Origin of the sequence: Mucilaginibacter rubeus, from assembly GCF_014643835.1 — a bacterium.
Classification (GTDB): domain Bacteria; phylum Bacteroidota; class Bacteroidia; order Sphingobacteriales; family Sphingobacteriaceae; genus Mucilaginibacter; species Mucilaginibacter rubeus.
Genome location: NZ_BMKD01000001.1, coordinates 288,358 through 403,700 on the forward strand (window position 1 = coordinate 288,358; position 115,343 = coordinate 403,700).

Consider the following 115,343-nt stretch of genomic DNA (forward strand, 5'->3'; position numbering starts at 1 on the left):
TACCGCTTTTAAAAATGGCTCGGGGATTAATACCATTACGCTTAACGCACAAGCAATTACTAACTTAAGATTGCTTGGCCAGGTTTGGGGCTTTTTGAAATATCACCACCCCGCTGTTGCAAAGGGGGATTATAATATGGATGCTGAGCTTTTTAGGGTAATGCCGGCTGTTATAAAAGCCCGGAATAATAGCGAATTAAACCAGCTACTTGAGCAGTGGACCGATAAGTTTGGTGAAGTGAATGCTTGTGATGATTGCAAACCCGATATAAATAATGCGGTTAATCCCACGCCCGATTACGGAAATCTATTTGATCATTCGGTGCTCAATAAATCACTTACTGATAAGCTCCGCTTTATTTTAAATAATCATAAAATCACTGAAAGTTATTATGTAAGCATGGTGGAGGGCGTAGGTAACCCCTTATTCGACCACGAAAATGGATATTACAAAATGACATACCCTGATGCAGGTTACCGCTTGCTGTGCCTGTTTAAATATTGGAATATGGTACAATACTTTTTTCCTTACAGGCATTTGATAGGAAAAGATTGGAGCCAAAGCCTGCCTGAGTTTATTCCCCAGTTTGTGAACGACAAAAATTCAACAGAATATATACTCACAACGCTTAAGCTTATCAGTAGTATTCATGATACGCATGCTAATATCTGGAGTGGAAACGCTGAGCTGGAAGCGTATCGTGGTAAATACAGGCCATCATTTAAGGCGGGTTTTGTGGAGAATAAACTGGTGATAACTGGTTTTGAGTCTGATTCGCTTGCTGTTAAAGAAAAGTTCAGGATAGGGGATGTGATAACTGCTATTAATGGCGTTGCCATAGATGAACTGATCAAAAAATATCTGCCTATAACTGCGGCGTCTAATTACGCAACGCAGTTAAGGGATATGCCGGGCAACTATTTACTGAGGAGTAATAATCCACATTTTGAATTTACCATGCAGCGCGGTGGAAATCAATTAAATGCGGTTGCAGAAGGAGTACTTGTTTCAAAGACGGGTTTAATGAATAGTAGCAATTTTAATGTTAAGGATCCTGGGTATTATTTAATCAATGAGCAAATAGGCTACCTATATCCGGCAAAATACCACAATGCAAATCTACCTGCTATCCGGGAGATGTTTAAGAATACAAGGGGTATTATTATTGATATGCGTTGTTACCCTTCAGAATTTATGCCATTTACCTTTGGAGCGTATATTAAATCAGGCACGGCTCCATTTGTTAAGTTTACTAACGGAAGTATTAATCAGCCGGGTTTATTTGTAGAAACACCACCGCTTAATATTAAGCCTGATAATTCTTACCAGGGTAAAGTAGTGGTGATAGTAAATGAACAATCACAGAGCCAGGCAGAGTACACTACCATGGCTTTTCAAAGTTCGCCCAATGTTAAGGTTATAGGTAGTACCACGGCAGGAGCTGATGGCAATGTATCGCAGATTATTTTGCCTGGCGGTATAAGTTCCCTGTTTTCGGGAATAGGAATATTATACCCGGATGGAACTCAAACCCAGCGAAAGGGTGTGAAAATTGATGTTATAGTAAAACCTACTATTAAAGGTATCAAAGCTGGAGTTGACGAGCCGCTTGAAAAAGCAAAGGCATTGATCATGGAGTAGTAATTAAGTTTTTCTAAATTGCAGAGCAAGCTTGATACTATGAAAATAGCAGAACAAACAGCCCGGTTAACAAAACTTGGCGTTGACAAAACTGTGTTAGATAGCTACCGGGAGCCTCATCGGTTTTACCACACCCTTGAGCATCTGGACGATGTATGGCAACAATTAGAGAACCGGGGCTACAGTGACAATGATGTATTATTGCTGGCTACAATTTTCCATGATATCATTTACGATCCGAGATCAGGCACAAATGAAGAAGATTCGGCGCAATATTTTAACGAAACTTTTACGGGGGATGGAGCGCTCAAAGCTCTTGTAACGGATATTATCCTCGATACCAAACATCACAAGCCGGGCTCGGCATTGTCAGAGATTTTCAGTGCAGCCGATCTTAATATCTTAAAACAGCCATTTGATAAACTGCTGATTTATGAGCAACAGATTTTTAAAGAGTTTCAGTTTGTCGATCATAAGATTTACCGTGAGAAGCGGGTGGATATTTTAAAGAGTCTGCGACAAAGCATTGATAATCCGGCCCTGGATTATTTAATAGCCTATGTAGAAAACTTTAAACCCCGTATAGCAGTATATCCGGGGAGCTTTAATCCATTCCACAAAGGGCATTATAATATACTCCAAAAGGCCGAGCGAATTTTTGATAAGGTGATTATAGCCCGTGGTGTTAACCCAGGTAAAGATAAAGCCACATACGAATTGCCGGAAATATTAAGATACAGGCAAACTGAAACTTACGAAGGCTTGCTTACCGAATTTGTGGATACCCTGAATTACGAGGTTACCATCATCCGCGGATTAAGAAATGGCTCCGATTTGCAATATGAACTGAACCAATACCGCTATCTTCAAGAGTTAGGCGGCAAAAACATCAGTGTAACAGCCATTTTTTGCGATATGGAATTTGAACACATCTCAAGTACAGGTATCAGGCAATTGGAGAAGTACGGTAAAGCAGGGGAATATTTGTTATTTTGATGCTTGATTGTGAGTAGTTGATTGGGTTGGATTAGGTCTTTAGTAAACCGCGTTAGCGATAGGAGCGGATACCGGCCCGAGTTTAAGGCCTGCAGGCGTATGAGCGTATAGCGCGGGCCGAAGGTAACGCCATAATTGATTTCAGAGTCGGGATTTTTGATTTCGAATTTATTATAGCTTAACCGAAATTGAACGAGTTGAGGAATTTATGAATTTGCCTGGAATTCTGCCAATTATTTAATTCCAAAAATTTGAGTTCAGACTATAATAGGCACTTATCGAACTCATCCCAACCACCTTCACTTCAAAAACTAACTACTCATCATAAATCTCATCATAAACCAACCACTCACTTAATCAACCAGCCAACCGTTCACTCCTGAAAAGATAACCACTCACTTAATCCAACCCAATCAGCCATTCACCATTAAAACAAACCCCAAAAACAAATCCATCCGCCCCCTTGCTTTTGCATAATTAATCACTATCTTTGCACCCACAATTAATAAAATAGTTAACGCTTTAATATTATTCAAGTAATGTATTTAGGTAAAGAAGCAAAGGCAGAGATCTTTGCAAAACACGGTAAATCAGCAGCTGACACAGGTTCGGCCGAAGGTCAGGTAGCTTTATTTACTACCCGTATTGCTCATTTAACAGGGCATTTGAAAAAAAACAAAAAGGATTTTTCAACTCAATTATCGCTACAAAAATTAGTAGGTAAACGTCGTGCGTTACTTGCTTACCTGTATAATAAAGACATTGAAAGGTACCGTGCTATCATCAAAGCTTTACAGCTAAGGGATATCATTAAGTAATTCTCTCCTTTTTTATTTAAAAGCCATCCCCATTTTAGGATGGCTTTTTTACTTTTGCAACATATATTTACACACATAAAATCCGATGCGCTCCCGAAGATGAAAAGTGCATCACAAACAAAAAAAGATGAGTTTAAACGTAATTAAAAAAGTTATTGATCTGGGCGACGGACGCACCATTGAGATCGAAACAGGTAAACTGGCCAAACAAGCGGATGGCTCGGTAGTAGTAAAAATGGGTGATACCATGTTACTGGCTACTGTTGTATCATCGCCTGAAGCTAAAGAAGGAGTTGACTTCTTGCCTTTATCTGTTGACTACCAGGAAAAATACGCTGCAACAGGCCGTATCCCGGGTGGTTTTTTACGCCGCGAGGCCCGTTTATCAGACTATGAGGTTTTGATCTCCCGTTTGGTTGACCGTGCTTTACGTCCATTATTCCCTGAAGATTATCACGCTGATACACAAGTGATGATCTCTTTAATATCTGCCGATAAAGATATTATGCCCGATGCGTTGGCCGGTTTGGCAGCATCTGCAGCTTTATCTGTATCTGATATTCCTTTTAACGGTCCAATCTCTGAAGTACGTGTTGCAAAAATTGACGGACAGTTAGTAATCAATCCTACATTAAGCCAGCTTGAAAATGCAACTTTAGAATTTATTGTTGCAGGTAGCGAGCATGATATCAACATGGTTGAAGGCGAATCAAAAGAAATTCAGGAAGCTGAATTGGTTGAAGCCATCAAGTTTGCCCACACTGCTATTAAACTGCAATGTTTAGCTCAAAAAGAACTGACCATTGAAGTTGGTAAAACCGAAAAACGTGTTTACAGCCATGAGCATAGCAATGAGGACTTGAAAAAAGCTATCTACGCTGCTACTTATGATCAGGTTTACGCCATTGCTTCTGCTGCATCTGCAAAAGAAGAGCGGAGTGCTAAATTTAAAGAAGTGCGTGACGCCTATATCGAAACCTTAGGTGAGATAGATGATATTACTAAAGGCCTTGCTAAAAAATATTACCACGATGTAGAATACGATGCTATCCGTAACCTTGTATTAGACGAAGGCAAACGTTTAGATGGTCGTACTACTACACAGATCCGCCCGATATGGAGCGAAGTTGGTTATTTACCATCTGCTCACGGTTCGGCGATATTTACCCGCGGCGAAACACAATCATTAACTACCGTTACCTTAGGTGCTAAGGATGACGAGCAAATGATTGATGGTGCGTTCATTAACGGTTACCAGAAATTCCTGTTACACTACAATTTCCCTGGTTTTTCAACCGGCGAAGTTAGGCCTAACAGGGGTGCCGGTCGCCGTGAAATTGGCCACGGTAACCTGGCTATGCGTTCATTGAAACAAGTATTGCCATCTGAAGATGAAAACCCATACACTATCCGTGTAGTTTCTGATATTTTGGAATCAAACGGTTCTTCTTCAATGGCTACAGTTTGTGCCGGTACACTGGCGCTGATGGATGCTGGTGTTAAAATTAAAGAGCCTGTATCAGGTATCGCGATGGGTTTAATCACCAACGAAATGGGTACCAAATATGCTATCCTTTCTGATATCCTTGGTGATGAAGACCACTTGGGAGATATGGACTTTAAAGTAACTGGTACTAAAAACGGTATCGTTGCTGTACAAATGGACCTGAAGATCAATGGCCTTTCATACGAAGTATTAACCAACGCGTTAAACCAGGCTAAAGACGGCCGGTTACATATCCTTGGCGAAATGGCTAAAACCATTACCGAGGCACGTGCCGACTACAAACCACACGCTCCGCGCATTGTCACCATTAAAATCGACAAAGAATTTATTGGTGCAGTTATCGGGCCCGGTGGTAAAATCATCCAGGAAATGCAACGCGAAACCGGTGCTACCATCTCTATCGAGGAAAAAGACAACCAGGGTATCGTTCAGGTGTTTGCCGATAACAAGGCTTCTATCGACGCCGCTTTAGGCCGCATCCGCGCTATCGCTTCAAAACCAGAAGTGGGTGAAATTTACGAAGGTAAAGTAAAATCAATTATGCCTTTCGGTGCGTTTGTTGAAATTATGCCTGGTAAGGATGGTTTGCTGCACATATCTGAAATTGATCACCGCCGTATTGAAACTATGGATGGCATCTTCCAGATAGGTGACGAAGTAAGGGTTAAGCTGCTTGACGTAGATAAGCAAGGTAAACTGAAGCTATCACGTAAGGTTCTCCTACCTAAGCCTGAGCCAAAGCAAAATAATTAAGTGTTTTTATACAGTAGCAAAACCCTCTTAATGAGGGTTTTGCTATTTTGTTTTAATTTTTTTTATTTTTTTAAAACAAAAAGCGGATGTTTAAACTTATTAACTGTTAATACGTAGTTGATAAAACCATAATTCCGATCCTGTTTGATAAAAAAATGACCCCTGCTGCTAACGATCCTTTAGATTTCCTGAATAGCAATTCGGCTGGTATGCAGACGGGTACTCAGACGGATTTGGTTCAGCAGTTGCTGTACGAAATAATAAGGGTGAAGGAAATCATTGTCTATTACGACTCCATCCCAAATGGAGGCGGACAACTGGGATCATCTATACTCAATGAGCTGGTTTCAGAAGCTTATCAGTCGCTGGTTAACTACGATACCGTATTGATGCGGAAATATTACGATTTGTTGTTGAATTGTGATTGATCTGCAATCGATATTTTTGTCTGAACTCGAATTAAACGAATTTTGTGAATTTATCGAATTAACCTCCGCAGTCCTCTTTCTATTCTGTTAATTTAAATAATTCATTGAATTCGAGTTCTGACAATCTACAACAACAATATATCAATCTGATGCGCATGCACCATCCCCACAACCGGCGACCATGCAAATACCGTAAACCGGCCGTCCTGAGAAGCCACCAGTGCTAAGGCATCTTTTTGGTCGAAGACAAACTGTGCTGCCGCTAAATGCCTTGTACCGCCGTTTTGCGCCGGGTGGATCACCCTGGTTGAGCAACCGACGATAGGCTCGGTCACTACGATCTCTTCGACAGGTGAGCTTTTTGCTGCACGACCTATTTTGGCGCCGAAAGCCAGCAGCTCGTGTTTATCATTTATTAGCGTAGCGCCGTCTATCGAGGTTAATCCGCCTATGGTATCAACCGCGCGGCGCATTTTTTCCTGCCATGAGGTGTGGTAACGGTCGATGCCTTCGTGAATCATCAAATCGGTAAGGCCCGAAAACGGAGGATCGACAGGGTAGGAGATCGGGGTAATGATAGATTCGCGCCATTCTTCGTTTCCGGAGGGCACAACTAATAATATGCCGCCACGTTTGTGGGCTTGCATGGAGGTAGCCAGCTGAACTAATACGTTTACCGGATCGTTCCATAGGGATGGCAAAGTAAAATCAAGCATGGCTGAAAGTACGTTAGGGCAATCAGAGATGCTGGAGCCGTGCTCGTCAACTACTTTAATATCGTCGCCTTTTAATATGGCTATGTTTACAAATTTGCCAAAACCCTCTATTCGCCGATGTTTGATCACCAATAATCCGGGTTCAATTACTTCCAGCACAAAACAGTAAGCCGGGATAGCCAGGGTGGTCCCCCAGATGTATAGTTCATCATCTTCTATCCAGATGCCCAAATGGATGCCCGGCTGTTGTACCGCCGAAGCAAATTTGGTGAGGATATTAGGAGCGAGTTTAATTTTACCGCCAAACAACAACGGCTGACCGGCGGCTTCGGGCGGCAAAAAAGCAAGCGTGAATTTTGGCGAAAATCCCTCTTCCCGGCGCAAGCTTGCCCAAAACGAGATATCGATAAGTGATTCGATAGTGGTGCAGCTGGGGGTAGGAGCAAGGTCTATTTCATCGTTATCGGCGAGGGCTTTGGCGTGAAAATGCCTGAAATGCCTTTCGATAACGGTCGCTACTTTACCGGCTGCTTTATATGTAGGTCCTGAACTCAAAGTTTTGGTGGTTTCTTTCATTTAAATACTTATCTCAAAAGTAAAGCTAAAAAAACATGCTAACAAACTAACGCATCAATATTGCAATTGGATGAGCCTCGCTCCAAACCCCTCTCCAAATGAGAGGAGTTTTTCAAGTCCTCTCCCCCGGAGAGGATTTAGGTGAGGCTTTGTCAACCGTTTATCATACTCATTATCAATTATCTTCCTAAAGTCAGTTGTTGATCCGGGTCAATTTTTTTTGAAACTATTGTAGCAATTTTGCAGCTGGAAACGATAATGTAATCATGAAACTCATATCACACCTCATATCACTCACCCTGCCGGATACCACACCACTGCAGGTATCAGCCCTTTTAAATCTCGGGTTAACTTACGTACAACAAGGTTTCAATAAAGTTTTTCATAAAGCGGCTCAAAATAATCAGCCTTGCGGAGAGCTTCAGCCATGTATGTAAGCTGTACTTAATTGCAGATAACGGCAGCCGTACTTATAAATTATAGCTAAATTTGTGCGTAATTATTAAGTATGGATCAGCTAACGGCTGCGGGCAAATCAAAAATGCGGATTGCCAACAGTGTCTTCTTCTTTGTTTCGGGCTTCGGGTATTCTTCATGGGCCTCGCGTATTCCATCCATAAAACATCAGCTTAATTTAAATGAAGCCCAGTTAGGGGTTGTGCTGTTTGCCATGCCTGTTGGCCTGATGCTTACCATGCCTTTAACGGCCAAAATGATCAAGCATTTCAGCAGCCGTATAATGATGTTGATAGGTGCGCTGGCCTTTAGCCTGGTGCTTTGCCTCCCCGGTTTTGCAGCTTATATGTGGCAACTGATAGTAGTTTTATTTTTTGTTGGCTCAACCCGTAATATATTAGGTTTATCTATGAACTCGCAGGCCGTGGGGATCCAGGCTTTGTATGATAAATCTATCATGGTAACATTTCATGGCATCTGGAGCCTGGCCGGTTTTGGCGGCGCTGCTGTCGGCTATTTAATGGTATTATTTAACGTGGCTCCTTCATATCATTTATTAGGTGTGGGAGTTGCGATGCTGATCCTCTCGGTAATATTTTATCCCTCAACATATGACTATCAGCCTGCCGAAACACCCAATAAATCGGTGTTTTCCATGCCCGATAAACACTTGCTTAAATTTTCTTTAATATGTTTCGCCTCTATGGCCTGCGAAAACACGCTGTACGATTGGAGCGGTGTTTATTTTGAAAAGGTAGTCCATGCCACCAAATCATTCGCTGAGGCCGGCTTTGTAGTTTACATGGTTACCATGACCATTGGCCGCTTCGCGGGCGATAGGGTAGTATCGGCCATTGGTATAAAAAAGGTGTTAACTTATAGCAGCTCGCTGGTTTTGGCCGGTTTGCTGGTATCTGTGTTTTTACCATATACTTTAACCGTTTATTTGGGCTACGCCATGATAGGCATGGGGGTGTCATGTATAGTGCCGCTGATTTTTAGCATGGCCGGTAAATCAAAAACAATGAACAGCAGCCAGGCACTGGCCGCCATATCAACAGTTGGTTACCTGGGTTTTGTTATAGTACCACCAATAGTTGGTTTTATTGCTCAGGCAGCAAACCTGCAAATAGCTTTTTTTGTTGTTGCCGCCTTTGCTGCCATGATGATATGGCTGGTGCGTAAAATTGAAGATGAGCCTGTGGTATCATAGTTTTGTCATATAAGCTGCTTAGTATTTACGCCAGCCCCGTTTTAGCTTATAATTGTGTCATCAAACCCACTGGTTTGATATAACATCTGCAACAAATGAGCACAAACATTACCGAAACCAGCATACAGCCGTCAACAGAATTATTTATCAAAATGGTAGTCTCCAACTGGGAACTGCAAAACAGTCGCCTAAACGGTTTACTCGATAAGTTAACTGACGAAGCTCTTGCTGCCGAAACTGCTCCCGGCCGAAACAGCGGTATTTACCTGCTGGGTCACCTTACTGCTGTTAGCGACGGAATGTTTACCTATTTAGGTTTGGGCGAAAGGCTCTATCCACAGCTGGATCAAATTTTTGTTAAAAATCCGGAAAATTCCGGTTTGGAGAAGCCTTCATTGGCCGAGCTGAAACAGTATTGGGCTAAAGTAAATGAGGTTTTAACCGAAAGAATGAATGCGATGCAGCCCGAAGACTGGTTTAAGCCGCATAGCGCCATCGCGGCAGATGATTTTGCAAAAGAGCCGCACCGTAACAGATTAAATATCCTGATTAATCGTACTATACACCAGGGCTATCATATTGGGCAATTGGTTTACCTGGTAAAGAAATAAGCGTTTACCGACCAGATTTGACTCAAAAGGTTTAATCCATGACAATTGGATGAAACGTTTTTTACAAAGGGATGGTAAATAATCCTTAAAACCGTTATACTTTTGCTTAACACTGTTAAATGATTTAATAGTGTAATCAAAATGGCAAGTAAAGAACGAATTCAGCGCTTAAAAGAGGAAACCCGGGTTAATATCCTGGATGCTGCGCTCCACATAGTTAAACATGAAGGCTGGCAGGCTTTAAGCATGCGTAAGATTGCTGATGTAATTGAGTACACCGCGCCCATTATATATGAATACTTTGCAAATAAGGATGCTATATTAATGGAGCTTACCCGCAAAGGCTATTTGATATTAGCAAAGGACATGGAGGGAGCCAAAGAAAAGCACCGCCTGCCTGAAAAGCAATTGGAGGCCATGTGGCTTGCTTACTGGAACTTTGCTTTTGAAAATAAGGAACTTTACCAGGTTATGTTTGGCGTACAGATGAACTGTTGCTGCGAAATGGTAAAATCAATGCCCGAAGCCCAGCTCCCTACTACTATGGTTAGCGAGGCTATTATGCAACTGATGGATATAAAAGATATCAATGACGAAATGATCTGCACCAAGTACTATACCTTTTGGTCGGTCGTACACGGTTTGGTATCCATCAACTTACTGAGCAGGGGATTCTCTGACGAAGTTAACCGCCAGGTTTTGAAAGATACCATAGGCGGTATCATCAGGTCGATGAAAGATTAATTCTTTCTGCGGCTTGAAAACTACACTGTTAAATTACCTTACAGTGTTAGGCAATTGTTAAGCACTTTTAAAACAAACTCTTAATACAATGAAAAAGCTCACTCACAACCCTCGCAATCTATTTAACGATGTTAAACGATTTAACGGTGTTGTAACATCTAATTTATGTAACTGCTGTAATTAGCGTACATCGTTTCGGTATATCGTCATGAAAAATCGTGAAAATAACGATATAAGGCATTGGAAATTAAATATTATAAATATAAGTAATTGATAATCAGTTTAATTATATAACTGGCATCTCAATTGAAAATGATCGGCAACAGTAAAACAATGAAAACAATCAAATCATCATATATCACAAGCCCAACGGCTTTTTCTAATCCTATTCATTCACCACTCTTAAAATCATCACTCATGAAAACACTCCTTTTAGCAGCAGTTGCAGCTTTAACATTATACGGATGTTCATCTGCACCGCAGGCTCCCACAGCACCTCCACCGCCGGCCTTACCGGTTGCTTCTATAGTATCAGGTACCGAAACTACTTATCAGGAATATCCTGCTTCAATTGAAGGTGCCGTTAACGTAGAGATCAGGCCACAGGTAAGCGGTACTTTAGATAAAGTATTTGTTGACGAAGGCGCTTTCGTATCTGCCGGGCAGCCAATATTTAAAATTAACGAACAACCATACCGTGCGGCTTTAAATAACGCATTAGCAAGCTTACACGCCGCCGAAGCAGCACATGTAAATGCGCAACTGGAAGTTGAAAAATTAACTCCGCTTGTAGCTAATAAAGTAGTTTCTGACTACCAGCTAAAAACGGCTAAAGCAGCAGCTGATGTAGCGAAAGCCAACATCGAATCGGCTAAAGCTAACGTAGCTACCGCGCAGATCAATTTGGGTTACACCTTAATAAAAGCTCCTGTAAGCGGTTATATCGGTCTGCTTGCTAAGAAACAAGGTAGCCTTGTTGCTCCTGCGGATGTTGCTCCACTAACTCAATTATCAGATGTTCATGATGTACACGTTTACTTTTCATTGGGCGAAAAAGATTTTGTTGCCTTTAAAGAACAATATCCAGGCGCTAACCTGAAAGATAAATTGAAGAATGTACCATCAGTATCATTATTGTTAGCTGATAATACAGAATATGCTAAACAAGGTAAAATTGATATTGTAGACGGCCAGTTTGATAAAAACACCGGCGCTATCACTTTAAGGGCAAATTTCTCAAACCCTGACGGGCTTTTACGCTCTGGTAATACCGGCAAGATCCGTTTAAGCCTGAGCCATAAAGATGCTTTGATCGTTCCGGAAGCTTCAACTATCGAAATGCAGGATAAAGTATTTGTATTTGTAGTTGGCGATAGCAGCAAAGTGAAAAAACAACCTATCGACATAATTGGTAAATCAGGCGATCACTACCTGGTTAAAGATAAAGAAGCCATTAAAGCCGGCGACCAGATCGTGTTAGAGGGCATTGATAAATTACAGGAAGGCATGGTTATCCAGCCTCAAAAAGCTGCAGATAAAGTAGCCGCTGTAGTTAAGAAATAATACATACACTTAAACTTTAAAGTCATGTTTCAGAAATTTATAGAAAGACCGGTACTCTCAACTGTTATCTCCATATTGTTGGTGATAGTGGGTGTGCTTGGTTTAACAAAACTGCCCTTAGAGCGGTTTCCTAATATTGCCCCTCCGTCGGTATTAGTATCAGCCGTGTATCCGGGTGCCAATGCCGAAACTATTTTACGTTCCGTTACGCCTTCTTTAGAAGAAGCGATCAATGGTGTGGAAAATATGACCTATATGACCTCTACCGCCAGTAATGACGGTACATTGGGTATCACCGTTTACTTTAAACAGGGTACTAACCCCGATCAGGCAGCAGTAAACGTTCAAAACCGTGTTTCACAGGCTTCAAGCCAGTTGCCAGCCGAGGTTTTGCAATATGGTATTACAACTACCAAACAGCAAAACAGCTTTATCGGTGCTATGGCCATCTACTCTGAAGACCCCAAAAAATACGATCAGACCTTTGTAGCCAACTATGCGCAGATCAATATCGTTCCGGAAATTAAACGTATCCCGGGTGTAGGTTCTGCCAGTATTTTTGGTGGTATTAAGGATTATTCAATGCGTGTTTGGTTAAATCCTACCCAGATGGCAACTTACAATGTTACACCGGCCGAAGTAACCGCCGCTATACAGGACAAAAACCTTGAAGCAGCACCAGGTAAATTTGGCGAGCGCAGCAACGAAGCATTTGAGTATGTAATTAAATATAAAGGTAAACTTACCAAACCAGAAGAATACCAGAACATCGCCATCCGTGCAAATGCAGATGGTTCTGTATTGCGTTTAAAAGACGTAGCACGTGTTGAGCTGGGTGCTTATTCATACAATAGTGTTAGTAACCTGAATGGCCACGATGGTATTATCATCGGTATTATCCAATTGTCAGGTTCAAATGCCAACGAAATCCAGATCGCTATCGACAACCTGATGGTGAAATTATCTAAAGATTTCCCTGTCGGGATTAAATACAACCAGTTCTATCGTACTAAAACCGATCTTGATGAGTCTATCAACCAGGTTGAGCATACATTAGTTGAGGCTTTCATCCTTGTATTTATCGTAGTATTTATATTCCTGCAGGATTTCAGATCAACATTGATCCCGGCTATAGCGGTTCCGGTTGCTATTATCGGTACGTTCTTCTTCATGAACCTGTTTGGGTTCTCGGTTAACTTGTTGACACTGTTCGCGTTGGTGCTGGCCATCGGTATTGTGGTGGATGATGCCATCGTAGTGGTGGAGGCGGTGCATGCCAAAATGGAGCATGACCCAAGTCTAACCCCTAAGGCTGCCACTACGGAGGCTATGCACGAAATTACAGGTGCAATTATATCCATTACCCTGGTTATGGCTGCGGTATTTTTACCGGTGAGTTTCATGACAGGCTCAACTGGTATCTTCTATCGCCAGTTTGCCTTAACTATGGCTATATCTATCATTATATCGGCTGTTAACGCGTTAACTTTAAGTCCGGCTTTGGCTGCGCTATTCTTAAAGAATAAACATAGCGGAAACGGTCATGACGCACCTAAGAAAAGCTTTGTAGAGAAATTTTACGCGGGCTTTAATGGCGGCTTCAATTATATGACCAACAGGTATGTTGGCGGCTTGAAAGTTCTGATCCGTAATAAATGGATCAGTATGGCCGGCCTTGCCTTAGTAGTTGTTGCTACAGTTTACATGGTAAACAAAACCAAAACAGGCTTTATTCCTACCGAGGACCAGGGCTTTGTGGCTATAGCAGTAAATACACCATCAGGTACTTCATTAGCAGGAACTAACAAAACCTTTAAACTGGCTGAAGATCAGTTGAAAACATTGCCGTCAGCACGATTTGTTACCGCGCTTTCTGGTTTTAACTTCTTAACACAGTCAAGCAGCCCATCAGCAGGTGTTATCTTCCTGTTGTTAAAACCTACTGACGAAAGGGGCGAGGTTAAAAATATTGATGCTATCCAGAATATTGTTAGGGGCAAATTAGCAGGCATACCAGGTGGTACGTTCTTCGTGTTCAGTTTCCCAACCGTTCCTGGTTTCAGCAACGTGGAAGCGCTTGACGTAATGCTGCAGGATAAAACCAACGGCAGGCTGGATAAATTTAGCGGCGTTGCCAATAACTTTATCATGAAGCTGATGCAAAAGCCGGCTGTTGCTTTCGCCTTTACTTCATACAAAGCTGATTATCCCCAGTTACAATTAGAGGTTGATGACGAAAAAGCCAACCAGTTGGGTGTAAGTGTTAAAGACATCCTGTCAACCATGCAGGCTTACTTTGGTACCGCACAGGCATCAGACTTTAACCGCTTTGGTAAATACTACCGCGTGGTTGTTCAGGCTGATATTGCAGATAGGACAGATCCATCGGCAATTGACCGCGTATTTGTTAAAAACAAATCGGGCGAAAATGTGCCGATCAATACCCTGGTTAAATTAACCCGTGTGTATGGTTCAGAAACTGCTTCACGTTACAACTTGTTCAACTCTATCGAAATAAATGCTATCCCTAAACCAGGCTACAGCTCTGGTGATGCCATCAAAGCGATTGAGGAAACAGCTAAGGAGCAATTGCCGCAAGGTTTTGCCTATGAGTTTACCGGCCAAACCCGCGAGGAGATTTCTTCAAGTGGTCAGTCGACTGTGATCTTCCTGTTATGTTTGGTGTTTGTATACTTCCTGCTGTCGGCACAGTATGAAAGTTATATCCTGCCATTGGCGGTAATACTTTCAATACCTACAGGTTTATTCGGGGTATTCATTGTGTTAGGCTTAACCGGTATCGAAAACAACATCTATGTACAGGTTGCGCTGATCATGCTCATCGGCTTGCTGGCCAAGAACGCTATCCTGATCGTAGAGTTCGCGGTACAGCGGCGAAGGGCAGGGCATGGACTGGTTCAGTCGGCTATCGAAGCTGCTCAGCTCCGTATCCGTCCAATCATCATGACCTCCATGGCCTTCGTATTCGGTTTATTCCCGATGAGTATCGCTACCGGCCCATCTGCACAGGGTAACCACTCTATCAGTATTGGTGCAGCAGGCGGGATGGTTTCAGGCGTATTGTTAGGTTTATTTATCATACCTGTACTATACGTGATATTCCAGGGCTTGCAGGAACGCATTAGTGGCAAACCTAAGCCGCTTGCCGCTGCCGGCGACCATGGTAAAGATGCTGTAGTTTTAGAAAACGAATATTCAGCTTAATCAATCAAAACATCAACTAAAACTATCACGGCCTTTAAAATCCGTGATAGTTTAAAAAAGATATAACAATGAAAAATATAATAGGCAGTTTGGCTTTAGCACTGGTAGTGCTGGCAGGCTGTAAAGTTTCAAAAGATGTTGCTACGCCAAAGGACGCGCAACCTGAAGCTTTCAGGAACGCGGTTACCACCGGCGATACCAGCAGCATTGCCGACTTGCAATGGAAAAACTTTTTTACCGATGCTGCTCTTCAAAAGCTGATTGACAGTGCCATCGTTAAAAATTACGATATGCAAGTGGCCGTAAAAAATATCGAAGCTGCGCAATTACAGTTTAAACAAGTTAAATGGAACTATGTACCATCTGTTGGTTTAAATGTTACGGCAAGCAGCAACCGTCCATCTGATAACAGTGTTACCGGGCTAAGCATTAAACAGTTTAACATTGGTACAAAACATGTTGAAGATTACAACGCCAACCTTTCACTTTCATGGGAGGCTGATATCTGGGGTAAAATTCGCAGTCAAAACCGTGAAGCTTTGGCCCAGTACCTGCAAACTAACGAAGCTAAAAGGGCTATCCAAACCAACATCGTATCAAGTGTATCACAAGGTTACTATAACTTGCTGATGCTCGACGAGCAACTGGAGATAGCTAAGAAGAACGTAAAACTGAATGACAGTACATTGCGCATCATCAAATTGCAGTACGATGCCGGCCAGGTGACACTTTTAGGTGTTCAGCAGGCACAGGCCCAGTTAGAAGCTGCTGCGCAATTGGTTCCTCAGTTTGAACGCGATATCAATGTTCAGGAGAATGGCTTGAGCATATTGGCAGGTAGGTTACCTGACGCCATTGAACGTAGCGCTAAACTTAATGATATTACTTTCCCCGAAACACTTTCGGCAGGCGTACCATCAGCAATGGTGAGCCGCAGGCCAGATGTACGCAGTTCGGAGTTGGCTTTAAATATAGCTAACGCGAGGGTTGGTATCGCTAAAGCCCAGCTTTACCCTTCATTAACTATAACCGGTCAGGGTGGTTTAAACTCATTTAAATCAAGCAACTGGTTTAATATTCCGGCTTCATTGTTTGGTACAGTAGCAGGTGGTATAGCGCAACCGTTGTTACAACATAAACAACTGCGCACCCAATATGAAGTTGCCAAAGTTGACCGCGAAAAAACCGTGATCCAATTCCGTCAATCTGTATTAAATGCGGTTGGCGAAGTATCTGACGCTTTGGTAAGGCTCCAAAAGCTTAAAGAGCAACAAACTATCGCAGCTAACCGCGTTAAAACATTGCAACAAGCTACAAGCAATGCGAGCATGTTGTTTAAAAACGGGCTTGCTACCTATCTTGAGGTGATTACTGCGCAAGGTAATGTATTGCAAGGTGAGCTTGAATTAGCATCTATTAAAATGGCTCAACTTAGTGCCAACGCTGAGCTTTATCGCTCATTAGGCGGCGGCTGGAAATAAGCTTTATCTACCCCCGTGAAAACGGAAAACGGCTGATCAGAAATCCTGATCGGCCGTTTTGCATGTTAGGGATTTGTCTTTCCCTGCATTTTATTGCGCCTCCCTTTTTTTACTGATGTTATATATTCATTTATAATCAGCAATAAAACAGGCAGCAGCAAACCTGTCAGTAAAGCAAAAAAATATACTAATAATGATTTGGAGATCATTGATTCCCGCGTGTGCCACGTTTCATTTATAATGAGCCTTGGCCCGGGATTTTGCCTGCCTGAGCCATGTAACAGCCTGTTATACTGTTGTTGCTTACTTTCAATTACAGCGTTTATTTGGGCGATAGAATCATTCAATTGCAGCGATAAAAATGATGCTATTGATTTTGAATCTTTTGGTTGATCCACATCTTTTGGTTGCACACTATCTTGAGGTTGCTCAACATCTTTTGGTTGATCAATGTACTTAAGTTGGCGGACATCTTTAATTTGATGAGCATTTCTGATTTTCTGTTCTTTTACCGTTATGCTGTTAACAAGTGCTTCTTTTATTGAATTAAGTTCGAGTTTGAAAGCGTAAACGCTTGCATCAGCATTGTCCGAATCCTGCATTACCCGCTGTTTATTGAGTTGCGCTTTATTAAAATCCTTTATGAGTGCTTCGATACGGTAATCGCTAACCTGATGATTATCCGGTATAATAACAAAAGCGTCATTAGGTTTCAAGGCGTATGTTTTAACGGCAGTAAGCGCATTTAGGCCGGCTCTTTCTTTTTCAGTCAATGCAGTCTTTACCGTCACCAGTACCGGAATAGCTCTCGGCTTTGGCATTTGCCTTGGTTTTTTGATGTTGTTCAGTATGGCTTGCTGTTCATGATATTTATCGGCCATTGCTTTATAGTATGCTATACTATCGTTTAATTTAAGAAGTAACATGGTATCAATAACCGCCGGTTTAGTGGGTGAGCTTGGTTTGGCATATTGGGCATTAATAATTTCTACAAGTTTGTTCAAAAAATCATGCCCCTTTTGAGCATTATTCGCGTTTATGCTCAATTCAAAATTGCTATTGCTCAAAATTTTCGCACGCATACTATTGCTAAATTGTTCAGTTAAATCGGCGGAGGAAGTGAGTTTTACAATCAGCGGTAGTTGTATGGGTTTAAAGGCAGGCCCTTTTATTATGGTATAGCGTAAAGATCCGTATTTAACCGGGTGGTATAAAGGTACATCTGTGAGTACATTATTCTGATCAATCCTGCAAACGCTGCCATTAATTAAATTGATGGTGATCTCAACAGGAGAAGTATAGAAGTTGCTCTTTCCGGGTATAAGCTTAATGGGTAATGAATCCCCGTAGATCTCTTTTGTTGTAAAAGTTCCCTTATGATAATAACTTACCTGGAGCCCCAATGCATTGACCGCTTTTTTTATCGTGGTTTCAGAGCGCAACTCGTTAATTGCTGTCGTTAATAGTTCCCAATCGCCGGAAGCAGCCAACTCTATGCTCACTTTGTATTTAGGAGATGAAAAAAGTAAATAAACTGAAGCTGCTAAAACAACAACTGCTACCGAAGCGATAACGAAATATCTGTTGCGGAATAACAGGCCAGAAATATTCCTTCCCGCCCTTTTGATGCGAGCCTGGTTCATAGGATGCAATACTTGTGCTGATGTAAATTGCTGTAATTTAGTAATTTGCAATTTATCCAGAACGCTCGTTTTGTGATTGTTCTTCGCGCTGTGGTAATTTTAGTAACGCTTTACATGTTGTTATAGCTAACTCTACAATCGTATCTCAAAAATTGTGAAGCAATTTATACAACTCCCGGAACGCATTAACAGGTGATTTCATGACCTTACGGATAACAACCTGCCCGGTTGCAGGGGTTAAACACTTTGTTACAAACAAATTACCCGGTTTTTCAAAGAAAATTCATATCATAGCAGCCCCAAACTATTTGAGTTGTTTTTTAAATGAAATTTAAGATCGTACTTGTATTTATTTTGTTTTCCGGATACGTACGGGCGCAAAATGTCAATATAATCCCGCAGCCCAAGTCTGTTGTTAATGGTACAGGGCAGTTTACTTTTAGTAATCACAGCACCGTTGGTGTAAATGATGCTTCGTTGTTGCCAATAGCTCGTTACTTCCAAAAACAGGTAAGCCTGTCGGCTGGTTTTATGCTTGCCGTTGATAATAAAGATGCAGGCAGTGTTATTCATTTGTTGTTAACCAACGGCGATCCCACCGCCGGGGCATATTCCTTAAAAATTGTTGCCAATGAAATTACCATTTCTTCGTCAAACCGTGATGGGGTGTTTTATGGGATGATTTCCTTGTTGCAAATGATCAAAGATCAGCCCAGGGGCGAAACCATCAGCTTAGCGTCGTTAACCATTGCCGATACTCCGCGCTATCAATGGCGGGGACTAATGCTTGACGAATCCCGCCATTTTTTCGGGATGGAAAAAGTTAAGCAGATCCTTGACTGGATGGCTTACTATAAGCTTAATAAATTTCACTGGCATTTAACCGATGCCCAGGGCTGGCGTTTGGAGATAAAAAAATATCCTAAGCTGACACTGATTGGCGGAATCGGTAATTACAGTGATTCAATTGCCGATCCTCAATATTATACCCAAACACAGATCAAAGAGATCATTGCTTATGCCGCGGAAAGGTTTATAACTGTGATCCCCGAAATTGATATGCCGGGCCATGCTACAGCGGCCAACAAAGCTTATCCGCAGTTTAGTGGCGGCAGTGTTGAAGGATACCCTAATTTTACCTTTAATCCTGCAATCGATAGCACTTACCAGTTTCTTGGTAATATCATTAAGGAAACCAGCACGCTTTTTCCTTCTAAAATGATCCATTTAGGAGGTGATGAAGTAGCTTTGGGTGTTAAGGCCTGGTCGCTTAACCCTTCAATAGCCGGGTTTATGCAGAAGAATAACTTTGCTGATGTAGGCGAGCTGGAGCGTTATTTCTTTAAGCGCGTAGCCGACACCGCCATAAATGCAGGTAATAAAGTACTGGCCTGGGATGAAGCAACCGGAACAAACCTGCCGGCTGATAAAACCATTATTTTTTGGTGGAGGCAAAATTTACCGGGCCAGCTGCATTTAGCAGTACAAAAAGGTTACCAGGTAGTGCTTTGTCCGCGCCTGCCTATGTATTTTGATTTTGTGCAGGATGCTGATCATATCTCGGGCCGCAGGTGGAAAGGTGTGTATAATACCGTAGGTAGTGTTTATGGTTTCCCTGAAAGGCAGATGCAGAATAACGAAGACCTGCAGTCAAAGCAGATCATTGGTGTACAGGCCAATGTCTGGACTGAAATGATAGGTTCTGAAAAGCGCCTTGATTTTATGTTATTTCCCCGCATAGCTGGTTTGGCCGAAGCAGGCTGGACTGCTCCTGAACTCAAAGATGAAGAAGCGTTCAATAACCGTTTAAAAGCAAGCATCAAGATCTACGATGCAGCTAACATCTATTATTTTAATCCTTTTGATAAGTTTTTCCATGATGAGGCTATTGATTTTGGCCCTAAGATCAGGAAAATGGAGAGACCGGCAGATCAGAATATAGAAGATGAAGGATACCGCCCGAGGAGAAGACATGGAAAGTCTTCAAAAAGAACCTCTCATTCGTCAAAACATTCTTCTTCTTCAAAGCATTCTTCCTCTAAGAAGTCATCATCTTCAAAAAATTCTTCTTCTTCAGGTAAAAGCAAAAAATCATCTCATAAAAAAAGGAAATAACCTATTAGAGGTTATTTCCCTTTTGAAATTACTTCCGGATATTATTATCTGTACGAAGATAAGTGCGTAGTTTTAATACTGAGGACAAACGATTTGCCAACGCTTATCTTTACATTTTTATCCTTTAAAATCGCTTTAACAGCTTCATCGGCTTTAAGGAGTTCGTACAAATCGCGTGCCACTGCCGATCCGCTGATGTTGTTGGTGACCTTGCCGTTTTCGATATTGATATTAAAGGTATAACCGGATTTCCCCTTGCTGCCGGCCGCTTCAAAATCAGTTATATTTAACTTAAACTGCTGCTCGTCTTGCAGACTTCTTTTCAAGTGCAGGCGTATTACAGGCATGTACTTTTGCCACGTGCTTAAATAATTTCTTTCGTCCATAATAGTGTTTGTAAAAGCGAAAGCCCTCGTAAAGTATTTATACAAGGGCTTCGGTTATCGGGTTAAAGAGGTTGTTAGACCTCCCGGCATTAATAGTTCTCAGTAAATCAGCTTAATGTAACGGCCAATTTTTATAAGTTTCAAAGTTACCTAAATAAAACGGGTAAACAGGCGACATGTTATAGTTTGTTTTAATACCCCATTAAATTATAAAGAGTTTTTTGGATAAATTGTAGTGGTAAATTAGGGGTATGGTTGCCGCTTTTTAGGCCAGGGTTACTAACTGTCGGTTTATAAATACTGTAAATTGCATTGATCATTAAACTGCATTTACATGAATTCATTTGTTCGCCAAATTATCCTGTCAGCTTTTTTTTCGCTGTTTTGCTATCTATGTAAAGCGAATCCTGTTTTTTACATGAACCAGGTAGGGTATGATGCCCGGGGAGCAAAAACTGTTGTTGTGCGTTGCGACACCAAACTTGTGCCGGGTATACTTTTCGCGTTACAAAACTCAAATGGTAATGCTGTATATATTGCTCCGTTAAATGGCCCGTTAAAGGTTGAGGAATGGGACAAGGATGGATATTTTTACCAGGCCGATTTTTCGGAATTCAAAGCGGAGGGGAAATACAGGATTTACATTGGTACTAAAGATTTTCATTCTCAATCCGATTGGTTTCAGATCAAGGAAAACGCACTGGCAGTAACTACCATCCCATCGGTATTAAGCTACTATAACAAGCAGCGGGCTAACACACCAACGGAGCTGCAGGCCGACGCAGCCGTTCAGCTTTATGGCAGCGATAAAACAGTTGACCTGCGCGGCGGCTGGTGCGATGCGTCGGGCGATGTAAGCAAATACTTTTCGCATTTGGCTTATGCTAATTTTATGTCGCCCCAGCAAATACCGTTGGTAACCTGGTCAATGATCAATACAATGCAAACCGCGCCGGGTTTGTTAAATAAACTGGGGATTTATGATGGCATGATGAATGAAGCACTTTGGGGGGCCGACTACATGATGCGCGCCCTGTCAAAAGACGATTATTTTTACATGATCGTATTCAGCTATTTTAATAAAGATCCTAAAGCCAGGCGTGTTGTAGGGTTAAAAGCAAACAGCGTTACAACAGATGAGTACCAGGCTGCTTTTCGAGAAGGAGGTGGGATGGCTATTGCATCGTTGGCGCGAATCTCGCAACTGAAAAAAGACGGTGACTTTAAGTCGGCGGAATATCTTGCCGCTGCCAAACGGGCTTTCGCGCACTTGCTGGCAAACAATACCCAATATGATGACGACGGCAAGGAAAATATCATTGACGACTATTGTGCCCTGATGGCTGCTACCGAATTGTGGATTGCTACCGATAGTTCCCTTTATCGTGATGAAGCCCGAAAACGCGCGCTAAGTTTGAACAAGCGAATGAGCCCCGCGGGGTATTTTATTGCTGACGACGGCGACAGGCCTTTCTGGCACGCAGCAGATGCCGGCTTACCCGTTATTGCTTTATGCAGGTACCTGGATAAGGAGCAAGAAGCTGATCAGCGGTCCGATGCATTATCAACCATAAAAAAAGCACTGGATTATAACCTGGAGGTAACCGCTAATGTGGATAATCCGTTTGGCTATGCCCGCCAATCTTTTAAGTTTAGGGGTGCTGTAAAAGATGGCTTTTTTATCCCGCATGAAAATGAAACCGGCTGGTGGTGGCAAGGTGAAAATGCGCGCCTGGGCTCGCTGGCAGCGGCGGCATTAGTAGGCGGGCGGTTAGTATATCCCGAAAAAGGAGGCTGGGGCATAAAAAGAAAACTGGCAGAGTATGCATCGCACCAGATAGCCTGGATATTGGGTTGTAACCCTTATCAAATGTGCTTTATGTACCAGTATGGTAAAAACAATGTGCCTTATATGAGTTCAAATTTCGGCCATGGATCGGGCAAGGGCGGGATTTCTAACGGAATTACCGGTAAAAAGGAAAACCCCGACGGCAGCGGTATCGATTTTAAAATAAAAGACAACGGCAACGAATGGCGTTGGACAGAACAATGGTTACCTCATGCCGCCTGGTATTTGCAGGCCGTTACCGCTATGGCTGTGCAGCAATAATTCGGAGCTGTCATTTTTTATACCTCAAATTGTCATATTTACTACCCGGCGCCTTATCTTCATACTGCTAAGTTTGTATTGAAATTAAAACCTATGGATATGGCACAAACAAATATTGGGGGTAACTATGCCGTTGTTAACGGCCTGAAAATGTATTATGAAATTCACGGCGAGGGTTTCCCGCTGGTATTAATCCATGGCGGCGGTTCAGATATCGGCGTTACTTTTGGCAGGGTATTGTCGGGCTTTGCGAAAAATCACCAGGTAATAGGGGTTGATTTGCAGGCACACGGGCGTACGCCGGACAGGGGCGTACCTACCTCTTTTGAGCAGGATGCTGATGACGTAGCCGCTTTGCTCAAGCATTTGGATATAAAACAGGCCGATATTATGGGTTTTAGCAACGGAGGTAATACCGCCATGCAAATAGCCATCAGGCATCCGCAACTGGTTCATAAAATAGTGATCGCTTCTTCGTTTTATAAACGCAGTGGTTTTGAAGACTGGTTTTGGGATTTTATGAAGAACGCGACCCTTGACAGTATGCCCAAACCTTTGCAGGACGCTTTCCTCGCCATAAACAATGACCAGGCCGCTTTAGAAGTAATGCATAAGCGTGACCTTCATAGGATGCAGGGTTTTCAGGATTGGAGTGATGAGGCTATCCGTTCTATCACCATGCCCGCATTAGTTATTGCCGGGGATAAAGACGTGATCAGGCCTGAGCATACGCTTGAGCTATACCGCATGCTTCCCGATGCCCAACTTTGTATTTTGCCCGCAGGCCATGGCGATTATATAGGTGAGATTAGTGAGGTTCGTGAAGATGGGAACTACCCGGCGGTAACTATCATTGAAGAGTTTTTAACTAAGGCAAAAGCTTAAGCTTTTGCCTTAGTTTCTTTACGTACAACAGGTGCAACCCTGGTGCCGTAAAGTTCAATTGCTTTTAAAATATCCTTGTGCTTGGTAAAGCCCGTAACTAACTGGGCTACGAAACGGGTGTTACCAAAAAGCTCATATTGTTGCATGATCTTGTCGATGGCTTGTTGCGGATCGCCTACTACCAATGGCCCAAAATCGCGCAGGTACTCAAATTGTTCCCTTGTCATGGGCGACCAGCCCCTGTCTTTGCCAACACGGGTCATGAGGGCTTCATAGCTTGGATAAAACTCGTCGGCTGCTTGTTGTGAGTTTTCGGCAATATAAAATTGTGAACTGATGGCCAATTGGAGTTTGCTTACATCATGCCCGGCTTTAGCTGCCGACTCGCGATAAAGCTCAACAAAGGGTACAAAATGTTTTGGCGCGCTGCCCAAAATAGCGATGATCATAGGGAGGTTAAGTGCTCCTGCCCGTTTTGCTGAGGCAGGGGTTCCGCCAACGCCAATCCAAACCGGAATTTCCTGTTGCAGCGGACGAGGATATACGCCCTGGTTCCGGATTGGTGCCCGGAAATTACCCTGCCACGAAACAATTTCCTGCTTGTTGATCTGCAAAAACATTTCGAGCTTCTCGGTGAATAATGCATCATAATCATCCAGGTCGAAACCAAAAAGCGGGAAAGATTCAATAAAGGAGCCCCGACCGGCTATCATCTCCACGCGACCGCCGGATACCAGGTCGGCAGTGGCGAAGTTTTGAAATGTACGCACAGGGTCGACCGAACTCAATACTGTAACCGAGCTTGACAGCCGGATGTTTTTGGTAATAGCCGCTGCTGCTGATATCAATATTTCAGGTGCCGAGATCACAAAATCGGGCCGATGGTGCTCGCCGAAGGCATATACATCTAAACCAACCTCATCGGCCAGCTTTACTTCTTCCAATAACTCCTGAACCCGCTTATGGGCATTTACGGCGTTGCCGCTCGTCCCATCGGGGTGGATCTCACCAAAGGTGCTAATACCTAATTCCATGTATCAATAATAAAGATCAGCTGCATTCAACTCTTTCTTTTCAAAACTTCCCGGAGCAGTAACATATACTTTAAGCGGCGCTACGCGGGGCCTGTACCTGCCGGTTGGCGGTGGCGGCGCGTTGTATATATACTTTACCTTTATTTGATGAAAACCTTTTGCCAGCGGCAACGCGTATTCAGCTTCTGTTAGCTGTACGCCATCAATAAACAGTTGACTGGCGGCATAATTTGCAAGGGTAAAGTTATAAGTACCATCGGCCAATATATTCACGTAACCGTCATAAACTACACCAAAATTCGGGTTGTCTTTTTTCAAAGCTTCAGCATCCAGTTTATTGCTGACAGCCGAATCTTGAGGTGCTGTATAACTAAGCTGATCGGGTGAGGTGAATGTATTTTTTGTCCACCTGTATTTGAGCCCCTGTTTATTAGTCGTGTAGGTTACCGGAGGTAGTGGCGCTTTATTGTACATCAAAGTGCGGGTGGCGATACTCCTGCGCCCGGATGGTGTAATTACCCTTGTCCTCAATTCCCGTTTTTCGTTTTGCGGAATGGAGAACATGATAGGCCCCTCATACTGCAAATCGGTATCCAACGGGTCACGGCCGTTTAATGTATAATAAATCTTAGCGCCGGGTACCACCGATTTTAGCGTGTAAACAAAATGAGGGCCTACTACCATGGTATCAATTGTTGTCAGCGCAGTGGGAACACGGTAGTTATAATTGATGGCATCAAGCCTTGCAAAGTGTTTGGCGAGGCGTACTTCTGAAAAGTTTGTATAGTCCTTGTTCTCCGGCTTGCTCCAGGCTACTTCCGAAAGGGCGAATACCCTCGGCATGATCTGGTATTGAAGTTTGGCTACGGTAGGCACATACTCCGTCCAAAGGTTGCCCTGGGTGCCTATTACATATTTCTGTTCGTCGGGAGTAAGCTGCTTTGAAACAGGATCATAATTATAAGTTTCCTCTAAAGTAGCATAACGGCCAAATGATACAGGCTCCTGCGGCGAACTGCTTTGATAATGATCAAAGTAATTACCGGTGGTTTGCGGGGTCATGATCACATTATGTTTTTGATGGGCAGCGTTAATACCTCCTTCTTCACCCTGCCAGCTCATCACGGTGGCGTTAGGGGCAAGACCACCTTCTAATATCTCATCCCAACCTATAATACTGCGGCCTTTGGAATTGATGAATTTTTCTATCCTTTGGATAAAATAGCTTTGCAATTCCTTTTCATCTTTTAGTCCTTTTTCCTTCATTAAAGCCTGGCAAAATGCCGATTGTTTCCATGGTTCTTTCCCTGCCTCATCGCCACCAATATGGATGTATTTACTTGGGAAGAGTGCCATTACTTCGGTAAGCACATCCTGTAAAAAGGTAAACGTTTGTTCGGTAGGGCAGTACAAATTATTGATATCGCGCGGGGCTTTTTGTCCAACAACTGTATCACATTTAAACTCAGGGTAAGCACGTAAGGCAGCTTCGGAATGGGCAGGCATTTCAATTTCGGGGATAACGTTGACATACCTGTCGGCCGCGAATTTTACTACCTCTTTAATTTGATCCTGGGTATAATAGCCGCCGTAGCTAACCGAATCGGGCCAGTCGCGGTTGCTGCCAAACATGGTTTGCTGACGGAATGCACCCACCTGCGTAAGTTTAGGATATTTTTTGATTTCGATACGCCATCCCTGGCCATCAACCAAATGCCAGTGGAAGGTGTTGAGTTTGTAAGAGGCGATAAGTTCGATCACTTTTTTTACCTGCGGAATGGTGAAGAAATGACGCGATACGTCCAACATCATTCCCCGGTATCCAAAGCGGGGCGAATCTTCAATTACCGCGCAAGGCAATTTGTAAACGGCTGCGTTTTCAACCGGGAAAAGTTGCAGTAAGGTTTGGATACCGTAAAACAGGCCTGCATCCTTACCAACTATGATGATATTACGAGGGGTGATGGTTAGTTTATAACCTTCCGCGGGTAATTTATTGGCTCCCTTTGCAGTTAAGATCAGCCCCCTGCTTTTTGCGGCTTTAAGCTTTGAATTGTATTTAGTTATTTTAATGTTCAGGTGCCGGGTATCCTGCAGATAGCTTTTTAGCCATAAAACAGCTTTATCTTTCGGATTATCGGCCTTGATTGCTGTAAGCTGGCTAAATGTAAACGTGCCGCTATTTTTGGTAATGGAAGCAGGGGCAGGGATAATGCCCAAATGTGGATCATCGGTCATAACCTGGGCCGATACTTTGTTTGTTTGCCCTGAAAAGATAAAAAAGCTTGCAAACGTGATGAGTTTTGTTAAATAGTGTGCTTTAAAATTCATACAGGCGTGGATAATGATGAAAGGATAAATTTAACCATTATCCTATGCTGGAATGGGGCTAAAGCTTATGTAACAAACAATTGACGTTTAATCGTAGCCTGCGTAATCCCATGCGCTTTGATAGCCGTTTAGCTGTTCCGCATAACTGATCATATCTCCATAAAAAGGAGCATATGCAAGTGTTGAGCTATCACCGATCATTACCAATTTTTTGCGGGCGCGGGTCATGGCTACGTTCATGCGGCGGATATCGCTCAGGAAGCCTATCTCTCCGTTGGTATTGCTGCGTGTGAGGCTGATGTAAACCACGTCACGTTCTTGTCCCTGGAAACTATCAATAGTATTCACGGCAATTTTATCAGCATAAATTAGTAACTCCGGTGAATCCAGTAACAATTGGTTTAAAATCCTGATCTGTTCTTTGTAGGGGGAAATAACTGCTATAGTTGGGAAGTTTTCTGTTGAATAAGATCCAGTGAGTTCGCTTACCAGCTTATGCAAGTGTTTGAACAGGAATGAGGCCTCTTCGGGATTCGCCGTACTGGTGCCTTCCTGTTTTTCATCATAACCACAGCCCGCGGTATCAACAAAGCTTATAGGCAAATCGCCGGGAAATAACAACTGATGGGCAACGATGGGGTGCGCTTTTAACCTGTTGTCATAAAACTGTTTAGATGAAAATCCCATAATGGCTTCATTCATACGGTATTGTTCTTCGAGCAATATTACCGCTCCGGGGTGGAGGGCAGCGCATTTTTCGAGCAAGGTAGTACTAAGGCCATCTTTGGCTGCCTGTTGCGATTTAATGGTAGGCGGGAGCTGCAAATGATCGCCGGCAAGGATCACTTTTTGCGCCTTCGATATCGGGATCCAGCAGGCGGGCTCAAGCGCCTGACCGGCTTCGTCGATAACCACCGTATGGAATTTTAAATTGCGGATGGTATAATGGTTAGCGCCTACAAGGGTTGCCGTAATTATCTGCGCTTTACCAATCAGGTCCTCCGTAATAAATTGTTCAGTTTTATCCACTTCTTTAATGAGCTGGTGGGCTGCATCAAAAAGCGCTTTGCGCTGATCGCGTTCGGCTTTGCCAAAATTACGCTTGTATTTGTGCGCCATGTTCTTGTACTCTGAAGCCTGCTTTTTAAGCTTTTTAATCTCCTTCATATCGCTATGGGCATTTATCCTGCTATCTAAAGTTAAAGCCATTAACTTTTCAGATACCCTTGCCGGATTGCCAATGCGGAGTACATTTAAACCTTCATTACTTAACTTTTCGCTTAGCAAATCAACCGCTGTATTACTTGGCGCTACAACGAGGATCTGTTGTTTGTTTTGTTTTATCAGCGCTTTGATAGCCTGTACAAGCGTGGTTGTTTTACCGGTGCCAGGAGGGCCGTGAACTATGGCAAGTTCCTGTGCCTCAATTATTTTTTGAACAGCTTGTTGTTGTGAAGCGTTTAAACCATTAAGCGGGTGATGAATTGTTTCGGGGATAAAAGCCGGCGTACTTTGCCCGGTTAACAGCCGGGTGAGGTGGCCTTCTTTATGATCATCAACAAGCATGGCAGATAGTTTAAGCGCCTTCTGCATCTCGTCATAGCTATTGTCATCAAACAGCAGGTCGATGCCAAGCTTGCCGCTCCTGGTCCAGTCGGGCAGCTCGTCGGTGTTCAAAGTTAATTTTAACCGGTTGCCGCCCTGGTACGATACTGTGCCGTTTACACGATCGGTTTTAGGATCATGGTTGGAGAACAATGCAGCCGAAGCGCCGAACCTGAACTGGTGACTAAGGTCCTGGTGAGAAGGCCGTTCCACCTCAACCGTAAGGTAATCTCCGCGGCCTATTTCCGTGCCTTTTATGGCTATGGGGTACCATGTAAGCCCTGCTGCCCGGCGTTCGGCAGTTGAAGATGTTTCAGTTAGTTTGAGGTAAGCCTGGCGGTCTTCGTCCTGCTCAGTTTGCAGTAAACTGAGCAGTTTTTTAAAATAGTCCATTTTGCAAAGGTAAAGCTTAGGCCCGGCTTTTGTGTAATCACATAAAACACAAAAGGGAACTTGAATTTTTCCTTTTCATATCCCGATTAACAATTTATTGCTGCCAGTTAGGTGCCGGTTTTGCTTCAAGAGCAATTGTATTCCTTGAAAGCTCTTCATTTATCTTACCCAAAAAATGCCTTGTTAATGGTTTTGAAATAAAGCTTTTAACAAAGGGGTACGCCTTGGCCCGTTTCTGATCGGCAGGGTCAACAGAGTTTGAAATAATATAAACCGACACAGGTTTTACTAATGAGCTGTAAATGTTATTGAATAACTTTAAAAATTCCCACCCATCCATTACCGGCATATCGAGGTCAAGAAAAATAATGTTGGGTATTTCTGCATGTTTATCCCGGTTGTTATATAATGCTTTGTAAACAGGTTCCGGATCCATATAAAAGCTTGCATTTAACCAATTATCTTTCAATATGATTTTAACCGTTTCATGAAAAATAATGTCATCATCAATGATAGCAACCGAACGGTGCCGATCGTCTTTAATAAGATTGAGGATATCTTTTTTGATTTCGATAAGTAACGGAGACAAAAGTTCGGTACCGCATTCAATGCAATTCAAGGTACGTGATAACGCAACCTCAAGTGGCACTTGTATCGATAAGCAGGTGGCATCGTTATATATGGAGTTTGCGCAGTCTTTATTAAAGCAATAACAGGTGATTTTTTCGGTGCTGGCCATAGTGTAAAGGTTTTGTTTAGTAGTTCATTTTAAATTGCCTCAACATTGATGCCCCTTGTTGGTTTGTAGTTAAATATTTACAAAGCAGCTTCTATTTTGTTAGGATTGTTAAGGCTTATAAAATTCAATTCCCTAATGCTGAGTTGATTATAATTATGGACTAAAATAGTTGCATTTTAACATTTTTATAACTGCAGCTGTTATGCGAATTAATTTAAATATAAAAAAGATTAACTATAAATACAAATGTGTTTTTTATAGCCCAAGTGTATGTTTAAACTGACAATCCGTTTCTTTTTGAGGCCGCCATCGGCAGTAAAATATTAACTTTAAGTGCCTGTGAACAAGTTGTTTTAAACGATGATTAGATTCTGAATTTAGACGGAATAAGTAAAAAAACCACTGCGACTTTTTTTTGTTATATTGAAACACTAAACTATTAACATGAGCCGATTAACCAGCTTTTTATTATTCCTATTTGCTTTAGTGATGGCACAATCATGCCAAAGTAACCGGCATGCCAATAATTATAACAAGGCCCTGGTTGATGATAACGGTTTATTATTTATTAAAAGCGGGGAAGAATCAACCCTCGCCTCTGTAAAAGCATCTGGTTTGGCAATCGCAAATTCAAAAAATCAACGCGTTATTCAGTTTGCCAAGCTCATGATTGATGACCATACTATGCTGGCAGATGATTTCAAAAAACTAAGGACCGATAATTTTATTGCCGATTCGGTTGTTATTAGCCCTATGCATCAGCAAATTATTAATGATTTGGATACAAAACGTGCCGGCGCGTTTGACAAGGCCTATATCCAAGTGGTTATAAACGATCATACTGAACAAATAGCTTTATACAAAACGGCGGGAAAAGACCGGAGAAATACGAGCCTTGCCGATTTTGCAAATAAAATGTTACCTGGTTTACAGGCTCATTTAGATACTGCAAAGCTGATTAGCAGTACATTAAAATAACTTTAATTGCTGCTCAACAGGTGGTTTGGCTTTGCCAAAAACGGTACGGCCCCCATATTTCCACGAGTCGTTACGTTCCTTTTCAATAACTTTATCAAAGTTGGCATTGGGCGTGAAATCTTTTTCAGCCCTTTCGGCTATTTGGGAAAGGCGTTTGATAGCTTCATTTTTATCGCTGTTGCCCATTTTTGCCTTTTGAATAGCCGTTTGCAGGGTACTTAAGGTTTCGTCATAAACTTTGGTAGGCACCGGGAATGGGGCGCCATCTTTGCCGCCATGGGCAAAGGAAAACCTCGCCGGGTCTTTAAACCGGGATGGTGTGCCATGGATCACTTCACTTACCAGGGCCAGCGACTGTAAGGTGCGGGGACCTAAGCCTTGCAGTAATAGCAGATCTTCAAAATCTTTGGGTTGTTTTTCATGAGCCAGCCAAAGTACGGCACCAAGGCGTTTCAGGTCGACATCTTTGGCATGTACTTCATGATGGCTGGGCATCACCAGTTTACTGATCTCGTTGATCATGATGCCCGGGTTTTCGGCGGCAATCTGCATAACACCATTGCGCGAACCATCCGCTCCCTTATCTGTCATGTTAAGGATATAGCCGCTGTTTTTACCATAGATAAAAGTATGCGGGTCGTTAACAAATGAGCTTAACTGTTCGGAATGCCAGTGGTATCTGCGGGCCGTACGGCTTACATCGCTCATGCCTTGCTGAACCACGGCCCATTTGCCGGTGTCGCTTAAAATAAAATTATGGGTATAAAGCTGGAAGCCATCCTGTATGGCGGTATTATCAACTTTGGCGCTCAGCTTGCTGCATTTTACCAGGTAATTTGCATCAAGTCCCGTGGTTTGGCCAACCTTAACCAGTTCGGCAGGTGTTTGAGTAGAGTGTTTACCTTTACCGCCACAAATATAAATGCCCAATTCGCGGCTATGCGGGTTGATGGATTTTTTCAAAGCGCCCATAACAGAAGTGGTTATGCCCGACGAATGCCAGTCCATCCCCATAACAGCGCCCAAACTCTGAAACCAAAATGGATCACTTAGCCGGCGAAGTACTTCATCCTTACCATAATCCATTACAATGGTTTCCACCACTGCAAGGCCAAGCTTAGCCATTCGCTCAGCAAGCCATTGTGGTACATAGCCATAATGTAAAGGTAAGTCAGCACTGCCCGATCTCTTCATGCTAACAAAGTTAGTAAAAAAACAGAACCTTGATGCACTTGATTGAAGGATTTCCTGATATAAATTTGAACCTTGATTGGCCTGATTAACGATTACCTGATGGACTGCCTTTATCTATCAAGAAATTCTTAAATCCCCAAAATCATGGTTCTGCTTAGTCTTCCTCCGTCTCTCCAACGTACAATTCGTCAATATCGGATGCGTATTTCTTTTCGATGACCTTGCGTTTGGCTTTCATGGTAGGCGTGATCTCGCCCTCATCCATGCTGAACGGGTTACGTTTTATTTTGAATGATTTGATGCGTTCAAACTTAGCCAGTTCATTGCTGTATTTCCTGATGTCGGCGGCTATCCAGTCAACTATTTCTTTATCGTTAATGAATACCTCAGGGCGTTCAAAGAAATCATTTTGAAGGTTAAAAGTTTCCTGCAGGGTCTCGCGTGCAGGCACAATAATGGCAGCAATATATTCACGTTTATCGCCCACTAAAAATACCTGTTCAATTTTAGGGCTTTTGAGGTAGGTATTCTCTACCGGAGTAGGGTAGATATTTTTACCATAGGCGTTCACCAGCATATTTTTGAGACGATCAGTAATCTGAAGGTTGCCGCGGAAAAACCTGCCGATATCGCCGGTATGGAACCAGCCATGCGAATCAATAACAGTGGCGGTTTCTTCGGGCTTGTTCCAGTAGCCTTTCATTACGCAATGCCCGCGAACAATGATCTCTCCTTCTTCGGTAAGGGTATCTTCTTTAAAGTTATCGTGTGTTTGGACGCTGTAAATGTGTTTGGTATCCACATTCTGGATGGCCACCTCAATACCGGGAATAATACGACCAACGGTGCCATAAATTACCCTGTGACGTTCTGTAACCGCCATTACGGGTGATGTTTCGGTTAAGCCAAAGCCCTCCAAAATTACAATGCCCAGGTCGCCAAAAAATTCACCGATGTTTTTAGGCAGTGCGCCACCTCCTGATACCATGAATTTCAGCCGTCCGCCGGTTTTTTCCTTGATCTTGCCGAATACCAGCTTTTCGGCAATTCCGTGCTGCGCCTTTAAAATAACATTAGGCGATTTACCGGCTTCCTGCACCAGGCGTACTTTTTTACCGATCTCAAATGCCCAAAGAAATATTTTTGTTTTAAGGCCACCTGCCGATGTGCCGCTTTTGATGGCTTTGTCGTGGATGCGTTCCAGTAATCGGGGTACGCAGCAAAGTATAGTAGGTTTAACCTCGCCCATGTTTTTGGCCAGCAGCTCCAAACTTTGGGCGAAAGCTATTTGTGATCCCCGGTAAATAGCTATATGGTAAATGGTGCGCTCGAATACATGCGATAGTGGCAGGAACGACAGAAATCTATCAGTTTTTTCAACAAACGGAATCTGAATTAAACTATTGATAGCGTTTTGCGTGAGGTTATGATGGGTTAGTACTACGCCTTTAGGTACCCCCGTAGTCCCCGAAGTATAAATGAGGCATGAAGTATCAGTTGTTAAGATAGCTTCACGTGCGGCATTAATAGCGTGGCGGTATTGCTCCAGCAATTTGCTGCCTTCGGCAATTACGTGGTCAAAGCCAATTACGCCGGCATTTAAGCTTACCTTATCGCTGAATTTTTCAAAATCATCAAATGCCGGGATCAGGCGAATCAATTCCGGACAGTTGTTTGCCACTTTTAAAACTTTCCTGAACAGGAAAGGGTTGCCACAGATGATAGTACGAGCCCCCGAATCATTCAGGATATATTCTATCTCATTTTCGGTAAGGGTAGGGTATATGGAGGTATTAACTGCGCCAATCTGTTGCAGGGCCTGATCGTAATAAACATAGTTAGGCCCGTTTTCGATGATTAATGAAAGCCTGTCGCCCTTCCTGATACCGATATGCAGGAACCAGGCCGAAATCGCGTCTATTTTTTCTAAGGCTTCACCGTAGCTGATCTCCACCCAGGTATCTTTAACTTTATGGAGCAGGAAAGTATGATCTAAAGGATGAATTTTGGCAACGGTATTGCGAATGAAACTTGGAACAGTTGAAAGCTCGGTATTTTTATTCATTTATATAATCGGATATTAGAACAAATCTAAATCTATTTTTATAAAAACAAGCATTGATACGGGTATTTGACAAACTGAACGTGTTTTACTTTGTGATGATGCTGATTTAAGTTAACCTTATTAACTTGGATAAAAACATATACTATGAAGATAATTATCATTGGTGCTTCGGGAACTATTGGCAAAAAAGTCACCGAAGCATTGCAAGGCCGGCACGAGATTATAACTGCCGGTTCTAAAAGCGGTGATTTTCAATTGGATATTACTTCACCCGAATCGATTGAAAGGTTTTATGAACAGGTTGGCCCGTTTGATGCGTTGGCGAGTACTACCGGATCGGGGCATTTCGGCCCACTGGCGAGTACAACCCCTGCCGATTTCAAAAAAGGAATTGAAAGCAAGCTACTTGGGCAGATAAATCTTGTACTGATAGGTCAGCATCATATTAATCCTAAAGGTTCATTTACACTTACTTCAGGTATCCTATCGGAAGATCCGGTTGTAAACGGCGTGAATTTGGGCACCATTAACGGCGGGCTAAATTCCTTTGTAATAAGTGCGGCCATTGAATTGCAAAGCGGTGTGCGGATCAACGCCGTAAGTCCGGGTGTTGTTGAGGATTCGCCCGGCTATTTTGAATACTTTCCCGGTCATGAGCCTGTTGCTATGGATAAGGTAGCCAATGCTTATGTTAAAAGCGTGCTTGGGGCCATTACGGGGCAGGTGATAAAGGTGTTTTGATAAGCTTTGTCAAAACCGGAAGAGACTTACGAAGTTTTTGAAACTTCGTAAGTCTGGTAATTTCCAAACTTTCCTTATCTTCACTTCATAATTACTATCTCCACATATAAAACAAGGGTTGCCTAAGGCCCCGGCCTGTTGATACAGGTTCGGTAACACGCTGCAATTCGCGGCAGTGTTTAGTATTGTCTCAAAATTTCTGATCAATTTTATTTAACCGGTAATGAAAATTACTCAAATATTTACTTTGGGCATTTGCTGCATTTTTACGTGCATTGCCCGGGAAGCAAAATCTCATACCTGTATGGATACCATAACCAATAAACAAAAAGTATTGTCCTTTTATAAACAAATAGTAGGGCAGCGTAAAACAGAGCTGATCCCCGAATTTATAGCCGAAGATTATAAACAACATAACCCTACCGTTAAGCAGGGGAGGGCAGGCATAACAGAAATGGTCAATTACCTGAAAACTTTACCACCACCGCCCGAAGATGCAAAGTCGCCAATTATAAGAGCGATACAGGATGGCGACTTAGTAGTGACTCATCTTGATATTTCATTTTTGGGGAGGCGGATGGCTGTGATCGACCTGTTTAAATTAAAAAATGGGATGTTAACAGAGCACTGGGATGCTATTCAACCCCTGCCCGATGAAAACGGGAAAACCATAACCGCTACTAACGGCACAACTGAAATTGACCATAATGCCTCCGTGGAAAATAGCGGGCTTGTTGTTGACCAATTTTACAAGACAATCGTAAACAAACAACCTGGTACTCGGTTTATCGATTCCGCTTATGTTGAGCATGATGCTTCTGTAATCGCGTCAGGCGTGGGATTGGCAGGCTATCTTTCGGAGCCTAATCGATCTGTTAAAATTCATAGGCTCATTGCTGAAGGGGATTTCGTGGTAGTTCAATCGCAGTTTAACAAGAGCGGTAAAACGTTTGTGTTTTATGAGATATTCAGGGTATATAATGATAAGATAGCTGAACACTGGAGTGTGGAGCAGGCTGTGCCCGATGGTGTTAAAGCAGAGGATATGTTTTAGTAGGCTCAGCTGAAAGCTGAAGCCATGTTTTACCGCGGGCCGGAAGCCCGCGGCAGACCGCAAAACAAAAAGAGGCGCTCATCGCGCCTCTTTTTATATTTTAAGGTTGAATTATACCGAAAAACTTTCGCCGCAACCGCATGTGCGACTGGCGTTAGGGTTGTGGAAATTGAAGCCCTTACCGTTAAGGCCGTCAGAAAAATCAAGCTCGGTACCGGCAAGGTACAGGAACGATTTCATATCAAGCGCCATACGGATTCCCTGGTCTTCAAAAAACTGATCGCCTTTTTTCTCTTCGTTATCAAAATCAAGATTGTATGATAAACCAGAGCACCCACCGCCCTGAACAGATACACGCAGGAAATAAGAGGCATCAAGCCCTGCATCCTGCATCAGGTGTTCTATTTTGCTTTTTGCTTTATCAGTTACAGTTACCATTTTTTAAAAGAGTCAAGATTGTTAGATTCAAGAGCCAAGATTTTTCACTCGTCTCTTGCGTACCATGCTATGAAGATTTAAGATACAAAGAAGGGAAAGTCTTGTTTTCTTGCCTCCTGCATCTTAAAGTCTTTTTAGTGATGTACTTTTTCGCTTTCAATTGGCGCTAAGCCGTTTTTAACGCGGAAATCATTGATCGCTGCTTTGATAGCATCCTCTGCCAAAACTGAACAGTGAATTTTTACCGGTGGAAGGGCAAGTTCTTCAACGATGTCCATGTTGTCGATTTTCATAGCATCGTCGATGCTTTTGCCTTTAAGCCACTCGGTAGCTAATGATGATGAAGCGATTGCTGAACCGCAACCGAAAGTTTTAAATTTTGCATCGGTGATAACATTGTTATCATCAACCTGGATCTGCAGGCGCATTACGTCGCCGCACTCAGGTGCACCAACTAAACCGGTACCTACTTTGTGGCTGCTTTTATCCAAAGTGCCCACATTGCGGGGGTTAGTGTAGTGATCGATTACTTTATCTGAATATGCCATTTTTTTAAAGTTCTTAAGTAGTAAGTTATAAGTTTTGAGTCTCTTAAACTCTTATATGTCAATTCGCAAATGGTCAATCCGAAACCGAAAATCCCAAATCCGAAATTAAATTAATGTTCTGCCCACTCAATTGAGTTAAGGTCGATACCTTCTTTAAACATTTCCCATAGCGGTGAAAGGTCGCGCAGGTGGGTAACCGCTTTTTTGGTTACTTCAATTGCGTAATCAACTTCTTCTTCGGTAGTGAAACGACCTAAGCCAAAACGGATAGAAGAGTGTGCCAGGTCATCAGACAGGCCTAAGCTTTTCAATACGTATGATGGCTCCAATGAAGCAGAGGTACAAGCCGAACCTGATGATACAGCCAGATCTTTCATGGCCATCATCAAACCTTCACCTTCAACATATTTAAACGAAATGTTAGCAACATGTGGTAAGCGGTGTTCAACGTTACCGTTTACATAGCTTTCTTCCAACACGGTTAGCGCTGATTGCAATTTATCGCGTAAAGCTGAAAGGCGTTTTGCCTCGCTTTCCATTTCCTGGCCGCAAAGTTCGCAGGCTTTACCTAAGCCAACAATACCCGGTACGTTAAGGGTACCTGAACGCATACCGCGCTCGTGACCGCCACCGTCCATTTGGGCTGTAACTTTAACCCTTGGTCCTTTACGGCGTACATATAATGCACCAACACCTTTAGGGCCGTATATTTTGTGTGCTGATAAAGCCAAAAGATCAATACCATCAGCATTAACGTCAACAGGGATCTTACCAACAGCCTGTACGGCATCGGTCATAAATAATGCACCGTGTTTGTGGGCAATAGCCGAAATTTCTTTAATTGGCTGAATAACACCAATTTCATTGTTGCCATACATAATCGATACCAGGATGGTTTCAGGCGTCATTGCCGCTTCTAAAACTGCAAGATCAACAAGACCGTCTTCTTTAACCGGCAAATAAGTTACTTTGCCGCCCAGTTTTTCAACGTGTTTGCAGGCATCAAGTACAGCTTTATGCTCTGTAACAGTAGTTATGATATGGTTACCTTTCTCTTTGTACATTTCAAACACCCCTTTAATAGCAAGGTTATCTGATTCTGTAGCACCAGAGGTAAAGATGATCTCTTTTTCAGATGCGCCTATCAATTTGGCTACCTGTTCGCGTGCGTAATCAACCGCCTCCTCTGCAACCCATCCAAACGCGTGGTTACGGCTTGCTGCATTACCAAATTTTTCGTTAAAATATGGTAACATAGCCTCCAGTACCCTTGGGTCCATCGGTGTAGTTGCATTGTTATCTAAATAAATTGGGATATTCATAGTCCTTTTGAAATATATTAACAAAACAAAGATACGCAAGTTTTTATTGAAATTCAGCTAAATTCCTTCGCAAATAACCAAAGCTGACCAATAATTTACAATATTTGGACATGAACAAAGTGGAGCACATTGGCATTGCAGTTAACAGTGTTAAGTTAGCAGGGGAAATCTACTCCAAATTGCTGAATATACCTGTATATAAAACCGAAACTGTAGAGAGCGAACATGTGGTTACCGCCTTTCTTCAAAGCGGGCCAAATAAAATTGAATTGCTCGAGGCTCTTAATGATGATAGCGCCATTGCTAAGTTTATAGCTAAAAAAGGGGAAGGGATTCATCATATAGCTTTTGAGGTAGATGATATTGAAGCTGAAATGAAACGCCTCGAAAATGAGGGTTTTGTTTTGTTAAATGATAAGCCTAAACAGGGGGCTGACAATAAACTGGTTTGCTTTGTGCACCCCAAAAGCGCTAATGGGGTGTTGGTAGAGTTGTGCCAGGAGATTTAAACTTTAAGCGATATTATTTTGCAGGTGGGATAATTTTCCTGATCCTGGCATTTTGTTCGTCGCCAACATATATGTTACCGCTGGCATCTACCGCTATGCCATGGGGGTCATTAAATTTAGCCAGTAAGTTTGCACCATCATAAAAGGCTCTTTCTTTTGTGCCTGCAAGCGTAGTTACCTCGCCACTTGCCGCTATTTTTCTAATCAAGCTTAGGTTATCGGTTACATATATGTTTCCGTTTTTATCTACAGCTACACCCAGAGGCCCGTTGAAGGTTGCCGATGTTGAAGCACCGTTGTCAGATCCGGGTGCAAGCTTGCCGGCAACTGTTGTAACTACCGCGGCGGGGGTTATTTTCCTGATCATATTATTACTATAATCGGCTACATAAATATTATCAGCACCGTCAATAGCTAAGCCTTCCGGTAACCGAAAATTAGCTTCTGAACCGGTTCCGTCTGCAAAACCGGGGCCCGAATGCACATTGCCTGCAAATGTTGTAACATCCTGTGATGGCGTAATTTTTCTGATAATGTTATGATTATCTGTTATATACAGGTTGTCGGCGTGGTCAATTGCTATTCCCGCCGGGCCATTAAAGGTTGCTAACGGGCCTTTTCCATCGTTAAAGCCTATTACTCCCGAACCTGCAAATGTACTCACAATGCCGTCGGTCGCTATTTTTCTAATTACGTTGTTACCAAAGTCGGCAACAAAAATATTTCCTTTCGAGTCGAGCGCAATACCTATGGGATTATCAAATTTTGCCGATTTGGCGGGGCCGTTAACCAGTCCGTCCCCCGTCCCGCCCGCCAGCGTAGTTACAATGCCTTCGGACGTTATTTTGCGGATAGCATTGTTGCCCTGGTCGGTAACATACAAATTGCCGGCAGCGTCTACCGCTACACCATTAGGGTTATTGAGTGCTGCATTTCCTCTTAGGCCATCAACATATCCATAAGTGCCATTGCCTGCCAGGGTATAAGTATGTCCCGGAAGGTTTTCTAATTTGGGGTTGTCATCCGTGCCTGGGGCTGGTTTATCTTTACTGCAGCTAAATAATGCTACAGAAGTTGAAATTCCAATAAGTAATAGAGCAGGAATAAATCTTTTATTATTCATGTTTGTGGATATGGTTCAAGTTTGATTATTAAAACAACAAACAGCCGGTTTTATTGTAGCTATCGTTAAAAAGCTATCAAATAGTGCAGGAGACTGTTTCCTCAAATATAAATTTTAAACTAAATTGATAGGCATCGTATCTGGTTGATTTTATTTTTAATTTGCTTTTCCAGTTTTCACTTTTATTATTACATTTGCACCTCTTTTAAGTAAAGTACAGAAGGTAAGTTTATATAATATAATGAAAAAAGATCTGCATCCATCAAACTATAGGTTAGTTGTATTTAAAGATATGTCAAACGACTATTCTTTTATCACTAAATCTTGCATCGATACCCGCGAAACCGTTAAATGGGAAGATGGTAACGAATATCCATTGGTTAAATTAGAGATTTCTCACACTTCGCACCCGTTCTACACCGGTAAAATGAAACTGGTTGATACTGCAGGTCGTATTGACAAATTCCGCTCACGTTACAACAAAAAGTAATTTTTGTTTAATTAATATTTACAAGTCCCGGCTTTGCAGTCGGGACTTTTTTTATTTTTGCGCCATGGCAATTATCCTTTTTGACGATAACGCACACCATACGCTGTTACCGCTTACCTATACCCGGCCGGTTGCCGATCTTCGTATCGGGATACTCACCATTGCCGAAAAATGGGCCAGGCATTTAAAAAGCGCTTATTCTTTTCAAACGCTTGATTACCTAAAGATTAAGTTCCCGGTAAATATTGAAGCTGATAACGTCTTTATCAATGGCGCTGTATGTCCGGATGAAAACCTGGTTGAAGCAATTGATAAACTGCAAACCGGGCAGGCGCTTAAATACAACGACCAGTTGATAGCCGTTAAACTTAATGCCGCGGATGCGGAAAGCTTTGATGTTAATGCTGATTTTGGCGATGTGGCAAGCTATTATAGCCTTTTTGTATCGATCAAATACCCTGAAGATATTTTCAGGAAGAATGACATTGAGCTTCGTAAAGATTTTCAACTGCTTACTAAAGGACGAACAAGCGCGGCTATAAGTTCAACTAACATTGTTATAGGCGACGATTTTTTTGCTGAAGAAGGTGCTGTTGCCGAATGTTCGACATTTAACACAACTAACGGACCGATTTACCTGTCGGCTAATACCGAAATTTGGGAAGGTACCCATATCCGCGGGCCATTTGCCATTTGCGAACATTCGCAGGTGAAAATGGGGACTAAGATTTATGGTGCTACCACCGTTGGGCCGTATTGCCGGGTTGGGGGCGAAATAAATAATTCGGTAATTTGGGGATATTCCTCAAAAGGTCACGAAGGCTACCTGGGCAACTCGGTTTTAGGCGAATGGTGTAATATCGGCGCTGATACAAATAATTCCAACCTGAAGAATAACTACGCCGAAGTAAAACTTTGGGATTACAGTACACAACGTTTCCGTAAAACGGGCCTCCAATTCTGCGGCCTCATTATGGCCGATCATGCAAAAAGCGGGATCAATACCATGTTTAATACCGGTACAGTAGTAGGGGTAGGGGCCAATGTTTTTGGGGCAGGTTTTCCGCGTAACTTTGTGCCCGACTTTTCATGGGGAGGCGCGCAGGGCTTCGAAGTTTATTTGATCAATAAAATGTTTGAAACCGCCCAGAAAGTATTCGACCGCCGCGATCACCGTGATTTTGATGAAATCGAACAGAATTTATTAACAGCCATATTTGAACAGACAGAGAAGTATAGGCAGTTTTGATTTTTGTGAGTGGTTGATTAGGTGAGTGGGGTAATATCACCATTTAATTGAACTTTATGAACTACTCACCTAATCAACCCAATCAACCATTCACTAATAAATAAAATAATAAAATCATGAGAAAGAAAATCGTTGCCGGAAACTGGAAAATGAACCTTGATTACAATGAAGGTTTAGCTTTATTTTCAGAGATCATCAACATGGTAAAAGATGAGGCTACCGGCACGCAGGAAGCAGTGATCTGCAGTCCGTTCATCCACATTCATAGCCTGGTGCAATTGTCAAAAGGTTATAGCAAAATTGCTGTTGGCGCACAAAATGCCCACCAGGAAGAAAAAGGTGCTTACACAGGTGAGATCTCTGCTAAGATGATTAAATCTACCGGTGCTGCTTATGTGATCGTTGGCCACTCAGAACGCCGCCAGTATTTTGGCGAAACCAATTCTTTGCTTGCCAAAAAAACGGATACTGCTTTAAAAAATGATCTTCGCCCTATCTTCTGCATTGGCGAAACTTTGCAGGAGCGTGAAGCCAATACACATTTTGATGTGATCAAAACTCAGTTGGTAGATGGCATCTTTCACCTTGATGCTGAAGCTTTTGCCAAATTGGTTATCGCTTACGAACCGGTTTGGGCTATTGGTACAGGTGTAACTGCTACATCAGCACAAGCTCAGGAAATTCACGAGTTCATCCGTAAAGAAATTGCCACTAAATATAGCCAGGAAGTTGCCGATGCTACTACCATTTTATACGGCGGTAGCTGCAACCCAACCAATGCTGCCGAACTGTTTGCTCAGCCTGATATTGATGGCGGCCTTATCGGTGGTGCTTCCCTGAAATCGCGCGACTTTACAGATATCGTTAAAACATTTAATTAATATTAGATATGAGATTTTAGATATGAGATCTGAGAAAATGCCCAAACTTAATTTCAAACAGAAAGAGGGTTTGTGCTGTTTACAAAAAAGTAAACTCTCAAATCTCATATCTCACGTCTCAAATCTAACAGAAGCATGAAGCTTTTAAAAGTTCTTTTACCCGTTTTGGTCGACTTTGGCGTATTTTGGGCGGTTGTATATCTCAATATGCCCGATCACCCTATGCGCATTGGCGAAATTGGTAACGGTAACCTGTACAGCCTCATGGCCTACTTCAGCCTTTTTTGGCCCTTATTGCTTGCAGATGGAATCCTCACCCAGTACCTGATCATCATACCACTTTGGAATTGGGTTAAACATAAAGGAGCTTCGGCGCGCTTTATTGCCGGAGCCTGCATTGCCCTGGTTTGTATATTATTTGCCGGGGCCCTAAGCTATATTATATGGTTGCCCGAGGATGGATATAGCCCCCTGTTTAGTTTTTGGTGGTATATGACCGAAATACAAGCTGTTTACTGGATTGTTAACTTTGTTGTACTGTATTTACTCGACAGGAAGAGGACAAGCGATAGCGAGCCGGTTGAACCCGCAGTTGCAGCTTAAATTCTCTGCCGGCCGACCGGATTTCTGGTGTGGGTTAACAACGAAAAAAATCAAAATGAATTACTACGAATTATTTTTTACTACCATCACCACCGAAGATTACCAGCAGGACCTGCTGATAAATGCTTTGGGTGAGATAGGTTTTGATACTTTTGAAGAGCTTGAGCTTGGCTTTAAAGCTTATATTCCAGAAGGTGTTTTTGACCAGCAGGCGCTTGATGAGCAATTATTACCCTATAAAGATTTGTTCACTTTTAGTTACGAGATAACACTCATTCCGCAGAAAAATTGGAACGAGGTGTGGGAAAGTAATTTTGAACCTATAGAGATAGGGGATAAGATTTATGTACGGGCAACCTTTCATGAACCTAAACCCGAGTTTGAATATGAGATAGTGATTGATCCCAAAATGGCATTTGGCACCGGGCATCATCAAACCACAGCTATGATGCTGGGGCTGATGCTTGAAAATGAATTTGCCGGTAAAAAAGTGCTTGACATGGGATGCGGTACGGGGATCCTTGCTATTATGGCAGCCAAACTGGGTGCCGACGATATCACCGCCATTGATTACGACCCGGTTTGTTATGAAAGCACTATCGAAAATTCGGCTTTGAATAATGTGGGCAATATCAAACCACTTTGCGGGTCAAAAGAAGTTATCCCGGATGAGCAATATGATACCATCCTGGCCAACATCAACCGGAATATTCTTATCGACCAGATGCCGCGTTATGCTGAAGCGTTAAAGACCGATGGCGAGATTTACTTCAGTGGTTTCTATGAGTCGCCCGACCTGGATATCATTACCGACGAAGCCCGCAAATACGGCCTGAAATACATTACCCATAAAAAAGATAAAGAATGGGTGGCTGCTAAGTTTATAAAGTAAACCCCACCCAAACCCTCCCCTAAAGGGAGAGGGCTTAAGAAGAACGCTTTTAAAAGTCTCCCCCTTTAGGGGGAGATTTAGAGGGGGCTAATACCCTACAGTAAACCTTCTTTTCACAAACTGGTTGTTTTCCAGTTCATCCAATATAGCAACTGCCAAATCTTCTACTGAAATTTCGTGTTCGTGCTTATCATTAAACACAGGCTCATCTGTACCGGTGCGGTATACACCTGTGCGGGTGCCGGGATGCAGGTGTATGGCCGGGCTCAGGAAGGTCCAGTCTAAATCTTCTTCTTTTTTGATAATGTTCAGATAGTCGCGGGCCGCTGTGGCGCCTGTTTTCCATTCGGCAGGGAATTGAGGGCTGTCAACTAATTGTACGCCCGGAGCAATAAAAAGGCTGCCTGCACCGCCTACAACCAACAGGCGGCTTACACCAGCTTGTTTAGTGGCCTGTTGTATAGCCTCCGACCCTTTAATAAAATCATTGTACAGGTTAGGGTTACCCCAGCCGGCGTTAAATGAGTTTACAACAGCATCATGCCCTTTCAATTTTTCGGTTAACTCATCAACGTTATATACATCGGCAGTTTTGAGTGTTAATTTAGGGTTTTCAATATCTGTTTTCGGGTTACGGGCTATGGCAGTTACCTCGTATCCACGTTGTAATGCTTCGTTTAAAACAGCTTTGCCTACAAAACCGGTGGCTCCAATTAATGCGATTTTCATTGTTTTTGCTTTTATATTGTAATTAAATTTGTTACAGTTTGTTTTAAATTTTTTTAATCAAATTGATTTACAAAATCAAAAATGGTTATGGTGCTTAGTTTTTTGATAATGGCTGCTTCAACCTCATCGGCCAAATGATCAAGGTGAGCTCCAATTTGCTTACCGACAGGGCAGGCAGGGTTGGGCTTATTTTTAGCCTGGCCTAAAGCCGGCGGCAGTTTTACTGCCTTATAAACATCTGCAAAGGTGATTTTTTGAGGGGGGAGGGCAAGGCTATAACCGCCGGTTTTACCTTCCTTGCTTTCAATAAGCCCGCAGGCGCGTAATTTGCGCATTTCTTTACGTACCAGAACAGGGTTTACATTCATACTGCCGGCAACATAGTCAGACGATAATAGCTCGCCCGGCTGTTTGCAAAGCAGGGTTAATACATGGGTTGCTATTTGAAATTGTCCGTTCATTTATCTGTAATAAAAAATATTACAGTACAAAAATGAAATTTTAATTTTAAAAAGAAGAATTTTTTGCGCTTTTTTGCGCACTAAATTACAATGGGATGAAAATCCAGACCTAAATTACTCGAAAAAAATACCGTGTAGCAGGTATGTTTTAGAATGATTTATTTGCTTTAATTTAAGGGATTTGCCAATCGCAATAATTAACTACACTTTAAAATAAAAAATTACGCAAATTAGTTGATAATTAGCGTGATAATAAATATTATTGTAAAGTAATTAACTTTTGCGAAACCTACACTATTAATTTAACCAAATGAAAACTCTCGGAAAAAAAATCAGATTATTACGTCATCAAAAGGGGTGGAGCCAGGAGGATGTTGCAAAGAGATTGGATATTTCAATTCCTGCTTTCTCAAAGATTGAAACAGGGATCACAGATATTAATTTATCAAGGCTTGAGCAGATAGCAAACCTGTTTGAAATGTCAGTAGTTCAGTTGCTTACATTTAATGATACCGAACAGGATCAGAAATTTGTTAACGAGCTTGAAACCGTTAACAAACGCTTAATGGACCGTGAAACTGAAGTAATCGATTTGCAGAAAAAAGTAATTGAGCTATTTGAAGAACTTCGACATTCAAAAGTAACCGCATAATTTGGTGGCCCGGTTTGGCCGGGCTAATCAAAAATGTAACGCATTGTTAAATGCTTTTTGCCAAATGTAGCACCAACTGCTTCGTGGATGGCTATCATTTTGTCGTTAAAATCGCCTACCCAGGATAGTTCAAGCTCATCATAACGCTTGAGAGGCAATACATATTCCTTTAATTTTATAAACATCGCCGATTCGAGGCCGTGCTTCTGGTACTTTTGTTTCGTGCCCATCACAATAGCCCGCATGCGGGATACCCCTTTCCAGCGGTAGTATAAAAATTTAAGTTTACCTATCAGGTCCAGTTTGCCGTTTAGCGGTTTAAGCATCTGGTTGGCATCGGGTAAAATGATCATAAAAGATGCTGGTTCATCATCTACATAGGCAAACCAGATCAATTTTTCGTCCATCAGGGGCTTCATTTTTTCGAAGCTTTCCATGATCGTATCGTATGTGATAGGAACAAAGTTTTCAAAATCTTTCCATCCATCGTTATAAACCTCAATAAAATCAGCTGCGAATTTTTCTATTTTTTTTATTTCAAAGTGCCTGAAATCGTATCCGGGCTTTTTTGCTACCCAATTAGCTATTTTGGTAAATCGCTCGGGGAAAGGTTTATGAGCGTCAACATGGTTAGTGATCTGCGCGTACTGGGTTTTAAAGCCGTACTCATCAAAAAAGGCCTGGTAATACGGATGATTATAGTTCATTCCATAAGAGGGAGGAGTGAAGCCTTCAACCAGCAAGCCCCAAAAGTTGTCGTTTTCGCCAAAGTTGATGGGGCCGTCCATGGCTTTCATGCCGTTTTCCCTAAGCCAGTTTCTCGCGGTATCAAATAAAAGAAAGGCAGCTTCTTTGTTATCGGTACACTCAAAAAAACCCATGCCGCCGGTTGGCTGCTCGTAATTGTATGCCTTTTTTTCATTAATAAAAGCAGCAACCCGGCCAATTAGATGGTCATTGTCATCTGTCAGGATCCAACGGGTACATTTACCATGTTGATGAAAGTTGTTTTTTGCCGGGTTAAATACAGCTTCAATATCATTATCAAGCGGGCAAACCCAGTTATCGTCATCTTTATAAATGATGCGGGCCACATCTAAAAAAGCCTTTTTTGTTGCTTTGTCCTTTACTTCTGTTACTTTCATTTATTGTACGCTACCGGTAGATAATAAAAAAAGCATCCAGAGGCATAGTCTGAATGCTTTGTAAATGTTATGTATTAAAAAGAATTAATAGTCGTCTTCGTCGTCGTCATCGAATGACTCGTAACCCCTGCCCAGATCATCATCTAATGGTCCGTCAAAATCATCATCATCGTCATCAACTACCTTCTTTTTCACTTTTGGGTCAAACTCATCATCATCATCAGGATCATTATCTGAGTTTTCGATCTTTTTAGTGTTCGGTTTCTTTGGCGCTCCCATTGTAATGGATTTTATAAATTAAACTTTGTCAATAATAATAATTAAAATCAGATAAAGAAAAGCGTTTCTAAAATCTTTTACCCTATTGATTCAATAGTAAAAATAATGAAAAATGGTTTTTTTTAAAACAGAAATTAAAATTATTCTGATTGCTCGCCAATGGTGGCCGTGTTGTTTGTAAAGTCCTTAAGTTGAGGTAATTCCTCAATACTGTTAATGCCAAAATAGTCCATAAACAAAGCACTTGTACCATAAAGGATAGGTTTTCCGAGCCCTTCTGATTTGCCAATTATAGCTATTAGCTCTTTTTCGAGTAACTTTTGGATCGAATAATCGCAGTTTACACCCCTGATCTGTTCTATATCGGGCTTAGTTACGGGTTGTTTGTAGGCGATGATAGCCAGGGTTTCCAAAGCGGCCTGGCTTAGTTTTTTCTTTGACCGTTGCAGCTGCAAAAGGTTAATAACAGCATGATATTCCTTTTTAGTGAGAAATTGATAACCATTGCCAATTTTAACCAGCTCAATAGCTAAGCTATGATGCTGGTATTTTTCGTGGATCCTGCCTATAGCATCGGTTACTTCTTGTATATCAAAATCGCGCTCAAAAGCAGCCTGGAGGCAATACATGATCTCCTCCAACCGGATTGCCTGCTCTGATGCAAAAATTAGGGCCTCTATGTATTGTTCCATTTTTAGTCAGTGGCAGTTGCAGTTTTTAGTTGCAGTTATTTTTTTACTGCAACTGCCACTGCTACTAAGGGCTTAATAATTTATAACCTGTTCTTCAATTTCAACGGGGATTTCGCGCCACTCGTATCGCTGGGTACGAAGCTGGGGCTCAAAGCCGGCTTCTTTTATGGATTCCTGGATGCCTTTAGCGGTAAATCTGTGAGGTGCACCGGCTGCGGATACCACGTTTTCTTCAATCATGATCGATCCAAAATCGTTGGCACCGGCGTGCAAGCAAATTTGGGCAACCTGTTTACCCACGGTAAGCCACGAAGCCTGGATATTTTTAACGTTGGGCAGCATAATGCGGCTCAAGGCAATCATGCGGATATATTCGTCGCCGGTAACATTATTGGTAATACCGCGTACTTTACGTAAGAGGGTACCGTCATCCTGAAAAGGCCAGGGGATAAATGCTATAAAACCATAGTTGCCTTCGGGTTTTTCGGCCTGTACCTCGCGGATCCAAACCAAATGTTCAAAGCGCTCTTCAATAGTTTCAATGTGGCCAAACATCATCGTAGCTGATGTTGGCAGGTTAAGTTGGTGAGCGGCACGCATTACATCAAGCCATTCCTTACCGCCGCATTTGCCTTTTGATATCAGGCGGCGTACGCGATCATTAAGAATCTCGGCACCGGCACCCGGTAATGAATCCAGGCCTGCTTCCTTCATTGCTCTTAGTACCTCAATATGCGGCATGCCTTCTAATTTAGCAACGTGCGCAATTTCCGGCGGACCTAATGAATGCAGTTTTAATTTCGGATAAAGCTGTTTCAGTTCGCGAAACAGGTCGGTATAAAATTTCAGTCCCAGATCGGGGTGATGCCCGCCCTGTAACAGCAGTTGATCGCCGCCGTACCGAAATGTTTCCTCGATCTTCTTTTTATAAGTTTCAATATCAGTAATATAGCTTTCCTCATGACCAGGACGGCGAAAGAAATTACAAAACTTGCAATTGGCTATACAAACGTTAGTAGTGTTAACATTACGGTCAATTTGCCAGGTAACCTTACCATGCGGAACCTGTATTTTACGAAGTTCGTTGGCTGTGTACATCAACTCGGCAGTAGAGGCGTTGTTATACAGGTAAACGCCTTCTTCAAGCGTTAAAAAATCAAACCGCAACGCGCGCTGCAACAGATCGGCTGTATTCATATCACGCAAATATACGCAAGTTGGTAATTTGATTTTGAGCGCTGTTAAATAATTGACAAAAAAATGTAACGGTGCAAAACAATCGTTCATCTAAAGCATTCTCCTTTAGCCTTTAGCCTTTAGCCTTTAGCCTTTAGCCTTTAGCCTTTAGCCTTTAGCCTTTAGCCTCAAGAAACTACCTTTCCCTTATCCAACCTCAAAACTTTATCAACACTGTTGGGTATTTCATGCTGATAGTGGGTAACATAAATAAGTGTAACATTACCCAGGCTGCAAATGGTATCAACCAGGTTTTTAAAGTGGAGTTGCTGATGATCGTCCATGCCCTGGCAGGGTTCATCAAAAATAAGCAGTGCCGGGTTTTTAATGAGCGCCCGGGCCAGCAGACAGAGGCGTTGTGCACTTGCCGGGATGTTTTTGAGCAATACGCGGGCGTACTTTTCAATTTCCAAAGCTTTCATCCATCGTAAAGCAATTTCTGCACGGTCTTTATTGCTTGGCCTGAACAAGCCAAGCGTGTCGTAATAGCCCGACTCGATTACCTGCAAACAGCTATTATCAGTAGGGAAGTATTGATGCAGTTCGGGCGATACGAAGCCGATTTTTTTTTTGATATCCCAGATGCTTTCGCCTGTCCCGCGTTTTTTATCAAATAAAACAATGTTGTTAGCATAAGCCTGTGGGTTATCTCCGTTGATTAAGCTTAGCAACGTTGATTTGCCTGCCCCGTTAGGGCCCAACAAAGCCCAATGTTCTCCAGGGTTAATCTGCCAGTTTACATCATCCAGCACCACCTTATCGCCATACTTAATGTGTACCTGATCCATTTTTACAATGTGCTTGTAAGCGGTCGGGTTTTTATCGATGTTGAGTAAGGCATTCAACTCGTTGGTATCAATCGTATCGCTTTTATCCTGCTCAAAAAGTTCTGCTTTAAAATCCTGTTTGGGGCTTTCGTGTATAATAACCCCTTTGCTTAACACGGCGACATGGGTAATAGCAGTTGGAATTTCATGGATGGAGGTGGCTATTATGATGTTAATACCTGATACCATGATCTGCTCAATAATGCCATTAAATTCTTCACGGGTTTTTACATCCAGGCCGGTTAAGGGGCTGTCGAGCATTAATAATACGGGATTTTTAAGCAGGGCGGCTGCCAGCATCAAGCGTTTGGTTTCGCCGTTTGATAGTTTGATGATCTGTTTATTGAGCAGTGGTTCGAGCCGTAATAATGAAACCACTCTTTCAAATGTCCAGAATGTACCGGTGCCGGGAAAGTGTGGTATCGTATTAAGATAATCTGCAACCGTAAGCGCATCTTCCGAATCGGAAGAATTATAGCGTTGCTGGTAGTAGAAATCAGTAGTGTTTGAAAGGTTGCGGAAATGATGTTTAGGCTCAACCAGTGCTATAAGCTTATGTGGCGTGGCAATATCATTGGCCTTGAAAAATTTGGAGTAATCATTCCAGAAATGATAAACTATTTCGCCGCCTGTGATATTAAAACGCCCGGCTATGGTTTGTAGCAGGGCACTTTTCCCCGATCCGCTTTCGCCGATAAGGGCCCAGCTTTCGCCTTTGTTTATATTAAAGCTTAAGCCGGTAAATAATGTTGTGTTTAAAAAACGTACAGTTGCTTTATTTATTGATAGAAGTGCATTTGTCATAACTTAGCCAGTAGAGTAGCGTGTAAATGTACTCATCTGAGTTAAAGCCATAAAAAATTTTTGTGGATTTATGGCGCTTGCTATCCTTCTCCTGTAATTAAGCCGTGCGTTTTAAGGTTTCAGTTGTAGCCGGTATTTCATTGGCCTTTTTGTTAAGCCGGTTCCAGGTGGCAAAGTCGATAGTGAGCGCTTTTACAAAATTTTTGCAGCTCTTGTTAGGGCATGTAAGTACCCAATATTTTTTATGCTGTTCAACATGGGGCCTGTTACCGCATTTAATGCAGTTTTCACATTGAATGTTTGGTTGTACCGGTATTATCATAGTTGGTTGGAGATAAATTGTTAATAAATTATTTTATGCTAAACCAGCACACCTGCTGTGGCCAGCCGGTGTAAACATGTAACCTTCTATAAATTATTGATATGTTTAATTGGTTTATAACTTATGTATATGAACGCTTTATGGCAGTGTTTGGTTTTAAAAATTTGAGATTATTTAGAAAATATTTCGAAGATTAAATTCCGGTTAAAGGCGGCAGTTTATTTATCCCCCCGGAAGCATTTTGTATATATACCTATACAGTTAACCAGCTTAATATCCTGTTATCGAAATTGGTTTTCGACAATAAGCCTGAGGTTAAAAAGGCCTGATTATTGCATGCCTTTTTATCAAACATTAACCATGAAAAACGCACACTTTTTATTATTCATTTTTGCCTTATTAACTATGAGCGGGTGCTCGGTTATAGGCGATATTTTTAAAGCCGGGGCAGTAACCGGTATCATAGCTGTAATAATTGTTATCGCTATTATTATTTGGGTGATCTCTTTATTTAGAGGGAAAAGCTAATTTTCATTTTGGATTATTTTTTATATAATTAATTAAACAATTTAATTTTAAAGGGGTTGATATTATATAAAAACATCTAATCATGGAAAATACACAAGCAACCGTAGAGATTTTAAATGATCTGATACAGATCAACAATGACAGGATTGAGGGCTATCAACGCGCCTCAAAAGATTTGAAGGATGGCGATACCGAACTGAAATCGCTTTTTACAAGGTTTATTGGCCAAAGTCAGGGTTACAGGCTTGCTTTGGGTACAGAGGTTAGTGCTTTTGGAAAAGACATTGAAACCAGCACAACTACCAGCGGCAAAATACACAGGGCCTGGCTTGATGTTAAAGCCGCGTTTACCGGGCATGATACCCACAACGTACTGGAGGAATGCGAATTTGGTGAAGATGCCATTTTAAAAGCATACCGTACCGCGCTTGAAGACGAAAATTTACCGGCCTACCTGCGCGAAACGATCAGCCAGCAGGAAAGTGAACTGCTTGACGCTCATGACGAGATTAAAGCCCTGCGGGATACTGTTCACTAAATTTATTGATAACTAATTAACCACCGGGGGGCAGTTTTATAACTGCTCCTTTTTTATGATTACTGTTAAGCGGTTGGTTTTATGGTTGAGGGATAATGTTTATATTTTTAACTTGCCAGCTATTTTTCTCGGCCCAGTCACCATCAGTATACAACATTTTAACTTCCCAGGCTGATTGTTCCATTTTGCCACTATCGTTCTCAATTTTTACTGTTGATTGTACCTCGTAGCTATTAATTGTTGTATCAATAACCGATTTAAAACTGTTGTTAGGAAAAACCGCTTTTTGAGGTTGTTTCAGCTTTTCCTTTACAAATAATTTTGCCATGGTAAAAGCTTCCTTTGCAGTTGGTTTACGGTTAAGATGAATTGTGCTGTTTTTACTTATGCCAAGCACTACAATAATAAATGTTATCGCAAAAACTATGGCAAAAAGGGTAGCAGTGCGTATATGCGGATGGCGGTGCCAGCCAATACTTTTACGCTCCTCGGCACTAAGCGTTTTCCATTCAGAATATTTCATATTTTATTATGTATCACATTAAGCAATACCAATAGAAATTGTTTGGCGGTTTTGAGCAAAAAAAAAACGCCTCCGGAAAACCGGGGGCGTTTTTTTTAACATAAAAAGTTAAATTACTTTTTAGTAGTGTCTTTTTTAGTGGTGTCAGCTTTAGTAGTATCAGCAGCCATTTTAGAAGTGTCAGCTTTAGTAGTATCAGCAGCCATTTTAGAAGAATCAGCTTTAGTTGAATCAGCAGCAGAAGATGATGATGAACCTTTACAAGCAGCGAAAGAAACAGCGATAGCTAAAGCTAAAAAGCCTAATTTGAAATTTTTCATGTTTAATTTTTTTAATAAGTGATTTAATAGTTTACAGCTTAATACCAGAAATAAAAAAAGGTAACCCATAATTTTGAAAAAAAATTACAAGTCACCTTTTTTATTGATGGATAACTAAAAAATCAATAGAAAAAGATTAAAAATGATATTTAACTACTTTCTATCTTATCAGAAATAATTATTTCTTGGTGGTGTCTTTTTTAGTAGTATCAGCAACAACTTTAGTAGTGTCAGTTTTAGTAGAGTCAGTAACAACTTTAGTTGAGTCAACTACAGTAGTTTTAGTAGTATCACCTTCAGTTTTTTTAGAGTCACCGTTACAAGCTGAAAAAGAAGCTGCCAGAACTAATGCTACGAATGCTAATTTAAATGTGTTTTTCATTTTCTTAATTTTTAAAATGTTAACGTTTTGTGATCGTTTGTTACTTAATACGCATTAGTTGAAAAGGTAACCCATAAAAATTAAACCTTTGTAAATTCCATAGGGTTTGTAGTTTACGTACCGGTTTTTGCAAGCGGTTTTTTTATTGCAGATTTGCCTGCATAGTTTTTAACATTGGGTTACCTTGTTTACCTGCCGGTATTAACGTTAAATTAATGCAGCACACAATTGTTACAGGTAATGAAATGTAATGCCAATGTTATTAATTTATTTTAGTTTGATTTTTTTTGATAATAGTGGGTTACAATTTGACCTAAATAGTATTAAGAGTGAATAAAGACTTAAAAGCTTCGGCTCCAACAGATAGTGAAATAGTTCTTGGAATACTTAATAACTCGGAAATAGTGCTGAAGAGGCTCTACACAACTTATTTTCCGATGATATTACAGTTGATCATTAACAACAATGGCGATGAGGATGACGCGAAGGATATTTATCAGGAAGCCATTATCGTTCTTTACAATAAAATTAAAGCGGGTGATTTTGAGCTAAACAGTAAGCTTAAAACATATATATACTCAGTTTGCCGGCGGCTTTGGCTTAAAAGGCTGAGCCAAATGAACCGATATGGTGGTGACATCAGGGACTTTGAAGAACACTTACCCGTTGAAGAAGAAATTGATAACCATAACGACAGGGATATCCAGTTTGGTAAAATGGAGAGTGCGCTCCAGTTATTAGGCGAACCCTGTAAAACCATTATGGAAGATTTTTATATAAAAAACAGATCGATGCAGGAGATCTGTGAGCGGTTTGGCTACACCAATGCGGATAATGCCAAAACGCAGAAGTACAAATGCCTGCAAAGGCTGAAGAAACTATTTTTTCAGCAGAAATAAGGAGATCAAGAGATGAGTGATAACCAACTAACAGAATTTATTGAACGGTACCTCGACGGTAGCATGACCGCCGAAGAACGTGTTCAATTTGAGCTGCTTCGCAAAAACGATGCGGCTGTTGAAAGTAAAGTTACCGAACACATTAAATTTATAGGCTTACTGAAGCAATATGGCGAACGCCTTGAGCTTGAGAATCGCTTAAACGCCATTCATAATGAAATTGATGTTCATGCGCTGAAAGAGGAAGTAATGATCCATCCGGTATGGATTGTGCGCATGTGGCGTAATCATCATTCAAAAATATCGGTAGCCGCTTCAATTGCGATCTTTGGCGTTTTGACTATCCTGATCCTGACAGGTAAGCTGAATAATGATAAGTCAAAATATCAGCAACTGAGCGAAAAGATCAACAACATGGAGAAAACGGTTGCTCAGATAGGCCATGGACGTACTCCGGTAAAACCCAAAATAACCAGGACACCAGCTAATTTCAGGGGCACCGGTTTTGCGCTTACATCAAATGGTTACCTGGCTACAGACTACCATGTTATTAAAAATGCTGATTCGGTTTATGTGCAGAATGCCGCGGGCGAATCATTTCATGCTAAGGTTATTTATACCGAACCACAGTATGACCTGGCTATTTTACAGATCAATGATCCATCATTTAAAAACCTTGGCCCTATACCATATAACGTTAAAAGGGCCGAAGGTGATCTTGGAGAGAGCGTATACACACTCGGTTACCCGGCCGATAATATGGTTTATGGAGGAGGTTATTTAGCATCGGCAGCAAATTATTCGGGCGATACTACCGAATATGTAATTTCTGTTCCGGTAAACCCCGGCAATTCAGGTGGACCATTACTTGATGAAAAAGGAAACGTGATAGGTGTTATTACCGCGCGTCAAACCCAGGTTGCAGGTGCGTATTTTGCTAAAAAATCAACTTACCTGTTAAAAGCGATACAAAATATCCCAACCGATTCATTATCGAAAACGCTTAATTTGAATACTAAGAATAAATTAGCTGGATTAAGCCGTACTCAACAGAGTAGCAAACTCAAAAATTATGTGTTTATGGTTAAAGTGTATAACCAGTAATCATCAATAGCCCACTCAATAAAAATTAATATATTAAAATGAGAAGAGACACCGTGAGGGGTCTCTTTTTTTGTTTGACAATAGTGTCACGTCATTGCGAGGAGGAACGACGAAGCAATCGCATACCGTACAGGGCGGTCATGCTTCCGTGCGGTTGCCGCGCTACGCTCGCAATGACATAATAATTGTTGTTTACCTATCCACCTCGCCTAAAACAAAGTCGATAGAACCTACAATTGCTATCAAATCGGCAATTAATACACCCTTGGATAGCTCGGGCAGCACCGAAAGATTATTAAAGCTTGGCCCGCGGGATTTTACACGGGTTGGGATCTCTGATTTGCCGTCTGTAATAAAATAAAAGCCAAGTTCGCCTTTGGCGCCTTCGCAGCGTACATAATAATCCTGTGCTTTAGGAATTGTTTTGCGGGGCATTTTAGCACGGGGATCAAAATCAGGCGTACGTTTCAATTCTTTCTGCAAACGGTCAAGGCATTGTTCAACTATTCTTAATGATTGCTCAATTTCATCAACACGTACCTTGTACCTGTCCCAGCAGTCGCCAACTTTGCCCATCAGGCCCTGCCCAATCGGGATTTCAAAATCAATTTCAGGATAGGCCGAATAATTATCAATCCGCCGCAAATCCCATTTTAAGCCCGATGCGCGTAACATAGGGCCCGAGCAACCATAGTTAATAGCTACATCAAGCGGCAAAACGCCCACGTTGGCTGTGCGCGAAATAAATACCTGGTTGTCGGTAAGCAATTGGTTTAGCTCAACCATTTTAGGTTTAAAATACTCCACAAAATCCCGGCAGCGTTCTTCAAAGCCAACCGGCAGGTCATAAAATAAGCCGCCTACCCAAATGTAATTGTACAGCATACGAGAGCCCGACGCCCACTCCAGCATCCCCATAATATGCTCCCGGTCCCTGAAACACCACAGGAAAGGGGTAAAGGCGCCTATATCAATGCCGTAAGTGCCAATGGCTATCAGGTGCGATGCTATGCGGTTTAGTTCGCAAACCAGCACACGGATGTACTCCACACGCTTAGGAATATCCTTGTCAATACCCATCATCCGTTCAACACCCATTACAAAGGCGTGGCTGTTGTTCATAGAAGCCAGGTAATCCATCCTGTCGGTAAAAGGGATGGTTTGTTGGTAAGTTAATGATTCGGCATGTTTTTCAAAGCAACGGTGCAGGTAGCCAATATGGGGGATCACCTCTTTTACTATCTCGCCATCGGTAATTAATTCCAGGCGTAAAACCCCGTGAGTTGAGGGGTGTTGCGGACCTACATTAAGTACCATATCCTCAACGCTGGCCCCAGCTATCTTTTTATTGTACCTGAGGAGTGCTTCTTCGTATTTGGGGTTTGTAATGACCAATTTTATATCCGGTTAAATTTATATCCGGTCATATATTGCTTGGGGCATATTGCCGGATACCAAAAATCAGCTTTTTTTTTTATTTATGGGCTACTTTCGCTGTAAAAATGAAGTAAACAAAGCTGTTATTTAATAGCCTGCCTTTGGCTCATTTTGCTCCGTTAATGCCAGGAAAGTTTATTGGAGGTTAATCTATCCTGATGCCTTTGTAAAATTCAGCGTTCTGGTAATCTTTCCGTAAAGGGAAACCTTCCCAATCATCGGGCAGTAAAATCCGGCGAAGATCAGGGTGGCCTTCAAAGTAAATCCCCAGCATGTCATAGGCTTCGCGCTCATGCCAGTCGGCAGTGCGGTAAACAGGGGTCACGCTTTTAAATTCGGGCAGTTCATTACTTTCTTTTGGATGGGCTTTGCTTATTTTTAAAGTAAGCTGTGTTTTATAGGGGATTGATGCCAGGTGATAAACCACACCATAGCGGTTTGTTTCGTCATTATAATGCACACCGCTCAGGCTCGACAGGAAATCGAAATAAGTTTTGGGATTGTTCCGCAATTCCAGGCATACGGCCGCAATATCATCAGGGTTAATTAACAAGGCGGGTTGCAGACCGCCTGTTTCTTCGCCGGTAATTACGGTATCACCAAGTTTTTCGGTGAGCAGGTTTTTAATATCATCAAAACTCATGGTGCAAGGCGTACTTTTTTCCAGGTTTTTTTATCAGTTTTTTTATACAGGATGCGGTCGTGCATGCGGCTTGGCCGGCCTTGCCAAAACTCAACCAATTGCGGGTTTAAGATATATCCACCCCAATACGATGGTTTAGGCACTTCCTTATCAGCATATTCGGCTTCCAGTGCGTTCCACTTTTGCTCCAATGCATCGCGGCTTTCAATTTCCTGGCTTTGGGGAGATACTATTGCGCCAACCTGGCTGCCTTTAGGGCGCGAATGGAAATATTTTTCAGACTCTTCTTTACTTACTTTTTCAATAGTACCTTCAATACGCACCTGGCGCTCAAGGCCTCCCCAAAAAAATGTTAGCGCGCCCTGCGGGTTCTTGGCAATCTCTTTGCCCTTGCGGCTTAAGTAGTTGGTAAAGAATATAAAACCGCCTGCATGAAAGCCTTTTAAAAGTACAATCCGTGCCGAAGGTTTACCGGTTACGGTGGCAGTTGAAAGCGTCATGGCGTTGGGTTCATGCAATTTTGCCTCCAAAGCTTCGTTAAACCATTGTTCAAATTGTTTAATAGGATCGCCCTTAGTGCTGTTTTCTGATAGGGTAGAGGCACTATAATCCTGCCTTAAATTTTGTATTTCCTGCTGATTCATTTTAATGCAAACTTACAAATTAATTAAACCGTATATAATGATGTAAATCATTATTCGTAATTGAACATATTTTTACTATGCTTGTTACGTAATTAAACAGCTAAACTTTATGCTTAGTCCAATAGCGGCCGCGGCAGGCCATTTACTTATTTCGGAACCCTTTATGATGGATCCGAATTTCAGGAGATCAGTAATCATTTTAACAGAATACTCTGCGGAGGGAGCCATGGGCTTTATCCTGAACCATCAAAGCGAATATTTATTGGGCGATGTATTGCCCGATGTATCATACTCCGAAATGCCTGTTTATGAAGGCGGCCCGGTAGCCAAAAATACATTGCATTTTATCCATTGCGCGCCCGATAAAATAGAAGGCGGCATTGAAATAGCCGATGGCCTTTACTGGGGCGGCGATTTTGAGCAGGTGAAATATTTAGTATCCAATTACCAGTTAAGTACCGAAGAAATTAAATTTTTTGCCGGATACTCTGGTTGGACACCGCAACAGCTTGATGAAGAAGTAAAAGATGATAGCTGGATAGTAACCGATAAATTTGATATAGAAACACTGTTCACCCTCGATGAACAAAATCTTTGGCGCCAGGTGGTGATCAGCCTCGGCCAGCGCTATGCCCACATCGCCAATTTTCCTGAAAATCCGGCGTTGAATTAAGGTGAGTGATTAGAGGTTGGAGATTAGAGGTTAGACTATAATATTTAGAAATGAGAAAAGGCCATAATTTACTACGGCCTTTTCTCATTTAACTTGTATAAGCTTGAGCCAACTAATCTCCAACCTCTAATCACTATCTTCCATTTCCCTTGCCGACTCCTCCACTTTCTTTTTAAGGTTTTCTTTAAAATCGATAAGGTTTTTCACGAGGTACTCATCTCCTGTTGACAGGATCTGTGCAGCGAGAATCCCGGCGTTTTTGGCTGCGTTTAAGGCTACTGTTGCTACCGGGATGCCGTTTGGCATTTGTAATATGGATAGGATGGAATCCCAGCCGTCAATAGAGTTGCTTGATTTTACCGGTACGCCAATCACCGGCAGGTGGGTTAATGAGGCTACCATGCCCGGTAGGTGGGCTGCACCGCCGGCTCCGGCGATGATCACTTTAATACCCCTGTCGGCAGCGGCACGGGCGTAGCTAAACATCCTATCGGGCGTGCGGTGGGCCGATACCACGGTTATTTCATATTCAACGCCTAATTCGGCTAAAACATCAGCAGCATCCTGCATTACATTTAAATCGGATTTGCTGCCCATTATAATGGCGACTTTCGTAGTGTTGTTCATAGTTAATGGTTCATAGATCATGGTTCATGGGAAGATCAGCTATATGGAGTTTTTTAACGCCGTGATCATTTTTACCAATACTTCATAATCAGCATAAAAAATTTTAACGTTTTCTTCAGCGATATAGTTTCTTCTCTTTGCAATAAAAAGACAGCTTACCACTTCAATGCAGATCTTAGTGAATAACCTAAAAAGACCTTAAAAACTGCTTTACTCTGTCCAGTTGATCCTTCAGCGATATTCAGAACAACAGAATCAGCCGCACGTTTTATCTGTGATGTTAAAATATAAATTTCTTCTTTCGGAAATGTTTTCGTTAGTTGATTTATTTGTTCATCCAAGTCCATAGCTCTCTGCCAAACCTGAAGGTCCTCAAATCTAAATGCCATCTGTTTTACTATGAACTATGATCTATCAACTATGAACTAATTAACTAATTACCTTTAAAGTTTTCTGCACAAACCGTGCCTTTTCAATCGCTTTTTCACGATCTGCGTCAACAATAGTGACGTGGCCCATTTTCCTGAAAGGCTTGGTCAGCGCTTTGCCGTAAAGATGAATATATACTCCCGGTACTTTCAAAATCTTTTCGATACCCTGGTAAATAGCAGGGCCTTCGTAACCGGCTTCACCTAAAACGTTCACCATAATGGCGTTGTTAAGGCAGGCTGTATCGCCCAAAGGCTGATTAAATATCGCCCTCAAATGCTGCTCAAATTGTGATATCACATTGCCTTCAATAGTTTGGTGACCACTGTTATGCGGGCGCGGGGCAAGCTCATTCACCAGGATGCGGCCTTGCTTATCTAAAAACATTTCAACCGCCAGCAAGCCAACAATTTTAAGACTATCGGCAATCTTTTTAGCTATTTGTTCTGCTTTTTGTTGGATGGCGAATGGAAGGGTAGAGGGAGCGATCAAAAACTCCACGAGGTTGGCTTTAGGGTTGAACTCCATTTCAACCATCGGGAACGTGCTGATCTCGCCGTTTTCATTACGGGCAACAATTACAGCAATCTCTTTTTCAAAATCTATCCATTGCTCAATCAGGCTCGGCTCTTTAAAAGCGCCGGCAAGGTAACTTTCATCAATTACTTTGTATACGCCTTTGCCGTCATAGCCATCCTTACGTAGTTTCTGGATATAAGGAAACGGGATTAAACTTTGTTGTAGCTGTTGGGGTGATGATATGATCTGGAAATCGGCAGTAGGGATATCGTTTTCCTTGAAAAATTGCTTCTGCAAACCTTTATCTTGAATCAGCCTGATAATGCGGGATTGCGGATAAACCAGTACACCCTCTTTTTCAAGCTGTTCAAGGGCGTCAACGTTAACCTTCTCTATTTCAATGGTAAGCAGGTCGACAGTTTTACCAAAGTTATAAACGGTTTCATAATCACCCAATGAGCCTACGGTAAACTCGTCACACAGTTTGCGGCAAGGCGCTTCGCGGTCCGGATCAAGAATTTTAACAGTAACATTATAGTTTATGGCTTGCTGTATCAGCATACGTCCTAACTGTCCGCCGCCTAAAATACCCAGTTTTAAATCTCCGTAAAATGCTTTCATATTTGAAGATGCAAGTTTAGCCTAAATCTTTCAAAAAGCCTATAAATGCTTTAAACAACAATGGTTCAACGTCGTTTTTTGGTCATTAGATAATAGAAAACGCTGTGTACTATGATAAAACTAATGGCCGTAATAAAGTAAAGCGTTTTGTTTTCGGGGTTTAGCTGTAAACGGAAGGCGGTAATGACAAATACAACAGAGCCCGAAAAATAAAGCACCAGCCTTATAGACAGATTGTTGTAATACGCCGGGTTGGCTAAAAACAACATGGGTAGGGTCATTATTAAAATAAAGATGTTGAGTAAAGCCACGCTTTCGGACAAGGAGGGGAGTATCCCGTTTAGGTCCTGGCTTACACCTTTGTACTGCAGCGAGTAATAAACCGCACTTGCTACAATAGATATGATTACCGAAAAAAGAAAAGTTTTGAAAAGTTGCCTGGCGAGTGCCTTCATAGTGATATTTTATTGATATGTGGTACCGCTAACTGTGCAGTACATTATTATGTGCAAAGTAACGCATCGGGATGCAAACTGCCCTAATCCCAATGTCACAAATTGAAGATACCTGCAATCTGTTGAGCTTGGGAAGCGATGTCTTGAATCTTGTATCCTGAAGTCTTGATTCTGTTATTATCTTTACGCCGCTTATGAAAGTATCCGGTTTTACCTTTATCAGGAACGCTGTACGTAATGATTATCCCATTGTTGAGGCCATTACATCCATATTACCGCTTTGCGATGAATTTATTGTAGTAGTAGGTAACTCTGATGACGGTACCCGGGGATTGATCGAGGGCATCAACTCGCCGGCTATAAAAATCATTGATTCGGTTTGGGATGAATCATTGAAGGAGGGAGGGAAGGTTTTCGCTGCCGAAACAGATAAGGCTTTTGCAGCGATATCAGCTGATGCCGACTGGTGTTTCTATATCCAGGGCGACGAAGCGGTGCATGAAAAATATCATCCCCTTATTAAAAAGGAAATGCATGAAGCTTTAAATAAATCAAATATTGAAGGCTTGCTGTTTAAATACCTGCATTTTTATGGTTCATATGACTATTACGGGCATTCAAGGCGCTGGTACCGCCGCGAGATCCGTTTGCTGAAGAATATTAAAGGGGTTCATTCATATCGCGATGCTCAGGGGTTTAGGCTTGATGATCGTAAGATAAATGTAAAGCTTATTGATGCTTATATATACCACTATGGCTGGGCAAAGCCACCACAAGGGTTAACCCATAAGGTGCGTAACTTTAATAAGTTTTATCACGACGAAACCTGGTTTGCTGAACACTTGCCCGAAACCTATGAGTTTGATTATGGCAATGCAGATCGCCTGATCCGCTTTACCGGCACGCATCCGGCAACCATGCAAAAACGAATAACAGCTACTAACTGGAATATCGATTTTGACTCCAAAAAACTAAGGGCTGGTATGGACTTCCGCCGTAAGGCACTGCAAAAGATTGAAGACCTTACGGGCTGGCGCGTTGGTGAGTACAGGAATTATAAGATAGTGGAGCGGTAGTTAAAAAACGCTATTAAAAATAGGTATTTACACTCATAACTTTGGTGGCGCTATTTTGTCAGCGCTATTTCTAACCGGCGCGGTCAATATCAAAAAAATCCAAAAAGGCTTAAAAAATGGCAAAATAAAAAGGGTGTTTTAGCCCGTATGTGAAACCAGAAGCGCTTACTCCTTAAAGTTTTAATTGTTGATAATTAGATATTTAACAGTGTTTCGTGTAAAATATTATGTATTTGATAATCAATGTGTTTCATTTTTAAAGCGTTCCGCGTTTTCACTCTCAAAAAATGGAACAGTCCTCTTTTTTAAAAAAGAACGCCGGGCTTTTTTTTTATTTTTTTTTGGAGAATCAAAAAATTGGGACACCCGATTTGTTACAATTGAGAGGGGGATTTCCCGGTATCACCGAACGTCGGCAAATGAATTATAGTGGCAGGTTAGTTGGTAAAATAGCATCAACGAAATCAGCGCGATCACAAAAAAATCAACGGTCATATGTTCTGCGCTATCACAAAACCGCTTGCCCAGGCCCATTGAAAATTATAGCCCCCAAGCCAGCCGGTAACATCCACACACTCGCCGCCAAAAAACAACCCGGGGACTTTCTTAGCTTCCAGTGTTTTTGACGAAAGCTCATCTGTAGATACACCGCCGCGCATTACTTCGGCCTTGTCATAACCTTTATCGCCGGCAGGTTTTACCTTAAAATCATGAATGAGGGTGCTGATATTTTCTATGTCGGCTTTGGTGAGCGATGCCATGTTTTTTTCGGCCGGGAGTTTATCGCTTAAAGCTTCGGCAAACTTGCGGGTATATAGCGATGCGATATAAGCCAGCAGCATTTTTTTGCCGTTGGTTTCCTTTTCCTGTTGGATCAGGCCGGCAATATTTTGATTGGGCAGGAGATCGATGTTAATGGATTCTCCTGGTTTCCAATAGGAGGAGATTTGTAATATGGCTGGTCCGCTGAGGCCCCAGTGGGTAAATAGGATGTTTTCTTCAAAGCTTGCCCTATCGTTCCAAACCCTACAAAAAATGCTATTGCCTGATAATTGCTCATACCAGGGCTGGTCTTTGCCGGTAATGGTAAGGGGCACCAGGGCAGGGGCGGTGTCGGTAACTTTTAAACCAAAATTGCGCGCCGTTCGGAGTCCGAAATCGGTAGCACCCATTTTGGGGATGGGCAAACCGCCGGCAGCCATCACTACACTGGCAGCGCTTATATATTCCTGTTTGCCGTTAACTTCGGCCCGAACTGTAAAACCATCGTCAGTTTTTTCTACCATTTTAACTTCGGCATTTACCCAGATCTCCTGGCCAAGGTCATCGCACAGGTTGGTGAAAACTTCAACCACATCTTTGGCTTTATCGCTTACCGGGAAAAGCTGGCCCAGCGTTTTTTCTTTACCGCTGATGCCATAAGTTTCAAAAAAGCTAATGGTATCATCAACCGTCCATTGTGAAAAGGCTGATTTACAGAAGTGTGGGTTTTGCGAAATAAACTGCTGATCGGTAGCGTAAAGGTTGGTATAGTTACAACGCCCGCCGCCACTGATGAGTATCTTGGCGCCAACCCGGTCGTTTTTTTCAAGTACCAGTACCCGCTTGCCTAAAAAGCCGGCTTGTACGGCACACATGAGGCCGCATGCGCCTCCGCCAATTATTATAGCGTCAAAATCTGTTTGTTTTACTAAATTTGTACTCATGACGGATGTTTCGCAAATATCAGAATTTGGAAAGATACTCATCTTTATTATTACTGGGATAATAATGGTGTGCGTGATATTTTTTATCAACAAACTTTTGGCCCCCAATAATCCCAACGCCGAAAAATTAAGCTCATACGAATGTGGCGAAGAGCCTACCGGTAATGCCTGGTTACCCTTTAATCCCCGCTTTTATGTGATAGCGCTGGTTTTCCTGCTTTTTGATGTGGAGATGGTGTTTATTTTTCCCTGGGCAACCGTATTTGGCAGTCATGAGCTTGCAGCACAAGACGCACGCTGGGGCTGGCTTTCACTTGCCGAAATGTTTGTGTTTTTGGGCATCCTGATTATAGGTTTAGTATATGTTTGGCGCAAAGGCGACCTGGACTGGATCAAGCCAACCCCGATTGTGCCGCATACCGATGTGCATATTCCGCCATCCTTGTACGAACAGTTGAACCAGGAACAAAGCAGTTTTACAGTAAAAGCTTTCAACGCTGATACAGTATCAACTGCAACTGCAACCGCCACTCCCTCACCAGAACCAGCCCGCAAACCTATGTTTAAGCCAACTTTTAAAAAGCCTGCAAATGAGTAACGATATAACCAGTGAGAACGGTGGTGTAGTGGTAACCAAAATGAACGATCTGCTCAACTGGGCACGTTTATCCTCATTATGGCCGCTAAGTTTTGGAATAGCTTGCTGCGCCATTGAAATGATGGGCTCTATGGCCTCCACCTATGACCTCGATCGTTTTGGTGTTTTCCCGCGCCCATCTGCCCGCCAGGCCGATGTAATCATTATTGCAGGTACCGTTACTTTTAAAATGGCCGAACGCATTAAACGCCTGTATGAGCAAATGCCTGAGCCTAAATATGTGATTTCGATGGGCTCATGCTCTAACTGCGGCGGGCCATACTGGCAGCATGGCTACCATGTGGTAAAAGGCGTTGACCGGGTGATCCCGGTTGATGTGTATGTACAAGGCTGTCCGCCAAGACCGGAAGCCTTAATTGGTGCTATTTTAGAATTGCAGAAAAAAATTGAGGGGGAGCGTTTGATAAAAGCCTAATATCACCGTTATGTTTGGCTGGCGAAAAGAAAGAAAAACAAAGAGTCGGATATTGACACTGATAAATTTGGCTGAGCAGTTAGGTTTAAATGAAAAGGATATAACGAATGCCAAAGAATGTCTTGAATATAACGAATTGGAATTAAGCTTTGACTGCGTGATAACCCAAATTCATGAATATGATGTTGCGATAAACAAAGCGTTTTATTCAATGGCAACTGCTATTGCAAACGAGTTGAAACTGCCAGCTAATGAATACGATTTCTTGATTCCTTTAATAAAAAAGGAACTCTCTTAACTTTACCATCTAATCTTTATTTGATCCTTATGAAAGTCCTGCTCGTTCTCATCATAAGTTTTATCCTTACGACCGTTATTTCCCGTCTATTTGTTGACGACTGGAATATTATGCTTAGCGGTAATGTAGCCATGATGCTGATGCTTTGGTTTACCTCATTGGGGCATTTTATGTTTACCAAAGGGATGGTTATGATGATGCCTTCCTTTATCCCGTTTAAAGGAGCGTTAGTTTATTTAACCGGGATAATGGAAATAGTTCTCGGCGCTTTGCTGGTGGTTAACGCTACAAGGCATATAGCAGGGATTATCTTGCTTGTTCTGTTTGTGGTCATGCTGCCTGCTAATATCAATGCAGCCATGAAGCATGTGGATTTAGAAAAAGCTACTTATGATGGCAGCGGTCCGGGTTACCTTTGGTTTCGGATCCCTTTACAATTGTTGTTCATAGCCTGGATATTATATTTTTCAATCGGGATTTAGTTGGTGATTTTTAAGGATATAGATTATCTTTAAGCGATTAACCAATTATGAAAAAAATAACCCGAAAGCTGCTGGTCATTACGATTAGCACCCTATCTATATCGGTCTGTGCACAAACATCAAGTCCTAAACAGCCATTTTTCCCAAAAGGCAGCTTATTGTATGGTGATGTTAATTATGCCGGTGATACCTTAAAAAAACACTTATTAGATGTTTATCTGCCTCCGGTAGTCAAAGAAAGCTATCCGGTTATTATCTGGATCCATGGTGGCGCCTGGATGCTGAATGATAAATATGCCGATATGGGCTATATGCAAAAAACTGTTCAGGGTTTTATTGATAATGGTTACGCTGTGGCCTCTATTGATTACCGCTGGAGCACTTCTGCACCATTTCCGGCACAGATCCAGGATTGTAACCAGGCTGTTGAATTTCTTTATCAAAACGCATCAAAATATAAACTCAACAGGGATAAGTTTGGGGTGATTGGTTTTTCGGCCGGAGGGCATCTGGCATCGTTACTTGCTTTATCCAATAACAATAATATTAAAGAGTTTTATCCCAACGGAAACAAACCTCATTTTAAAATAAAACTGGCGCTTGATTTTTACGGGCCGTCAAATTTCCTGTCGCTTAAAGGTACCGATGTTAACGATCCTAAGAGCCCGGTTAACCTCCTGCTTGGCGCTTATGCTATTGAGCGGCCCGATCTGGCCAATATAGCCAGTCCGGTTACTTATGTTGATAAAAACGATCCGCCATTTCTCATTGTTCAGGGCGAAAAGGATGAATCGGTCAATTACACCCAATCGGTTTTGCTGAGTTCATACCTTAAACTTGCCGGTGTTAAAAATGAACTTATTATTGTACCCAACGCGCCTCATTACGGGGTAATGCTTGATGCCGAAGAGATCAGGAAAAGAGTGTTTTATTTTATGGATGAATATCTGAGGTAATAATCAGATCAACTGATTAAAATGGAAGTTACGCTCCTAAAGCTAATAGGTAAAAAATATGTTTCATACACAATTTATCGAATCCTAAAAGCATAAATTTACGCTTTTGTAATTTCTGCCATGTTAAAAAAAGAAAACCCGAGAAAGAAAAGTAAACTTGTCAATATCCTGTTCGCCGGGTTTATAACGGGTACGCTTGATGGACTTGCAGCCATGATCCTGAACTATAAAGTAAACCCTGGTGTTATTTTTAAGTTTATTGCCAGCGGGGCCTTTGGACCGGCGGCCTTTGCAGGCGGGGCCGAAATTATAGTTGCCGGGGTTATTTTTCATTATGTGATAGCTTTTCTATTCAGCGCGGTATTTTTTCTGCTGTATCCCTTTTTTTATAACGGACTGCGCAATAAATATTTCGTGGCTGTTGTTTACGGGATAGCTGCCTGGCTCATAATGAATTTAGGAGTTGTCCCTTTGAGCAAAATAACCATGAAGCCGGGATATCATATCCCGGTAAGTACTATTCTGACCGGGATGTTAACGCTGATAATTTGTGTGGGTTTACCCGTAGTTTTCATTGCCGATAGGGAAAACCAGAAATCCAAATAGTTATGATTGGAATGCATTTTTTAAATACCGACCGTTTGGGCTTACGCGGATTACTTGAGTCGGACGCCCTGCAAATATTGGCTCTCCGCTCCAATGTCGAAGTGAACAAACACCTTGACCGTGCTGCTAATACCACTGTTGATGAAGCGTTATCATTTATTAAAAAGATAGAGGATATTGTGAGTAATAACGAAGGTTTTTATTGGGCTATAACCTTAAAAGACAAGGATGAGCTGATAGGAACCATTTGTTACTGGAACCTGAATGCTGCCAATAAAAGTGCAGAAATAGGTTATGAACTTCACCCGGATTATCATGGGCAGGGCTTCATGCAGGAAGCCATTTCAGCGGTTTTGGCCTTTGGTTTTAATGATCAGCATTTTGAATTGATAACTGCCTGCCCGAAACAAGGGAACGAAAGTTCAGTGAAGCTATTAAAAAAGACAGGCTTTTCACTTGCCGGAGATTTTACGGACGAGGAAACTAAAAGTAAATATCTTGATTTTAGATTAACCAAAGCTGACTATTTAACAAGATCATCTTAACGAAAAACCCGGTTGTTGAGGCCGGGTTTTTCATGGATTTAAAATTAAACTAAGTATTTTGTGATTAAGGCATCATGATGCCATTAATGCCATGTACAACACCATTGCTGGCCTCGGTGTCAAATGCGGTAACCAACACTGCATTGCCTTTGGCATCGGTGATCTGCAAATTGCTTTTATCATTTACAGATAAATGCAATGTTTGCCCGTCGATGGTTTTCAGGTCGGCTTTGCCTTTGCCTGCACCTAAGGCCTTAATGATATCGGTTTTAGTGTATTTACCTGCTACCACGTGATATTTCAGTATCGGAGCAAATTTAGCCGGATCTTTCATTAGGGCATCAAATTGTGCTTTTGGCAATTTACTGAAAGCTACATCATTGGGCGCAAATATGGTGAACGGGCCGGCTGCCTGCAATGTTGGCTCAAGCTGAGCTGATTTTATTGCAAGGGCCATTGGCGCGTAGTTAGTTGAAGTTGCCATTACGCCAACCACATCGCCAGATGCGGCAGCTGTAGAAGTGGCTGCAGGAGCAGCAGTTGTTTTAGCAGTGTCCTTTTTGGTTGTATCCTGTGTTTGGGCTATTGCCTTGTTTGATAAGAAACCAATAGCTAATGAAGCAACGGCTATTAAAACTGACTTTTTCATGTTCATCTTTCTTTCTGTTTTTTTAGTGAATTAAAATGTAATGAGTAGTCGTTTTTATCGATATAAATTAATTAAGAGTTATTTATTTGGTGAATTACTATAGTTTAATAACTTTTAATTACGTAAAATAGTTTTGATTTATTAACATTTGTGCTTAAACACGTGATGTTCAGGAAGAAAAAAAGAGGGGAGGGTAGCAGATTTGAGACGCAAGATTTGAGATTAAGCGTTTTGGGAAAAGTAAATTATGCATCCCTATAAACAGAAACGACCACCCTGATGTATCAGGTAGTCATCTATCCGTTTGCCGCTTGATAAAGAGATTTATTGCCGGGCTTTTTGCAATTCGTCAAATTTTGCAATGAGCTTATCGATACTCTTAAGATTGTATTTATGCTCATGGATCTGATCGACCAAGTCGGGTTGATCGCCCATGATATCACTCATGATATCTTCAAAATTTTCGTCGGTAAGGCGTTTCATGCCAGCAGTAGTTTCGCCGTAATAGTAGGTTGTTTTTGAACTGCCGCCCCGGCCACCGCCGCCGCCAAGGTTAATGCCGATGCCGCCGCCAATTCCGCCGCCGTAACCACCGCTTCCGTAGCCTGCTGAGATCCCCGGTGTAATACCAAAGCCACTGCCTCCCCCGCCTTTGCCGCCCTTTGCCATGAACAGTTTCACTGGCTCATCAAGCACCACTTTTACAAAGTCGGTTTCTTCCTTGGTCCACGATTCGTTTGCCGGGGCGTGTGCCACAACAAAGCTGTCCTGACCAACAACATACGATCTTAAGTCGCTGGCGCTTAATTTATATGGATTAGTTTTTTCGTTTTCCTTAAACTCAATGAAACCTTCGCCTTTTATTGGCCCTTTTCCTGAAGGATTAGCGCGGATCAGCCCGGTTTCGCGGTTGCCCTTTACATCAGTAAAGCTACCCTGTTGCCATTTTTGCGATTTTGCTGATACAAAACACAGCATGAAAAATAAAATGATTAAAATTGAGCGCATAACGAGTTCTGAATTCTGATACAAAGAACGCAAATTTTAACTTTTTAATATGATCACTGTTGATTTCCGAAGCGATACTGTAACCAAGCCAACCCCAGGCATGCTTGAAGCTATGTGGAGCGCCAAAGTAGGGGATGATGTTTTTGGCGAAGACGAAACCATAAATGCCCTTGAAGCTAAAGCTGCCGCTATGTTTGGTATGGAAGCTGCTATTTTTTGCCCATCAGGCACCATGACCAACCAGATAGCTATCAAATGTTTTACCCAACCGCTTGATGAACTTATTGCCGATCAAACCGCACATGTTTACAGGTACGAGGGCGGGGGCATTGCTTTTAATTCGGCAGTATCAACCCGGTTGTTGAATGGTTACCGGGGCATCCTTACGCCCGAAATGATAGAGCCGGAAATCAATGCTGAAAACATCCATTACCCGCATACCAGTTTGGTGGTGCTCGAGAACACGGTTAATAAAGGCGGCGGCAGCTGCTACACGCTTGAAAATATCAAACCTATTGCCAACCTCTGCCGGGAGAAAGGTTTAAAACTTCACCTTGATGGTGCCCGGATCTTTAACGCGCTTACGCATACCGGTGACGCTGCGGTTGAGTATGGCAGATATTTTAATGGTATTTCGGTTTGCCTGTCAAAAGGATTGGGTGCACCCGTAGGCTCAGTTTTATTAGCCGATAAGGAAACTATTAAATATGCACGCCGCATCCGTAAAGTGTTGGGTGGTGGTATGCGCCAGGCGGGCTTTTTAGCTGCCGCGGGGATTTACGCGCTTGACCATCATGTTGAACGCCTGAAGATAGACCATGCCCATGCGCGTATTCTGGGTGAGGAACTGGGCCGATTGCCATGGGTAAGCGATGTAATTCCGGTTGAAACCAATATTGTTTTATTTGATACGGTTGAACCGGCTGCTGCGGTGCTTGCCAAACTTGCAGACAAAGGCATTAGGGCAAGCGATACAGATAAAAACCGGATCCGCTTTGTAACTCATTTAGATGTACATGCCGAACAGGTGGAGTATACAATAAGGTTATTAAAGGGGTTGTAAATTTAGATGGCTTGCCAACACCATTGTACTGATTGACATTTATTTAATACATACTTAATAGTTAAAAAACTTTGAGAATGTGACCGTTTTATATTTTTTCAAACATTTTTAATTTCTTTACAGTTATACGTTGGTTTCATCGATATAATTATTAATGCTGCAAATACTGCGAATTTTATAATATTTGCGGCAACCATACATTAGCCTATGTTTGAATTTACTCAATCAAATGAGAAGGAACTGCTTTTGCAAGTGGCTCAGGGTAATGAGTTTGCTTTTCGTCAATTGTTTTCTGTTTATCACCAGCGTTTAGGCGTTCATATCTTGCGTATAACCCATTCTGCTGAACTGGCTGAAGAGGTTGTACAGGATGTGTTTATGAAGATCTGGATGACCCGCGAAACGCTTACGGCGGTTGATAATTTTAAAGCTTACCTGTTTGTAATTTCAAAAAACCATGCTTTAAACTGTTTGCGCAAAGTTGCCCGTGAGCAGATGCAGCTTAAAAAGTTGGAAGAAACCCGCATTGTACCTTTTAATGCCGAAGTTCAGGAAACAGATCATTATTATAATTTGATTGATGAGGCCATTGATCAGCTGCCGCCTCAGCAGCAGAAAGTTTACCTCATGAGCAGGCATAACCGCTTAAAGTATCATGAGATTGCCGATGAGCTCGAGCTATCCCGCGAAACCGTCAAGAAATACCTTCAAATTGCCACCTCATCCATAAAAGATTATGTGCATGAACATATGGAGGCGATAGCGTTAGTAATGGCGCTGATTCATTTTTTTTATTTTTTTTAAAAAGTAATACCCCCTTTTTTAATCTCACAGGTGTCATACATATGAGATCTGCCCAACTCACTGTAGCCAATTATACAGTTATACTGAAAAACATTTACTATGAGCGAACTTTACGCCCGGCTTGATTATTTGTTTCACACTTATTATAATGGCACTGCTACGCCAGCTGAGCGCGATGAATTATTTGAGATCATCAACTCATCGGCAACCGATGCGGAGCTTGCATCGCTCATACATCATGCCTGGGATAAGCTTGACGATCATGGGCCGCTTTTTGACCGCTCGAAAAGCGAGGATATGCTCATGCAGATTTTAAGAACTAATCCCGAACAATCTGTTGCTGCACCGGTAAAGAATAATAACCTCCCCTGGAGAAGGTTAGGGGTTGCCGCTTCACTTTTATTACTTGTTGGGTTCGGCGCTTACATTTACAGCAATCAAAAAAAGCTGGTTATTGAAAAAAAAGACATTGCCAAAATTCATCCTAAAAATGATGCTTTGCCTGGTGGCAACAAAGCAATTTTAACATTGGCCAATGGCAAAACTATTACGCTTGACAGTGCGCAAAACGGCCTGCTGGCGCAACAGGGTACCACCCGGATCAATAAAACCCGCAACGGTCAGCTGGTTTATGAAACCGGTACTAATGTTGATGCTCCGGTAATAAATACTGTTTCAACTCCGCGTGGCGGTCAATACCAGTTGGTTTTGCCGGATGGGAGCAAGGTTTGTTTAAATTCGGCATCATCATTAAGCTTTCCAACCAGGTTTACGGGCAAAACTCGTGAGGTCACCATCACCGGCGAAGCTTACTTTGAGGTTGCCAAAAATCCGCAGATGCCTTTCAGGGTTAAATCCGATAACACTACAGTTGAGGTTTTAGGTACGCATTTTAATATCATGGCCTATAATGACGAGGCCGAAATGAAAACCACATTATTAGAAGGATCAGTAAAAATAAGTAACGGCACTGCAATCGGCATTTTAAAACCCGGACAGCAGGCTGTACTCAATAAAGCAGGCAAGCTCAAAGTACTTAACGATGTTGATGTAGATGATGAAATAGCCTGGAAAGACGGCATTTTTCAATTCAGGGATGCGGGGATAGATGCCATTATGAGGCAGGCTGCCCGTTGGTATGATGTTGAGGTGGCCTACGAAGGTAAAATACCACAACGAGAATTTACAGGCCGAATCTCCCGAAACGTAAAAGCATCTCAATTAATGAATATGCTTGGTTATGCCGGGGTAAAATTTAAAATTGAGGATAAGCGCATTACCATACAACAATAGCATAATTATTATACCTACTATATTAAGCAACCAATTGTTAACAATTTAAACAACCCTATGATGGAAGAAATACCTGAGATAAGTTAGCCCGACCCTTGGGATCAAATTGGTAAAACGGTTTATCATGCGTTCAAACATGTGTATCAAATTCCAAAACCAGCATATGAAAAAACCGGGAAGTATTCGCAGTACTTTCCCGGCATAAACATCTGGGTCCCAAATTTCTACAATCGATGAATTGAAAGTTAATGTTTAACCCAAACTCTACAAACTTATGAATTTTAATTCTAAGGCCACGCCTATGGCATGGCCTCAATTACGCAAATTTATATTGGCCATGAAGCTAACTGCCTTTATTATAATTGCGGCCCTTACCAATGTGAGTGCCAAAAGTTATAGCCAGATAGTTACTTTGCACCAAAAAAACACTACCGTTGAAAAAGTACTCCGCTCAATTGAAAAACAAACAGGCTATCATTTCATGTATGATAAGCAGGATGTATCAAAGGCCGGAGCAATCAACATTGAAGTTGCAAACGTATCTATAGAGAATGCGCTTGATCAATGCTTTAAAGATCAGCCGCTTACCTACAAAATTTTTGATCAAACCATTGTTGTTAAAAAGAAGGATGAGCCTGTTGTGTCGCAGGTAGCTGTTGCCCCAATTAAAGTAACGGGTACAGTAAGCGATGCCAAAGGCCCTATCCCTGGTGTTACGGTTAAGGTTAAAGGTACCAATGTTGGTGTACAAACTGACATTAATGGTAAATATACCGTCAACGCGCCTGATGCCAACGGAACACTGGTATTTACATTTATAGGATATACAACCCAAAATGTGCCTATTGGCGGCAGGAGCCAGATTGATGTTGTATTGGCAGAAGAACCAAAAGCATTGAGCGAGGTGGTTGTGGTTGGTTACGGTACCGCAAAAAAGGTCGACCTTACCGGTTCGGTAGGTAGCGTAGGTGCAAAGCAATTGCAGGAGCGCCCGCAAACCAATCTTGAGCAGGAATTGTCTGGTAAAATTGCCGGCGTAAACGTATCAAGTAACTCAGGTGCACCGGGTGGCGCAACCAAAATCCGTATCCGTGGTTACAGCTCCATTAATACCAACACCGATCCGTTATATGTTGTGGATGGTGTGGTTTGGACAGAAGGTGGTAACGCCATTAACCCTAATGACATTGAAACTATCGACGTACTGAAAGACGCATCATCAACAGCTATTTATGGTACCCGTGGTGCAAACGGCGTAATTTTGGTTACCACCAAAAGAGGTAAAAAAGGCGGTACCATTTCTTACGATGCCTATATGGCGGTAAATCATATGTTTAAGGAGATACCCGTTCTTAACTCAAAACAGTTTATGCAGATTGAGGATGTTTCTTACGCCAATATCAAAAAATATGACCCTACCGGCTGGGCTGCGGGCGACTATACCGACCGTAACCCGGTAACGCAAAGAACAGCCCTTATCGGTAAACTGTTCGATCAAAATTTAAATCCATTATATGACGTTGACTGGCAAAAAGCTACAACCCGTACTTCGGTAAGCCAAAACCACAACGTTGCATTTACCGGCGGCGCCGAAAATGTAAACTATGGCTTGTTTCTGAACTATGCTGATGACGAAGGTATTATCCTCAATAGCTACCTGAAACGTTATAATGTGCGTTTAACGGTTGACAACCAGATAAAACCATGGGTAAAAGTTGGGGCTACATTAAACTACAACTACCAGGATGGCCGCAACCAGGATCAGGGCACAGGCGGTAACAACATCCCGCGTATGTTAATTGAGATGGTGCCTTTTATTCCTGTCAGATATCCCGACGGAACCTACGGCAAACGTACCGATTACCCTAACCTTGAAGGCGGTGATAATCCGGTAGCACAAGCTAACGAAATTCAATCTCTTACCCGCAACCGTATCTTCAGCGGTAATGGTTATTTGAATTTAAATCTGTTGCCAGGTTTGGAATTCCGCAGCGTTTTGGGTGTAACTACATCTGCCAATTATAACCCGGCTTCTCAAAGCGGGCTTGTTGGCGGCCCTGTTGCAGGACAAAGCTATAGCTCGGCCTCGATAGAGGAGTTTAACAGGACGTTTTGGCAATGGCAAAACTATTTTACCTACAACAAAACCTTTAACAAGGTACATACTATAAACCTTGTTGCAGGTGCCGAACGTCAAAACTATCAGCAACTTCGTTTAAAAGGATCAACAGGTACATTGTCTGACGATTTTTATGAGTATTATAACTTATCTGCTGGTATTGTACCTAACAAACCAGAGTCTGATTATGATGCATGGCAAATGCAGTCGTTTTTTGCCAGATTGAACTATAACTACAACGAGAAATACCTGTTAACTTTAACGGGGCGCGAAGACGGCTCCTCACGATTTGGTACTAACAAAAAGTACGGCTTTTTCCCTTCTGCGGCATTTGCATGGCGCGTATCTCAGGAAGATTTCTTAAAGGATAATAAAACTATATCAGATCTGAAATTGAGGCTGAGCTACGGGTTAACCGGTAACTCCGAAATTGGTGAATATCGCTCGCTCGCAAATATTAATACAGTTGGCTACGCCTTTGGCGGCAACAGTGCGGTAGGTACCACGCAAACCTCGATAGGTAACGAGGATTTGCAATGGGAAAAAACCGCGGAATATGATTTAGGCTTTTCATTGGGCTTGTTTAACAATCGTTTAAACATTGAAGCAGATGCTTATCTGAAAAAGACAAAGGCATTGCTTTTAAATGCACCGCTGCCAGAAACAAGCGGTTTTCAAACCGTTTATAAAAATATAGGTAAACTGCAAAACAAAGGTGTCGAATTCACGATCAATGCTACTCCTATAAAAACACAGGATTTCACCTGGAACTCAACCTTTAATATTTCATTCCTGAAAAACAAGATCCTGCAGTTAGGTGCATCTAATGATGATATCTTCCTTGCTCCAACCTTCCTTTCGCAATTTAACCTGATGCGGGTTGGTCTTCCGGCCGGTAGTTTTTATGGTTACAAAGTGCTTGGAACATGGGGAACTGCTGAGGCGACCGAAGCTGCTAAATATGGCTTGTTACCAGGTGACCTGAAAATACAGGATACCAATGGCGATGGCAAAGTTAGCGCTGACGACAAAGTGGTATTAGGTAAATCAATACCTGATGGTTATGGTACTTTCAGCAACAACTTCCGCTACAAAAACGTTGACCTGGGTGTTGATCTGCAATTTAATTACGGTAATCAAATCATGAACCTTACCCGCCACTCGGGCCAGGACCGCACTGGTCAGGCAAACAGCTATGCTACCGTACTTAACGCCTGGACACCGACTAACCAAAACACCAGCATTGCCGAAAGCAGGCCCGCTTATGTACGTTATCAAACCGAAATTTATTCAACCAAAGTTGAAAGCGGTAATTTTATTCGCGGCAGGGCGGTAACACTTGGTTATACTTTTAATGACAATATTCTTAAAAAGTTAAAGTTAAGCCGTTTAAGGGTTTATGCGCAGGCACAAAATCTGTTCCTGATAACCAAATACACAGGTTATGATCCAGAGGTATCAACATACAATGCCTCAAGCAACTTCACCCAGGGTATCCAGTTTTATGATTATCCAAAACCACGTACTTTCCTGTTAGGTGTTAATGTTAGTCTTTAATTAAAAAATGTTAAAACATCATATTATGAAATTTAACTTTAAAAAATACAGGGTAGGTGGTTTGTTACTTATCCTTGCTGCTGCTACAGGCAGTGGTTGCAAGAAATATCTTGATGAAAAAAATAAAAGCAACTTTGTTAAGGATAATTATTTTGTCAGTTCAAACCAGGCTTTAACCTTTGTAAACGGTTTGTACAACGTAATGTATTTTTTTCAAAATGGAGATGCTTATGGTGAAAGTCCTTTTATTACATTGGAGTTGTTTGCCGGCCATGCCACTTCGTTAGGACAGAGCGTAAACAATGGTAACGTGATCCATCAGCGTACCGATGCAGTTAATCCTGGTTTTGAAACAGTATGGTACAACTGCTACAAGGGGATTGCCAATGCAAACCTTGCCATTGAAAAGATCCCCGGCATATCACCAATGGATGATGGCTTAAAAAAGAAACTGATAGGTGAAGCTTACTTTTTCAGGGCATTTTATTACTACCACCTGGTACGTTTATATGGTGATGTTCCGCTGATTACCGCGTCGCAAACAGTGAGCAGCCCTGATCTGTATCCTTCACGTACACCTGTGGCCGATGTTTATAAACAAATCATCAGCGATTTGCAGGCAGCCGAAGAATCAGGTATGCCGAATACTGATGCAAGCGGTCGCGTTTCATTGGGGGCTGTTAAAACCTTATTGGCCAGCGTTTATTTAACAACAGCAGGCTTCCCGCTAAAACAAACCGAAAACTATGCTAAGGCAGCATCAGAAATTGAGCCTGTTTTAGGCTGGTATTCTTTGTTTCCTGATTATGCATTCCTGCATGATAATGCGCACAAAAATCAGCAGGAATTAATATTCCAGATTAATTACCTGGTAGGCACTCAGACTAATGCTATCCCTCAGTTAACTATTCCGTTTAACCTGTTGGTTGGTGCATATGGAGATCACCTTGGCGCTATGATCCCTACCAATCAGTTTGTGGCAAGTTATGAGGCGGGCGACCTGCGTACACAGGAGCGCCAGTTTTATTTCTCAAGCTATCCTCAATACGGTAACCCAGGCAACATCATTCAGTTTGGTGAACATGCACTTTATAAATATTTCCATGTTGAAAGTGCTGCTCAAAGCGGTCGAAGTGATGAGAACTGGACTTTATTGCGTTTGCCCGAAGCTCAGTTGATCTATGCTGAAGCAACTAACGAGGTGAGCGGGCCAACTGCTGAAGCTTATGCCGCTGTTAATGCTATCCGTGCACGCGCTAAACTTGCGCCATTGAGTAATTTAACCAAAGATACCTTCCGCCAGGCAATCTGGAGGGAGCGCTACCATGAACTCGCTTATGAAAATAAGGCATACTTTGATATGCAGCGTACCCATATGGCCTACCTGCCGCAATCAAACACTTTTGCCGACCCTACCGCTTCGCAAACAGAGCAGGGCGTAACCTTTAAAACTCAATATTACCTGTGGCCTATACCACAGCGTGAAATCAGCACTAACAGTAAATTAACCCAAAATCCGGGTTGGTAATTGTATAATGCAAATAATACACTTAAAAGACTGGCTATATCAAGCCAGTCTTTTATATTTACGGCTTGGTAAAACGTTTCATCAAAAATCAAATATTTAAACAATGAAAAAAGCCCTGGTACTTATCACATCAGTGTTGTTGGCGTCCGGTACTTTTGCTCAGCAGGTAAATAAGGTTACCGATCCTGTTGAATACATCAATCCGTTGATGGGTACCGACTCGCACTACGACCTTTCAAATGGTAACACTTATCCCGCTATTGCCCTTCCCTGGGGGATGAATTTCTGGACACCGCAAACCGGTGTTATGGGCGACGGATGGGCGTATACTTACGATGCGCACAAGATCCGCGGTTTTAAACAAACCCACCAGCCATCACCATGGATGAACGACTACGGGCAGTTTGCCATTATGCCGGTTACCAAACATGCAGTAGTAGGCCAAAATAAAAGGGCAAGCTGGTTCTCGCACAAAGCCGAAACTGCCAAACCATACTATTACAGTGTGTACCTGGCCGATCATGATGTAACTACCGAAATTACTCCAACTGAGCGTTCGGCACAGTTCAGGTTTACTTATCCTAAAACTGATAGCTCCTTTATCGTTATTGACGCACTGAACAAAGGCTCATACGTAAAGATCATGCCCGATCAAAAGAAGATTGTAGGCTATTCAACCAAATATGCGCGCGGCCCGCTTAAAAACTTTAAAAACTATTTTGTTATTTATGTGGATAAGCCAATCACCTATGCACATACTTTCGGCGATACTACGCAAGCTGATGGCCTGGAGCTAAAAGCTGAACATGCAAGCGCTCTGATAGGTTTTAAAACTACGCAAGGCGAAAAGGTTCATTTGCGCGTAGCTTCATCATTCATCAGCATTGAACAGGCCGAGTTGAACCTGGAGCGTGAGCAGGGTAAAGACAGCTTTGATGTAACTTGTCAAAAGGCAAAAGCTGTTTGGAACAAAACCCTAAACCACCTGCAGGTTGAAGGCGGCTCTGTTGATCAGATGCGTACCTTTTACTCATGCTTTTACCGCATGGTATTTTTCCCGAACAAATTGTATGAGATAGATAAGGATAACAAGATTGTACACTATAGCGCATCGACAGGTAAAGTATTCCCGGGTTATAAATTTGCCGGTACCGGCTTTTGGGATACCTTCCGGGCGCTATATCCCTTCCTGAACCTGGTTTATCCATCCATCAATAAAGAAATGCAGGAAGGCCTCATTAATGATTATAAAGAAGGTGGTTGGTTGCCTGAGTGGTCGAGCCCGGGGTATTCTGCGGTGATGATCGGTAATAATTCGGCTTCGGTGGTTTCTGAGGCTTATTTGAAAGGTTTACGCGGGTATGATATCAGTACTTTGTGGGAAGCTTTGGTGCACGGCGCAAATAATGCCGGTCCGCAGGCTACAGGCAGAGAGGGAGTTGAGTACTATAACAAATTGGGTTACGTGCCTTACGATGTTAAGATCAATGAAAACGCAGCCCGTACTTTAGAGTATGCATATGATGATTTTGCGATTTATAAATTAGGCAAGGCACTGGGCAAACCCGAATCAGAGATTGGCATTTATAAAAAACGTGCCATGAACTATAAAAACCTGTTCGATCCGGAAACAAAACTGATGCGTGGTAAAAACCAGGATGGTACTTTTGAAAAACCATTCAGCCCGTTTAAATGGGGTGATGCCTTCACCGAAGGTAATAGCTGGCATTACAGTTGGAGCGTTTTCCAGGATATGCAGGGCCTGATTGATTTAATGGGCGGACGTCAGAAATTTATTACCAAGCTGGATTCGGTATTTAGCATGCCACCGGTGTTTGACGATAGCTATTACGGCGAGACCATTCATGAGATCCGCGAAATGCAGATCATGAATATGGGGCAATACGCCCACGGCAACCAGCCTATTCAACATATGATTTACTTGTACAATTATGCAGGTGAACCATGGAAAACCCAGTTCCATGTGCGTGATGCTATGGAGAAGTTATACAAAGCTACTCCGGATGGTTATTGTGGCGATGAGGACAATGGCCAAACATCGGCATGGTATGTGTTCTCGGCTATGGGCTTTTACCCGGTAACTCCGGCCAGTGATCAGTACGTTTTGGGTACACCACTGTTCAAGAAAATTACGCTAAATCTTGAGAATGGTAAAAAGGTAGTGATCAATGCAGCTAACAACAGTCCGGCTAATAAATATATCAATACGTTAAACGTTAACGGCAAGCCATATGATTTAACCTGGTTAAGCCATTCGGAACTTAAAAAAGGAGCGGTACTTAACTTTAATATGGCTCCTCAGCCTAATAAGGCAAGAGGCGTGAAGGTAAGTGATGTTCCATATTCGTTGAGTACGGAGTAGCCCCCTAACCCCTGAAGGGGGAACAATGGTGGATATTTTAATAACAACCAAGGCGAGGTAAATCCTCGCCTTGGTTGTTAAACGTCTACTGCCGCGGGCTTTCAGCCCGTGGTGAACCATCGTGTCTGCTTTCAGCTGACGTAAAAACAAAATCCGAAATCGAAAATCCCAATTCCGAAATCAAGAATTAATGCCATTCTTCCCGGTACACAAATTTGGGCATTTGCCAGTTATATTTAATAGAAAGTAAACGTAATGCAAGACCAATAATACAAGCTATTACAATTGCCACTCCATTGGGGGCACCCATATGTTCGAGACCTAAATAGCATGCCCCAGTTACAATGGATGCACTGGCGTAAACCTCCTTACGGAACAGCAAAGGTACTTCATTACACAAAACATCGCGAAGCACACCACCTGCACAGCCAGTTATCATGCCGCTTAGCAAAATGATAAGCCATGGCAGATCAATCTGCTCAGCTATCTGGCAGCCTATAATAGTAAATACTACCAATCCCAAAGCATCCAGGTAAAGAAACAGCGTTTTCATTTTGGTCATGAGGCGTGCGATGATGGCGGCCAATATCGCTGCTGCTGCGGTAATCACTAAATATTCGGGATGTTCGACCCAGCTCATGGGGTAATGATTAAACAATATGTTGCGAACGGTGCCGCCGCCTAAAGCTGTAACCCAGGCTATGATACAAACACCAACCCAATCCATATCCCGGCGCCCGGCTGATAATGCCGCTGTCATTGCTTCGGCAATAATGGCTATAATGTAGAGAATGTGAAGCATACAGGTAGTGAAGGGTTTATTTATACGCCAATATAATAAACCTTTATTGAATATGCTATAGTTCTCCCTTAGCGGGGGGCGGTTTCATCCAGTCCTTTCCTTCCGTAAAGCGGGCTACCAGCATGGCAGCAGCCGTATCGCCGGTTGCATTCAACAATGTGGCCATTGGGTCAACCAGCGTACCAATAATAATGGCAGGAGGGAGCGCTTCGGGCGGAAAACCATAGGCCGAAATAAAAAGCAGCTCACCAATATAACCGCCATTGGGTATACCGCCTTCAACCAGGCTTACTAAAACTGTCATAGCAAGGGCTATGATTATAGTTTCAGCGTTGTCAAAGCTTTTACCAAACAGCGCGAAAACTACAGCCATTTTTACTATTGACGAAATGCTTGAACCATCTTTGTGCAAAGTGCCACCAAGCGGAATGGTAATATTGGCAATAGCATCAGAGATGCCCATTTTTTTTGCGGCATCCAAATTTGCCGGTATGGTGGCAATGCTGCTGCAAGTTCCTACTGCTGTAGCCGATGGTATAATATTATTTTTCCAGTATCGCTTAAACGCGCTAACGCCACCTGCGATAAAAGCATACAGACTGAATATCGCAAGGTAATAAAAAGCACCTACTCCATAATATAAAGCCATTGATCGGGCATAACCGCCAAATAATTGCGGACCGAACACACCAACCTGGTAAGCAAAATAAGCACCCAAACCAATTGGGCCAATCCTCATAATGAGGATGAATATATTTTTGAACACCTCATTGCCGCTGTGTAAAAAAGCTGCAAATGCTTTGCCTTTTTCGCCTGCATGCAGTGTAGCAAAGCCGGTGATCACGGCAAAAATGATCATGGCCAGCATGCTTTTGCGGGATAACAGCTGGTAAAATTCGCTGGTGGTAAAAAGGCTGGTTAGCTGATCGCCAAAAGGTTTTTTGGTGATGGTTTCGGTAATGGGGCTGGCCACCAGGTGCTGATGGATTGGGAAGATCCAAATAGCTATAATGGTAACCATAGCAGCTACTAAAACAGTCGACACAAATACCAGTGAAGTAACGCCCAGCAGTTTCCCCAGCCTTTGTGAGCTGTCTAATGCAGCAATAGCCGATGCTATGGCAAAGAAAACCAGCGGCACAACGGCAGTGAACAGCAGGTTCAGGAAAATATCACCGATGGGTTTGAGCACGGCTACTTTGTCGCCTAAAACAGCTCCGGCGATACTGCCAATGATAATGCCTGTTATTAATAGGATGATGCCTTTGTAGTTTTTAAACCAGCTGTTCATTGTGCTAAGATAATTAATTTGTGCAGCGCAGAGGCATGGTAATATGTCTTCGCGGTTTTGAATTTTGCTAATATCAGTATCCCTCAAATTAATATATTAGCGCCTATTATAAATACTGAATGCAAGTAGAACAAGCCGGGGACTTTATCCTCGACAAAATAAAGAAAGAACTCCCCGAACATTTTCATTACCATAATGCTGATCATGCGCTTGATGTTTATACTGCTGCAAAACAAATTGCGACGGGTGAGGGGATAATCGAAGACGAATTGGAGCTATTACTTACGGCCGTTTACTATCATGATTCAGGTTTTTTGTTCGGCCAGGTGAATCACGAGGCTGGTTCATGCAAAAATGCTAGGCAATATCTGCCTGATTTTGGTTATACGAGTGACGAAATTGAGCAGGTTTGCGATATTATTATGGCAACCAAAATGCCGCAAAACCCTCACAATCATTTAGGCCAGATAATTTGTGATGCTGATTTAGATTATTTGGGCCGAAATGATTTTTTTATCCTTAGTAAAAGGTTATTTTCGGAACTTGTAATTACAGATCACCTTGAATCGGAATTGGAGTGGGACAGGCAGCAGGTGAAGTTCCTGCAAAGCCATCATTACTTCACCCAAACAGCACTCAGGCTCAGGGCTGAAGGTAAAAACGAGCATTTGAAAATTATCACAAAAAAAATTTAAATACTGCTATTAATGACACAACCGGGTTTAAAAATTGAAGAAATTTTGAAAGACGTAGTCACAGTAATTATCGGCATTTTATTCTGTGGGTTCGCCCTAAAAGGTTTTTTAGTACCTAACAGTTTCTTTGATGGCGGGGTAACCGGTATTTCTCTTCTTCTTCACGAGCTGTATCATTTCAACATAGCTTATGTAATCATCATAGCCAACATCCCTTTTATTATCATGGGCATGTTCCAGGTTAATAAATCATTTGCACTAAAAACGCTTGCTTGTGTAATTGGACTTGGCTTATGTTTACAATTTATAGAATACCCAGTAATAACTCAGGATAAACTATTGGTGTCTATTTTTGGTGGCGTATTTATGGGCCTGGGCGTGGGGCTATCCATTCGTGGAGGGTGCGCGTTGGATGGTATCGAGATATTAGCTTTATACACCTTAAAACGCAGTAGTTTCACCATTAGCGAAATTATTTTAGGTATCAATATTATTATTTTCCTGATAGCAGCCGTTGAGTTGGGTTTACAAACAGCATTATATTCTATTTTAACTTATTACACTGCATCACGAACAATAACGTTTGTAATAGACGGATTAGAGGAGTATACGGCTGTAAATATCATTTCGGGCCAAAGTGAGATTATTAAAGAAAGACTGGTTATGGAACTCGGTCGCGGGATCACCATTTACAAAGGTGAACGTGGCTTTATGAAAGAAAGTTTTGATGTTCATCAACCGGTTGATATCATCTTTACGGTAGTAACCCGTTTGGAAGTACGCAGGTTAAAAAACCTCGTACATGGCATTGACCCAAAGGCATTCGTTTTTACAAGTAGTATTAAAGAAGCCGCAGGCGGAGTGTTGAAGAAGAAGGTAAGGGATCATTAATTGGAAGTTCTAAGTATTTAGTTTCAAGTCATAAGTCGTTTACCGCGAAAAACAGCAATGCCATCCCAAAAGGATGGCATTGCTGTTAAATAACAAAGCTGCTTCGGGTTTAGCGGAGCGTAACCCGGAGTGGGCATTACTTAAGCTTCCAGTTTAAGCGCAAAAGATTAGAACACCAACAACGGCCAATTCTTGCCATGTGTTCGTTATCTATAGTTTAAGTGATGGGATGGATGAAGTTGGAAACTTCAATGATGCTACACGGGTTACACTATGCTAAACCCGCGGTAGTTATTTTTATTAATCAATCACCTCGTAAATCTCAACCGGCTTTAATTTATTCTTCAAACTTACTTCGCCAATTTTAGTAAGGGCGAAAGAGCCTTTTGCCTGCTCATAAACATCGGCGCTTACAATGATCTGGTTGGCTTGTGCCACGGTTTGGAGGCGCTGGGCCAGGTTAACCGCATCGCCAATTACTGTATAATCGAGCCGCTTTAATGTGGCCGAACCAATATTGCCTGAGATCATCTCGCCCGAATTGATACCGATAGAAACAGAAGGCTTGAAAGTTTTATCACCCGCCTGGATTTCATCGGCCTCGTGCATTTTATCGCGAACAGCGAGGGCTGCGTCAATAGCGCGGTCAAGGTGATATTCACCGCGGAAAACGGCCATTACGGCATCACCCATAAACTTATCAATATGACCGTTTTGGGCAATGATCTCCTGTACCATTACATCAAAGTACTTATTGATCATACCTACAACCGTATTGGCGGCAACATGCTCGGTTATGGCGGTAAAGCCGCAGATATCAATAAATAGCACAGTTGCCTCGATAGTTTCATTACTCAAAAGGCTGTTCTCAAACTCCTTATGGGTCATGAAGTTAAGTACATTTTCATCCACATACATCCGCAGGATATTGTTCTCCTTAATGGCCTGCATGGTTTTCTTAAGTTCGATAACGTGTTGTAAAGTTTTCTCAATAGTAATGTCAAGATCTTCGAAGTTTACCGGCTTACAAACAAAATCAAATGCGCCGCGGTTCATGGCCGTGCGGATATTATCCATATCGCTATATGCAGAAACCATCACTGCTTTTAATATAGGATTAGCATCGGGCAGTTTGGTAAGCAGGGTTAGTCCATCCATTTCCGGCATATTGATGTCGCTTAAAACTACATCAATATCGGGGTGGGAGGCCAGTTGAGTTAATGCTTCAAAACCATTTTGGGCAAATACAAATTCATACACGCCTTCCCGTATCTTTTTCCTGAATTTTTGCCTGATCAGTAATTCCAGGTCCTGCTCGTCATCTACTACCAGTATCTTGGCCATTATTGTTCTAAGTGTTTAAGTTTGTCTTTTAAGTTGCTAAAATCAAGCGGCTTGGTTAAAAAGTCGTCGGCTCCAAGTTCCATTGATTGTTTATAGTTTTCATCATCGCCGTAAGCGGTGATCATCATCACTACCGGCGGTGGTTTTTCGTAATGCTGCCTGATGTTGCGCAATAGTTCAAGTCCGCTCATACCCGGCATATTGATATCAGATAAAATTAGTATGACCTGCGAGTGGTGGTCTTCCAAAAAATGAAGGGCCTCTTCACCTGATAGTGCGAAGTTGAACTCTATCCCGCCGCTTTTGATCTCTTTCCGGAAACGTTGTAAAAACAAGGGTTGAACATCGGCCTCGTCGTCAACAACAAGTATTTTCATAGTACTTCAAAGTTAAATTTTTGTGTGGTTTTATTAGTGGTTAAACGCAAAAATTACCCGCGTTTAACTTTGGGCAACATTGCCAACAGGGATGCAAATTACAAACCGCGCAAATTCGCCTTCGGCCGTTTCAACCTTAAGTTCGCCACCATGCCCTTTAGTGATAATATCATAACTCATGGAAAGACCAAGCCCGGTGCCCTGCCCGGTAGGCTTGGTGGTAAAAAAGGGCTGGTAAATTTTATCCAGAACCTTTTGAGGGATGCCCGTACCATTATCTTCCACCGTAATTTGCACCATATTAACACCCGATGGCGATTTTACCTTTTTGGTATTAACTGTTACGGTTGGTTCGTACCCTTCTCCCAAAATCCGTTTCTTTTCGGTTACCGAGTAAAACGAATTGTTAAACAGGTTAAGCAGTACGCGGCCCAAATCCTGCGGAATAGCTTCTATTTTACCCAGATCAGGATCAAAACTGGTTTTCATGCCTGCATTAAATGATTTATCCTTGGCACGCAGACCGTGATAGCTCAGCCGGAGGTATTCATCTGCAAGCGCATTGATATCTGTGGGCTCCTTTTTACCCGTTGTAGCACGCGAATGCTGCAGCATCCCTTTGACAATGGCATCAGCACGCTTGCCGTGCTGGTTTATTTTACTTAGGTTTTGGGTAATGTCGTTAATAATATCGCCGGCATCTTCCTTTACGTCGTCGGGCAGTTTATCAAGTACCTCGTCCTTTAGCTCCTCAAGCAGTTCGATACTTACTTCGCTAAAATTGTTTACAAAGTTCAGCGGGTTCTGAATTTCATGGGCAATACCGGCGGTGAGTTCACCCAGTGAGGCCATTTTTTCCGATTGGATCAGCTGCGCCTGAGTGCTTTTAAGTTCGGACAGGGCTTGCTGTAATTCTTCTGTTTGGCGGGTAAGTTCGGCTGTGCGCTCACGAACTTCGCTTTCAAGGTTTACCTTCATGGCTGCCATCATGCGGTTCTGCTCCTGCTCGGCAAAGCGTTGTTTGCGTTCATTTTCAAGTGCTTTGGTTTGTTTGCGGCTGATGAGCCAAAGCGAAAATGCCCAGATAAGCGAGAACATTACCAGGCTTTGTATCAGGTTATCGTGGTTTTCGTAAAAATTAGGGAACCATTTTTCTAATACATCTTGTATCAAGCCGGCAATTGCATAAGGGATCAATGCGAAGGCAAGTTGTTTGCCCGATTTCAAATCTTCGATATAATAGGGTGATATGACAACCCCTAAAAAGAACAGATGTGATATTATCGTGGTCAGCCTTTCTCCATGATCAAAACTTACACCGAATATGAAGATTGCTATAGCAATATAATAGCCTATGTTAAGGTATTTGTTCCACTTGGTTAGCAGCCCGTCATTCTTCAGGTGCCTCCTGAATTGAGTGATCACAAATACGGCAAGGAAAGGTTCTAAACTCATGAAGGTTGTTTTACTTCTTTTATAAATGCGAAGCCGAAATTTAACAATTTTATAGAGATTATTAAACTATGCCTGTAATTTATCAAGAGTAACAGATTAAACAATCTATTTTAATTGCTTTGGTGTTTTATCCCGCATTTATAAAGCAACCTTAAAGCTGTATAAAACGTAGTTAATAATGAAACCAGTGATGAACCTGGTTTTAATTGTTTTATCATCCTCTTGAAGCAAGTTTTAAAAAGTATTCTGCTCATCCTTAGTCAATCTGAAAAGCGGAGGCTTGCCAGGTTAATCATTGTGGACATTATTGTCGCCCTTTTGGATGTTGCTTTTTTAGCAATGCTGTTGCTAATGGTTAATTTTTATACACAGCAAGGCATAAGGACTAACTATAATTTTTTATCGGCCAGTTTTGTCGATAATAAATCGCTGTGGCTTATCGGGATCTTCCTTGTGCTTTTCGCGATAAAAAATTGCATCGGGTTCTTTGCCCAAAACGCGCAGCATCATTTTTTTTACCAGGTAGCTTCGAGATTATCCGAACGTAATATCCGAACATACCTTGATGCAGGTTTTGATCAGTTCATCCACATCGATTCATCAGTACATACCCGGCGAATCAGCCAGCAACCTATCGAATTTAGCCATTATATGCTCACTAATTTTCAGCTAATAATATCACAAACTGTATTGATCCTTTTTACTATTGGGGCTATTATGTTCTATCACCCGGCCTTGTTTGTTTTGTTGTTTGTGTTGCTGCTGCCGCCTGTTGCGGCTTTGGGTTGGTTCATTAAAACCAGGCTAAAATTTATCAGGGGGCAGATCAAAATCGTGAGTGAAAAAACGCTACAGCATTTAAACGAATCCTTATCAGGTTACGTGGAGAGCAATATTTATCAAAAAAATGATTTCTTCAGTCGCCGGTTTTTTAGCTACCAACAGCAGCTTAATCAAAATATAGCTTCACAGCAAACCTGGCAAAACCTGCCTTCACGATTGATGGAAGTATTTGCCGTTCTGGGTTTTTTTATCCTCATCGCTGTAAATAAACTAACGGGCGATACTCCGGTGGTTAGTATTCTGACTATCGGCATTTTTGTGGCGGCAGCATATAAGATCATCCCAGGTATTGTAAAGATACTGAACAGCAGCGGGCAAATGAAGACCTATGAATTTATCCTGGCCGATTTGATCATTGAAGAAGATGATAAACCACAGGTTAATGAGGTTGTTGACGAACAGATTTGGTCATTGAAACTTGAAAAAGTAAGTTTCAGTTATCCGGACAAAACTGTTTTGGATGAGCTTTACCTTGAGATAACTCCCGGTGATATTATGGGCATTTCGGGGAATTCAGGCAGGGGGAAAACTACTATCATTAACCTGTTAACCGGTTTTTTGGAGCCGGCCGAAGGGGGCATTTATATCAACAATAAAATTGCTGCCGCGCCAATGCGCCGGCTTTACCGTAAAAACATCTCCCTGGTTAAACAACAACCGTTTCTTATATATGATACTATCCTAAAGAACATCATACTTGACGATAAAACTGCCGATGAGCAAAAGTTGACCAGTGTACTGGAGTTTTGCGGCTTAGATAAGCTGGTTGCGGAGTACCCAGAAGGCACAGCTAAAGTTATTACCGAAAACGGCAAAAACATCAGCGGCGGTCAGCGCCAAAGGATCATGCTGGCCCGGGCGCTTTATCATAATCATGATCTGTTAATTTTAGATGAGCCGTTTAGCGAAATGGATGCGGATGCGGAAAATGAATTGTTAACCAAATTGCAGCAACTGGTCCGGCAGGGAAAAATGATCATCCTGATCACCCATAACAAGGCCAGCCTGGCTATCTGTAATAAAGTGATCTCGCCCAATGGATGATAACCGTAAAAAAGCATTGCTTATCCTGAGCCCCGGGTTCCCCGAAAGCGAAGCCGATACTACCTGTTTACCGCCTCAACAGGTTTTTGTACGGGCATTAAAAGCCGAAAATCCGGAATTGCATATCACTGTGCTAAGTTTTCAATATCCTTTTTTCGCTGCCGAATATGATTGGCATGGTGTACGGGTGATCAGTTTTGGAGGAAGAAGCCGTGGTAAATTATTCAGGCTGAATATTTGGCTAAAAGTATGGCGAGCTTTAGGGCTTTTAAGCAAGGAATACCAAATAATGGGCTTGCTAAGCTTTTGGCTTGGCGAATGTGCTTTGGTTGGTCATTATTTTGCCTGGATAAAAAATATTAAGCACCGTTGCTGGATGCTGGGGCAGGATGCTAAAGCCGGGAACAAATATGCTAAGTGGATAAAGCCAAAAGGAGAGGAACTGATAGCGCTGTCGGATTTTATTGTACGTGAGTTCGCTAAAAATTACCAGGTAAGACCACTGAATGTTATCCCGGTGGGAATAGATACTTCATTATTTGCTGATTTATCTGCCGGAAAAGACATTCATATTTCAGGGGTAGGGTCGCTTATTCCCTTGAAACGGTTTCACCTGTTTATTGAAGCTGTTGCCATGCTGAAGCAATATTACCCGGATATAAAAACGGTGATATGCGGCGATGGCCCGGAAAAGGAAAAATTATTAAAACAGATTAAATCAAAGCAACTTGAAAGTAACATAACCATTGCGGGCGAACTACCGCATCATGAAGTGCTTAAAATGATGCAGCGCTCAAGAGTGTTATTTCACCCTTCGGAATATGAAGGCTTCGGCGCTGTTTGCCTTGAAGCCCTGTATGCGGGAGCTGAAGTAGTAAGTTTTGTTAAACCGATGGATAATAGTATTACCAACTGGCATATTGTAAACGATATGGAAGAAGTCGGGCAAACTATCCGTTGGGTTTTGGATAAACCGGATTTGGTGAGGAAAAATGTATTGGTTTATGAGATCAGGGATAATGTAAGGAAGATGATGGAGGTGTTTGAACAATAGATTGGATTTGCGACTGCTAAAAGCAAGCAGTGCTTAAAGACTTTGCACTATCCCCTCAACCCTCTCGGCAATAGCCTCAAACGATAAGTTTTGATTATAATATTCAATGGATAATCTCCGCTTTTCTGCAACATTCATTTGTGTGGTTTGCAGGAGCGCAGCAAGCAATGCAGCTTCATTTCCCGGCTCATACAATACGCCGCATTCCCCATTGTTAGTGATCATCCTGAACGAAAGGATGTCTGTAACCAACGGCACGCATCCGCATGACATGGCCTCGCAAATAGCGGTACCGCTACCTTCATAATGTGAGCCGGAGAGGATGAAATCGGCACTGTTGTACCAGTATAATAAATCGGCGTGTGGTACTTCGCCAATTAATTCAATAGCTTCTATATTTGGTGATGAGTTTAATAAGTCGTTGATCTTCGGCAGTAACTCTTCGGTATGGTAGATCATAAAGAGCTTTGCCCCGGGCGAACTTTCGGCGAATTTCAAAAAGGCTCTCACTACATTTAACGGGTCTTTATTTTCGTTTAAGCGGCCTATCCATAAAAACACCGGTTTGCCTTTTGCACCCGTTTGGGAGTTGGCTTCCAGGCGGCTTATAGGATAAAAAACAGAGGAAACCTCCATTACCTCATGTATTTTACCGGGCGATTTGAGGTTGCCGGCGGCAATCCATTCCATCCCCATATCATGCGATGCAAACAAGTTGGCGTTAACCAACCGGTCGGCTGCCCGCTGAAGTATTTTTTTTATACCAGTAAAAGGTTTTTCAGCATGATTTTGTACAATGACCTTTACTTTGCGGCCAAGCATAAGCCGTAGCTGGATAACCTGCAAGGGGAAAAGCAAACCATGTACTATTACCACGTCGGGTTTCAGGCTTTTAATATACAAATGCAAAGCCCATGGAAAATATTTGAGCGCTGCTTTTGGGTATCTTCTGAAATGATAGTTAACGCCATTTTGTGTCAATTCACCTTCGTAATTAATTTGTTCAATGCTGATCACCTCGTTGCTTCTGGCAAGGGCATCTAATATGCCGGTATACATGTTAATGCGCTTTAACCAGGCCTGTGGCTGGTTAAACTCTTTGGTGTACACATAACTGGCAAAAACGTATCTCATTTAAAAAGCATCAATGGAGGCAAAAGCAAACGCTATTTTTATTTAGCGGTATCAAGGTCTTTATCCAGGCCCAAAACGTGGCATCCACCACCGCTTAAATAAATCGCTTTGCGTTTCGATTTTGACCATATTTTTTTTACGATATTCATGCTGCTGGCAGGGCTGGATAGGGTATAGGAAAAACGGCATCCGGCTTGTATCGTTTTATTTCGGTTATCAAACCAGGGATATCGCCCATCACGTATTTGAAATGATTGCCGGTAAAAACCTTGCTGTAATTTTGGTTAATGATACCGGTAAGCTGGTGGTAAAGCGACTCATCAAACAGCAAAATCACGCCCTTATGCATCACCAGTAAAATATCATTGGGTGTTATATCATAAAAAGCCTGCAAACCGGCTTTGTCTTTTGCTTTAGCTATTATAATATCCGCATCAAATCCGTTGATAATGCTGCCACTATTTAGTTTCCAGATTTGGGCAGGGGATGAAGTAAGAGAGCTGTACAATTCATCATCATTAAGCATTTGGGTTTTACGCGCAAGGCGAATGTGATGCCAGATGTCCCAATGCCCGGTAAGTGTGCTGTCTGTGCCAAATAAAATCGTTGTTTTGCTTTTTAGCTCATCAATGGCCGCTGTTTTATTAAGCAGAAAATAGTTTGATTCGGGGCACCAAACCACGGCTTCGAAATGTTTGGCTTGTTGAGGATCCATAGCTACTCCATGGATCCCGATGAGCTTACGCTTAAGGATATTCCATTTAATTAGTTCATCTATTTCGGTATGGGCGATATCGTTTGTGCCCTCGCCTGTATGGATCACAGCCGGTTTATTTATTTTAAGCGGGTTATTGAGCCGTTTTTTCCAGTTTTTTTCAAAGCGGACAGAATGGATGCTCTGGCAATTATCAAATATGGTGATGAGAGGATCATTTATGGTAGCTTTTTCGCCATGGTTTACTACTGTAGTAATGCCGCAAAGCAGGTTTTTATAAACACCCCAGCGCTCGCGCAGGGCAATAGGGATTTTTAGCACAGATGCAATCTCATCAGCGTAAACGCGGTGAATGTGTTTTCCCCATTCGGTATAACTTTCATAGGTTTTATTGCCAAGCTGCGGAAAAAGATTGAAATCAAGATGGTCATGCGAGTTGATCAGGCCCGGAAAGGCAATGGCATCCACAAAGGTCAGCTGTTCGCGGTCATCAGTATGTGAAGGGGAAACCTGTTTTATTTTACCCTCACTTATACTTATGCTTACCACGGCATCATTTCCCGGTATCATCACATTATTCAGTACCATCAGTTCTCCTCAAGTGCAGCCCGTAAATAATGGGAAAGCCTTTATACTTATCATAAACATGAAGCGCGTTTTTATTGGCGTAATAATGCTTCATGGTTTCATCTATTTTAATTTCTTCTTCGGCAACCAGTATAAAGCTATTGTTCAGCAGCGCATCTTTAATAGTATTTACGGGGTGCACATAGTTTTCGACAGCTATAAAACTGCTGCCATGTTTAAATGTCCGCTTGCCGCCATTTGCCAGTGTCTGCGGATGGAAATCGGTAATGATGATGTCGCCGGTCGGTTTTAGGATCCGCATCCAGGCCTGCAAGGCAACTTCAATATTTTTGATGTGCGCAACGGTAAGGGTTGAAACTATGGTGTCAAAACTCCCCGATGGCATGTCACCGAACAGGTCGTCGGTAATTCGGTAAATATTTGCCGATAGAAACTTTCGCTGTAAACGGGCCAGCATTCCGGCAGATGTGTCAAAGCCTGTTAACCGCCCCGGATTTAGCGCAAATATTTTTTCCCAATGCCTGCCGGTACCGCAGCCAATATCGGCCACGTTTTTACCGGTGATAACTGTATCCGTAACCAGGCGGGGAAACAAAACTTCATCCAAATCGAGCATGAGGTTACCTGGCTGCGCATCATAATGCTCGGCCCAGATATCGTAGGCATCCACCGAGTTTTTCTCTATGATATCGGGCGGGAAAAAGCGCTGCTTAATATAATTTTTTACAGTTTGGATCACAATTGCGGGATATTAGTAACATCTTATATCAGCAAATACGGCCGTTAAATAATAATGGTTGCCAGCTATTTTATTTATAAAGGCAGGCAACCTGTGTGAAAGCCAGGGCGTATTTATTAGTGTGAAAGTGATAGTGTAGAAGCTCAGATTAATTGTTGAATGGGCAATCCCCCTCATTTGTGATTGGGTATGGCAGTTGGTTTTATTTTGTGTGCAGACTTTGTAATGGCAGGGGTGCTTTACAGGTTGCTTAAACTAAAAGATAAACCCATTGCCGGGGGGATTGAAAGCAAAGTATTGATACTAACAGATGAACAAGATATTATTATTTAACCCGCGTAGTGCAAATAACAAGTATCGCATACCTAATTCGATACTAAATATAGCGGCTTCAGTTGATGGAAAATATGACTGGGTAATTGTTGACGGCAATTGTGAGCATGACCCTATGATTAAGATAGATAGCTATTTAAGCACCGGCGAGTTTAAATACTTTGGGTTTACAGTTATGCCCGGTCCGCAGTTAAAACAGGCTATTACTGCGGCAAAAACTATAAAGCAAAGATATCCCAATACCAAAATGATCTGGGGCGGGTATTTTCCATCAAATCAGCCTAACGCGGTTTTATATTCCGGTTATGTCGATTTTATTATCAACGGGCCTGGTGATCACGCTTTCCCCGCCTTGATTGATGCCCTGGAGAAAAACGAACCTTATGAGTTTATCCGCAACCTCATCTATAAAGCAACCGATGGTAAGATTATCAAAACCGCTAAGGAGGACCTTTTAGACCAGGATAATCTGCCGCCTTTACCATATGATAAGCTGAACACTTTTTATCCCATTACCAAGTTTTTGGGTAAAACCTATCTGGGCGAAAAAACAATGGCCTATCACTCCAGTATCGGCTGCCCCTTCACCTGCTCCTTTTGTGCTGTAGTGCCGATATATGAGGCAAGGTGGAAGGCAAAATCAGCTCAGAATGTTTACAAGGATGTAAAATATATTAAAGATAAATGGGGTGCAGATGCCATTGAGTTTCATGATAACAACTTTTTTGTATCAGAAAAGCGCGCGGTTGAGTTTGCCCGTTTAATCAAACCCGAAAACATGACCTGGTGGGGTATGGCCCGTATCGATACCATGTCGAAATTTAAAGATTCATCCCTCGCTGCAATCCGCGAATCAGGATGTAAGATCATCTTTTTCGGAGCCGAAAGTGGTAACAATGCCATTTTAGAACAGATGGATAAGGGCGGAACGCAAACAGGCGACCAGATCATTGAGTTTGCCGAACGTCTTAAAAAGTTTGACATCATACCCGAATATTCTTTTGTATTAGGCACTCCGGCGCCAACCCAGGAACAGGTTCAGTCGCAAATTGATTTTGAAATAGACTTTATAAAAAAGGTAAAGGCTGTTAACCCTAAAACCGAGATCGTGATTTATACCTACAGTCCTGTGCCTACGGAAGGGTCAGAATTGTTTAAGCAGGTAATGAAAAGCGGCTTCCGTTTTCCCGAAACACTGGAGGACTGGATAAGCCCGGCATGGGAAGCCTTTGATCTTCGTAAAAATCCGCTCACGCCATGGCTTACACCGGAAATGATCGATAAGATCAGGAATTTTGAAACGGTGCTGAACGGGGTGTATCCAACGGTAACGGATATCAGGCTCAATATGATTAAACGTATGGCCATTAAACTGGTAGCTACCATGCGCTATAAGGCGAGCATGTACCATTATCCTTATGAAATAAAGTTGCTACAAAAGGTTTGGCGTTACAGGCAACCCGAAATACAGGGATTTTAATTTATGCAGATGACAGGCCAATCGTTATATCATACCTTTCAGCGTCTCCGCACATTGCAAACGCACCGCGTCGCTGCGCTACCCATCGTGATTTTGATGCCGCACAGTGCCTGCAACTGCCGTTGCGTAATGTGCGATATCTGGAAGGATAATAAAAACCTGAAGCAGCTTACCGAAGCAGATATAACTGATCTGTTAGGCGCTTTACGAAAGTTTGGTACAAAGCAGGTATTGATGTCGGGTGGGGAGGCGTTGCTGAATGCCAATTTTTTCAGGCTTTGCGAAATTTTGCGTGCTGAAAAGATCAAGGTTACGCTGCTGTCGACAGGTTTGTCTATCAAGAAAAACGCGTTCGATATTTTAAGACGGATTGATGATTTGATTGTTTCTTTAGATGGCGATGAACTTTTACATGATGCCATCCGAAATGTTCCAGGGGCATTCAATAAATTGAAGGAGGGAGTGGAGTACATTAAATCTCTCGAACCCCAATACCGCATTACAGCCCGTACCGTAATTCACCGTTTAAATTTCAGGAATTGGCCGGCCATTATTGAAGCGGCAAGGCAAATGGGTATTGACCAGGTGAGCTTTTTACCTGCCGATGTGAGCAGCCATGCCTTTAACCGCCAAACTGCATGGGCCGAGCCTCGGCAACATGAGATACTACCGACTGAAAATGAACTTGCCGAATTTCAGGAAATGACAAACCAGGTGTTGGCTAATAAAAGCGATTTTGCCAACAGGTTCATTGCCGAATCTCCGGCTAAGATCCGGGATATTTATGGTTATTATGCTGCTTTTTATGGCCATAATGCATTCCCGTTTAAAAAGTGTAATGCACCATGGGTGTCGGCAGTGATTGAGGCTGATGGCGCGGTAAGGCCTTGCTTTTTTCATGAGGCGATAGGTAACATCAGGGATAATTCATTAAATGATATTTTGAACAGCAAAGAGGCGATCAATTTTCGCAAAACACTGGATATGGCTAATGACCCTACCTGTGTTAAATGTGTATGCTCGCTTAATTTATCACCGCTGGCGAGGTTGGATTGATAAATAGAAATTATAACAGCACGGGATTTGTGCGATTCCCTCTTGAGAGGGATGTAGGGGGGGCGTTTCTTTCAAGATTGCTCGCATGCGGAATAACACACCCTGCAATTACACAGCCTCACGCGCCCCCTCTCAAGAGGGGAATGAAATCAGGTCTTTAAACACGATGAACAATATACTGTTTACACATTCTTACTTTTTACGGTTCGACCCAAAGCAATGGGGCATAGGGCAACCTTATGCGCCGCTGGGTACTATATACGCTGCTGCGCTGATGCGGGAGCGCGGTTACCGGGTAAGCCTGTTTGATACCATGTTTGTGAGCAATCCTGACGGGGTGATAGCCGCTATTGAGTTGAATAAACCGGATTTTTTTGTGGTTTATGATGATGGGTTCAACTACCTGACCAAAATGTGCCTCACCAATATGCGCGAGGCTGCATTTAAAATGTGCAAGCTGGCTAAGGAACGTGGCTGTACAGTTATCGTTTCCAGCTCAGATTCAACCGACAGGTATGCAGCATATCTTGCCGAAGGAGCTGATTTTGTGATATTGGGTGAAGCCGAACAAACGCTGACAGAACTTACTGACCATATCCGAAGTGGCAATACTGATCATTTTGAGATAAAAGGATTAGCTTACACGAGCGGCAGCGAGATTATTAAAACACCCGGCCGCGCGGTAATGAAGAAACTGGATAGTTTGCCAATGCCCGCCTGGGATTTGGTGAATATGGATACCTACCGGGATATGTGGATGAAGAATGCAGGCTATTTTTCAATTAATGTGGTAACCACCCGCGGTTGTCCGTTCAAGTGTAACTGGTGCGCCAAGCCTATTTATGGCAACCGGTATAATTCTCACAGTCCGCAGTATATTGTTAATGAGCTTAAAATGCTTAAGGAGCGGTGCCAGATGGATCATATCTGGTTTTGTGATGATATTTTTGGGTTGAAACCCGGCTGGGTGCAGGAATTTGCCAAACTGCTGGCACAGGAGGGAATTAAGGTCCGTTTCAAGATCCAGTCGCGGGCCGATTTATTGGCAGAGGAAGAAGCTGTAGCAGCCCTGGCCGCCGCCGGTTGTGAAAACGTGTGGATAGGGGCCGAAAGCGGATCGCAGAAGGTACTGGACGCCATGGATAAGGGTATCACTATCGATCAGATCCATACGGCTACGCACCTCATGAAAGCGCATGGCATTAAGCCATCGTTCTTTATCCAGTTTGGCTACCCCGAAGAAACGCGGGATGATATTACGCTTACCATAGATATGATTAACCGGTTGCTGCCATTTGAGATTGGTATTTCGGTATCCTATCCGTTGCCGGGTACCGGTTTTTACGAGCGCGTTAAAACCGAGTTGAAAAAGAAAACCAACTGGACAGACTCCGACGAGATGGCGCTGATGTTTAAAAACACCTACCCGCCTTTTTACTACAAGCAATTACATAAATATGTACACCGCAACTATCACAAGCACCTGGCTAAAAACAGCTTCCAAAAACTGCTAAAAGATCCGTTTGGGAGTTCGGTAAAAAATATCAGGAAAGCGTTATCGGTGTTTTATTATGCGCCGCTTACTTATCTTGAAAAGTTGAAGCTGGAAAAATTTGAAAAGGCAATATGACCGGCACCGCATCACCTATAAACGAACAATTTGCCGAGGCTGCATTCAGTAACCAGTCGGTAGTTTTTGATGAGCTGTACTCAGGCGACACGATAATTGCGTACAAGCGCAAACGCGTGCGTGATCATATCCTGCAATACCTGAAGCCTGGAAGCAACATCCTTGAACTGAATAGTGGTACCGGTGAAGATGCGCTGTTTTTTGCACAAAAAGGATTTAAAGTACATGCTACCGATATTTCAAAAGGGATGCAGCAGCAACTACGCGAAAAGGTGGTAAAGTATGATATGCAGCATGCCGTAAGCAATGAGCTTTGTTCATATACGCAGCTTGAACAGCTAAACAATAAAGGCCCTTATGATCTGATCTTTTCCAACTTTGCAGGCCTCAATTGTACCGGCGAACTGGAAAAAGTATTGAGCTCATTTGCCGGGCTACTAAATCCGGGAGGCACGGTGACCCTGGTGGCGCTGCCCAAATTCTGCCTCTGGGAAACTTTACTGGTATTTAAAGGGAAATTTAAAACTGCTTTTCGCCGGTTTTTTAGCAGTAATGGCCGCAAGGCGCATGTTGAAGGTGTATACTTTGATTGTTTCTATTACAACCCATCCTACATTAAAAAACGTTTAAAATCCGACTTTAAAGTATTGGATGTTGAGGGCTTGTGTACCATCGTGCCGCCATCATATATTGAAGGCTTTGCCGAAAAACATCCGCGTGCCTATAAAACACTTGCCCGTTGGGAGAACAGGTTGAAGGCCACCTGGCCGTTTAAGTACGTGGGCGATTATTATATTATTTCGCTGAGGAAAATGTAATTGAGAACGTCATGCTGAGTTTTGGAATCCAGCGGACTGTGAAGGGCTAATGACAAAAAGATGTGGTCACCCTGAGCTTGTCGAAGGGTCGCGCGCAGAGGCCTTGCCCGCCATGCTTCGACTGGCTACCCATGACAAGATAAAAAATGTGGTTTTTCGCAGCAGATCAGCTTCGGGTGAAAACGAACAGAACGATGCTGGGCGGTGCGGCTGCAGGGGCATAGCAAGTTTTTGCAGAAGCGGAGGCATTGCGTGCGAATCGGGGCAAAATAATTGCAGCCCGTGGTTCTGTTCGTTTTGCAGGGTGAAGGCCGCGCCGATGGCTACGGGGCCAGGTTGTGCGCAAAGAAGCCTCTCTGCTGCAAGCCTTTTTGGTTACTTTTGTGGCGACAAAAGTAACTGGCCCCGCGCGGCAAGAGCGCGACGATGTAAGTCAAATACTAATGAAGCCCGTTACCAGCCTGTCGGGGATTGCTTCATTCCTTGAAGCAATGACATGAACGCAGATGTCATTTTACCTTCAGAGGCCACGGGATTTAAATCACTCAGCATGACAGCTGTTTTAAATTATGCCAAAAGTAACTTGTTTCAGGAACCCATAGAACAGGTATTGTATACAGGGTTTAGACTTAGCATTTTAGGGCCGAAATAATTTCGGTATGACGATAAGGAGGAGTTTTATTGCGCCATCCGCTCTTCAAATTGCTGTAACAGCATGGAAACTTTAATCCGGTATTTTTCTATCAGTTTAATTTGAAAGTTCTCGGGAGAGGGCTTGGCAAAATGTTTGCTTGCGGCCATGCTCATTACCGTACCCCGCATATTCAATTTCTTCATTTCAGTTTTCTTGTTCCATCGCCCGGAGGTGATTTTCATCAATACATTATCCAGCCAATCGCCGAATGGATTATTGAACAGGCTTTCTGCAAATGTTTTATACCACCGCTTTTTTAATGGTTTAGCAGTAGCGAGGCGCATACATTTGTTAGGCAGGAAACCGGAGGTCCAGGCATTAGATTTATAAAAGCTTTCAAAGGTAAGGTCACCCTCTAATGGGATAATAGTTGCTACTTCAATTGCTGTATAAATGTTCTTTTCAACTATCTGCAGTTGGGCCTCATCAATATAGTAGTTCATGCAGTAGTTGTGCTGTTTACCAACCAAAAAGGTAAGTTTTTTGAACATATGCATAAACGTACGTGCAAGCCAAAGCCTGTTGCGTTCGGTAATGATAAAAAAATCAATGTCCGAATTGTCATCGGCAAAGTTTTTGGACAAAGAACCTGAAATGCCTATACCACGAACGTAAGGAAACCGGATCAGGAACGCGCCTATTTCTTTAGCTTTATTGATTAGCCCGGCAGCTTTTTTGTTTCCTTTATTACGCCTCACCGCTATCATATAATCGTTTTTGAGCGAATAAAACCTATCGAAATGAAATACCAGCTTATTGACGATAAGTTGATCAAGCGCTTCAGTGAAATCATGTCGGCCATACTTGTTTTCCAAAAACAGGAATATCTCGCCGTAGGTTAACGGGTAGTCCCACATGTCAAAATAGGCAAGGGTAGCTAAAATATTATTCCTGGTATTTAACAATCGTTTATTGTTTTGTTCAACTAAGATGACTGTACTTTTCACGTCTTTGTATATATAATGATGACGTACCCCTTGCAGCTTTGGTTGCCTGTTAATAAACTAATTACACAATATTCTTAGCGTGGGTAGCTGTTGTTTCTGAGCTTGCAGAAAATATTAGTAGTGAGAAAAATACACTGTAAAAAAAGATGCCTTTATCCACATCTAAAAAGTTTTCTGAAAAGGAAACGGCGGTTATAATAACCATAAAAGCCATGAGCAATAGGTCGCGTTTTGTAACGGCTGCCCTGATGCCAAATGCCAGCACGCACAGGTAAACCATCAACCCAACGACCCCCGATTTAATAAAAAAGCTGATAAACTGGTTATGTGCATTTAACCCGGCCAGGTACGACCGGTAAAATTGATGGTCAAAAAATGGGTCTTTGAGCAAACCAATTTCAGTGCCTGCGCCATGACCTATAACAGGCGATTGTGCTCCCACGCTAATGGCCACGCTCCAGCGCGCTAATCGCGGATCGGTGAGTTCGGCGTCGGTTGATTGGCTCAGGTCTTTTTTTAGCTCGGTTACATAACGTTCCTTAAAAGTATCCCGGGTATAAATGCCTGCCATCACCACAATAAATAATGCTGCGCTAATGGCCATAAACCTGAAGCGGTTTCGCCCTTTTAGTATAAACAAAGGCAGCGCGATATTTATAATAAGCAGCAAAGCTATAAATATCGATTTTGAACTAAGCTGCAAAATGCCCATTGCTAAAATACCGCAGCAAGTAAGCCAGAAAAATTTACGGGGCATTACTGTTTCCGTTACTAAAACATACAGCAGATAAACCAGTGCTATGGCTATCTGCATGGAAAAAAATGTAGCATGGATTTCCAGCGGTTCCGAAAAATTGTGGTTTGTGAACGCTGGGGACGCTAATGCTTTTAAAGGCAGATGATAATATTTTATCGTAACAAGCGCCTGTAAAAAAAGATAAGTGATAGTGATGGTACAGCCTAATGAAAATACGAATAAAAAATTATGCCGGTATTTTTTTAGATCGAGCGGGTTAAAACAAAAGATTAATGGGATAAGCAAAATGGTAACCTGCCTGCCTAATTCTGTAAAAGCCTGGGGTTTATTGGTGGTGTAAATAATGCTCAAAAGTGTTACAAAAAAAACAGCAGCCAAAGCAAAGTTAGCCCTTGTTAATAGCGGATTTATAGTTGTTTTGCGAATTTGGATAATAGTATGCAGGGCCAGGCCTATTAAAAACAGGTGGCTGTAAAACAGGTTGAAGGGCAGGCTCAGCAATAACAGCATCAGCAGGTAATAGCTTATCCTGTTGTTTAGCGTATCATCAGGCTTTAATAGCTTTTCCATGTTGTTGCTGATAGCATTCCAGTATAAAATCTTCGTAATCGTTGATCACTACCTCCCAGCTAAACTGGTATTGTATCTTATGAAGGTTATTTTTCACCATTTCGCGTTCGGTATCCTTGCGCTGCACATTCTCAACCAAATGGCGTACCTCGTTAGCATTATCAAAATAAAAAGCATCTGAATTGAGTACCGATTTATTGAAGGGATTATTATGGGCCGCAATCAGGGCTTCGCTGGCCATGGCTTCAAGCAGCGACGGATTAGTGCCACCCACGCTATGCCCGTGGAAATACAGGTAGCTGTTATTCTGTAGCGCGCGCACAACCGAATTATCAAAATTGGCCCCCTTAAACTGGATGCGGTCATCGTTTTTAAACCTGTGGGTTATGAATTTGCCAAAGCGGTTGCTGGTATCGCCCAAAACCATAAAGCTTTTTTTTGATGAACTGTTGTTAAAGCCTTCTAAAATAGTTTCGATGTTGTTTTCGGGCTCCATGCGGGCCATCAGCAAAAAATAATCTTCTTTAAGCACCTCGCTTTTATCAAACTGCTCACGTTCCTGGTCTGAAAACAGATCGGCACCATAGGGGATATACCGGCTGTCGACCTCGTACTTATCCTTAAGGTATGACCTGATTACCCTTGAGTCGGAAATATAATACTGACTATGTTTCACGGCCAGCTTTTCCGCGTACTTCAAAAATTGTTGTACAGGCTTTGAGTACTTGGAGCGTTTCCACTCCAGTCCATCCATATTGGTAATGATAACGCTGTTGGACGGGTAAAGGTGCCCCCAAACCGAGCTGCTGGTGTAGCCCATAAGCAGTACTACATCAAACTTACGTTTACGGGCATCCATAAGGCAGTTAAAATCATAGGCAAACTGCCCGGCAGTGCCTATCAGATACTCCGGATCGTAACAATGTACAATGTTAACGCCGTTCCAGGTATCGGCTTCATAAGGGTGGTTATGGGAGTTATAAACGGTAACTGAATGTCCTTTTTTTACCAAGCCGGCCGATACATATTCGGAAATATGCTCAAACCCGCCATAGTAGTTCGGGATGCCCCTCGTGCCTAAGATCGCTATTTTTAGTTTCATGACAATGAAAATTTGCTTGTAACAAGTTGTAAAATATGGTGCTGCTTTTTTGCCAGTGGTATTGCTGTTCAACATGCCGCGCTACTTGGCTGGTGAAGGCATCGCCGGGTGGTTGCTGTGCGGCAAGTAATAGCTTTTGCTCAAAATCGGCATGATTGGCCGGGTTAAAAGTATATGGCGCAAAAAAATAGAAATTTTTCATAGCCGTTTCTGCCGAGCATAATACAGGTGCACCACAAATGGCTGCTTCAAGCGGCGGGATCCCAAAGCCTTCGGCTTTTGAGGGATATACAAACAGCCTGCAGGCCCGGTAAAAGGCCGCCAGATCGGCCTGTTCTGCCTGCGGTATCCACCTGAAAAACCGCTCTTGCTCAGGCGTAAGGCTCTTGATGAGCCTGGCTAAGCCCGGTGTTTTTATGGATGCTTTACCAATGAACACCAGGCCAATGCCTTTTTCGTACAGCTTCAGTTTCAAATATTTTTGCAGTAACAAAAGGTGGTTTTTGCGGGGTTCAATGCGGCTGGTGTACAGGATGAAATTTCTTATGCCGAATTTTTCCGCTATCCAATCTTCTGCCTCTGGTTTTGATGACTGGTATTGCAGCAATGAGTTACTTACCCCGTTTTGGATAATATGCACCTCGTCAGCGGGGATTTGGTAATAATCACAGATCCTGTCTTTTGAATAGTCGGATACAGTGGTTTTGATATCTGCATTTTTAATGCTGCGGCCAAAAAGGTAATTGCGCGTTAAGCTGAACAGGATGGGGAAATCTGTCCTGAAATCGTTAAACAGCAAATCGTGCATGGTTACTATGTACCTGCAGCCCGCCATTTTTTTAGGGCTGACGTATTGAAAATGTGCAAAATCAAACCTGTATTTTTTGATGTAGGCCGGTATATCAAATACAAAGCGCAGGATGTTGATTCCCCTGTTTTTATAAGGCAATATGTTTTGCGGCGGCAGCAGGGGGAACAATCTGCGGACATTATCGGTATCGTGGGCGCCGATGTAAATATCTATGTCCGGGCGGTGGGCCAGCAGATGGTTGTATAATTCGCGTATAAAAGTTTGCGCTCCTTGAAATTCTTTGTCAAAGGAGTGGGCATCAACAAACAGTTTTATCTTTTTAGCTGCCATAATTCAATTCGTTTTGATTTAAAACAGCGGTTGGCAGCTCGGCGTCGGCTAATCGGAAATTGCGTTTACCTAATTGGTATAAACTCATCAGCATACGCTCGGGCAGAAATGACATCAGCAGCAAAAAATAATTTTTGAGATGCAGCGGGCTGATAGAAAGTGTTTTCAGCAGGTTTTCCCTTGCCTTTTCCGGCTGATAATTATTCCACAGGTATTTTTTGCCGAGCAGGGCATAATAAGCTCCTTTTTTGATGCGTGGAGATAACTGTTTAATGCCGATCTCAGACAACTGCCTTCCTTCGGCTTCAGTAATGCTCCCCTTGCGCAGGGCATTGTACTTGATCTGCCTAAATTTACCTGTACGCCATTTTTCATCAATGGTAACAGATTCGGCATTGAGCCTCACCTTAATGAGCGGTTGATTAAGGTTAAAAGCTTTTTCGTGTTTAAGGATACCTGCCCACAAAAAATGATCTTCAAAAGTGTAGGCCAACTCATTGTAGCCACCGGCATTTAAAACGGTATCACGCTTATAAAATACACTGGAGTGAATGAAGGGACAAATCCTGTAACTGAGCTGCCTTATCTGGTTATGGCTCAGGGCGTCAGGTTGCCAGGTAAATATCAGATCGCCGTTAACATCGGTATAGTCAACTCCCGAACCAATAATGCTATAATAGGGATGAGATGTGATGAAATCATACTGCACCTGCAGGCGGTAAGGATAACATACATCGTCGGCATCGAAACGGGCTATATAAGGCGCCCGCGCGTGGCGTAAACCGTTGTTGAGGGCTGCAGCTACGCCTTTGTTTTCCTGGCTCAAAATCACTATACGCTCATCGTTAAATGAGTTAATAATATCTGCCGTGTCATCAGTTGAGCCATCATTTACAATCAGCAATTCAAAATCAGCAAACGATTGTTCAAGTACCGATGTAATAGCTTCGCGAATATATTTACCGGCATTATAAGCAGGCATTAAAACAGTAATTTGAGGGCTATGCATACGCAAGTTCCTCCTGCACTGTAGTTTTTGTTTTCAAGTGGGGTGTAGTAGTTTCTTTTATATTGAGGAGTAACATCAATTCAAAAATTACCAGTACCGAGAGCTGCTCGAACCAGTAATCGAGAAAGAATATGCCCGTTACCATCATTAGGATGGGCAAACCATAACTAAGCTTTTTATAATGCCGGGCAAAAAAGCCAATGTAAAATATAAGCAGGGCAAGCAACCCGAGGATACCGTATTCACTAAGCATTTGATCGTAAGTGGAGTAGGGGTTATTGCGTACCGAACGGAAACCTGCGTCCTTGCTGAAAAAGCTCAGGTACAGGTCTAAATGATTGTGCATAAATGCCGGGTTGATATAGATGTATTTTTGGGGATAATTGCCCCTTATACCGGCACCAACCGCCCTGAAAGCTATTTTGGATGAAAAATTTCCGGGAGCTAAACCCACTATACTTTGTAAAGGATGACTGATAAGATAATTAAAGGTTTGTATTGCACCGGTAATCTTTCCAGGCAATGCAGGATTGAAGGGCTCAAGCCGGCAAAGTGGTAGCTGATCCTTGTGAGCAGCTATACAGTCGATAAGCTGTTGCCTGTCGGGAGTCATTTCGCCGGTGTTATAAAATTCGGCAAAGTGTGTGTTTGGCCCCGGGATGTATAGCCTGCCGTCATCGGTAAGCGGCAAGCTTTTGATCTTTTTGTCAAGTGCGCTTGGTTTTTCCTGTTGGGCCTTTATCCTGCTCAGGCTGTCCAGATAGTTTTGTGCAAATTTTCTCCTTTGTTCATCCCTGGTTATGAATCGCCCGCCGGGATTGGCAGTTGTTGCCTGCCCTGCTGCATGGCCCTGTTTTTCAATACGATTTTCCCGCAGCGTACTTTTAGTCACTTCGTTAATATACTTTTCATTTTGCGGCGATATTTTGACGAGGGAGATCACATAAAGCAGCAATGCCACTACTATCATGCTTTTTTGATTGCGCGTGGTTTTATAAACAAAAATGAAAGCGAGGAGCAGCAGTACCAAAATGCTGATGAGGTTACTGTAGGTAAGTGCCAGCGTGCTCATGCACACGATCATCATGGGCAAATTATTCTTATAAATGAAGTAAAACACACCGAAAGCGCAGATAACAGCATTGGTTGATGAAATGTCAAAGCTTATGCCCATTACATCATCGCCGGTATTGATATAATAGCGCTGATGCATTCCCATAAAAGCATAGGGGTTAATGCTTTTAGTGATCCACATAATATGCATTAGGTTACCTGCCGAGAAAACTGCGTTTATGATAAAAAAAATGATCAGTGTACGGTAAATGGTTTCGGCATCTGTTTTATCAACCATCAGCTTAACCTGGTGAACGGCCAGCAGGGCCAGCGCCCAGCATATCAAAGCCCAGCCAAAAACAGGTATATAATACAGGTTGGAAAAATTTTGGTTGATGACTGCTGCGGCAATAGCTATAGGGAAAACCAGCAGATAGAATAACGGGATCCTTGAATTGCGCAGCTTAAAGCCAAATTGAAAGTTAAACTGGCTTATGTAAACAAAAATCAACGCAACTATCTTAAATGGGATCCGCACGTTGATAAACAGCAGCAGGAAGATCAGCAGCCGCCAATCGGCATAAGTTTTCCACCTCTTAATATCAAAACCCGGCAAACTGATTGTCATTATTCCTTTGTATTTATTGATGTTCATTTCCCGGTTTTGCCGGCCTTGTCGCAATTGTTTCGTTTAAATAGGTTACGTGCCAAAAAATGGAATGGTTGCCTCGTTAATGTGCTGATATATGCAGATATTTAACCGGGATATTAAAATGTTACAGGCAACCGGCCGATAAAAACAATAGTATAAGAGTATAAACATATACGTCGTTGTTCAGGAGTAAAGCGTTCATCAGGTTTTTTTCGTCAGGTTTGCAGGCACTTGCCTTGCAGGTGCTTGGCAGTATCTTTTTTTATATTATTTCTGTTTACCTGAGTAAGGACAGCTTTGGAGCCATTAGCTGGATGAATGCCTTATCTATATTTGTTACCACCATCTTGGGGTTTGGACTGGAACAGGTAGTGATCAGGCGTATAGCAGCCTCACAACGGTCGGATTGGGCGGCGGCGGCATTTTTGTTCCATTCGCTCGCTACTTTTTTTGTAACCCTGGGCGTATTGTTATTATTAAGTTTAATATTGCACGACAATATCTACCAGGCGCTGCCATGGTTTTTTATAGCCCAGGGCCTGCTTTTCCTGGGTATTCCGTTAAAACAGTTTCTAAACGCAAAGGAAAAATTTACGCCCTATGGTATAATCGCCGTTATAAGTAACAGCTTAAGGGTTTGTGGTGCATTCTATCTTATTACTATACAGCAATTACAAGTTCGTTCTGTAGTAATGGTAATGATAGGCACAGCCGGGGCCGAATTGCTGGCACTGCTCATGTATGTTATCACGAAAACAGATTTTAGTTTTAAATTTCAACTTCGGGCTTATAAAAAGTTGCTTAAAGAGGCCTCGGCGCAGTATGTATCGGTAATATTTGATATGAGCTTGTCGCGGATGGACTGGCTGTTGCTGGGTTTTATGGCAAGCAAAACCGTGTTGGCCGACTATAGTTTTGCATACCGGGCTTATGAGCTTTCGCGCCTGCCCATGCTTGTTATAGCTCCCGTTATTTTACCGCGCCTGTCAAGGCTGATGGCCTTAAAGCCATCTAACCAATTGCAGGAGCAGGTAAATTCCTTTAATACAGTCGAGTTGCTGTTGGCTATGCTCTTACCACTTGTCCTTAATATACTTTGGACACCTGTAGTGGGGATGATAACCGGCGGCAAATATGGCGCTGCCAATGCTACCGAATTTTTGATCCTGTCATTGTGTATACCCCTGCAGTTTTTCATAAACCTGCTTTGGTCGTTAAGTTTTAGCGTTAAAAAGTACAAGGCTGTATCATCTGTTACCGTAATCTGTGCTACAACAAATATTGCGCTTAACCTGATATTGATCCCGCTACTGGATGGTATTGGTTCGGCTGTGGCATTTTTAATTACCAATATATTACAGGCGGTGCTTTATTACAGGTTGGTGAATGAAAATATTATGCATATCAGCTTACGGCCATTTGTGATACTACTTCCTGCTGCTTTGGCCGGCTGGTTTATAACAGCTTCAATCAACATACATTTCTTGTTCAGGCTTTTATTGGGGATAGTTTTTTATCTGTTAATAGCTTTAATATCAAAACAATTGAGCAGTCGTAATATTCAAAACAGTAAACAGTTTTTAGCGCAATGAACATTTTATACCTGTGCGATGAATATCCTCCCGGACCGCATGGCGGTATTGGAACCTATGTGCGGCTCATTGCCCGGCAAATGGTAAAGCTGGGACATAAGGTAATTGTTGCCGGGTTGTATAGCCGCGGATACGGAGGCGCGGATGAATTTGAGGATGAAGGTGTAAAAGTTTTGAGATATCGCTGGAGCATTGATGATAAGTGGTTTGAAAATCAGCGGTCTGCCGGGGTACGGATGCTCAACAGGATATTACTGGATACAGGTATCACGCAACGGGATATAAAAAGAAGCCTTGCGGCTTATCAAAAAAAACTGGAACATATGATAGCCGATGAGCAGATCAATATTATTGAAATGCCCGATTATAATGACTATATCAGGTTTTGTAAATCATATGTGCCGTTCCCCACATTGCCTGTTCCTATAGTTGTTAAATTAAATGGTTCCATTACTTACTTCAATGCTGAGGCAGGAACACCGGTGGCACCGTATGTTTTGAAAATGGAGCAGGATATTTTAAACCGCGCAGCGGCTGTTAGCAGCGCAAGCGCCTATACTGCAAAAAAAAGCGCTGATTACCTGTCGTATAACAAGTTCATCACGGTGTTATATAATGGTATAGATATAAACTTAGCAGTTGGAAACAGTACACCGGCCGATACCAAACAGGTGGTATTTACGGGGAGCCTTGTTCAAAAGAAAGGGATTTTTCAGTTAGCGGAGGCCTGGAATATAGTTATAAAACAGGTCCCTGATGCCCGGTTACTGATACTGGGGAAAGGCCCGGTAAGTAAAGTAATCGCCTGCTTGCAGAAGGATGCAAAAAGCAGTGTTGTGTTTAAAGGACATGTGGAGAGGGATGAACTTTATGCCTGTTTAAGTAATTCGGCAGTGGCGGTATTCCCCTCGTATGCCGAAGCTTTTGCACTTGCGCCGTTAGAAGCCATGGCATGCGGAACGGCGGTGATCAATTCAAACCGCACATCCGGCCCCGAACTTATTGATGATGGCGTTAACGGGCTGCTGATAGATCCGGACAATATTGAGCAATTGGCATCGGCAATAGTTACATTGCTCAATGAGCCTGAAAAACGCCTGCGACTTGCTTTAGCTGGCAATGAAAAGGTAAAAGGATGTTTTGATATCGATATGGTGGCCAGACAAACCCTGCAGTTTTACCAACAGGTTCTGGACAAAGTTTTAAGTCGATAGTACTTAGCCTCAGGTCAAAAGTCCTGTTTAATTTTGACTTCAGACTACCAACTATACGATATCATACCTTGGTTAGTTAATTTGCTCTATAGCCAACTCATTACGATAGGTGTTTCGCGTTTGAGACAGCTCTTTATATTGTTTCAGATAAGCGTATTTAAGGCGTGTGTTTTTATAAATAACACGCGCTATAGCCAATCCTTCAGCTCCATCTAAAAAACCAAGCCTGATAATGTAATTGCGTAAAAAGCCAAAAGCGGGCGAGAAATGTAGCTTGATAAATGTAGCCTTTTTACCGGCTTTGTAATATTTGGCTGCGCTTAGCTGCGCATACAGAATAGCTTTACGCTTAAAGTCATCTATATCAGTTACAGAGTGGTGTTGGATATAACCCGCTATGCTTTTGATCTCGGCATCGGAAGGCAAAAGCAAGGTTTCGTGTACTTCGGTTTCGCCCCATTTTACCAATGAACGATTAAACAAACGCAGGTGATGATCATTTCCCCAATTACCAAAGCGGATCAGCTTTTTGCTAAAGTATGATTTGAATTTGATATCGTAAACAACATTCGGTTTGTCAAAGGTTAAATCATGGAGCGATTTAATAAGCTCCAAATCAGGTATCTCATCAGCATCAATACTTAAGATCCAGTTGTAACGGGCCTGGGCTATCCCTTTATTTTTGTTTGCGCCGTATCCGCTCCAGCTTTTTTGAAATACCCTGCAGCCATAACGGGAGGCAATAAGCGGTGTGCCATCGGTACTGTCATTATCAATCACAACAATATCATCCGTAATTAAAGAAGCCATTTTTATACAATCTTCAATTAAGGCAGCTTCGTTTTTAGTAATGATCACAACAGACACCGGTACCATGCAACAGTAGTATTAGTAATATAAATTATTAAGGCTTGTTATGCCCTTTTATAATATATATCGTGCATGTTCCGGGGATGGTTGCCTTAAGATAAATAAACCGGCGAAAAAACATTATGGATTTTGCTTATTCCATTCTGTTATATTAATCAGTTTGTCAGAAATGGCATTTCGACAATTCGGATTGGGACACAAGATAATCCAGCGATCTTTAGCTTGTTCAATTACCGGACGGGTCCCGCAAGTTTTACAATTTTTTACAGGGAAGTTTGGGTTTATATCGATTCTCATAAAAGGCCTTTCAAACAGGCGGGATTTACATGGTATTACGCTATAAACACACGTACCGGTTGCCTCATTATCAAAAATATAATTATTTGTAGGGATTTATTGAGGCTGTATTAACTTGTGCATATTTTGTATATATGATTTCTGTAGGTGAGAAAAGTGTGCATGATTTTATCCAACAGTGTGAAAAAATTAAATTATTTTGCACAACAGGCAACCTTTTAATAATAGTTGCCGTGATGTGCGTAGATAAGGTTAAATTTATGTGTTTGATTCTGAGTTTATAAACCCCATATGGGCGAAGAAGAGTTACATCAACTGATCAATGGCTGCGTAAAGCAGGACAGGAAAAGTCAGAAAATGCTCTATAAGGCGTTTTATGGCTTTTCTATGGGTATTTGCCTGCGTTACGCGGGCAACCGTGATGAGGCTGCAGAAGTAATGAACCAGGGCTTTATGAAGGTATTTACCCATATAGACAGGTTTGATACTTCCAGGCCGTTTAAAGCATGGATTGGCCGCATTATGATGAATGTTTCTATTGATTATTACCGGGCCAATTTAAAAATGGCTTACACGGAAGATCTGGAGAAGGCAGAAAATGTGAGCGAGGGGGACCTGACAGATAAAAATTTAAATTATGAAGACCTGCTGGCTATGGTACAGCAGTTGCCGCAGGCTTATCGTACTGTATTTAACCTTTTTGCGATTGACGGATATTCGCATGAAGAAATAGGCGAAATGTTGAATATCAGCCCCGGAACTTCTAAATCAAACCTGCATAAAGCACGTCAAAAACTAAAACAAATGATATTAAAAGCAGAGGAAACTGCTAATAAAACCAAATACAACAGGGGTATGGATTTTAACCCGATTGTGGCCTATAATGGCATAGGTATAGATGTAAGGACAACTTTTTTTAATAATGGTATCAGAGGATGAAAAGCGAAGAAGATTTAGATAACATTTTTAAGAAGAGGCTGGAAGACCCGGCAAATCATCGATCGTTTAACGAGGATGACTGGGATGCGCTTGAACAAATGCTTGACACGGGCAAGAAACGTCGTGGAATTGTTTACTGGTTGCCAATTGCAAGCGGAATAGCAGCGATGTTGCTGCTGTTTTTAGGATGGTGGTTTTTTAAACCTAATGTAAAGGATGATAATACAACAGGGCAACAACAGGTTAAGGTTAAGCCCGCTGCGCCTAAAACAAATCCCGGAGCCAGTGGCGGGGTTACGCCGCAACCACCAACAGACAGTTTATTAACAACCCGGCCGGCCGGGAACAGCAACATAGCTGCCAACAGCAATACAGGCAATCATGCTCATACAGGTCAAATAAGTTTAACGCCATCTGTTGCCGGCTCCCACCATAATATTCCAGGTGTAAATAAAAAGGGAATTAGCCGGGATACCATTATGCAACACGATCACGCCCTGATGGCAGGTACCGAGCCAACTGGTAATAATGGTACCATTTCAAATTTGCTGGCAAATAGGGCATTATCACTTGACATACAATCTTCTCCTTTAGCTGTTCCTGATTTTAAAACAAATATTGAAAGGCAACCTTTTCAAGCATCTGCAACAAAACCTAATAAAAAAATAACTAAACAGAGCTTTGGTTACCGGCCGCAATGGGCTATTACGGCGCTGGCATCATCTGATGTTAATGGTACAAATTCCTTTCAGGGTAAAGTTGGCAGCAACTATGGTTTACTGCTTTCATTTGGTGCCACTAAAAAGTTAACTATTACAAGTGGTGTTGTGTATTCGTCAAAGCCTTACAGTACAAGCTTTGCTAATTATAATACTACATATAGCTTTAAGCATGACCCAATTGATGTAACTGCCGATTGCAAAATGCTTGATATCCCAGTTAATATAGCTTACCAGGTGTACGGTAATTTTCGCAATAAATTATCGGTGGGTACTGGTTTATCCTCATACCTGATGCTGCATGAAAAGTATACTTATAACTATGGCGATGGTGCTAATAGTGCCGCATGGCCTCAAACTTATACTGTACCTAACAGCAAGGGGTATTTATTGAGTATTATCAACATAAATGCAACTTATGAGCACAAAATAAACTCAAAGTTTGGGGTAAGCGTTCAGCCTTATATGAAAGTGCCAATTTCAGGAGTTGGATATTCTGATATTAAACTGCAGTCTACGGGGGTAGCGGTGGGGGTAACGTATAATCTTAATTCGTTCAGAAAGCCGTAAGCATTTTGTACAACCCTTACGGTGAGGCAGGGAAATCGCGTTTAAAATAATTCGATCTGTTTTACTAATCTCATACTGAAAAAATTCTACACTAATGCTTTGCAAACTCTCCACAATTAATCGAATTACACGAATCTTAAATTGATTCAATTCGTGTAATTCGATTAATACGTAAAAATTAGTGTGAAAATTTTTCATTTATTGTTTTCCAATCTGCACCTGGTTAAAAGCAATTTCCCCAGGGTAGAGACCCGTATTCCTCTTATACTAAATGGAATTATTATCTTGCGCCACATTTACCGCACAAGATCAATCTCCATGAAAAAACTACTGTTTTTTGCCCCCTTGTTATTACTATTTTCATGTGGGCATGGCCCGGCACAGCAACTCGAAAATAAAAAACTCAACGGCCTTGCCGTTGAATATGTAAAGCTTGGCCTTGCAATAGGGCAATACGACGGCGATTTTGTAGATGCTTATTACGGGCCGGATTCACTGAAACCCAAATCCGAGCCTCTTAAAACTTTCCCTAAGGATAGCCTGCTGGCATCGGCAAACAGCCTGATGAATGACCTGCGTACCATCGCCAACACTTCGAAAATTGATACCAATAAGATCCGTGCTAACTGGATGGCCGATCAACTGGTGGCATTTAGCCGCCGGATTCGTATTTTTTCGGGAGAGGAGAGGCCTTTTGATGAAGAATCGCGCGAGTTATTCGGTGTAGCAGCCCCGGTTTATACCGATGATTTTTTTAAAGGGCAGATAGCTCTGCTCGACAGCATTTTACCGGGTAAAGGAAACGTGAACGACAGGTTTCAAAAACTGGCTAATAAGTTTATTATCCCAAAAGATAAATTAGACCTTGTTATAAAAGCGGCTATTGCCGAAGCCCGCAAGCGCACAATTGCACATTACCAGCTGCCTGCCGGCGAAACATTTACGCTGGAGTACGTAACTAATAAGCCATGGTCGGGCTATAACTGGTATAAAGGAGGTTACAAAAGCACTGTACAGATCAATACCGACCTGAAGATCTTTATTGACCGAGCTATTGATGTGGGCAGTCATGAAAGCTATCCCGGGCACCATGTATACAACATGCTGCTGGAGAAAAACCTTTATCATGATAAAGGCTGGGTTGAAATTTCTCTGTACCCGTTGTTTAGTCCGCAATCGTTAATTGCCGAGGGCAGTGCCAATTACGGTATCGAGGTAGCGTTCCCTGGTGATGATAAAATAAAGTTTGCCAAAAATGTATTGCTGCCGCTGGCTGGCTTGGATACCGCCGGTGCCGACCTGTATTTCAAGGCCCTCGCCATAAAAGGAACTTTAAACTATGCACGTAATGAGGCTGCAAGAGGGCTGATCAATAATACCATGAGCCAGGATAAAGCATTGTCGTACCTTAGAAAGTATTGCCTCATGAACGATGAGACAGCTCAAAAATCAATCAGCTTTATCAAAAAATACCGCAGCTATGTTATCAACTACAATTACGGCCAGGATTTAGTGAAAAACTACATTGAATCAAACGGAGGCACGGCCAAAGCTCCTGCAAAGCGTTGGGAATTGTTTGGCAAATTGCTGAGCCAGGAAGTTGAACCGGTAAGCTTGGTAAAGAAGTAAACGGCGTTTTACTGTTTGGGGGATGTTGTGTCCGTTTGAACGGATGTTTATATAGAAGAAGCTGCGTCATAAATCAAATTGACAACCCCGGTGCTGTGTTACCTATGAGTTAAAATTAGCCGATAATATTTATACAAAAGGGGTTAACATATTTTTGCTATAAAATTATATCAATTAATTGATTATAAATATTTTTAATAAATATTAACCCTGAATTGTGTTAATCCTGTTAACCCCTATTTGTTAGAAAAATTAATTTAACAGAAACTATAATATCGCTTAAGGTATTTGGATTAAAAAATGAAGCTTATCATTTATAATACCGCCTCCTTCTATTTATAAGATAATTTTTATTCATACATTAGAAGGCATCATATTCCTGATGACGGAACCAATTTGACATCAAAATTGCCTTATAAATGATTAAGCCACGGTATTTTATAACCATGTGTTTTGTGGCAGGTATTTATGCTTCCTGTAAAAATCAGCATAGCAATAACCTATACAGCGGCTGGTCGGCTTATGCAGGTTCAAAAGAAGGGCTTCGATATTCATCCAACGATGAAATTACTTTAAATAATGTAAACAAGCTAAAAGTGATGTGGAC

107 protein-coding genes (2 of these 107 only partly in view) are annotated in these 115,343 nt (G+C 42.3%); 58 read left to right on the forward strand and 49 right to left on the reverse strand.

Annotation, left to right across the window (positions count from 1 at the left end; translation table 11 throughout):
* From IEX80_RS01155 to IEX80_RS01175, 5 genes are all read left to right on the forward strand, one after another.
* Positions 1-1,642, forward strand: the 3' portion of a protein-coding gene (locus tag IEX80_RS01155) for a S41 family peptidase (protein WP_188831680.1). The gene continues 593 nt to the left of window position 1, outside the view; the window shows 1,642 of its 2,235 coding nt (coding positions 594-2,235); the start codon falls outside the window, past its left edge; its stop codon occupies positions 1,640-1,642.
* A 39-nt stretch (positions 1,643-1,681) separates the two neighbouring features.
* A complete protein-coding gene (locus IEX80_RS01160; RefSeq protein ID WP_188831681.1) occupies positions 1,682-2,638 on the forward strand; it encodes an adenylyltransferase/cytidyltransferase family protein in 957 nt (318 codons plus the stop codon).
* Positions 2,639-3,177: 539 nt separating this feature from the next.
* On the forward strand, positions 3,178-3,456 hold the full coding sequence (rpsO, locus tag IEX80_RS01165) for a 30S ribosomal protein S15 (RefSeq protein WP_090524765.1): 279 nt from the start codon (positions 3,178-3,180) through the stop codon (positions 3,454-3,456).
* Between the two features lie 127 nt (positions 3,457-3,583).
* The gene (pnp, locus tag IEX80_RS01170) at positions 3,584-5,716 is read left to right on the forward strand and encodes a polyribonucleotide nucleotidyltransferase (RefSeq protein ID WP_090526179.1); all 2,133 of its coding nucleotides are present in this window, start codon (positions 3,584-3,586) and stop codon (positions 5,714-5,716) included.
* Between the two features lie 155 nt (positions 5,717-5,871).
* Complete coding sequence (locus tag IEX80_RS01175; RefSeq protein WP_090524767.1) at positions 5,872-6,144, forward strand: hypothetical protein; 273 nt, start codon at positions 5,872-5,874, stop codon at positions 6,142-6,144.
* A gap of 125 nt (positions 6,145-6,269) precedes the next feature.
* Here IEX80_RS01175 and IEX80_RS01180 read toward each other — a convergent pair whose 3' ends face one another.
* A complete protein-coding gene (locus tag IEX80_RS01180; protein ID WP_188831682.1) occupies positions 6,270-7,436 on the reverse strand; it encodes a putative sensor domain DACNV-containing protein in 1,167 nt (388 codons plus the stop codon).
* Positions 7,437-7,702: 266 nt separating this feature from the next.
* On the opposite strand from IEX80_RS01180, the gene IEX80_RS01185 reads away from it, so the two are divergent.
* From IEX80_RS01185 to IEX80_RS01215, 7 genes are all read left to right on the forward strand, one after another.
* Entirely contained in the window at positions 7,703-7,873 is a 171-nt protein-coding gene (locus IEX80_RS01185; protein WP_167516166.1) for a hypothetical protein, read from the forward strand.
* A 71-nt stretch (positions 7,874-7,944) separates the two neighbouring features.
* Complete coding sequence (locus IEX80_RS01190) at positions 7,945-9,105, forward strand: MFS transporter (RefSeq protein ID WP_090524771.1); 1,161 nt, start codon at positions 7,945-7,947, stop codon at positions 9,103-9,105.
* A gap of 95 nt (positions 9,106-9,200) precedes the next feature.
* A complete protein-coding gene (locus IEX80_RS01195; protein ID WP_176623994.1) occupies positions 9,201-9,716 on the forward strand; it encodes a DinB family protein in 516 nt (171 codons plus the stop codon).
* Between the two features lie 141 nt (positions 9,717-9,857).
* Entirely contained in the window at positions 9,858-10,460 is a 603-nt protein-coding gene (locus IEX80_RS01200; protein ID WP_188831683.1) for a TetR/AcrR family transcriptional regulator, read from the forward strand.
* 417 nt (positions 10,461-10,877) lie between these two features.
* Positions 10,878-12,023, forward strand: coding sequence for an efflux RND transporter periplasmic adaptor subunit (locus IEX80_RS01205; RefSeq protein ID WP_112655393.1), 1,146 nt, complete (start codon positions 10,878-10,880; stop codon positions 12,021-12,023).
* Between the two features lie 24 nt (positions 12,024-12,047).
* Positions 12,048-15,248, forward strand: coding sequence for an efflux RND transporter permease subunit (locus tag IEX80_RS01210; RefSeq protein WP_188831684.1), 3,201 nt, complete (start codon positions 12,048-12,050; stop codon positions 15,246-15,248).
* 68 nt (positions 15,249-15,316) lie between these two features.
* A complete protein-coding gene (locus IEX80_RS01215) occupies positions 15,317-16,729 on the forward strand; it encodes an efflux transporter outer membrane subunit (protein ID WP_176624000.1) in 1,413 nt (470 codons plus the stop codon).
* A 65-nt stretch (positions 16,730-16,794) separates the two neighbouring features.
* Here the strand turns inward: IEX80_RS01215 and IEX80_RS01220 are convergent, their stop codons facing one another.
* The gene (locus tag IEX80_RS01220; protein ID WP_188831685.1) at positions 16,795-18,372 is read right to left on the reverse strand and encodes a hypothetical protein; all 1,578 of its coding nucleotides are present in this window, start codon (positions 18,370-18,372) and stop codon (positions 16,795-16,797) included.
* A gap of 324 nt (positions 18,373-18,696) precedes the next feature.
* On the opposite strand from IEX80_RS01220, the gene IEX80_RS01225 reads away from it, so the two are divergent.
* Positions 18,697-20,487, forward strand: coding sequence for a beta-N-acetylhexosaminidase (locus tag IEX80_RS01225; protein ID WP_188831686.1), 1,791 nt, complete (start codon positions 18,697-18,699; stop codon positions 20,485-20,487).
* Between the two features lie 44 nt (positions 20,488-20,531).
* Here the strand turns inward: IEX80_RS01225 and IEX80_RS01230 are convergent, their stop codons facing one another.
* Entirely contained in the window at positions 20,532-20,873 is a 342-nt protein-coding gene (locus IEX80_RS01230; protein WP_176624006.1) for a hypothetical protein, read from the reverse strand.
* A gap of 334 nt (positions 20,874-21,207) precedes the next feature.
* Here IEX80_RS01230 and IEX80_RS01235 point away from each other — a divergent pair, with 334 nt between their 5' ends.
* The gene (locus IEX80_RS01235; RefSeq protein ID WP_188831687.1) at positions 21,208-22,983 is read left to right on the forward strand and encodes a glycoside hydrolase family 9 protein; all 1,776 of its coding nucleotides are present in this window, start codon (positions 21,208-21,210) and stop codon (positions 22,981-22,983) included.
* 99 nt (positions 22,984-23,082) lie between these two features.
* On the forward strand, positions 23,083-23,868 hold the full coding sequence (locus IEX80_RS01240) for an alpha/beta fold hydrolase (RefSeq protein WP_229701477.1): 786 nt from the start codon (positions 23,083-23,085) through the stop codon (positions 23,866-23,868).
* Here the strand turns inward: IEX80_RS01240 and IEX80_RS01245 are convergent.
* The 4 genes from IEX80_RS01245 to IEX80_RS01260 all read right to left on the reverse strand — a co-directional run bounded on the left by IEX80_RS01245 (position 23,865) and on the right by IEX80_RS01260 (position 29,970).
* Entirely contained in the window at positions 23,865-24,902 is a 1,038-nt protein-coding gene (locus IEX80_RS01245; protein ID WP_188831689.1) for an Atu2307/SP_0267 family LLM class monooxygenase, read from the reverse strand. The genes IEX80_RS01240 and IEX80_RS01245 overlap by 4 nt on opposite strands.
* Before the next feature lie 3 nt (positions 24,903-24,905).
* The gene (locus IEX80_RS01250) at positions 24,906-27,233 is read right to left on the reverse strand and encodes a family 20 glycosylhydrolase (RefSeq protein ID WP_188831690.1); all 2,328 of its coding nucleotides are present in this window, start codon (positions 27,231-27,233) and stop codon (positions 24,906-24,908) included.
* A gap of 87 nt (positions 27,234-27,320) precedes the next feature.
* Positions 27,321-29,231, reverse strand: a complete 1,911-nt coding sequence (locus IEX80_RS01255; RefSeq protein WP_188831691.1) for an AAA domain-containing protein — start codon at positions 29,229-29,231, stop codon at positions 27,321-27,323.
* Between the two features lie 94 nt (positions 29,232-29,325).
* On the reverse strand, positions 29,326-29,970 hold the full coding sequence (locus IEX80_RS01260) for a response regulator (protein ID WP_090524795.1): 645 nt from the start codon (positions 29,968-29,970) through the stop codon (positions 29,326-29,328).
* 444 nt (positions 29,971-30,414) lie between these two features.
* Between IEX80_RS01260 and IEX80_RS01265 the strand changes: the two genes are divergently transcribed.
* Positions 30,415-30,948 carry a DUF4142 domain-containing protein gene (locus IEX80_RS01265; protein ID WP_090524797.1) on the forward strand — a complete coding sequence of 178 codons (534 nt, stop codon included), beginning with the start codon at positions 30,415-30,417 and terminating at the stop codon, positions 30,946-30,948.
* Here IEX80_RS01265 and IEX80_RS01270 read toward each other — a convergent pair.
* Both IEX80_RS01270 and IEX80_RS01275 read right to left on the reverse strand, forming a co-directional pair.
* The gene (locus tag IEX80_RS01270) at positions 30,940-32,142 is read right to left on the reverse strand and encodes a DUF763 domain-containing protein (protein WP_188831692.1); all 1,203 of its coding nucleotides are present in this window, start codon (positions 32,140-32,142) and stop codon (positions 30,940-30,942) included. The two genes, IEX80_RS01265 and IEX80_RS01270, sit on opposite strands and share 9 nt — an antisense overlap.
* Positions 32,143-32,296: 154 nt before the next feature.
* On the reverse strand, positions 32,297-34,207 hold the full coding sequence (locus IEX80_RS01275) for an AMP-dependent synthetase/ligase (protein WP_188831693.1): 1,911 nt from the start codon (positions 34,205-34,207) through the stop codon (positions 32,297-32,299).
* A gap of 144 nt (positions 34,208-34,351) precedes the next feature.
* Between IEX80_RS01275 and IEX80_RS01280 the strand changes: the two genes are divergently transcribed.
* Positions 34,352-34,948, forward strand: coding sequence for a short chain dehydrogenase (locus IEX80_RS01280; RefSeq protein WP_188831694.1), 597 nt, complete (start codon positions 34,352-34,354; stop codon positions 34,946-34,948).
* 223 nt (positions 34,949-35,171) lie between these two features.
* Entirely contained in the window at positions 35,172-36,002 is an 831-nt protein-coding gene (locus IEX80_RS01285; RefSeq protein WP_188831695.1) for a nuclear transport factor 2 family protein, read from the forward strand.
* Between the two features lie 111 nt (positions 36,003-36,113).
* Here the strand turns inward: IEX80_RS01285 and IEX80_RS01290 are convergent, their stop codons facing one another.
* From IEX80_RS01290 to IEX80_RS01300, 3 genes are all read right to left on the reverse strand, one after another.
* Positions 36,114-36,440 carry a HesB/IscA family protein gene (locus IEX80_RS01290; protein ID WP_091168048.1) on the reverse strand — a complete coding sequence of 109 codons (327 nt, stop codon included), beginning with the start codon at positions 36,438-36,440 and terminating at the stop codon, positions 36,114-36,116.
* A gap of 134 nt (positions 36,441-36,574) precedes the next feature.
* A complete protein-coding gene (gene iscU / locus IEX80_RS01295) occupies positions 36,575-36,988 on the reverse strand; it encodes a Fe-S cluster assembly scaffold IscU (protein WP_076378185.1) in 414 nt (137 codons plus the stop codon).
* A 110-nt stretch (positions 36,989-37,098) separates the two neighbouring features.
* Positions 37,099-38,310, reverse strand: coding sequence for an IscS subfamily cysteine desulfurase (locus tag IEX80_RS01300; RefSeq protein WP_188831696.1), 1,212 nt, complete (start codon positions 38,308-38,310; stop codon positions 37,099-37,101).
* A gap of 110 nt (positions 38,311-38,420) precedes the next feature.
* On the opposite strand from IEX80_RS01300, the gene mce reads away from it, so the two are divergent.
* On the forward strand, positions 38,421-38,819 hold the full coding sequence (gene mce / locus IEX80_RS01305; RefSeq protein WP_188831697.1) for a methylmalonyl-CoA epimerase: 399 nt from the start codon (positions 38,421-38,423) through the stop codon (positions 38,817-38,819).
* Between the two features lie 13 nt (positions 38,820-38,832).
* On the opposite strand, the gene IEX80_RS01310 is transcribed toward mce, so the two are convergent.
* The gene (locus tag IEX80_RS01310; protein WP_188831698.1) at positions 38,833-39,942 is read right to left on the reverse strand and encodes an NHL repeat-containing protein; all 1,110 of its coding nucleotides are present in this window, start codon (positions 39,940-39,942) and stop codon (positions 38,833-38,835) included.
* 241 nt (positions 39,943-40,183) lie between these two features.
* Here IEX80_RS01310 and IEX80_RS01315 point away from each other — a divergent pair, with 241 nt between their 5' ends.
* From IEX80_RS01315 to prmA, 5 genes are all read left to right on the forward strand, one after another.
* Positions 40,184-40,432, forward strand: a complete 249-nt coding sequence (locus IEX80_RS01315; RefSeq protein ID WP_090524811.1) for a type B 50S ribosomal protein L31 — start codon at positions 40,184-40,186, stop codon at positions 40,430-40,432.
* Positions 40,433-40,496: 64 nt separating this feature from the next.
* On the forward strand, positions 40,497-41,681 hold the full coding sequence (locus tag IEX80_RS01320) for a GlmU family protein (RefSeq protein ID WP_188831699.1): 1,185 nt from the start codon (positions 40,497-40,499) through the stop codon (positions 41,679-41,681).
* A 116-nt stretch (positions 41,682-41,797) separates the two neighbouring features.
* The gene (tpiA, locus tag IEX80_RS01325; protein ID WP_188831700.1) at positions 41,798-42,562 is read left to right on the forward strand and encodes a triose-phosphate isomerase; all 765 of its coding nucleotides are present in this window, start codon (positions 41,798-41,800) and stop codon (positions 42,560-42,562) included.
* Between the two features lie 135 nt (positions 42,563-42,697).
* Positions 42,698-43,165, forward strand: coding sequence for a hypothetical protein (locus IEX80_RS01330; RefSeq protein ID WP_188831701.1), 468 nt, complete (start codon positions 42,698-42,700; stop codon positions 43,163-43,165).
* 55 nt (positions 43,166-43,220) lie between these two features.
* Positions 43,221-44,057: a 50S ribosomal protein L11 methyltransferase gene (gene prmA, locus IEX80_RS01335; RefSeq protein WP_188831702.1), complete on the forward strand. Its 837-nt coding sequence runs from the start codon at positions 43,221-43,223 to the stop codon at positions 44,055-44,057.
* Positions 44,058-44,144: 87 nt separating this feature from the next.
* Here the strand turns inward: prmA and IEX80_RS01340 are convergent, their stop codons facing one another.
* Together IEX80_RS01340 and IEX80_RS01345 are read right to left on the reverse strand one after the other, a co-directional pair.
* Positions 44,145-44,786, reverse strand: coding sequence for an NAD(P)-dependent oxidoreductase (locus IEX80_RS01340; protein WP_188831703.1), 642 nt, complete (start codon positions 44,784-44,786; stop codon positions 44,145-44,147).
* 53 nt (positions 44,787-44,839) lie between these two features.
* Positions 44,840-45,247: an Rrf2 family transcriptional regulator gene (locus IEX80_RS01345; RefSeq protein ID WP_188831704.1), complete on the reverse strand. Its 408-nt coding sequence runs from the start codon at positions 45,245-45,247 to the stop codon at positions 44,840-44,842.
* A 310-nt stretch (positions 45,248-45,557) separates the two neighbouring features.
* Here IEX80_RS01345 and IEX80_RS01350 point away from each other — a divergent pair, with 310 nt between their 5' ends.
* Positions 45,558-45,899, forward strand: a complete 342-nt coding sequence (locus tag IEX80_RS01350; protein WP_090524822.1) for a helix-turn-helix domain-containing protein — start codon at positions 45,558-45,560, stop codon at positions 45,897-45,899.
* Positions 45,900-45,922: 23 nt separating this feature from the next.
* Here IEX80_RS01350 and IEX80_RS01355 read toward each other — a convergent pair whose 3' ends face one another.
* The 6 genes from IEX80_RS01355 to IEX80_RS01380 form a co-directional block, all read right to left on the reverse strand.
* Positions 45,923-47,044 carry a GNAT family N-acetyltransferase gene (locus tag IEX80_RS01355; RefSeq protein WP_176624046.1) on the reverse strand — a complete coding sequence of 374 codons (1,122 nt, stop codon included), beginning with the start codon at positions 47,042-47,044 and terminating at the stop codon, positions 45,923-45,925.
* An 84-nt stretch (positions 47,045-47,128) separates the two neighbouring features.
* Positions 47,129-47,323, reverse strand: a complete 195-nt coding sequence (locus tag IEX80_RS01360) for a hypothetical protein (RefSeq protein ID WP_090524826.1) — start codon at positions 47,321-47,323, stop codon at positions 47,129-47,131.
* A gap of 140 nt (positions 47,324-47,463) precedes the next feature.
* Complete coding sequence (gene scpB / locus IEX80_RS01365; protein ID WP_090524828.1) at positions 47,464-48,015, reverse strand: SMC-Scp complex subunit ScpB; 552 nt, start codon at positions 48,013-48,015, stop codon at positions 47,464-47,466.
* Between the two features lie 72 nt (positions 48,016-48,087).
* Entirely contained in the window at positions 48,088-49,212 is a 1,125-nt protein-coding gene (mqnC, locus tag IEX80_RS01370) for a cyclic dehypoxanthinyl futalosine synthase (RefSeq protein WP_176624050.1), read from the reverse strand.
* A 167-nt stretch (positions 49,213-49,379) separates the two neighbouring features.
* The gene (locus IEX80_RS01375) at positions 49,380-50,882 is read right to left on the reverse strand and encodes an ATP-binding cassette domain-containing protein (protein WP_188831705.1); all 1,503 of its coding nucleotides are present in this window, start codon (positions 50,880-50,882) and stop codon (positions 49,380-49,382) included.
* A gap of 97 nt (positions 50,883-50,979) precedes the next feature.
* Positions 50,980-51,204: a hypothetical protein gene (locus IEX80_RS01380; RefSeq protein WP_090524834.1), complete on the reverse strand. Its 225-nt coding sequence runs from the start codon at positions 51,202-51,204 to the stop codon at positions 50,980-50,982.
* 360 nt (positions 51,205-51,564) lie between these two features.
* Here IEX80_RS01380 and IEX80_RS01385 point away from each other — a divergent pair, with 360 nt between their 5' ends.
* Complete coding sequence (locus IEX80_RS01385; protein WP_175489913.1) at positions 51,565-51,732, forward strand: hypothetical protein; 168 nt, start codon at positions 51,565-51,567, stop codon at positions 51,730-51,732.
* A gap of 82 nt (positions 51,733-51,814) precedes the next feature.
* The gene (locus tag IEX80_RS01390; protein ID WP_090524838.1) at positions 51,815-52,270 is read left to right on the forward strand and encodes a PA2169 family four-helix-bundle protein; all 456 of its coding nucleotides are present in this window, start codon (positions 51,815-51,817) and stop codon (positions 52,268-52,270) included.
* 79 nt (positions 52,271-52,349) lie between these two features.
* On the opposite strand, the gene IEX80_RS01395 is transcribed toward IEX80_RS01390, so the two are convergent.
* The 3 genes from IEX80_RS01395 to IEX80_RS01405 form a co-directional block, all read right to left on the reverse strand.
* Positions 52,350-52,793, reverse strand: coding sequence for a hypothetical protein (locus IEX80_RS01395; protein WP_188831706.1), 444 nt, complete (start codon positions 52,791-52,793; stop codon positions 52,350-52,352).
* A gap of 113 nt (positions 52,794-52,906) precedes the next feature.
* A complete protein-coding gene (locus IEX80_RS01400) occupies positions 52,907-53,113 on the reverse strand; it encodes a hypothetical protein (protein WP_090526183.1) in 207 nt (68 codons plus the stop codon).
* A 178-nt stretch (positions 53,114-53,291) separates the two neighbouring features.
* Complete coding sequence (locus tag IEX80_RS01405; RefSeq protein WP_090524841.1) at positions 53,292-53,495, reverse strand: hypothetical protein; 204 nt, start codon at positions 53,493-53,495, stop codon at positions 53,292-53,294.
* Between the two features lie 329 nt (positions 53,496-53,824).
* On the opposite strand from IEX80_RS01405, the gene IEX80_RS01410 reads away from it, so the two are divergent.
* Together IEX80_RS01410 and IEX80_RS01415 are read left to right on the forward strand one after the other, a co-directional pair.
* Positions 53,825-54,394: an RNA polymerase sigma factor gene (locus IEX80_RS01410; protein ID WP_090524843.1), complete on the forward strand. Its 570-nt coding sequence runs from the start codon at positions 53,825-53,827 to the stop codon at positions 54,392-54,394.
* Between the two features lie 12 nt (positions 54,395-54,406).
* Positions 54,407-55,498, forward strand: a complete 1,092-nt coding sequence (locus IEX80_RS01415) for a S1C family serine protease (RefSeq protein ID WP_188831707.1) — start codon at positions 54,407-54,409, stop codon at positions 55,496-55,498.
* Positions 55,499-55,690: 192 nt separating this feature from the next.
* Here the strand turns inward: IEX80_RS01415 and IEX80_RS01420 are convergent, their stop codons facing one another.
* The 3 genes from IEX80_RS01420 to pdxH form a co-directional block, all read right to left on the reverse strand.
* Entirely contained in the window at positions 55,691-56,815 is a 1,125-nt protein-coding gene (locus IEX80_RS01420) for an NADH-quinone oxidoreductase subunit D (protein ID WP_090526184.1), read from the reverse strand.
* 265 nt (positions 56,816-57,080) lie between these two features.
* A complete protein-coding gene (locus IEX80_RS01425; protein WP_188831708.1) occupies positions 57,081-57,578 on the reverse strand; it encodes an NADH-quinone oxidoreductase subunit C in 498 nt (165 codons plus the stop codon).
* Positions 57,575-58,222 carry a pyridoxamine 5'-phosphate oxidase gene (pdxH, locus tag IEX80_RS01430; protein ID WP_176624057.1) on the reverse strand — a complete coding sequence of 216 codons (648 nt, stop codon included), beginning with the start codon at positions 58,220-58,222 and terminating at the stop codon, positions 57,575-57,577. The genes IEX80_RS01425 and pdxH overlap by 4 nt, the downstream gene beginning before the upstream one ends.
* A gap of 109 nt (positions 58,223-58,331) precedes the next feature.
* On the opposite strand from pdxH, the gene IEX80_RS01435 reads away from it, so the two are divergent.
* Positions 58,332-58,895, forward strand: coding sequence for a YqgE/AlgH family protein (locus tag IEX80_RS01435; RefSeq protein ID WP_188831709.1), 564 nt, complete (start codon positions 58,332-58,334; stop codon positions 58,893-58,895).
* 126 nt (positions 58,896-59,021) lie between these two features.
* Here the strand turns inward: IEX80_RS01435 and purE are convergent, their stop codons facing one another.
* The 4 genes from purE to IEX80_RS01455 form a co-directional block, all read right to left on the reverse strand.
* Entirely contained in the window at positions 59,022-59,522 is a 501-nt protein-coding gene (purE, locus tag IEX80_RS01440; RefSeq protein ID WP_121227206.1) for a 5-(carboxyamino)imidazole ribonucleotide mutase, read from the reverse strand.
* A 155-nt stretch (positions 59,523-59,677) separates the two neighbouring features.
* Positions 59,678-59,911 (reverse strand): four helix bundle protein, encoded by a 234-nt coding sequence (locus IEX80_RS01445; RefSeq protein ID WP_229701478.1) that lies wholly within the window; start codon positions 59,909-59,911, stop codon positions 59,678-59,680.
* A gap of 40 nt (positions 59,912-59,951) precedes the next feature.
* Entirely contained in the window at positions 59,952-61,091 is a 1,140-nt protein-coding gene (locus IEX80_RS01450; RefSeq protein ID WP_188831710.1) for a 5-(carboxyamino)imidazole ribonucleotide synthase, read from the reverse strand.
* A gap of 65 nt (positions 61,092-61,156) precedes the next feature.
* Entirely contained in the window at positions 61,157-61,546 is a 390-nt protein-coding gene (locus IEX80_RS01455) for a hypothetical protein (RefSeq protein WP_188831711.1), read from the reverse strand.
* Between the two features lie 194 nt (positions 61,547-61,740).
* Here IEX80_RS01455 and IEX80_RS01460 point away from each other — a divergent pair, with 194 nt between their 5' ends.
* Entirely contained in the window at positions 61,741-62,622 is an 882-nt protein-coding gene (locus tag IEX80_RS01460) for a glycosyltransferase family protein (protein ID WP_090524858.1), read from the forward strand.
* A 491-nt stretch (positions 62,623-63,113) separates the two neighbouring features.
* On the opposite strand, the gene IEX80_RS01465 is transcribed toward IEX80_RS01460, so the two are convergent.
* Positions 63,114-64,328: a BaiN/RdsA family NAD(P)/FAD-dependent oxidoreductase gene (locus IEX80_RS01465; protein ID WP_188831712.1), complete on the reverse strand. Its 1,215-nt coding sequence runs from the start codon at positions 64,326-64,328 to the stop codon at positions 63,114-63,116.
* A gap of 64 nt (positions 64,329-64,392) precedes the next feature.
* Between IEX80_RS01465 and IEX80_RS01470 the strand changes: the two genes are divergently transcribed.
* From IEX80_RS01470 to IEX80_RS01500, 7 genes are all read left to right on the forward strand, one after another.
* Positions 64,393-64,926 (forward strand): NADH-quinone oxidoreductase subunit A, encoded by a 534-nt coding sequence (locus IEX80_RS01470; protein ID WP_255485215.1) that lies wholly within the window; start codon positions 64,393-64,395, stop codon positions 64,924-64,926.
* Complete coding sequence (locus IEX80_RS01475) at positions 64,919-65,401, forward strand: NADH-quinone oxidoreductase subunit B (protein WP_090524864.1); 483 nt, start codon at positions 64,919-64,921, stop codon at positions 65,399-65,401. The genes IEX80_RS01470 and IEX80_RS01475 overlap by 8 nt, the downstream gene beginning before the upstream one ends.
* 10 nt (positions 65,402-65,411) lie before the next feature.
* Positions 65,412-65,699, forward strand: coding sequence for a MafI family immunity protein (locus tag IEX80_RS01480; RefSeq protein WP_090524866.1), 288 nt, complete (start codon positions 65,412-65,414; stop codon positions 65,697-65,699).
* Between the two features lie 29 nt (positions 65,700-65,728).
* A complete protein-coding gene (locus IEX80_RS01485; RefSeq protein WP_090524869.1) occupies positions 65,729-66,181 on the forward strand; it encodes a DoxX family protein in 453 nt (150 codons plus the stop codon).
* Positions 66,182-66,228: 47 nt separating this feature from the next.
* Positions 66,229-67,137, forward strand: a complete 909-nt coding sequence (locus IEX80_RS01490; protein ID WP_090524871.1) for an alpha/beta hydrolase — start codon at positions 66,229-66,231, stop codon at positions 67,135-67,137.
* Between the two features lie 120 nt (positions 67,138-67,257).
* On the forward strand, positions 67,258-67,743 hold the full coding sequence (locus IEX80_RS01495) for a hypothetical protein (protein ID WP_090524873.1): 486 nt from the start codon (positions 67,258-67,260) through the stop codon (positions 67,741-67,743).
* A 2-nt stretch (positions 67,744-67,745) separates the two neighbouring features.
* Positions 67,746-68,288: a GNAT family N-acetyltransferase gene (locus IEX80_RS01500; RefSeq protein WP_090524875.1), complete on the forward strand. Its 543-nt coding sequence runs from the start codon at positions 67,746-67,748 to the stop codon at positions 68,286-68,288.
* Positions 68,289-68,352: 64 nt separating this feature from the next.
* Here IEX80_RS01500 and IEX80_RS01505 read toward each other — a convergent pair whose 3' ends face one another.
* On the reverse strand, positions 68,353-68,937 hold the full coding sequence (locus IEX80_RS01505) for a fasciclin domain-containing protein (RefSeq protein ID WP_175489914.1): 585 nt from the start codon (positions 68,935-68,937) through the stop codon (positions 68,353-68,355).
* A 324-nt stretch (positions 68,938-69,261) separates the two neighbouring features.
* A complete protein-coding gene (locus IEX80_RS01510; RefSeq protein WP_139159916.1) occupies positions 69,262-69,915 on the reverse strand; it encodes a hypothetical protein in 654 nt (217 codons plus the stop codon).
* A gap of 79 nt (positions 69,916-69,994) precedes the next feature.
* Between IEX80_RS01510 and IEX80_RS01515 the strand changes: the two genes are divergently transcribed.
* The 6 genes from IEX80_RS01515 to IEX80_RS01540 all read left to right on the forward strand — a co-directional run bounded on the left by IEX80_RS01515 (position 69,995) and on the right by IEX80_RS01540 (position 80,692).
* A complete protein-coding gene (locus IEX80_RS01515; protein ID WP_188831713.1) occupies positions 69,995-71,008 on the forward strand; it encodes a threonine aldolase family protein in 1,014 nt (337 codons plus the stop codon).
* A gap of 207 nt (positions 71,009-71,215) precedes the next feature.
* Entirely contained in the window at positions 71,216-71,812 is a 597-nt protein-coding gene (locus IEX80_RS01520; protein ID WP_188831714.1) for an RNA polymerase sigma factor, read from the forward strand.
* Between the two features lie 99 nt (positions 71,813-71,911).
* On the forward strand, positions 71,912-73,105 hold the full coding sequence (locus IEX80_RS01525; RefSeq protein ID WP_188831715.1) for a FecR family protein: 1,194 nt from the start codon (positions 71,912-71,914) through the stop codon (positions 73,103-73,105).
* Positions 73,106-73,379: 274 nt separating this feature from the next.
* Positions 73,380-76,781: a TonB-dependent receptor gene (locus IEX80_RS01530; protein WP_188831716.1), complete on the forward strand. Its 3,402-nt coding sequence runs from the start codon at positions 73,380-73,382 to the stop codon at positions 76,779-76,781.
* Positions 76,782-76,806: 25 nt separating this feature from the next.
* Positions 76,807-78,309 (forward strand): RagB/SusD family nutrient uptake outer membrane protein, encoded by a 1,503-nt coding sequence (locus IEX80_RS01535; protein ID WP_090526187.1) that lies wholly within the window; start codon positions 76,807-76,809, stop codon positions 78,307-78,309.
* Positions 78,310-78,412: 103 nt separating this feature from the next.
* Positions 78,413-80,692 (forward strand): GH92 family glycosyl hydrolase, encoded by a 2,280-nt coding sequence (locus tag IEX80_RS01540; protein ID WP_188831717.1) that lies wholly within the window; start codon positions 78,413-78,415, stop codon positions 80,690-80,692.
* 187 nt (positions 80,693-80,879) lie between these two features.
* Here IEX80_RS01540 and IEX80_RS01545 read toward each other — a convergent pair whose 3' ends face one another.
* Both IEX80_RS01545 and IEX80_RS01550 read right to left on the reverse strand, forming a co-directional pair.
* On the reverse strand, positions 80,880-81,494 hold the full coding sequence (locus IEX80_RS01545) for a trimeric intracellular cation channel family protein (protein ID WP_090524888.1): 615 nt from the start codon (positions 81,492-81,494) through the stop codon (positions 80,880-80,882).
* A gap of 55 nt (positions 81,495-81,549) precedes the next feature.
* Entirely contained in the window at positions 81,550-82,785 is a 1,236-nt protein-coding gene (locus tag IEX80_RS01550) for a dicarboxylate/amino acid:cation symporter (protein ID WP_188831718.1), read from the reverse strand.
* A gap of 119 nt (positions 82,786-82,904) precedes the next feature.
* On the opposite strand from IEX80_RS01550, the gene IEX80_RS01555 reads away from it, so the two are divergent.
* Together IEX80_RS01555 and IEX80_RS01560 are read left to right on the forward strand one after the other, a co-directional pair.
* The gene (locus tag IEX80_RS01555) at positions 82,905-83,480 is read left to right on the forward strand and encodes an HD domain-containing protein (protein WP_090524892.1); all 576 of its coding nucleotides are present in this window, start codon (positions 82,905-82,907) and stop codon (positions 83,478-83,480) included.
* A gap of 12 nt (positions 83,481-83,492) precedes the next feature.
* On the forward strand, positions 83,493-84,371 hold the full coding sequence (locus IEX80_RS01560) for a YitT family protein (RefSeq protein WP_090524894.1): 879 nt from the start codon (positions 83,493-83,495) through the stop codon (positions 84,369-84,371).
* Positions 84,372-84,671: 300 nt separating this feature from the next.
* Here IEX80_RS01560 and IEX80_RS01565 read toward each other — a convergent pair whose 3' ends face one another.
* The 3 genes from IEX80_RS01565 to IEX80_RS01575 all read right to left on the reverse strand — a co-directional run bounded on the left by IEX80_RS01565 (position 84,672) and on the right by IEX80_RS01575 (position 87,547).
* On the reverse strand, positions 84,672-85,715 hold the full coding sequence (locus IEX80_RS01565) for an adenylate/guanylate cyclase domain-containing protein (protein ID WP_175489916.1): 1,044 nt from the start codon (positions 85,713-85,715) through the stop codon (positions 84,672-84,674).
* The gene (locus IEX80_RS01570; protein WP_090524899.1) at positions 85,715-86,092 is read right to left on the reverse strand and encodes a response regulator; all 378 of its coding nucleotides are present in this window, start codon (positions 86,090-86,092) and stop codon (positions 85,715-85,717) included. Before IEX80_RS01570 ends, IEX80_RS01565 begins: the two co-directional genes overlap by 1 nt.
* A gap of 63 nt (positions 86,093-86,155) precedes the next feature.
* The gene (locus tag IEX80_RS01575) at positions 86,156-87,547 is read right to left on the reverse strand and encodes a sensor histidine kinase (RefSeq protein WP_090524901.1); all 1,392 of its coding nucleotides are present in this window, start codon (positions 87,545-87,547) and stop codon (positions 86,156-86,158) included.
* A 297-nt stretch (positions 87,548-87,844) separates the two neighbouring features.
* Between IEX80_RS01575 and IEX80_RS01580 the strand changes: the two genes are divergently transcribed.
* Positions 87,845-89,434 carry an ATP-binding cassette domain-containing protein gene (locus IEX80_RS01580; RefSeq protein ID WP_139159917.1) on the forward strand — a complete coding sequence of 530 codons (1,590 nt, stop codon included), beginning with the start codon at positions 87,845-87,847 and terminating at the stop codon, positions 89,432-89,434.
* Positions 89,427-90,488, forward strand: a complete 1,062-nt coding sequence (locus IEX80_RS01585) for a glycosyltransferase (RefSeq protein ID WP_090524906.1) — start codon at positions 89,427-89,429, stop codon at positions 90,486-90,488. The genes IEX80_RS01580 and IEX80_RS01585 overlap by 8 nt, the downstream gene beginning before the upstream one ends.
* 33 nt (positions 90,489-90,521) lie before the next feature.
* Here IEX80_RS01585 and IEX80_RS01590 read toward each other — a convergent pair whose 3' ends face one another.
* The 3 genes from IEX80_RS01590 to IEX80_RS01600 form a co-directional block, all read right to left on the reverse strand.
* Positions 90,522-91,622: a glycosyltransferase family 4 protein gene (locus IEX80_RS01590; protein ID WP_090524908.1), complete on the reverse strand. Its 1,101-nt coding sequence runs from the start codon at positions 91,620-91,622 to the stop codon at positions 90,522-90,524.
* Between the two features lie 145 nt (positions 91,623-91,767).
* Complete coding sequence (locus IEX80_RS01595; protein ID WP_090524910.1) at positions 91,768-92,925, reverse strand: amidohydrolase family protein; 1,158 nt, start codon at positions 92,923-92,925, stop codon at positions 91,768-91,770.
* Positions 92,912-93,664 carry a class I SAM-dependent methyltransferase gene (locus tag IEX80_RS01600; RefSeq protein WP_188831719.1) on the reverse strand — a complete coding sequence of 251 codons (753 nt, stop codon included), beginning with the start codon at positions 93,662-93,664 and terminating at the stop codon, positions 92,912-92,914. The genes IEX80_RS01595 and IEX80_RS01600 overlap by 14 nt, the downstream gene beginning before the upstream one ends.
* Positions 93,665-93,974: 310 nt before the next feature.
* Here IEX80_RS01600 and IEX80_RS01605 point away from each other — a divergent pair, with 310 nt between their 5' ends.
* From IEX80_RS01605 to IEX80_RS01620, 4 genes are all read left to right on the forward strand, one after another.
* Positions 93,975-95,477, forward strand: coding sequence for a B12-binding domain-containing radical SAM protein (locus IEX80_RS01605; RefSeq protein ID WP_090524914.1), 1,503 nt, complete (start codon positions 93,975-93,977; stop codon positions 95,475-95,477).
* A 3-nt stretch (positions 95,478-95,480) separates the two neighbouring features.
* Positions 95,481-96,533, forward strand: a complete 1,053-nt coding sequence (locus tag IEX80_RS01610) for a radical SAM protein (protein ID WP_090524915.1) — start codon at positions 95,481-95,483, stop codon at positions 96,531-96,533.
* A gap of 166 nt (positions 96,534-96,699) precedes the next feature.
* The gene (locus IEX80_RS01615) at positions 96,700-98,163 is read left to right on the forward strand and encodes a B12-binding domain-containing radical SAM protein (protein WP_090524917.1); all 1,464 of its coding nucleotides are present in this window, start codon (positions 96,700-96,702) and stop codon (positions 98,161-98,163) included.
* On the forward strand, positions 98,160-98,981 hold the full coding sequence (locus IEX80_RS01620) for a class I SAM-dependent methyltransferase (RefSeq protein ID WP_090524919.1): 822 nt from the start codon (positions 98,160-98,162) through the stop codon (positions 98,979-98,981). Before IEX80_RS01615 ends, IEX80_RS01620 begins: the two co-directional genes overlap by 4 nt.
* Before the next feature lie 678 nt (positions 98,982-99,659).
* Here the strand turns inward: IEX80_RS01620 and IEX80_RS01625 are convergent.
* The 6 genes from IEX80_RS01625 to IEX80_RS01650 all read right to left on the reverse strand — a co-directional run bounded on the left by IEX80_RS01625 (position 99,660) and on the right by IEX80_RS01650 (position 106,909).
* Positions 99,660-100,622 carry a nucleotidyltransferase domain-containing protein gene (locus IEX80_RS01625; protein ID WP_139159918.1) on the reverse strand — a complete coding sequence of 321 codons (963 nt, stop codon included), beginning with the start codon at positions 100,620-100,622 and terminating at the stop codon, positions 99,660-99,662.
* A 61-nt stretch (positions 100,623-100,683) separates the two neighbouring features.
* Positions 100,684-101,949, reverse strand: coding sequence for an O-antigen ligase family protein (locus IEX80_RS01630; RefSeq protein WP_090524925.1), 1,266 nt, complete (start codon positions 101,947-101,949; stop codon positions 100,684-100,686).
* A complete protein-coding gene (locus IEX80_RS01635; protein WP_090524927.1) occupies positions 101,927-103,051 on the reverse strand; it encodes a DUF1972 domain-containing protein in 1,125 nt (374 codons plus the stop codon). The genes IEX80_RS01630 and IEX80_RS01635 overlap by 23 nt, the downstream gene beginning before the upstream one ends.
* Positions 102,990-104,192 carry a glycosyltransferase family 4 protein gene (locus tag IEX80_RS01640; protein WP_090524929.1) on the reverse strand — a complete coding sequence of 401 codons (1,203 nt, stop codon included), beginning with the start codon at positions 104,190-104,192 and terminating at the stop codon, positions 102,990-102,992. The genes IEX80_RS01635 and IEX80_RS01640 overlap by 62 nt, the downstream gene beginning before the upstream one ends.
* The gene (locus IEX80_RS01645; RefSeq protein WP_090524931.1) at positions 104,182-105,201 is read right to left on the reverse strand and encodes a glycosyltransferase; all 1,020 of its coding nucleotides are present in this window, start codon (positions 105,199-105,201) and stop codon (positions 104,182-104,184) included. Before IEX80_RS01645 ends, IEX80_RS01640 begins: the two co-directional genes overlap by 11 nt.
* The gene (locus IEX80_RS01650) at positions 105,194-106,909 is read right to left on the reverse strand and encodes a hypothetical protein (RefSeq protein ID WP_090524933.1); all 1,716 of its coding nucleotides are present in this window, start codon (positions 106,907-106,909) and stop codon (positions 105,194-105,196) included. The genes IEX80_RS01645 and IEX80_RS01650 overlap by 8 nt, the downstream gene beginning before the upstream one ends.
* Positions 106,910-107,085: 176 nt before the next feature.
* Between IEX80_RS01650 and IEX80_RS01655 the strand changes: the two genes are divergently transcribed.
* Both IEX80_RS01655 and IEX80_RS01660 read left to right on the forward strand, forming a co-directional pair.
* Entirely contained in the window at positions 107,086-108,498 is a 1,413-nt protein-coding gene (locus tag IEX80_RS01655; RefSeq protein WP_090524935.1) for an oligosaccharide flippase family protein, read from the forward strand.
* On the forward strand, positions 108,495-109,712 hold the full coding sequence (locus IEX80_RS01660; protein WP_188831720.1) for a glycosyltransferase family 4 protein: 1,218 nt from the start codon (positions 108,495-108,497) through the stop codon (positions 109,710-109,712). The genes IEX80_RS01655 and IEX80_RS01660 overlap by 4 nt, the downstream gene beginning before the upstream one ends.
* 72 nt (positions 109,713-109,784) lie before the next feature.
* Here the strand turns inward: IEX80_RS01660 and IEX80_RS01665 are convergent, their stop codons facing one another.
* Positions 109,785-110,588 (reverse strand): glycosyltransferase family 2 protein, encoded by an 804-nt coding sequence (locus IEX80_RS01665; protein WP_188831721.1) that lies wholly within the window; start codon positions 110,586-110,588, stop codon positions 109,785-109,787.
* Positions 110,589-111,170: 582 nt separating this feature from the next.
* Between IEX80_RS01665 and IEX80_RS01670 the strand changes: the two genes are divergently transcribed.
* From IEX80_RS01670 to IEX80_RS01685, 4 genes are all read left to right on the forward strand, one after another.
* On the forward strand, positions 111,171-111,818 hold the full coding sequence (locus tag IEX80_RS01670) for an RNA polymerase sigma factor (RefSeq protein WP_188831722.1): 648 nt from the start codon (positions 111,171-111,173) through the stop codon (positions 111,816-111,818).
* On the forward strand, positions 111,815-113,107 hold the full coding sequence (locus IEX80_RS01675) for a hypothetical protein (protein ID WP_188831723.1): 1,293 nt from the start codon (positions 111,815-111,817) through the stop codon (positions 113,105-113,107). Before IEX80_RS01670 ends, IEX80_RS01675 begins: the two co-directional genes overlap by 4 nt.
* A 318-nt stretch (positions 113,108-113,425) precedes the next feature.
* Positions 113,426-114,736, forward strand: coding sequence for a hypothetical protein (locus IEX80_RS01680; RefSeq protein WP_188831724.1), 1,311 nt, complete (start codon positions 113,426-113,428; stop codon positions 114,734-114,736).
* 419 nt (positions 114,737-115,155) lie between these two features.
* Positions 115,156-115,343, forward strand: partial view of an outer membrane protein assembly factor BamB family protein gene (locus IEX80_RS01685; protein WP_188831725.1) — the 5' end (the start) only. 2,017 nt of this gene lie beyond the right edge of the window; the window shows 188 of its 2,205 coding nt (coding positions 1-188); its start codon is at positions 115,156-115,158; the stop codon falls past the right edge of the window.

Bases quoted from the DNA above. Each gene is read 5' to 3' on its own strand.
- IEX80_RS01160 (WP_188831681.1), top strand. From the start codon at position 1,682: ATGAAAATAGCAGAACAAACAGCCCGGTTAACAAAACTTGGCGTTGAC.
- rpsO (WP_090524765.1), top strand. From the start codon at position 3,178: ATGTATTTAGGTAAAGAAGCAAAGGCAGAGATCTTTGCAAAACACGGT.
- pnp (WP_090526179.1), top strand. From the start codon at position 3,584: ATGAGTTTAAACGTAATTAAAAAAGTTATTGATCTGGGCGACGGACGC.
- IEX80_RS01175 (WP_090524767.1), top strand. From the start codon at position 5,872: ATGACCCCTGCTGCTAACGATCCTTTAGATTTCCTGAATAGCAATTCG.
- IEX80_RS01180 (WP_188831682.1), bottom strand. From the start codon at position 7,436: ATGAAAGAAACCACCAAAACTTTGAGTTCAGGACCTACATATAAAGCA.
- IEX80_RS01185 (WP_167516166.1), top strand. From the start codon at position 7,703: ATGAAACTCATATCACACCTCATATCACTCACCCTGCCGGATACCACA.
- IEX80_RS01190 (WP_090524771.1), top strand. From the start codon at position 7,945: ATGGATCAGCTAACGGCTGCGGGCAAATCAAAAATGCGGATTGCCAAC.
- IEX80_RS01195 (WP_176623994.1), top strand. From the start codon at position 9,201: ATGAGCACAAACATTACCGAAACCAGCATACAGCCGTCAACAGAATTA.
- IEX80_RS01200 (WP_188831683.1), top strand. From the start codon at position 9,858: ATGGCAAGTAAAGAACGAATTCAGCGCTTAAAAGAGGAAACCCGGGTT.
- IEX80_RS01205 (WP_112655393.1), top strand. From the start codon at position 10,878: ATGAAAACACTCCTTTTAGCAGCAGTTGCAGCTTTAACATTATACGGA.
- IEX80_RS01210 (WP_188831684.1), top strand. From the start codon at position 12,048: ATGTTTCAGAAATTTATAGAAAGACCGGTACTCTCAACTGTTATCTCC.
- IEX80_RS01215 (WP_176624000.1), top strand. From the start codon at position 15,317: ATGAAAAATATAATAGGCAGTTTGGCTTTAGCACTGGTAGTGCTGGCA.
- IEX80_RS01220 (WP_188831685.1), bottom strand. From the start codon at position 18,372: ATGAACCAGGCTCGCATCAAAAGGGCGGGAAGGAATATTTCTGGCCTG.
- IEX80_RS01225 (WP_188831686.1), top strand. From the start codon at position 18,697: ATGAAATTTAAGATCGTACTTGTATTTATTTTGTTTTCCGGATACGTA.
- IEX80_RS01230 (WP_176624006.1), bottom strand. From the start codon at position 20,873: ATGGACGAAAGAAATTATTTAAGCACGTGGCAAAAGTACATGCCTGTA.
- IEX80_RS01235 (WP_188831687.1), top strand. From the start codon at position 21,208: ATGAATTCATTTGTTCGCCAAATTATCCTGTCAGCTTTTTTTTCGCTG.
- IEX80_RS01240 (WP_229701477.1), top strand. From the start codon at position 23,083: ATGGCACAAACAAATATTGGGGGTAACTATGCCGTTGTTAACGGCCTG.
- IEX80_RS01245 (WP_188831689.1), bottom strand. From the start codon at position 24,902: ATGGAATTAGGTATTAGCACCTTTGGTGAGATCCACCCCGATGGGACG.
- IEX80_RS01250 (WP_188831690.1), bottom strand. From the start codon at position 27,233: ATGAATTTTAAAGCACACTATTTAACAAAACTCATCACGTTTGCAAGC.
- IEX80_RS01255 (WP_188831691.1), bottom strand. From the start codon at position 29,231: ATGGACTATTTTAAAAAACTGCTCAGTTTACTGCAAACTGAGCAGGAC.
- IEX80_RS01260 (WP_090524795.1), bottom strand. From the start codon at position 29,970: ATGGCCAGCACCGAAAAAATCACCTGTTATTGCTTTAATAAAGACTGC.
- IEX80_RS01265 (WP_090524797.1), top strand. From the start codon at position 30,415: ATGAGCCGATTAACCAGCTTTTTATTATTCCTATTTGCTTTAGTGATG.
- IEX80_RS01270 (WP_188831692.1), bottom strand. From the start codon at position 32,142: ATGAAGAGATCGGGCAGTGCTGACTTACCTTTACATTATGGCTATGTA.
- IEX80_RS01275 (WP_188831693.1), bottom strand. From the start codon at position 34,207: ATGAATAAAAATACCGAGCTTTCAACTGTTCCAAGTTTCATTCGCAAT.
- IEX80_RS01280 (WP_188831694.1), top strand. From the start codon at position 34,352: ATGAAGATAATTATCATTGGTGCTTCGGGAACTATTGGCAAAAAAGTC.
- IEX80_RS01285 (WP_188831695.1), top strand. From the start codon at position 35,172: ATGAAAATTACTCAAATATTTACTTTGGGCATTTGCTGCATTTTTACG.
- IEX80_RS01290 (WP_091168048.1), bottom strand. From the start codon at position 36,440: ATGGTAACTGTAACTGATAAAGCAAAAAGCAAAATAGAACACCTGATG.
- iscU (WP_076378185.1), bottom strand. From the start codon at position 36,988: ATGGCATATTCAGATAAAGTAATCGATCACTACACTAACCCCCGCAAT.
- IEX80_RS01300 (WP_188831696.1), bottom strand. From the start codon at position 38,310: ATGAATATCCCAATTTATTTAGATAACAATGCAACTACACCGATGGAC.
- mce (WP_188831697.1), top strand. From the start codon at position 38,421: ATGAACAAAGTGGAGCACATTGGCATTGCAGTTAACAGTGTTAAGTTA.
- IEX80_RS01310 (WP_188831698.1), bottom strand. From the start codon at position 39,942: ATGAATAATAAAAGATTTATTCCTGCTCTATTACTTATTGGAATTTCA.
- IEX80_RS01315 (WP_090524811.1), top strand. From the start codon at position 40,184: ATGAAAAAAGATCTGCATCCATCAAACTATAGGTTAGTTGTATTTAAA.
- IEX80_RS01320 (WP_188831699.1), top strand. From the start codon at position 40,497: ATGGCAATTATCCTTTTTGACGATAACGCACACCATACGCTGTTACCG.
- tpiA (WP_188831700.1), top strand. From the start codon at position 41,798: ATGAGAAAGAAAATCGTTGCCGGAAACTGGAAAATGAACCTTGATTAC.
- IEX80_RS01330 (WP_188831701.1), top strand. From the start codon at position 42,698: ATGAAGCTTTTAAAAGTTCTTTTACCCGTTTTGGTCGACTTTGGCGTA.
- prmA (WP_188831702.1), top strand. From the start codon at position 43,221: ATGAATTACTACGAATTATTTTTTACTACCATCACCACCGAAGATTAC.
- IEX80_RS01340 (WP_188831703.1), bottom strand. From the start codon at position 44,786: ATGAAAATCGCATTAATTGGAGCCACCGGTTTTGTAGGCAAAGCTGTT.
- IEX80_RS01345 (WP_188831704.1), bottom strand. From the start codon at position 45,247: ATGAACGGACAATTTCAAATAGCAACCCATGTATTAACCCTGCTTTGC.
- IEX80_RS01350 (WP_090524822.1), top strand. From the start codon at position 45,558: ATGAAAACTCTCGGAAAAAAAATCAGATTATTACGTCATCAAAAGGGG.
- IEX80_RS01355 (WP_176624046.1), bottom strand. From the start codon at position 47,044: ATGAAAGTAACAGAAGTAAAGGACAAAGCAACAAAAAAGGCTTTTTTA.
- IEX80_RS01360 (WP_090524826.1), bottom strand. From the start codon at position 47,323: ATGGGAGCGCCAAAGAAACCGAACACTAAAAAGATCGAAAACTCAGAT.
- scpB (WP_090524828.1), bottom strand. From the start codon at position 48,015: ATGGAACAATACATAGAGGCCCTAATTTTTGCATCAGAGCAGGCAATC.
- mqnC (WP_176624050.1), bottom strand. From the start codon at position 49,212: ATGAATACAGCCGATCTGTTGCAGCGCGCGTTGCGGTTTGATTTTTTA.
- IEX80_RS01375 (WP_188831705.1), bottom strand. From the start codon at position 50,882: ATGACAAATGCACTTCTATCAATAAATAAAGCAACTGTACGTTTTTTA.
- IEX80_RS01380 (WP_090524834.1), bottom strand. From the start codon at position 51,204: ATGATAATACCGGTACAACCAAACATTCAATGTGAAAACTGCATTAAA.
- IEX80_RS01385 (WP_175489913.1), top strand. From the start codon at position 51,565: ATGAAAAACGCACACTTTTTATTATTCATTTTTGCCTTATTAACTATG.
- IEX80_RS01390 (WP_090524838.1), top strand. From the start codon at position 51,815: ATGGAAAATACACAAGCAACCGTAGAGATTTTAAATGATCTGATACAG.
- IEX80_RS01395 (WP_188831706.1), bottom strand. From the start codon at position 52,793: ATGAAATATTCTGAATGGAAAACGCTTAGTGCCGAGGAGCGTAAAAGT.
- IEX80_RS01400 (WP_090526183.1), bottom strand. From the start codon at position 53,113: ATGAAAAATTTCAAATTAGGCTTTTTAGCTTTAGCTATCGCTGTTTCT.
- IEX80_RS01405 (WP_090524841.1), bottom strand. From the start codon at position 53,495: ATGAAAAACACATTTAAATTAGCATTCGTAGCATTAGTTCTGGCAGCT.
- IEX80_RS01415 (WP_188831707.1), top strand. From the start codon at position 54,407: ATGAGTGATAACCAACTAACAGAATTTATTGAACGGTACCTCGACGGT.
- IEX80_RS01420 (WP_090526184.1), bottom strand. From the start codon at position 56,815: ATGGTACTTAATGTAGGTCCGCAACACCCCTCAACTCACGGGGTTTTA.
- IEX80_RS01425 (WP_188831708.1), bottom strand. From the start codon at position 57,578: ATGAGTTTTGATGATATTAAAAACCTGCTCACCGAAAAACTTGGTGAT.
- pdxH (WP_176624057.1), bottom strand. From the start codon at position 58,222: ATGAATCAGCAGGAAATACAAAATTTAAGGCAGGATTATAGTGCCTCT.
- IEX80_RS01435 (WP_188831709.1), top strand. From the start codon at position 58,332: ATGCTTAGTCCAATAGCGGCCGCGGCAGGCCATTTACTTATTTCGGAA.
- purE (WP_121227206.1), bottom strand. From the start codon at position 59,522: ATGAACAACACTACGAAAGTCGCCATTATAATGGGCAGCAAATCCGAT.
- IEX80_RS01445 (WP_229701478.1), bottom strand. From the start codon at position 59,911: ATGGCATTTAGATTTGAGGACCTTCAGGTTTGGCAGAGAGCTATGGAC.
- IEX80_RS01450 (WP_188831710.1), bottom strand. From the start codon at position 61,091: ATGAAAGCATTTTACGGAGATTTAAAACTGGGTATTTTAGGCGGCGGA.
- IEX80_RS01455 (WP_188831711.1), bottom strand. From the start codon at position 61,546: ATGAAGGCACTCGCCAGGCAACTTTTCAAAACTTTTCTTTTTTCGGTA.
- IEX80_RS01460 (WP_090524858.1), top strand. From the start codon at position 61,741: ATGAAAGTATCCGGTTTTACCTTTATCAGGAACGCTGTACGTAATGAT.
- IEX80_RS01465 (WP_188831712.1), bottom strand. From the start codon at position 64,328: ATGAGTACAAATTTAGTAAAACAAACAGATTTTGACGCTATAATAATT.
- IEX80_RS01470 (WP_255485215.1), top strand. From the start codon at position 64,393: ATGGTGTGCGTGATATTTTTTATCAACAAACTTTTGGCCCCCAATAAT.
- IEX80_RS01475 (WP_090524864.1), top strand. From the start codon at position 64,919: ATGAGTAACGATATAACCAGTGAGAACGGTGGTGTAGTGGTAACCAAA.
- IEX80_RS01480 (WP_090524866.1), top strand. From the start codon at position 65,412: ATGTTTGGCTGGCGAAAAGAAAGAAAAACAAAGAGTCGGATATTGACA.
- IEX80_RS01485 (WP_090524869.1), top strand. From the start codon at position 65,729: ATGAAAGTCCTGCTCGTTCTCATCATAAGTTTTATCCTTACGACCGTT.
- IEX80_RS01490 (WP_090524871.1), top strand. From the start codon at position 66,229: ATGAAAAAAATAACCCGAAAGCTGCTGGTCATTACGATTAGCACCCTA.
- IEX80_RS01495 (WP_090524873.1), top strand. From the start codon at position 67,258: ATGTTAAAAAAAGAAAACCCGAGAAAGAAAAGTAAACTTGTCAATATC.
- IEX80_RS01500 (WP_090524875.1), top strand. From the start codon at position 67,746: ATGATTGGAATGCATTTTTTAAATACCGACCGTTTGGGCTTACGCGGA.
- IEX80_RS01505 (WP_175489914.1), bottom strand. From the start codon at position 68,937: ATGAAAAAGTCAGTTTTAATAGCCGTTGCTTCATTAGCTATTGGTTTC.
- IEX80_RS01510 (WP_139159916.1), bottom strand. From the start codon at position 69,915: ATGCTGTGTTTTGTATCAGCAAAATCGCAAAAATGGCAACAGGGTAGC.
- IEX80_RS01515 (WP_188831713.1), top strand. From the start codon at position 69,995: ATGATCACTGTTGATTTCCGAAGCGATACTGTAACCAAGCCAACCCCA.
- IEX80_RS01520 (WP_188831714.1), top strand. From the start codon at position 71,216: ATGTTTGAATTTACTCAATCAAATGAGAAGGAACTGCTTTTGCAAGTG.
- IEX80_RS01525 (WP_188831715.1), top strand. From the start codon at position 71,912: ATGAGCGAACTTTACGCCCGGCTTGATTATTTGTTTCACACTTATTAT.
- IEX80_RS01530 (WP_188831716.1), top strand. From the start codon at position 73,380: ATGAATTTTAATTCTAAGGCCACGCCTATGGCATGGCCTCAATTACGC.
- IEX80_RS01535 (WP_090526187.1), top strand. From the start codon at position 76,807: ATGAAATTTAACTTTAAAAAATACAGGGTAGGTGGTTTGTTACTTATC.
- IEX80_RS01540 (WP_188831717.1), top strand. From the start codon at position 78,413: ATGAAAAAAGCCCTGGTACTTATCACATCAGTGTTGTTGGCGTCCGGT.
- IEX80_RS01545 (WP_090524888.1), bottom strand. From the start codon at position 81,494: ATGCTTCACATTCTCTACATTATAGCCATTATTGCCGAAGCAATGACA.
- IEX80_RS01550 (WP_188831718.1), bottom strand. From the start codon at position 82,785: ATGAACAGCTGGTTTAAAAACTACAAAGGCATCATCCTATTAATAACA.
- IEX80_RS01555 (WP_090524892.1), top strand. From the start codon at position 82,905: ATGCAAGTAGAACAAGCCGGGGACTTTATCCTCGACAAAATAAAGAAA.
- IEX80_RS01560 (WP_090524894.1), top strand. From the start codon at position 83,493: ATGACACAACCGGGTTTAAAAATTGAAGAAATTTTGAAAGACGTAGTC.
- IEX80_RS01565 (WP_175489916.1), bottom strand. From the start codon at position 85,715: ATGGCCAAGATACTGGTAGTAGATGACGAGCAGGACCTGGAATTACTG.
- IEX80_RS01570 (WP_090524899.1), bottom strand. From the start codon at position 86,092: ATGAAAATACTTGTTGTTGACGACGAGGCCGATGTTCAACCCTTGTTT.
- IEX80_RS01575 (WP_090524901.1), bottom strand. From the start codon at position 87,547: ATGAGTTTAGAACCTTTCCTTGCCGTATTTGTGATCACTCAATTCAGG.
- IEX80_RS01585 (WP_090524906.1), top strand. From the start codon at position 89,427: ATGGATGATAACCGTAAAAAAGCATTGCTTATCCTGAGCCCCGGGTTC.
- IEX80_RS01590 (WP_090524908.1), bottom strand. From the start codon at position 91,622: ATGAGATACGTTTTTGCCAGTTATGTGTACACCAAAGAGTTTAACCAG.
- IEX80_RS01595 (WP_090524910.1), bottom strand. From the start codon at position 92,925: ATGGTACTGAATAATGTGATGATACCGGGAAATGATGCCGTGGTAAGC.
- IEX80_RS01605 (WP_090524914.1), top strand. From the start codon at position 93,975: ATGAACAAGATATTATTATTTAACCCGCGTAGTGCAAATAACAAGTAT.
- IEX80_RS01610 (WP_090524915.1), top strand. From the start codon at position 95,481: ATGCAGATGACAGGCCAATCGTTATATCATACCTTTCAGCGTCTCCGC.
- IEX80_RS01615 (WP_090524917.1), top strand. From the start codon at position 96,700: ATGAACAATATACTGTTTACACATTCTTACTTTTTACGGTTCGACCCA.
- IEX80_RS01620 (WP_090524919.1), top strand. From the start codon at position 98,160: ATGACCGGCACCGCATCACCTATAAACGAACAATTTGCCGAGGCTGCA.
- IEX80_RS01630 (WP_090524925.1), bottom strand. From the start codon at position 101,949: ATGGAAAAGCTATTAAAGCCTGATGATACGCTAAACAACAGGATAAGC.
- IEX80_RS01635 (WP_090524927.1), bottom strand. From the start codon at position 103,051: ATGAAACTAAAAATAGCGATCTTAGGCACGAGGGGCATCCCGAACTAC.
- IEX80_RS01640 (WP_090524929.1), bottom strand. From the start codon at position 104,192: ATGGCAGCTAAAAAGATAAAACTGTTTGTTGATGCCCACTCCTTTGAC.
- IEX80_RS01645 (WP_090524931.1), bottom strand. From the start codon at position 105,201: ATGCATAGCCCTCAAATTACTGTTTTAATGCCTGCTTATAATGCCGGT.
- IEX80_RS01650 (WP_090524933.1), bottom strand. From the start codon at position 106,909: ATGAACATCAATAAATACAAAGGAATAATGACAATCAGTTTGCCGGGT.
- IEX80_RS01660 (WP_188831720.1), top strand. From the start codon at position 108,495: ATGAACATTTTATACCTGTGCGATGAATATCCTCCCGGACCGCATGGC.
- IEX80_RS01665 (WP_188831721.1), bottom strand. From the start codon at position 110,588: ATGGTACCGGTGTCTGTTGTGATCATTACTAAAAACGAAGCTGCCTTA.
- IEX80_RS01670 (WP_188831722.1), top strand. From the start codon at position 111,171: ATGGGCGAAGAAGAGTTACATCAACTGATCAATGGCTGCGTAAAGCAG.
- IEX80_RS01675 (WP_188831723.1), top strand. From the start codon at position 111,815: ATGAAAAGCGAAGAAGATTTAGATAACATTTTTAAGAAGAGGCTGGAA.
- IEX80_RS01680 (WP_188831724.1), top strand. From the start codon at position 113,426: ATGAAAAAACTACTGTTTTTTGCCCCCTTGTTATTACTATTTTCATGT.